General features: G+C 61.9%; 104 protein-coding genes and 1 tRNA gene (1 of these 105 only partly in view). 41 read left to right on the top strand and 64 right to left on the bottom strand.

What is annotated here, in order from left to right; all coding sequences use genetic code 11:
- The 4 genes in view from resB to AB4Y87_RS05930 are tightly spaced (at most 5 nt apart) and all read right to left on the bottom strand, a layout consistent with a single transcriptional unit that may run on beyond the window.
- Positions 1–1,244, bottom strand: the 5' portion of a protein-coding gene (gene resB, locus AB4Y87_RS05945; protein WP_442003493.1) for a cytochrome c biogenesis protein ResB. Its footprint begins 466 nt before the window's first position; 1,244 of the gene's 1,710 nt are visible here — the first part of the coding sequence; it begins with the start codon at positions 1,242–1,244; the stop codon falls past the left edge of the window.
- Positions 1,244–1,999, bottom strand: a complete 756-nt coding sequence (locus AB4Y87_RS05940; protein WP_431116395.1) for a cytochrome c biogenesis CcdA family protein — start codon at positions 1,997–1,999, stop codon at positions 1,244–1,246. Before AB4Y87_RS05940 ends, resB begins: the two co-directional genes overlap by 1 nt.
- A gap of 5 nt (positions 2,000–2,004) precedes the next feature.
- Positions 2,005–2,610 (bottom strand): TlpA family protein disulfide reductase, encoded by a 606-nt coding sequence (locus AB4Y87_RS05935; RefSeq protein WP_442003492.1) that lies wholly within the window; start codon positions 2,608–2,610, stop codon positions 2,005–2,007.
- 4 nt (positions 2,611–2,614) lie between these two features.
- Positions 2,615–3,280, bottom strand: coding sequence for a histidine phosphatase family protein (locus AB4Y87_RS05930; RefSeq protein WP_442003491.1), 666 nt, complete (start codon positions 3,278–3,280; stop codon positions 2,615–2,617).
- A 215-nt stretch (positions 3,281–3,495) separates the two neighbouring features.
- Here AB4Y87_RS05930 and AB4Y87_RS05925 point away from each other — a divergent pair, with 215 nt between their 5' ends.
- The 3 genes from AB4Y87_RS05925 (at position 3,496) to AB4Y87_RS05915 (ending at position 6,037) form a co-directional block, all read left to right on the top strand.
- Positions 3,496–4,047, top strand: coding sequence for a YceI family protein (locus AB4Y87_RS05925; protein WP_442003606.1), 552 nt, complete (start codon positions 3,496–3,498; stop codon positions 4,045–4,047).
- Positions 4,048–4,240: 193 nt separating this feature from the next.
- Positions 4,241–4,933: a hypothetical protein gene (locus AB4Y87_RS05920; protein WP_442003490.1), complete on the top strand. Its 693-nt coding sequence runs from the start codon at positions 4,241–4,243 to the stop codon at positions 4,931–4,933.
- Positions 4,934–5,197: 264 nt separating this feature from the next.
- The gene (locus AB4Y87_RS05915) at positions 5,198–6,037 is read left to right on the top strand and encodes a hypothetical protein (protein WP_442003610.1); all 840 of its coding nucleotides are present in this window, start codon (positions 5,198–5,200) and stop codon (positions 6,035–6,037) included.
- A gap of 47 nt (positions 6,038–6,084) precedes the next feature.
- Here AB4Y87_RS05915 and AB4Y87_RS05910 read toward each other — a convergent pair whose 3' ends face one another.
- Positions 6,085–6,792: a redox-sensing transcriptional repressor Rex gene (locus AB4Y87_RS05910; RefSeq protein ID WP_431116402.1), complete on the bottom strand. Its 708-nt coding sequence runs from the start codon at positions 6,790–6,792 to the stop codon at positions 6,085–6,087.
- Positions 6,793–6,875: 83 nt separating this feature from the next.
- A complete protein-coding gene (locus tag AB4Y87_RS05905) occupies positions 6,876–7,130 on the bottom strand; it encodes a glutaredoxin family protein (protein WP_442003489.1) in 255 nt (84 codons plus the stop codon).
- A 292-nt stretch (positions 7,131–7,422) separates the two neighbouring features.
- Between AB4Y87_RS05905 and AB4Y87_RS05900 the strand changes: the two genes are divergently transcribed.
- Positions 7,423–8,238: an HAD family hydrolase gene (locus AB4Y87_RS05900; RefSeq protein WP_431116405.1), complete on the top strand. Its 816-nt coding sequence runs from the start codon at positions 7,423–7,425 to the stop codon at positions 8,236–8,238.
- A 535-nt stretch (positions 8,239–8,773) separates the two neighbouring features.
- Complete coding sequence (locus AB4Y87_RS05895) at positions 8,774–9,355, top strand: endonuclease domain-containing protein (protein WP_442003488.1); 582 nt, start codon at positions 8,774–8,776, stop codon at positions 9,353–9,355.
- 189 nt (positions 9,356–9,544) lie between these two features.
- On the opposite strand, the gene AB4Y87_RS05890 is transcribed toward AB4Y87_RS05895, so the two are convergent.
- The 11 genes from AB4Y87_RS05890 to AB4Y87_RS05840 all read right to left on the bottom strand — a co-directional run bounded on the left by AB4Y87_RS05890 (position 9,545) and on the right by AB4Y87_RS05840 (position 18,352).
- Entirely contained in the window at positions 9,545–9,643 is a 99-nt protein-coding gene (locus AB4Y87_RS05890; RefSeq protein ID WP_003792170.1) for a 30S ribosomal protein bS22, read from the bottom strand.
- A 171-nt stretch (positions 9,644–9,814) separates the two neighbouring features.
- Complete coding sequence (locus AB4Y87_RS05885) at positions 9,815–10,027, bottom strand: helix-turn-helix domain-containing protein (RefSeq protein ID WP_167263970.1); 213 nt, start codon at positions 10,025–10,027, stop codon at positions 9,815–9,817.
- A 151-nt stretch (positions 10,028–10,178) separates the two neighbouring features.
- The gene (locus AB4Y87_RS05880) at positions 10,179–11,336 is read right to left on the bottom strand and encodes a 3-deoxy-7-phosphoheptulonate synthase (RefSeq protein ID WP_442003487.1); all 1,158 of its coding nucleotides are present in this window, start codon (positions 11,334–11,336) and stop codon (positions 10,179–10,181) included.
- A 219-nt stretch (positions 11,337–11,555) separates the two neighbouring features.
- Positions 11,556–12,563, bottom strand: a complete 1,008-nt coding sequence (locus AB4Y87_RS05875; protein WP_442003486.1) for an acetylxylan esterase — start codon at positions 12,561–12,563, stop codon at positions 11,556–11,558.
- A gap of 61 nt (positions 12,564–12,624) precedes the next feature.
- Positions 12,625–13,332, bottom strand: coding sequence for a DUF1961 family protein (locus AB4Y87_RS05870; protein WP_442003485.1), 708 nt, complete (start codon positions 13,330–13,332; stop codon positions 12,625–12,627).
- Complete coding sequence (locus tag AB4Y87_RS05865) at positions 13,329–14,000, bottom strand: rhamnogalacturonan acetylesterase (protein WP_442003484.1); 672 nt, start codon at positions 13,998–14,000, stop codon at positions 13,329–13,331. The genes AB4Y87_RS05870 and AB4Y87_RS05865 overlap by 4 nt, the downstream gene beginning before the upstream one ends.
- Positions 14,001–14,026: 26 nt before the next feature.
- Positions 14,027–14,899, bottom strand: coding sequence for a carbohydrate ABC transporter permease (locus tag AB4Y87_RS05860; protein ID WP_442003483.1), 873 nt, complete (start codon positions 14,897–14,899; stop codon positions 14,027–14,029).
- Positions 14,899–15,891: an ABC transporter permease gene (locus AB4Y87_RS05855; protein ID WP_442003482.1), complete on the bottom strand. Its 993-nt coding sequence runs from the start codon at positions 15,889–15,891 to the stop codon at positions 14,899–14,901. The genes AB4Y87_RS05860 and AB4Y87_RS05855 overlap by 1 nt, the downstream gene beginning before the upstream one ends.
- A complete protein-coding gene (locus AB4Y87_RS05850) occupies positions 15,870–17,399 on the bottom strand; it encodes an extracellular solute-binding protein (RefSeq protein WP_442003481.1) in 1,530 nt (509 codons plus the stop codon). The genes AB4Y87_RS05855 and AB4Y87_RS05850 overlap by 22 nt, the downstream gene beginning before the upstream one ends.
- 4 nt (positions 17,400–17,403) lie before the next feature.
- Entirely contained in the window at positions 17,404–17,646 is a 243-nt protein-coding gene (locus tag AB4Y87_RS05845; protein ID WP_442003480.1) for a hypothetical protein, read from the bottom strand.
- Complete coding sequence (locus AB4Y87_RS05840) at positions 17,639–18,352, bottom strand: YesL family protein (RefSeq protein ID WP_442003479.1); 714 nt, start codon at positions 18,350–18,352, stop codon at positions 17,639–17,641. Before AB4Y87_RS05840 ends, AB4Y87_RS05845 begins: the two co-directional genes overlap by 8 nt.
- A gap of 356 nt (positions 18,353–18,708) precedes the next feature.
- Here AB4Y87_RS05840 and AB4Y87_RS05835 point away from each other — a divergent pair, with 356 nt between their 5' ends.
- Both AB4Y87_RS05835 and AB4Y87_RS05830 read left to right on the top strand, forming a co-directional pair.
- The gene (locus AB4Y87_RS05835) at positions 18,709–20,739 is read left to right on the top strand and encodes a DUF6807 family protein (RefSeq protein ID WP_442003478.1); all 2,031 of its coding nucleotides are present in this window, start codon (positions 18,709–18,711) and stop codon (positions 20,737–20,739) included.
- A gap of 101 nt (positions 20,740–20,840) precedes the next feature.
- Positions 20,841–22,436 carry an HNH endonuclease gene (locus AB4Y87_RS05830; RefSeq protein ID WP_442003477.1) on the top strand — a complete coding sequence of 532 codons (1,596 nt, stop codon included), beginning with the start codon at positions 20,841–20,843 and terminating at the stop codon, positions 22,434–22,436.
- A 30-nt stretch (positions 22,437–22,466) separates the two neighbouring features.
- On the opposite strand, the gene AB4Y87_RS05825 is transcribed toward AB4Y87_RS05830, so the two are convergent.
- From AB4Y87_RS05825 to AB4Y87_RS05805, 5 genes are read right to left on the bottom strand one after another with little or no spacing between them, the layout of a single operon-like run.
- On the bottom strand, positions 22,467–23,753 hold the full coding sequence (locus AB4Y87_RS05825) for an MFS transporter (protein WP_442003476.1): 1,287 nt from the start codon (positions 23,751–23,753) through the stop codon (positions 22,467–22,469).
- 40 nt (positions 23,754–23,793) lie between these two features.
- On the bottom strand, positions 23,794–24,462 hold the full coding sequence (locus AB4Y87_RS05820) for a Poxvirus protein I5 (RefSeq protein ID WP_442003475.1): 669 nt from the start codon (positions 24,460–24,462) through the stop codon (positions 23,794–23,796).
- Between the two features lie 25 nt (positions 24,463–24,487).
- Positions 24,488–25,405 carry a carbohydrate ABC transporter permease gene (locus AB4Y87_RS05815; protein WP_442003474.1) on the bottom strand — a complete coding sequence of 306 codons (918 nt, stop codon included), beginning with the start codon at positions 25,403–25,405 and terminating at the stop codon, positions 24,488–24,490.
- A complete protein-coding gene (locus AB4Y87_RS05810; protein ID WP_431116433.1) occupies positions 25,402–26,355 on the bottom strand; it encodes a carbohydrate ABC transporter permease in 954 nt (317 codons plus the stop codon). The genes AB4Y87_RS05815 and AB4Y87_RS05810 overlap by 4 nt, the downstream gene beginning before the upstream one ends.
- Before the next feature lie 48 nt (positions 26,356–26,403).
- The gene (locus AB4Y87_RS05805) at positions 26,404–27,690 is read right to left on the bottom strand and encodes an ABC transporter substrate-binding protein (RefSeq protein WP_442003473.1); all 1,287 of its coding nucleotides are present in this window, start codon (positions 27,688–27,690) and stop codon (positions 26,404–26,406) included.
- A 196-nt stretch (positions 27,691–27,886) separates the two neighbouring features.
- On the opposite strand from AB4Y87_RS05805, the gene AB4Y87_RS05800 reads away from it, so the two are divergent.
- A complete protein-coding gene (locus AB4Y87_RS05800) occupies positions 27,887–29,953 on the top strand; it encodes a beta-galactosidase (RefSeq protein ID WP_442003472.1) in 2,067 nt (688 codons plus the stop codon).
- A gap of 109 nt (positions 29,954–30,062) precedes the next feature.
- Here AB4Y87_RS05800 and AB4Y87_RS05795 read toward each other — a convergent pair whose 3' ends face one another.
- From AB4Y87_RS05795 to AB4Y87_RS05785, 3 genes are all read right to left on the bottom strand, one after another.
- The gene (locus AB4Y87_RS05795; protein ID WP_442003471.1) at positions 30,063–31,451 is read right to left on the bottom strand and encodes an ABC transporter substrate-binding protein; all 1,389 of its coding nucleotides are present in this window, start codon (positions 31,449–31,451) and stop codon (positions 30,063–30,065) included.
- A gap of 152 nt (positions 31,452–31,603) precedes the next feature.
- Entirely contained in the window at positions 31,604–32,536 is a 933-nt protein-coding gene (locus AB4Y87_RS05790) for a carbohydrate ABC transporter permease (protein WP_442003470.1), read from the bottom strand.
- Complete coding sequence (locus tag AB4Y87_RS05785; RefSeq protein WP_223934407.1) at positions 32,529–33,473, bottom strand: carbohydrate ABC transporter permease; 945 nt, start codon at positions 33,471–33,473, stop codon at positions 32,529–32,531. Before AB4Y87_RS05785 ends, AB4Y87_RS05790 begins: the two co-directional genes overlap by 8 nt.
- 385 nt (positions 33,474–33,858) lie before the next feature.
- Here AB4Y87_RS05785 and AB4Y87_RS05780 point away from each other — a divergent pair, with 385 nt between their 5' ends.
- The 3 genes from AB4Y87_RS05780 to AB4Y87_RS05770 are packed head-to-tail and all read left to right on the top strand — an operon-like array spanning position 33,859 to position 38,248.
- Positions 33,859–35,079 (top strand): acetylxylan esterase, encoded by a 1,221-nt coding sequence (locus AB4Y87_RS05780; RefSeq protein ID WP_442003469.1) that lies wholly within the window; start codon positions 33,859–33,861, stop codon positions 35,077–35,079.
- Positions 35,076–37,142 (top strand): DUF6807 family protein, encoded by a 2,067-nt coding sequence (locus AB4Y87_RS05775; protein WP_442003468.1) that lies wholly within the window; start codon positions 35,076–35,078, stop codon positions 37,140–37,142. Before AB4Y87_RS05780 ends, AB4Y87_RS05775 begins: the two co-directional genes overlap by 4 nt.
- Positions 37,139–38,248 (top strand): M24 family metallopeptidase, encoded by a 1,110-nt coding sequence (locus tag AB4Y87_RS05770; RefSeq protein WP_442003467.1) that lies wholly within the window; start codon positions 37,139–37,141, stop codon positions 38,246–38,248. The genes AB4Y87_RS05775 and AB4Y87_RS05770 overlap by 4 nt, the downstream gene beginning before the upstream one ends.
- Before the next feature lie 166 nt (positions 38,249–38,414).
- Here AB4Y87_RS05770 and AB4Y87_RS05765 read toward each other — a convergent pair whose 3' ends face one another.
- From AB4Y87_RS05765 to AB4Y87_RS05745, 5 genes are read right to left on the bottom strand one after another with little or no spacing between them, the layout of a single operon-like run.
- Positions 38,415–39,866 (bottom strand): aldehyde dehydrogenase (NADP(+)), encoded by a 1,452-nt coding sequence (locus AB4Y87_RS05765; RefSeq protein WP_442003466.1) that lies wholly within the window; start codon positions 39,864–39,866, stop codon positions 38,415–38,417.
- Positions 39,847–40,992: a mandelate racemase/muconate lactonizing enzyme family protein gene (locus AB4Y87_RS05760; protein ID WP_442003465.1), complete on the bottom strand. Its 1,146-nt coding sequence runs from the start codon at positions 40,990–40,992 to the stop codon at positions 39,847–39,849. The genes AB4Y87_RS05765 and AB4Y87_RS05760 overlap by 20 nt, the downstream gene beginning before the upstream one ends.
- Positions 40,992–41,897: a 5-dehydro-4-deoxyglucarate dehydratase gene (locus tag AB4Y87_RS05755; protein WP_442003464.1), complete on the bottom strand. Its 906-nt coding sequence runs from the start codon at positions 41,895–41,897 to the stop codon at positions 40,992–40,994. The genes AB4Y87_RS05760 and AB4Y87_RS05755 overlap by 1 nt, the downstream gene beginning before the upstream one ends.
- Positions 41,894–42,892 (bottom strand): NAD-dependent epimerase/dehydratase family protein, encoded by a 999-nt coding sequence (locus AB4Y87_RS05750; protein WP_442003463.1) that lies wholly within the window; start codon positions 42,890–42,892, stop codon positions 41,894–41,896. Before AB4Y87_RS05750 ends, AB4Y87_RS05755 begins: the two co-directional genes overlap by 4 nt.
- 28 nt (positions 42,893–42,920) lie before the next feature.
- A complete protein-coding gene (locus AB4Y87_RS05745) occupies positions 42,921–44,342 on the bottom strand; it encodes a Gfo/Idh/MocA family protein (protein WP_442003462.1) in 1,422 nt (473 codons plus the stop codon).
- 180 nt (positions 44,343–44,522) lie between these two features.
- Here AB4Y87_RS05745 and AB4Y87_RS05740 point away from each other — a divergent pair, with 180 nt between their 5' ends.
- Positions 44,523–45,551 (top strand): LacI family DNA-binding transcriptional regulator, encoded by a 1,029-nt coding sequence (locus tag AB4Y87_RS05740; RefSeq protein ID WP_442003461.1) that lies wholly within the window; start codon positions 44,523–44,525, stop codon positions 45,549–45,551.
- Between the two features lie 70 nt (positions 45,552–45,621).
- On the opposite strand, the gene AB4Y87_RS05735 is transcribed toward AB4Y87_RS05740, so the two are convergent.
- Positions 45,622–46,320 (bottom strand): FadR/GntR family transcriptional regulator, encoded by a 699-nt coding sequence (locus AB4Y87_RS05735; RefSeq protein ID WP_442003460.1) that lies wholly within the window; start codon positions 46,318–46,320, stop codon positions 45,622–45,624.
- A gap of 91 nt (positions 46,321–46,411) precedes the next feature.
- Between AB4Y87_RS05735 and AB4Y87_RS05730 the strand changes: the two genes are divergently transcribed.
- On the top strand, positions 46,412–47,743 hold the full coding sequence (locus AB4Y87_RS05730; protein WP_442003459.1) for an alpha-hydroxy acid oxidase: 1,332 nt from the start codon (positions 46,412–46,414) through the stop codon (positions 47,741–47,743).
- 80 nt (positions 47,744–47,823) lie between these two features.
- Here AB4Y87_RS05730 and gdhA read toward each other — a convergent pair whose 3' ends face one another.
- Together gdhA and AB4Y87_RS05720 are read right to left on the bottom strand one after the other, a co-directional pair.
- Positions 47,824–49,161, bottom strand: coding sequence for an NADP-specific glutamate dehydrogenase (gdhA, locus tag AB4Y87_RS05725; protein WP_442003458.1), 1,338 nt, complete (start codon positions 49,159–49,161; stop codon positions 47,824–47,826).
- Between the two features lie 218 nt (positions 49,162–49,379).
- The gene (locus AB4Y87_RS05720) at positions 49,380–49,934 is read right to left on the bottom strand and encodes an ArsR/SmtB family transcription factor (protein ID WP_442003457.1); all 555 of its coding nucleotides are present in this window, start codon (positions 49,932–49,934) and stop codon (positions 49,380–49,382) included.
- Between the two features lie 155 nt (positions 49,935–50,089).
- Between AB4Y87_RS05720 and AB4Y87_RS05715 the strand changes: the two genes are divergently transcribed.
- On the top strand, positions 50,090–50,566 hold the full coding sequence (locus AB4Y87_RS05715; protein ID WP_442003456.1) for a hypothetical protein: 477 nt from the start codon (positions 50,090–50,092) through the stop codon (positions 50,564–50,566).
- Between the two features lie 18 nt (positions 50,567–50,584).
- Here AB4Y87_RS05715 and AB4Y87_RS05710 read toward each other — a convergent pair whose 3' ends face one another.
- Complete coding sequence (locus tag AB4Y87_RS05710; RefSeq protein ID WP_442003455.1) at positions 50,585–51,733, bottom strand: acetoin utilization protein AcuC; 1,149 nt, start codon at positions 51,731–51,733, stop codon at positions 50,585–50,587.
- Here AB4Y87_RS05710 and AB4Y87_RS05705 point away from each other — a divergent pair.
- From AB4Y87_RS05705 to AB4Y87_RS05695, 3 genes are read left to right on the top strand one after another with little or no spacing between them, the layout of a single operon-like run.
- A complete protein-coding gene (locus tag AB4Y87_RS05705) occupies positions 51,732–51,869 on the top strand; it encodes a hypothetical protein (RefSeq protein WP_442003454.1) in 138 nt (45 codons plus the stop codon). The two genes, AB4Y87_RS05710 and AB4Y87_RS05705, sit on opposite strands and share 2 nt — an antisense overlap.
- Before the next feature lie 44 nt (positions 51,870–51,913).
- The gene (locus AB4Y87_RS05700) at positions 51,914–53,347 is read left to right on the top strand and encodes a TrkH family potassium uptake protein (RefSeq protein ID WP_442003453.1); all 1,434 of its coding nucleotides are present in this window, start codon (positions 51,914–51,916) and stop codon (positions 53,345–53,347) included.
- A 40-nt stretch (positions 53,348–53,387) separates the two neighbouring features.
- Entirely contained in the window at positions 53,388–54,026 is a 639-nt protein-coding gene (locus AB4Y87_RS05695) for a potassium channel family protein (RefSeq protein WP_377652913.1), read from the top strand.
- Between the two features lie 17 nt (positions 54,027–54,043).
- Here the strand turns inward: AB4Y87_RS05695 and proC are convergent, their stop codons facing one another.
- The 7 genes from proC to AB4Y87_RS05660 all read right to left on the bottom strand — a co-directional run bounded on the left by proC (position 54,044) and on the right by AB4Y87_RS05660 (position 62,897).
- Positions 54,044–54,874, bottom strand: a complete 831-nt coding sequence (proC, locus tag AB4Y87_RS05690; protein WP_442003452.1) for a pyrroline-5-carboxylate reductase — start codon at positions 54,872–54,874, stop codon at positions 54,044–54,046.
- A gap of 258 nt (positions 54,875–55,132) precedes the next feature.
- A complete protein-coding gene (locus AB4Y87_RS05685; RefSeq protein ID WP_442003451.1) occupies positions 55,133–55,966 on the bottom strand; it encodes a sugar phosphate isomerase/epimerase family protein in 834 nt (277 codons plus the stop codon).
- A gap of 1 nt (position 55,967) precedes the next feature.
- Complete coding sequence (locus tag AB4Y87_RS05680) at positions 55,968–57,104, bottom strand: Ppx/GppA phosphatase family protein (protein WP_442003450.1); 1,137 nt, start codon at positions 57,102–57,104, stop codon at positions 55,968–55,970.
- A gap of 89 nt (positions 57,105–57,193) precedes the next feature.
- The gene (locus AB4Y87_RS05675; RefSeq protein WP_224165298.1) at positions 57,194–57,628 is read right to left on the bottom strand and encodes an SseB family protein; all 435 of its coding nucleotides are present in this window, start codon (positions 57,626–57,628) and stop codon (positions 57,194–57,196) included.
- 75 nt (positions 57,629–57,703) lie between these two features.
- A complete protein-coding gene (gene topA / locus AB4Y87_RS05670; protein WP_442003449.1) occupies positions 57,704–60,427 on the bottom strand; it encodes a type I DNA topoisomerase in 2,724 nt (907 codons plus the stop codon).
- A gap of 113 nt (positions 60,428–60,540) precedes the next feature.
- Positions 60,541–61,251 carry an ArsR/SmtB family transcription factor gene (locus AB4Y87_RS05665; protein ID WP_442003448.1) on the bottom strand — a complete coding sequence of 237 codons (711 nt, stop codon included), beginning with the start codon at positions 61,249–61,251 and terminating at the stop codon, positions 60,541–60,543.
- Entirely contained in the window at positions 61,248–62,897 is a 1,650-nt protein-coding gene (locus tag AB4Y87_RS05660) for a DUF7059 domain-containing protein (protein ID WP_442003447.1), read from the bottom strand. The genes AB4Y87_RS05665 and AB4Y87_RS05660 overlap by 4 nt, the downstream gene beginning before the upstream one ends.
- 92 nt (positions 62,898–62,989) lie before the next feature.
- On the opposite strand from AB4Y87_RS05660, the gene AB4Y87_RS05655 reads away from it, so the two are divergent.
- Both AB4Y87_RS05655 and AB4Y87_RS05650 read left to right on the top strand, forming a co-directional pair.
- Positions 62,990–63,433 carry a hypothetical protein gene (locus tag AB4Y87_RS05655; RefSeq protein ID WP_442003446.1) on the top strand — a complete coding sequence of 148 codons (444 nt, stop codon included), beginning with the start codon at positions 62,990–62,992 and terminating at the stop codon, positions 63,431–63,433.
- Between the two features lie 51 nt (positions 63,434–63,484).
- On the top strand, positions 63,485–64,018 hold the full coding sequence (locus AB4Y87_RS05650; protein ID WP_442003445.1) for a DUF6023 family protein: 534 nt from the start codon (positions 63,485–63,487) through the stop codon (positions 64,016–64,018).
- Between the two features lie 12 nt (positions 64,019–64,030).
- Here AB4Y87_RS05650 and trhO read toward each other — a convergent pair whose 3' ends face one another.
- Positions 64,031–64,927 (bottom strand): oxygen-dependent tRNA uridine(34) hydroxylase TrhO, encoded by an 897-nt coding sequence (trhO, locus tag AB4Y87_RS05645; protein ID WP_442003444.1) that lies wholly within the window; start codon positions 64,925–64,927, stop codon positions 64,031–64,033.
- Positions 64,928–65,098: 171 nt separating this feature from the next.
- On the opposite strand from trhO, the gene AB4Y87_RS05640 reads away from it, so the two are divergent.
- Entirely contained in the window at positions 65,099–65,794 is a 696-nt protein-coding gene (locus AB4Y87_RS05640; RefSeq protein ID WP_442003443.1) for a GNAT family N-acetyltransferase, read from the top strand.
- Positions 65,795–65,887: 93 nt separating this feature from the next.
- A complete protein-coding gene (locus AB4Y87_RS05635; RefSeq protein ID WP_442003442.1) occupies positions 65,888–68,230 on the top strand; it encodes a DEAD/DEAH box helicase in 2,343 nt (780 codons plus the stop codon).
- A gap of 44 nt (positions 68,231–68,274) precedes the next feature.
- Here AB4Y87_RS05635 and AB4Y87_RS05630 read toward each other — a convergent pair whose 3' ends face one another.
- The 7 genes from AB4Y87_RS05630 to ssd all read right to left on the bottom strand — a co-directional run bounded on the left by AB4Y87_RS05630 (position 68,275) and on the right by ssd (position 73,934).
- A complete protein-coding gene (locus AB4Y87_RS05630) occupies positions 68,275–68,679 on the bottom strand; it encodes an Rv3654c family TadE-like protein (protein WP_442003441.1) in 405 nt (134 codons plus the stop codon).
- On the bottom strand, positions 68,664–69,188 hold the full coding sequence (locus AB4Y87_RS05625) for a TadE family type IV pilus minor pilin (RefSeq protein WP_442003440.1): 525 nt from the start codon (positions 69,186–69,188) through the stop codon (positions 68,664–68,666). The genes AB4Y87_RS05630 and AB4Y87_RS05625 overlap by 16 nt, the downstream gene beginning before the upstream one ends.
- 50 nt (positions 69,189–69,238) lie before the next feature.
- Complete coding sequence (locus tag AB4Y87_RS05620; RefSeq protein ID WP_442003605.1) at positions 69,239–69,658, bottom strand: DUF4244 domain-containing protein; 420 nt, start codon at positions 69,656–69,658, stop codon at positions 69,239–69,241.
- 430 nt (positions 69,659–70,088) lie between these two features.
- Complete coding sequence (locus AB4Y87_RS05615) at positions 70,089–70,706, bottom strand: type II secretion system F family protein (RefSeq protein WP_442003604.1); 618 nt, start codon at positions 70,704–70,706, stop codon at positions 70,089–70,091.
- The gene (locus tag AB4Y87_RS05610) at positions 70,706–71,521 is read right to left on the bottom strand and encodes a type II secretion system F family protein (protein WP_442003439.1); all 816 of its coding nucleotides are present in this window, start codon (positions 71,519–71,521) and stop codon (positions 70,706–70,708) included. The genes AB4Y87_RS05615 and AB4Y87_RS05610 overlap by 1 nt, the downstream gene beginning before the upstream one ends.
- Positions 71,518–72,819, bottom strand: coding sequence for a TadA family conjugal transfer-associated ATPase (locus AB4Y87_RS05605; RefSeq protein ID WP_442003438.1), 1,302 nt, complete (start codon positions 72,817–72,819; stop codon positions 71,518–71,520). Before AB4Y87_RS05605 ends, AB4Y87_RS05610 begins: the two co-directional genes overlap by 4 nt.
- A complete protein-coding gene (gene ssd / locus AB4Y87_RS05600; protein WP_442003437.1) occupies positions 72,816–73,934 on the bottom strand; it encodes a septum site-determining protein Ssd in 1,119 nt (372 codons plus the stop codon). Before ssd ends, AB4Y87_RS05605 begins: the two co-directional genes overlap by 4 nt.
- Positions 73,935–74,057: 123 nt before the next feature.
- On the opposite strand from ssd, the gene AB4Y87_RS05595 reads away from it, so the two are divergent.
- From AB4Y87_RS05595 to AB4Y87_RS05585, 3 genes are all read left to right on the top strand, one after another.
- Positions 74,058–75,749, top strand: a complete 1,692-nt coding sequence (locus AB4Y87_RS05595; protein WP_442003436.1) for a bifunctional 3'-5' exonuclease/DNA polymerase — start codon at positions 74,058–74,060, stop codon at positions 75,747–75,749.
- A gap of 43 nt (positions 75,750–75,792) precedes the next feature.
- Positions 75,793–76,692: a CHAD domain-containing protein gene (locus AB4Y87_RS05590; protein ID WP_442003435.1), complete on the top strand. Its 900-nt coding sequence runs from the start codon at positions 75,793–75,795 to the stop codon at positions 76,690–76,692.
- 265 nt (positions 76,693–76,957) lie between these two features.
- Entirely contained in the window at positions 76,958–77,158 is a 201-nt protein-coding gene (locus tag AB4Y87_RS05585) for a YegP family protein (protein WP_442003434.1), read from the top strand.
- A 21-nt stretch (positions 77,159–77,179) separates the two neighbouring features.
- Here the strand turns inward: AB4Y87_RS05585 and AB4Y87_RS05580 are convergent, their stop codons facing one another.
- The 3 genes from AB4Y87_RS05580 to AB4Y87_RS05570 are packed head-to-tail and all read right to left on the bottom strand — an operon-like array spanning position 77,180 to position 80,083.
- Complete coding sequence (locus AB4Y87_RS05580; protein ID WP_442003433.1) at positions 77,180–77,857, bottom strand: NUDIX hydrolase; 678 nt, start codon at positions 77,855–77,857, stop codon at positions 77,180–77,182.
- Entirely contained in the window at positions 77,854–78,648 is a 795-nt protein-coding gene (gene nth, locus AB4Y87_RS05575; RefSeq protein ID WP_442003432.1) for an endonuclease III, read from the bottom strand. The genes AB4Y87_RS05580 and nth overlap by 4 nt, the downstream gene beginning before the upstream one ends.
- A 10-nt stretch (positions 78,649–78,658) precedes the next feature.
- Positions 78,659–80,083: a hypothetical protein gene (locus AB4Y87_RS05570; protein ID WP_442003431.1), complete on the bottom strand. Its 1,425-nt coding sequence runs from the start codon at positions 80,081–80,083 to the stop codon at positions 78,659–78,661.
- 437 nt (positions 80,084–80,520) lie between these two features.
- On the opposite strand from AB4Y87_RS05570, the gene acs reads away from it, so the two are divergent.
- From acs to AB4Y87_RS05550, 4 genes are all read left to right on the top strand, one after another.
- Positions 80,521–82,566 (top strand): acetate--CoA ligase, encoded by a 2,046-nt coding sequence (gene acs, locus AB4Y87_RS05565; RefSeq protein WP_442003603.1) that lies wholly within the window; start codon positions 80,521–80,523, stop codon positions 82,564–82,566.
- A 165-nt stretch (positions 82,567–82,731) separates the two neighbouring features.
- Positions 82,732–83,529: a DeoR/GlpR family DNA-binding transcription regulator gene (locus AB4Y87_RS05560; RefSeq protein WP_442003602.1), complete on the top strand. Its 798-nt coding sequence runs from the start codon at positions 82,732–82,734 to the stop codon at positions 83,527–83,529.
- Positions 83,530–83,616: 87 nt separating this feature from the next.
- Entirely contained in the window at positions 83,617–84,339 is a 723-nt protein-coding gene (locus tag AB4Y87_RS05555) for an ABC transporter ATP-binding protein (RefSeq protein ID WP_442003430.1), read from the top strand.
- Positions 84,332–85,711, top strand: coding sequence for an FtsX-like permease family protein (locus AB4Y87_RS05550; protein WP_442003429.1), 1,380 nt, complete (start codon positions 84,332–84,334; stop codon positions 85,709–85,711). The genes AB4Y87_RS05555 and AB4Y87_RS05550 overlap by 8 nt, the downstream gene beginning before the upstream one ends.
- Before the next feature lie 117 nt (positions 85,712–85,828).
- Here the strand turns inward: AB4Y87_RS05550 and AB4Y87_RS05545 are convergent, their stop codons facing one another.
- Both AB4Y87_RS05545 and AB4Y87_RS05540 read right to left on the bottom strand, forming a co-directional pair.
- A complete protein-coding gene (locus AB4Y87_RS05545; protein ID WP_442003428.1) occupies positions 85,829–86,848 on the bottom strand; it encodes a LacI family DNA-binding transcriptional regulator in 1,020 nt (339 codons plus the stop codon).
- A 14-nt stretch (positions 86,849–86,862) separates the two neighbouring features.
- A complete protein-coding gene (locus AB4Y87_RS05540; RefSeq protein ID WP_442003427.1) occupies positions 86,863–88,062 on the bottom strand; it encodes a Gfo/Idh/MocA family protein in 1,200 nt (399 codons plus the stop codon).
- A 201-nt stretch (positions 88,063–88,263) separates the two neighbouring features.
- Between AB4Y87_RS05540 and AB4Y87_RS05535 the strand changes: the two genes are divergently transcribed.
- The 4 genes from AB4Y87_RS05535 (at position 88,264) to AB4Y87_RS05520 (ending at position 93,880) form a co-directional block, all read left to right on the top strand.
- Positions 88,264–89,238: a carbohydrate ABC transporter permease gene (locus AB4Y87_RS05535; protein WP_442003426.1), complete on the top strand. Its 975-nt coding sequence runs from the start codon at positions 88,264–88,266 to the stop codon at positions 89,236–89,238.
- 33 nt (positions 89,239–89,271) lie between these two features.
- A complete protein-coding gene (locus AB4Y87_RS05530) occupies positions 89,272–90,219 on the top strand; it encodes a carbohydrate ABC transporter permease (protein ID WP_442003425.1) in 948 nt (315 codons plus the stop codon).
- A gap of 27 nt (positions 90,220–90,246) precedes the next feature.
- Positions 90,247–91,587, top strand: a complete 1,341-nt coding sequence (locus AB4Y87_RS05525) for an ABC transporter substrate-binding protein (RefSeq protein WP_442003424.1) — start codon at positions 90,247–90,249, stop codon at positions 91,585–91,587.
- Positions 91,588–91,681: 94 nt separating this feature from the next.
- Positions 91,682–93,880 carry an alpha-galactosidase gene (locus AB4Y87_RS05520; protein ID WP_442003423.1) on the top strand — a complete coding sequence of 733 codons (2,199 nt, stop codon included), beginning with the start codon at positions 91,682–91,684 and terminating at the stop codon, positions 93,878–93,880.
- Between the two features lie 202 nt (positions 93,881–94,082).
- On the opposite strand, the gene aroQ is transcribed toward AB4Y87_RS05520, so the two are convergent.
- Together aroQ and AB4Y87_RS05510 are read right to left on the bottom strand one after the other, a co-directional pair.
- The gene (aroQ, locus tag AB4Y87_RS05515) at positions 94,083–94,547 is read right to left on the bottom strand and encodes a type II 3-dehydroquinate dehydratase (protein ID WP_442003422.1); all 465 of its coding nucleotides are present in this window, start codon (positions 94,545–94,547) and stop codon (positions 94,083–94,085) included.
- 51 nt (positions 94,548–94,598) lie between these two features.
- Positions 94,599–95,783 (bottom strand): MarP family serine protease, encoded by a 1,185-nt coding sequence (locus AB4Y87_RS05510; RefSeq protein WP_442003421.1) that lies wholly within the window; start codon positions 95,781–95,783, stop codon positions 94,599–94,601.
- 235 nt (positions 95,784–96,018) lie between these two features.
- Here AB4Y87_RS05510 and AB4Y87_RS05505 point away from each other — a divergent pair, with 235 nt between their 5' ends.
- Complete coding sequence (locus AB4Y87_RS05505; protein WP_011775987.1) at positions 96,019–96,696, top strand: Crp/Fnr family transcriptional regulator; 678 nt, start codon at positions 96,019–96,021, stop codon at positions 96,694–96,696.
- Between the two features lie 139 nt (positions 96,697–96,835).
- On the opposite strand, the gene AB4Y87_RS05500 is transcribed toward AB4Y87_RS05505, so the two are convergent.
- From AB4Y87_RS05500 to AB4Y87_RS05490, 3 genes are read right to left on the bottom strand one after another with little or no spacing between them, the layout of a single operon-like run.
- Positions 96,836–97,747 (bottom strand): NUDIX hydrolase, encoded by a 912-nt coding sequence (locus AB4Y87_RS05500; RefSeq protein WP_442003420.1) that lies wholly within the window; start codon positions 97,745–97,747, stop codon positions 96,836–96,838.
- 17 nt (positions 97,748–97,764) lie between these two features.
- Positions 97,765–98,301: a RidA family protein gene (locus AB4Y87_RS05495; protein ID WP_431116595.1), complete on the bottom strand. Its 537-nt coding sequence runs from the start codon at positions 98,299–98,301 to the stop codon at positions 97,765–97,767.
- Positions 98,302–98,303: 2 nt separating this feature from the next.
- A complete protein-coding gene (locus AB4Y87_RS05490; protein WP_011775990.1) occupies positions 98,304–98,459 on the bottom strand; it encodes a DUF4177 domain-containing protein in 156 nt (51 codons plus the stop codon).
- Here AB4Y87_RS05490 and AB4Y87_RS05485 point away from each other — a divergent pair.
- From AB4Y87_RS05485 to AB4Y87_RS05465, 5 genes are all read left to right on the top strand, one after another.
- A complete protein-coding gene (locus AB4Y87_RS05485; protein ID WP_442003419.1) occupies positions 98,458–100,791 on the top strand; it encodes a transglycosylase domain-containing protein in 2,334 nt (777 codons plus the stop codon). The genes AB4Y87_RS05490 and AB4Y87_RS05485 overlap by 2 nt on opposite strands.
- A 1-nt stretch (position 100,792) precedes the next feature.
- Positions 100,793–101,746, top strand: a complete 954-nt coding sequence (locus AB4Y87_RS05480) for a metallophosphoesterase (protein WP_442003418.1) — start codon at positions 100,793–100,795, stop codon at positions 101,744–101,746.
- 186 nt (positions 101,747–101,932) lie between these two features.
- Positions 101,933–103,732 carry an ABC transporter ATP-binding protein gene (locus AB4Y87_RS05475; RefSeq protein WP_442003417.1) on the top strand — a complete coding sequence of 600 codons (1,800 nt, stop codon included), beginning with the start codon at positions 101,933–101,935 and terminating at the stop codon, positions 103,730–103,732.
- On the top strand, positions 103,729–105,561 hold the full coding sequence (locus tag AB4Y87_RS05470; RefSeq protein WP_442003416.1) for an ABC transporter ATP-binding protein: 1,833 nt from the start codon (positions 103,729–103,731) through the stop codon (positions 105,559–105,561). Before AB4Y87_RS05475 ends, AB4Y87_RS05470 begins: the two co-directional genes overlap by 4 nt.
- A 75-nt stretch (positions 105,562–105,636) precedes the next feature.
- Positions 105,637–105,713 (top strand) — tRNA-Pro (locus AB4Y87_RS05465).
- 166 nt (positions 105,714–105,879) lie between these two features.
- On the opposite strand, the gene AB4Y87_RS05460 is transcribed toward AB4Y87_RS05465, so the two are convergent.
- On the bottom strand, positions 105,880–106,101 hold the full coding sequence (locus AB4Y87_RS05460) for a hypothetical protein (RefSeq protein WP_442003415.1): 222 nt from the start codon (positions 106,099–106,101) through the stop codon (positions 105,880–105,882).
- 124 nt (positions 106,102–106,225) lie between these two features.
- On the opposite strand from AB4Y87_RS05460, the gene AB4Y87_RS05455 reads away from it, so the two are divergent.
- Positions 106,226–107,530 carry a helix-turn-helix domain-containing protein gene (locus AB4Y87_RS05455; protein ID WP_431116600.1) on the top strand — a complete coding sequence of 435 codons (1,305 nt, stop codon included), beginning with the start codon at positions 106,226–106,228 and terminating at the stop codon, positions 107,528–107,530.
- Between the two features lie 76 nt (positions 107,531–107,606).
- On the opposite strand, the gene AB4Y87_RS05450 is transcribed toward AB4Y87_RS05455, so the two are convergent.
- Together AB4Y87_RS05450 and purD are read right to left on the bottom strand one after the other, a co-directional pair.
- Positions 107,607–108,545 carry a phosphoribosylaminoimidazolesuccinocarboxamide synthase gene (locus AB4Y87_RS05450; protein ID WP_442003414.1) on the bottom strand — a complete coding sequence of 313 codons (939 nt, stop codon included), beginning with the start codon at positions 108,543–108,545 and terminating at the stop codon, positions 107,607–107,609.
- A gap of 2 nt (positions 108,546–108,547) precedes the next feature.
- Complete coding sequence (purD, locus tag AB4Y87_RS05445) at positions 108,548–109,858, bottom strand: phosphoribosylamine--glycine ligase (RefSeq protein WP_442003601.1); 1,311 nt, start codon at positions 109,856–109,858, stop codon at positions 108,548–108,550.
- A 136-nt stretch (positions 109,859–109,994) separates the two neighbouring features.
- Here purD and AB4Y87_RS05440 point away from each other — a divergent pair, with 136 nt between their 5' ends.
- Together AB4Y87_RS05440 and AB4Y87_RS05435 are read left to right on the top strand one after the other, a co-directional pair.
- Complete coding sequence (locus tag AB4Y87_RS05440) at positions 109,995–111,011, top strand: asparaginase (protein ID WP_224088869.1); 1,017 nt, start codon at positions 109,995–109,997, stop codon at positions 111,009–111,011.
- Positions 111,012–111,054: 43 nt separating this feature from the next.
- Entirely contained in the window at positions 111,055–111,456 is a 402-nt protein-coding gene (locus tag AB4Y87_RS05435) for a sterol carrier family protein (RefSeq protein ID WP_442003413.1), read from the top strand.
- 60 nt (positions 111,457–111,516) lie between these two features.
- Here the strand turns inward: AB4Y87_RS05435 and AB4Y87_RS05430 are convergent, their stop codons facing one another.
- A complete protein-coding gene (locus AB4Y87_RS05430) occupies positions 111,517–113,004 on the bottom strand; it encodes a cation:dicarboxylate symporter family transporter (protein ID WP_442003412.1) in 1,488 nt (495 codons plus the stop codon).
- Positions 113,005–113,270: 266 nt separating this feature from the next.
- Complete coding sequence (locus AB4Y87_RS05425; RefSeq protein ID WP_442003411.1) at positions 113,271–114,038, bottom strand: SDR family oxidoreductase; 768 nt, start codon at positions 114,036–114,038, stop codon at positions 113,271–113,273.
- Positions 114,039–114,672: the final 634 nt, after the last annotated feature.

Here is a 114,672-nt window from a genome sequence, read left to right as displayed (position 1 = left end):
AGGCCGAGGTCGCCGTAGTAGGAATCCAGGCTCAACTGTGGGTTGAAGAGTTCGGGACTTGCGCTGAAGGAGATGCCATTTTCGGACTTGAAGGCCGTGGGCAGGAAGAAGCCTTGGAACGCCAGCTGGTCCGGTTTGCCATCCGGCACTTTGATGACCACGGATGAGTAGTAGTTATCGCCCTGGACCTTGGCCGTGACCGGCCCCTGGAAAGCAATGTTGCCCTCGCCGTCGCGGACAGTCACCACGGGTGCGTAGCCGTTTCCGGTGAGGTAGAGGCTGGTGCCACCCAGTGAGATGGGATCGTTGACCTTGAGGGTTTCCTTCTTCGCCGGCGAATCCGGATTTTCCTTGGTGGTGACCTCGGCCGTGTAGTCGATGGGCTGGCCGATCTTTTTGGGCGACTCGCGATCGAAGGTGGCTTCAAACTTGTCCAACTGAATGGAGTAGGGCTGGAGCCAGCTGCTTTGGAAGTTGGTGCCCGGGGTGAATTGGTCGTAACCCACCAGGGTGTTGACGAACGTCTCACCTTCCACAAGGATCCGCTGGCCGCTGTACCCGAAAAGGCCGCCGATCGCCACGGAAACCAACACGCCGATCAGCGAAGTGTGGAACACCAGGTTCCCGACTTCCTTCAGGAAGCCGCGCTCGGCACCCAAGGACGGGAGGTCGCCGTCGACGTCCCTGACCTCCACGCGGTAACCGCGCTTCTTGAGCAGTCCAGCAGCATCGTTGATAGCCTTCGACGCCGGGATCCCGGCGTCGGCGGGCAGCGCGAGCGTGCCGTACTCCGGCAGGCGAGAAAGGCGCTTGGGAGTGCGCGGCGGCTGCGACTTCATCGCTTTGTAGTGGGCTATGGCGCGGGGAGTGACGCAGCCAATCAGGGAGATGAACAGCAGAATGTAGATGGCCGAGAACCAGGCCGACGAGTAGACGTCGTAGAGCTGGAGGGCATCGAGAAGCTGCCCGTAGGAGGGGTTGTCCTTGATGTACTGGGTGACAACCGCAGGATTCGCTGCGCGCTGCGGGAACAGGGACCCCGGCACCGCGCCCACAGCCAACAGGAGGAGCAGGAACAACGCCGTCCGCATGCTCGTCAACTGGGTCCAGGCCCACCGAAGCATGCCCAGGATGCCCAGGGAGGGCAGCGCGGCCTCGGACTTGGCCTTTTGCAGTTTCCCTTCCGCTGGGGTCGTGCCTTCAGCGGCTGGTGACTTCTTCTTGGCTTTCACGGACTCGCTCATCAGATTGGCAACTTCACATCGGTTTGGAACCAGTACTGCAACTCGGTCACCCAGGTTCCCCACACGCCGGTGGCCATCAGGATGCCGAGCAAAATCAGGATGCCTCCGCCAAACCGCTGGATCGCCAGGCGGTGCGTCCGGAAGAAGGACATGACGCCCATGCCCCGCCGGACGGCAAGGGCGATCAGGAGGAACGGGATACCCAGGCCAAGGCTGTAAACGAAGGCCAAAAGCGCACCCTTTGCCGCCGACGATCCGCCGGACAAGCTCAGCAACTGTACCGCGGAGTATGTGGGCCCGATACATGGAGCCCAACCCAGCCCGAACGTCAACCCCAGGAGCGGCGCGCCCCACAGGCCGGCCGGAGGCTTGGCATGGATTTTGGCGTCACGCTGCAGCCAACCAAAGCCACCCATGAAGACGATGCCCATGAGGATGACCAGAATGCCGAGCACTTGGGTGATCCAGGCGTTCTGCGGGCCTGTCAGGAGGGTGCCGAGTTGGCCAAACGCACCGCCCAGGAGGACGAAGATTACCGAGAAGCCAAGGACAAACAGTCCAATACCTGCCAGCATGCGGCCCCGGCGCTGCTTTTGGAGGTCGACGCCGGTCAATCCCGTGACGTAGCCAAGGTAACCGGGGACCAGCGGCAGCACACACGGCGAAAGGAACGAGACGAGTCCGGCCAGCAGCGCAACCGGCACGGCAAGCAGCAAGGATCCATTCAGGATCGTCTCGGCGAAAGGACTGTTCATCGGTACTACTCAGCCACTGCGGACGTAATGAGGGCCTTCAAAGTGCTCTTCTCAATTTCACCGAGGACACGGGAGGCAACTTTGCCCTCCTTGTCCAAGACCAATGTGGTGGGCACGGCACCCGGAGGAACGATTCCGGACACGGACAGGAGCACGGCACCGTCTTTGTCGTTGAAGCTCGGGTAGGTGAGGTTGAAGGTCTTGTCGAAGGCCTCCGCCGTGGCTTTCTCGTCACGCAGGTTAACGCCGAAGAATTGAACGCCTTGGTCCTTGAACTCCTGGTGCAGGGCTTCAAGCTGGGGCGCTTCGACGCGGCAGGGGGCACAGGCCGCGAACCAGAAGTTCAAGACCGTGACCTTGCCCTTGAGGTCTTCGGGCTTGACCGTGTCTCCGTTGAAGAGTGTGCCCTTGAGCGCCACGGGTGCAGCGCGGTCCGCTTTGGCGAACTCGGTGACGGAGCCATCCCCGGCTACATAGTTCTTGTTATCGCCTTTTCGGGCTTGCTCTGCGAGGGAGTCCTTCTGGGCGCAGGCTGACAAGCCCATGGTAAGTCCTGCCAACAGGACACCACCGGCTGTGAGCACGCCGCGGCGCGAAAGGTTGTTATCCATCTATCTACGCCCCCGGGGTGCTTGCTGCACCGGGAAGGAGCACCGCAGCAGGTTCGCTGTATTCGACCCGCACAATCTTGCCGTCGCCGTCCAGGGTCAGGGATGTCAGGGAGGTCAAGGTGCATTCACGCTTACGGGGGTCGTGCGCCAGCCGGCGGCCCTCGGCGGACAGACGGGTGGACCAGATGGGAAGCTGATGGCTGACAAGGATCGCCTCAGCGCCGTCGCCACCCAGTTCGATTGCCTTGACGCGCGCGTCCTCAACGGCAGCCAGGACCCGCGCGGCTTGCTCTTTGTAGGGCTCGCCCCAGGACGGGCGCAGGGGGTTCCGGAAATAGAGCCAGTGCTTAGGCTTCAGGAATTCGCTGCGCGTGGGGTGAAGTCCCTGGAAGTGGTTCTCCGCTTCGATGATCCTGGGGTCCGTATGGATCTCGAGATGGAGCGCCTCGGCAGTGGGCATTGCCGTTTCCTGGGCGCGCGTCAGCGGCGAGGCGACCAGGTGGACAATCCTGGCACCCTCGCTTGCGCGGACGGCAAAGTGCTCAGCCAGCATGCGTGCCATTTCCCGGCCCCGCTCGGAGAGATGGAATTCAGGCAGCCGGCCATAGAGGACGCCATCGGGATTATGGACCTCGCCATGGCGAAGCAGATGGACAGTTGCTTGGGGCATGTTTACCAGTTTCTCAAAGAAGCGGGGCGATCCGAAATCTTCTACCGCTAGTAGAACTCAAAGTTTTCCAGAAATGTTCCGTGAAGTTGGAATAAAAGATGCATATGCATGTTTATACTAGACACGAAGCTCGGTTGACGTTTCAAGTAAATGCATCAACCAGTCGACCGGGCAAGCCAGCGGTACCTTCCACTACATACAGGAGCAACATCATGATGACCCTTCCCGCCAACGTCACCACCGGCATCTGGACCCTCGACGCTTCCCACAGCGAGATCGGCTTCACCGTCCGCCACGCAGGTATCAGCAAGGTCCGCGGCGTGTTCAAGGACGCCGACGCCACCCTCGAAGTTGGCGAGACGCTGACCGACTCGAAGGTCAACGCCACTATCCGGACGGCCAGCTTTGACTCCGGCGACGTCAACCGCGACGGCCACGTCAAGGGCGAGGACTTCTTCGATGTGGAGAAGTACCCGGAGATCACCTTCGTATCCCGCCACGTCAAGGCAAACGGCGACGGCTTCGATCTTGTGGGCGATCTCACCATCAAGGGAGTCACCAAGGAAGTTTCCATCGAAACCGAATTCAACGGCGTCGCAGTGGATCCCTTCGGCAACACCCGTGCAGGCGTCTCCGGCGAAACCACCATCAGCCGCAAGGACTTCGGCCTGACCTGGAACGCCGTGCTTGAGGCCGGCGGCGTCCTTGTCAGCGACAAGGTTGTCATCAACCTGGAACTCGCGTTCATCGCACCAGCAGCTCCATAACTCCACGGCAGCTTGCACGGGAGTTTGTACGACAGTCCCGAGTAAACGGCGCCCCATCACAGTTCCGCTGTGGGGGCGCCGTTTCGCATGCTCAGAAGTCACCCTGCGATTATTCGGCAAACAGCCTGTAGTTAGCTGCGAAGTAGCTCCGAATTTCCTATGCATCCTTCAACCTGCGGTCTAAAGTGATGCCATGAGTAACCCAGATGAAGCACCAGAGCCTCAGCAGCCCGGCGCCCAGCCTCCGCAGCCCGGCAACGTTCCTCCTGCGGGTTACCAACCGCCGCAGGGCTACCAACCACCCCAGGGCTACCAGCCGCCGTCGCAACCTGGCCAGTATTCGCAACAGGGCCAGCCGGCACAACCAGCGCAACCAGGACAGCCAGGTGGTTTCCACTTCGAAATGCCGACCGACGGACCCCGCAACTTCAATGACGTCCTTCCGCAAGGTGGGTTCTCCGGCCTCTTCAAGACCATGGGCCTGCCCACCGAGCTCAAAGTGTCCTACTTCATTTGGGTCATCTCGGGACTCCTGGGGCTCCTCTTTGGCCTCATCGGGCTTTTCGCCATCATCGCCGCGTTCGCTTTCATGCCAGGAGTCGCCGCACTCCTTCTGGTACTCCTGATCATCAGCCTTGCTGTTGCAGCCGCCCAGATTGTCCTCGCCATGAAGATGAAGGAAGGCAAGGAATGGGCACGCCTTGCCTTGACCGTCCTTGCCGCGGTTTCGCTGTTGCTCGCCATCTTTGGCTCCATCAACACCGGCGGGCCCGGGGCAGGCCTGGGTGGCAACTGGCCTGGCTTCCTGGTCAGCGCTGTGGCCGTCGTCCTGATGTGGTTGCCGAACTCACAGCTGTGGTTCAAGGCAGTAAAGGGCGCCGTCTAGCCCGGCTGAAGTACCGCCGTCGGGCTCTCCTCCAAGGCGCCCTGACAGGTGCACAGGCCGTGGTGGTCCATCGGACCACCACGGCCTTCATCATGAAGGCGTACGCCATGGTGATGATTTCATCGGAAGCAGGAAATTCCTGCGTGTGATCATCCGCAGCACCGGACCCCGGAGGTACGGTGGAAGCAGAACCAGGCTGGGGGCAGGGTCTTTTTGCTGATCCCGGCAGCCGTACCAGCAGTCGAACACAAGCAAAGGAATGCCATGAGCAACCCTCCATACCCGCCGTCCAACGCGGGGGACGCCAATCCGGGCGACGCCAACAAGGGCGACGCCAACAAGCCTGAGCAGCCGGGCCAGCCATCCACGCCCCAGTATGGTCAGCAGGCACCGCAGTACGGTCAGCAGACTCCCCAATATGGCCAGCAGCCGGCCGCACCACAGTATGGCCAGCAATCCCCGGCCGCACCACAGTATGGCCAGCCCCCGGCTCCCCAGTACGGCCAGCAGACGCCACAGTACGGCCAGCAGTCGCCGTACGGCCAGCAGCCTTCTCCCTACGGTCAACAGGCTCCGCAATACGGTCAGGACACCAACTGGCCCAGCCAGCAGCCCGGTCCCACAACGGTTCCGCAGATGGTCAACATTTCCTTCTGGATGATCATCGCGGCGGGCATCCTGTCCGCCATCAGCTCGCTGATCCTGGCCACCACCGGCTCGGATGCCTTCATCAACTCGATGATCCGGCAGGCCGCACAGCAGGGCACTGAATTCCCCGAAGGCTCCCTGGAAGGCATGCGTGGCGGTATCGTCGTTGCCGCGATCATTGGGGCAATCGTGTCCCTTGGCCTCTACGCCTTGGTTGCATTCCCGGTCCGCAAGGGCAAGAACTGGGCCAGGATCCTGGGCACCGTCTTCGCGGCGATCTCTGTCCTTGGCCTCGCCGGACTGTTCCAGTTCGGTGCCACGTACGGCATCCTGCAGCTCTTGGTGATCCTGCTGGGAGTTGCCRCAATCGTCCTGCTGTACCTGCCGGCGTCGGCTCCGTACTTCCGCAAGCCGCAGCCTTTCGGCAACCCTTACCAGAACCCTTACGGCCGCTAAGCCGACAAGCTTTCTATAACAACTCAGCGGGCGCGGACCCGGTAAGGCTAGACAGCCTGACCCGGTGTCTGCGCCCGTTGTGCGTGGTAGGCCAGGATCTGCAGCTCGGTGGCCATGTCCACCTTGCGGAGGTTCACGTGCGGCGGAACCTGAAGGAGAACTGGAGCAAAGCTCAGGATGCTGCGGATGCCGGCCGCGATGACGCGATCGCAAACTGCCTGGGCAACGGTGGCTGGCAAAGCCAGCACCACCATATTGGTGTGTGTGCGTTCCAGGACGCGTTCAAGTTCTGCTGAATCGCTGACCCGCAACCAACCCACCTCATTGCCGATCACCATGGGGTCTGCGTCGAAAATAGCCACGACGTCGAAACCCCTGGATTCGAAGCCGCCGTACCGCGCCAGCGCCTTGCCGAGGTTACCGGCACCGACGATTGCGACCTTCCAGTCGTGCGTCAGGCCAAGGGCTGCGGCAATGTGACGGCTCAAGTATTGGACTTCATATCCCACCCCGCGGGTCCCGTACGAGCCGACGTAGGAGAGGTCTTTGCGGAGCGTGGAGGAGCTGACGCCTGAAGCCTCGGCCAACGCGTCCGATGACACACGTTCCACGCCTTCTGCCAGGAGGGAGTTGAGCGCGCGCAAATAGAGGGTCATCCGGGCCACAGCCGCGGGCGGGATCTGCTTGGCGGCAGGTTCGTTGTCCCCGCTTGTTGCCCCCGGGGACGGTTCCAGCGCAGTCACGGTTTTCTCCATTGCGTCGCTTGTTGTTCCACTCTATGGCCCTTGGCCGGACTCAACAAAAGCCGGTACTTCCGGGTAACAGAGTCCCCTGATCCTCAGCCGTCAAGGGTTCTTTTCAAAGTACGGGTCAAGCGCTGCTCGTCGATCTTCCAAAAGTCGCGCTGGACCCCATCCACCAGCACCACTGGAATTTCCTCCGCGTATCGCTCCTGCAGTTCCGGGTTACCGTCGATTGCCTGCTCGGTCCACTGGACACCCAGCGCCGAGGTGACGCGCTCGACGGCGGCACGCGCCTCCGTGCACAGGTGGCAGTCAGCTTTGGTGAGGAGAACGACGTCGGGAATAGCCATGACACAACGGTAACCGCCCCAACGCTCTCTCACATCCACCGCCCTTCCCCCCAACCCTCTCTCACATCCTGACCGGTTTCCCCCAAAGCGCTCTCACATCCTGACCGCTTTCCCCCGATGCTCTCTCACATCCTGACCGGTTTCCACCAACGCTCTTGCACATCCCGACCGGTTTCCACCAACGCTCTTGCACATCCCGACCGGTTTCCACCGATGCTCTTGCACATCCCCACGGGGCAGCCCCACCGTGCGCCCTCAACGCCGGGGCCTGGCGATTGACTAGACTCAAGGCATGCCCGACGAGAAGAACGCCGCTGTGGTCGCCGACGCCAAGGTTCCGCAGCACACCGGCGAAGCCGCTTTCTTCGACGTCGACAACACTTTGATGAAGGGCGCCAGCCTCTTCCATGTGGCCCGCAAGATGTACGAACGCAAGGCCTTCACGCTGTCCCAGGCGGCTGGCTTCGCGTGGAAGCAGTTCAAGTTTGTAATGCGCGGCGAGAACATGGACGACGTCCATGCCGTGCGCGACTCAGCCCTGACGTTGGCCGCCGGGATCACTGTGGAGGACATCAAAGCCCTGGGCGAAGAAGTTTATGACGAAATGATCGAGTCCCGGATCTGGCCTGGAACCAAAGCGCTCGCCGAGCAACACCTCCGTGTAGGCCGGAGGGTATGGCTGGTGACGGCGACCCCTATTGAGGTTGCCACCGTCATCTCCACAAGGTTGGGCCTGACCGGCGCGCTGGGAACCGTCGGCGAAGTCCATGACGGAATGTATACCGGCAAGCTTGTCGGTGACATTCTGCACGGCCCGGCCAAAGCCATCGCGGTCCAGCTCATAGCTGACCAAGAAGGCTTGGACTTGGACCACTGCTGGGCTTACAGCGACTCCGCCAATGACATCCCCCTGCTCACTATGGTGGGCCACCCTGTGGTCATCAACCCCGACTCCAAGCTGCGCCGGCATGCCCGCGACAACAACTGGCCGGTCTACGATTTCCGATCCGGTCGCCGTGCAGCAACCCTGGGGCTGAAGGCGGCCACCGTGGGCGGTGCCATCTATGGGCTGTGGCGTGGATTCTCAAAGTTCCGCGGGCCCCGCTAGCCGTTCCTCCCTCACATCCCAACGCGTTTCCAGCGTTCCTCCCTCACATCCCCACGCGTTTCCAGCGTTCCTCTCCCACATCCTCTGGTGCTGCTGGCCTACCTGTGGATAACTTCTGCACGCTTAGCGGCTTCCAAGGAACAATGCGGGTATGCAGAACTCGTTACTCAACCAATCCAGCCCGCTCTTGGGACCTTTCAGCCTGAACGACGCCAAGGCAGCGGGAATCGATCCTTCAGACATTTGGCGCAGCAGTAGCATCGTTCCTGTGAGCCGGGGCTTGTATCGGCCGACGGATTGGGATTTCGACCTCTCGTCAGCTGCCCGTTCCCTCTCGTCAGCCAGCCCTGGCGCTTGGATCTCCCATACAACGGCAGCCAGGCTCCATGGTTTTGTCTTGCCGGCGTGGCTATCGGATTCAAATGAATTGCATTTGAGCAAACCGCGACGTCTGCCGTCGGTCCGGCGCAAAGGCATCATAGGGCACACTGAAACGCTCTTCGAGGGAGAAATTGAGCAAGTCCAAGGGATTTGGATGAGCACTCGAGCCAGAACATGGCTGGACTTGGCGCGTCGTCTCCCCCTTCATGACCTCGTATGCGTGGCAGATCAGTTGATTCGCATTCCACGGCTGAATCTTGAGGGGCGCGATACACCGTTCGCCACTGCCGAAGGGCTTCGCAGCATGGTCGAACGGCACAAAAACCGCCAAGGCGTAGTCCGGGCACGGGAAGCTCTGGACCTTATGCGCGTCGGGGCCGACTCGGCTCCAGAGACTTTGCTCCGTCTGGCCATGCTTGATGCCAACTTGCCGGAACCTCAGCTCCAGGTGCTGCTCCGCGCGAACGATCCCTTCTCGCCTTCAGCGGATTTGGGTTTCAAGAGCCGTCGCCTCGCGATCCAGTACGACGGCGGCCATCACCTTGAGGAGGAGCAGATGCATAGCGATCGGCGCAGGGATAAGGCGTTTAGAGCAGCCGGTTGGACTGTCCTTGTCTTCGGAAAAGATGACCTTGCGGACAACTTTGGCAACGCCGTTCGGCAGATTAAGAGGGCGCTACGGACTGCATGGATGGACCCATCCGTTGCATCCGGGTTTGCCAAGAACGCGACGTGAGAGAACATCCCGCCAGAAGCGCCACGACGTGAGAGAACATCCGGCCAAAAGCGTCCCCGAGATGAGAGAACGTCCGGCCACAAGCGCCGCGACGTGAGAGAACATCCCGCCAGAAGCGTCGGGATGTGAGAGAGCAAAAATGCCCGCCGCCTTGGAAGGCAACGGGCATTCACGCTTGGTGAAGTATCTCTACTTCTTATTGCGGCGCTGGTGGCGAGTCTTGCGAAGCAGCTTGCGGTGCTTCTTCTTGGCCATACGCTTGCGGCGCTTCTTAATAACTGAACCCACGAAAGTTCCTTACAAACTAGATGAAGGTCCTGTCTGTTGGAACGGATCCGCGGACTAGCAGCAGACAGTACAACTGACAGATTCTTACATTGACGTAAAACGTTCCTTAACAGAGTACCGCTTCAAAGGGGCACCCCGTGACCACGGTCCGTGGGACGGACCCCGGCGCCCTCATGCGGTCTCGGATTGCCCGTCGACCACTGCACCCTTGAGGTACTGGGCCACGGCCTCTTCAGGCACCCGGAAGGAACGGCCAAACCTGACGGCAGGCATTTCCCCTGAGTGGACCAGGCGATACACAGTCATTTTGGAAACGCGCAGGACCTCGGCTACTTCAGCCACAGTCATGAAACGCGCATTCGAGAAGTTAGTCTCCGCGGACATTTCCCATATTCCTTTGCTCTCAGCTGGACAGGACACCCCCAGTAGAACGGTGTGCCGATGCTGAGCCATCAAACAACCATGTGCTAGATACTCTAGAGGCTGAAGTGACCAATGTGAAAGCATTTCCGGTAAGTGGGACTCTACTCCCCGGCTACTCCCCCGAAACCAGCCGGCGCTTCCGGGCAGACGCAGCGAGCTGTTCCAGCACCGAGGCGGTGACGTCCCATTCCATGCAGGCATCGGTGACGCTCTGGCCGTAAACGAGCTCCTGCTCCCCCGCGAGCTGCTTGGCCACATCCAGGTTCTGCGCCCCTCCCACGAGGAAGCTCTCCAGCATGACGCCAGCAATCGGTGAGGTCTCGCCCGCCTCAAGTTGCGCACCGATTTCCAGGGCAACTTCAGCCTGGCGGTGGTGGCTCTTGCCGCTGTTGGCGTGGCTGGCGTCCACGATCAAGCGCGGGTTCAGCCCCTTGGAGCCGAGCTTGGCCGAAGCAGCTGCAACATCGTCGGCAGAGTAGTTGGGGCCCTTGCGCCCGCCGCGCAGGATCACGTGGGTGTCCGGGTTGCCGGACGTCGCCACGAGAGCCGCGCGGCCGTCGTCGTCGATTCCGAGGAAGGCTTGTTCAGCGGCAGACGCGCCGCACGCGTCGATGGCCACCTGGAGGTCGCCGTCGGTGCCGTTCTTGAAGCCGATGGGCATGGACAGCCCGGAGGCAAGCTGGCGGTGGATCTGGCTTTCGGTGGTGCGAGCGCCGATCGCACCCCAGGAGACGAGGTCGGCCATGTACTGCGGGCTGATGGGTTCCAGGAATTCAGTGGCGGTGGGCAGTCCCAGCGCGGTGACCTCTTTGAGGAAGCCGCGGGCTGCCCGCAGGCCGGCGGCAATATCGTGGCTGCCGTCCAGGTGGGGATCGTTGATGAGGCCCTTCCAGCCGACTGTAGTGCGGGGCTTCTCGAAGTACGTCCGCATGACGATCAGCAGGTCTTCCTTGTGCTTCTCCGCCTGGCTGACCAGCCGACGTGCGTATTCCAGACCGGCCTTGGGATCGTGGATGGAGCAAGGCCCGACGATTACCAGCAGGCGGTCGTCCACGCCGTCCATGATGGCCCGGACTTCATCCCGACCACGGTCGACGACGGCAGCTGAGCGGGCGTCCAGCGGCAACTCGGCGATGAGGTCCTTAGGGGGCGGAAGCGGCTCGAAGCGGGCCACGCGCAAGTTGGAGGTGGCGGGCTGGGAAGCTTTCCCGGCAGCGGGGAGTGCCTCGTTATCGAGTGTCTCGGTGGATTCTGCAGCGATGCTGGTCATTTCTGGGTCCTGTTCCGGATGCGGAGCGGGCCCCTTTTCAGAACCCGCCGGATATGGCGAAGGGCAGAGAATAATCTCTGCCCTGCTGGCTCTGAAGGAAAGTTGGATGCGTGTCAGTTAGACGCGGGCCCCTCCAGAGCCAACGAAAAATACGCATACCAACGGTTAGTCATAGCCACACCATAGCCGCGGTTCGTCAAACCGGGCAAATTGGGTCCGTCATGATGACAAAAGTTTGCGAAGGAACTGGAGCTGCTTGATCCAGTGGTGTTCCTGGCCGCCTTCGTGGTTGTTGAAGCGGTAGACCTCAATGTCCTTAACGGGCCCACCTCCCGAAAGACCGTAATTGTTAAAGCTCGCAAATACGGTTGACGGCGGGCAAATGTCGTCCATTTGGGCGGCTGAGAACAGGGCGGGCACTGTGGCTGCCCGGCCGAGATGCACGCCATCGAAGTAGTTCAGAACGGCAAGCATGGGCTCGTACTTGTCGCGGTGCCGCCCCAGGAAGCCGGCAATTTCGGGGTATGGCCCGCGTGGCGCGATGTCGATCGCACGGGGAAAGTCCTGCAGGAACGGGACGTCGGGCAGCGCGGCGATCACGCCGTCGAGCCTTCCGGCCACCAGCCCGGCGGCCGCCACCGTGATGCCACCACCTTGGCTGATTCCGGCGAGCACCACTTTGGAAGGGTCGACGGCGGGATGGCTCTGCGCCGCTTCTACCGCACGGAAGGCGTCCACGTAGACCCTGCGGAAGTAGTAATCGTCCTGATGGTCAGCTCCCCGGGTCATCAGCCCTGCATAGTTGATGCCGCCGGCTGATGGATGCGGATCCGGGGTGTCACCGGATACGCCCCCATAGCCCTGACCGCGGGTGTCCATGATGAAGTGGGCGTATCCGGCCTGCGCCCACCGGGTGTTCTGGTTAACCAGTCCGCGTCCACCGGAGTAGCCGATGTACTCCACGACAACGGGAAGTTGCTGCCCTGGTTCAAGGTGCGAAGGAATGTGGAGCCAGCCCTTGATGCGGCCTCCACCGAAGCCGGAGTAAGTGACGTCGAAGGTGTCGATGACGCTGAGGTAGTTGTCCATGGGCTCGAACACAGCATTCAGCGGCAAGGTCTGGGCCTCGGCGATGGTGCGCTCCCAGAAAGCGTCGAAATCAGCAGGCGGAACTGCGCTGGAAGTGTAGTTACGGAGCTGCTCAAGGGGCAGGTCAAAGAGAGGCATGAGGACATCCTACGTCATAAGGTTGTGTCGTCCGTCACGAGACGTCAGATCTGGAAAAGGGCTACAGCGATGTGATGGAGAGGTTCCGGTACGCCGCCCGCAAAGGGGCCATCTGACGTATCCCGAAGTAGCCGCCGCCCAGGAGTTCCCGGCTGGTGTCCACCCAGTCAAACAGGGGCAAATCATTAATCGAAAAGACCACGCGGGGACCATCTTTGATAACTTCCATCCGATAAAAGCCGCCCGCGTCTTCGGCTGGAGGAAGCGGGTCCGCTCCCTGCGATACGAGTTCGAAGCCGGCACTTTTGCGCAGGTTGCACGTCCTGAAGGCCCGCTCCGCGGCGTATTTGTGGCGGAAGTAGGAGATGTGGAGCGCATCCATATCCCCTGAGTGGTACTGCGGGTAATAGCCGGTGCGCTGAGCCAAGTCGGGAGAGAACAGATCCTTGCCGTCGTGCCCCCGCGCAGAGAAGAACACCATGGCCAGGCCTGGTTCCTCAAGCGGAAGGAACTCCCACCTGATCCGGACATGGTCCGGGACTTCTTCAGGGCACCAGAGGGTCCAATGGGCGTGGTCTCCGTGTTCCTCTGGGTCGAGGGAACCGGAAAGGAGAAGTGCTGTGCTTTCTGCGAAAGCCGGCCCCGAGCCGGCGGTTCCCTCCGGGGCCAAGGCCGGCCCGCCGTCGTCGTAAATGCCCAACTGAACCGGCCCCTCGGCGACCCAACCAGCGATATCCGAAGGACCCTGCAAAGGGTTGGCATAGATCACGCCTTCGCCCCCACGGTAAGGGTGGCCACCAGTCCGTAGCCGAGGGCCTCGAGTTGCTCCGCGACGAAACCGGCAATCCGCTTGGCTCCTTTCTCGTGGAAGTGTGTGTTGTCCTCCAGACCGCCAGCCCAGTGCGCATGCTCTCCGGGGGCAAAGTGGAAGAACAACTCCTTGGACCCCTCCTCCCCCAGCTCTTGGTACAGCGCGCGGGTCCATTCATTGAGGTCGATGAGGTCCAAGCCAAGCTCAACCGCCAACTCGTGAACCACCAGAGGATATTCACCCAGGGTGAGGTCCAGACGCCCGGCCGTGAAATGCCGGCGCTCCACTGGCGTGCACAGAAGGGGAATGCCGCCCTTGGAACGGACGTCGGCCACCATTCGCTTCAGGTTGTCGGTGTAGCCCGTCCGGGCAGCGAGATGGGCGCGCTTTTGGTCGTTGTGCCCGAATTGGATCAGCACGAGATCGCCCTTCACGGTCTGGCCCAGCAGCTGATACCAGAGGCCTTCATCGCGGAACGACTCCGTGCTGGCACCGCCCTTGGCATAGTTGTGGACCGCAGCCCACCAATAGGTCTCGGGCGCGAGGTGGGCTCCCCAACCGCTCATCGGGTATTCGTAACTGGGGCAGGCCGCCACGGTGGAGTCGCCCGCGAGGAGGATTTTCATGATTTTCCTTTCATCATGCCGAGCCCCTACCCCTTAACCGAACCGATCAGCATTCCCTTGGCAAAGTGCTTCTGCAGGAAGGGGTAGAAGATGAGGATGGGCAGGGTTGCCACCACGATCACGGCGAACTTGATGCCTTGCTCGGGCGGGATGTACGACGGATCCACATTGCCGGTGCCAAGGAGATCCGAGGCAGCTGTCACCTGGCGCAGGTACATCTGCAGGGTCCACATGTTGTTATCGCTCAGGTAGAGCAAGGGAGACATGAAGTCGTTCCAGATACCTACAGCGTAAAAAAGCGCAAAGGTTGCCAGCACCGGCTTGGACAACGGCAGCAGGATCCGCCAGAGGATTCCGATCTCGGTGGCGCCGTCCATCTTGGCCGATTCCTCGAGTTCGGCAGGGAGTTCCTGGAAGAAGTTTTTGATGATGATCAGGCTGAATGGGTTGATGGCCGCAGGCAGGATGAGCGCCCAGTAGCTGTTCAGCAGGCCCAGGTCCTTCACCAGCAGAAACGTTGGAATCATTCCGCCTGAGAAGACCATGGCAAAAACCACCAGGGACAGGATCAGTTTCCGGCCACGAAGTCCACGTTTCGCCAGCGGGTAGGCCATGGTGACCGTGAGAACCAACTGCACCAGCGTCCCAACCAGTGTGACCAGCACGGTGGTGATCAGGGCTCTGGTAAAGGACGGCGTGGACAAAATGTACTCATAGGCCCCCAACGTGAATTGCTCGGGCCAGACGAAGAACGCCCGCCGGGTAATTTCCGCTTCGTTGGCGAAGGATCCTGCCAGGACGTAGACGAAAGGCAACAGCGTGATGATGCCGATCAGCGTCAGGAAGACGTAGTTGGCGGCATCGAAAATCCGCCCGCCCCGCGTGTTATGAATCTTCATTAGAAAAGTCCGCTCTGGTTGAACCGCTTGGACAGCCAGTTAGTGCCGAAGATCAGTACGATGCCCACCAAAGACTTGAAAAGCCCGACGGCGGTGCTGTAGCTGTAGGCGCCTTGGGTGATGCCTACGAAGTACACGTAGGTATCGAAGACGTCGGCCACGCTGCGGTTGAGTGCGTTGGTCATGAGGTAGATCTGCTCAAAGCCGGTGTTGAGCATCTGCCCGATGGCCAGGATGAGCATCACGATGATGGTGGACCGGATGCCGGGCAAGGTGATGTGCCAGACGCGCCGGAACCTGCCGGCGCCGTCGATAATTGCGGCCTCGTACTGGTCCTGGTCCACGGTGGCCAGCGCTGCCAGGAAGATGATGGTTCCCCAACCGGTGTTCTTCCAGATCTCCTGAAGCACAATCAGCGGCCGGAACCAGTTCGGATCGGACAGGATATCCACGTTGGTGCCGAACAATCCGTTGACGAACTGGAACAAGGGTCCGATGTCCAGGGCGAACAGCAGGAAGCTCAGCGACGCCACAATAGTCCAGGACAGGAAGTGCGGGATGTAGACGAGTGTCTGGACGGTTCGCTTCAGCACCGAAAGCCGGACCTCGTTGAGCAGCAATGCCAGGACGATGGTCAGCGGGAAGGCGATCCCGAGGTTCAGGAACGCCAGGATCAGTGTGTTGCCCAGCAACCTCGGAAAGTCCGGGTTGGCGAAGAAGTCGGTGAAGTTCGTCAGACCTACCCAAGGACTGCCGTTGACGCCCAGGAACGGAACGTAGTCCTTGAAGGCAATCGAAACACCGTACATGGGACCGTAACGGAACACCGCGAAGTACACGACGCCGGGCAGGAGCAGCAGATACAACCATTTGTAATGCGCGAAGTGGACTGCAAAGCTGCGTCGCCGCGCCGGGGCGGGCGGCTTGCTGGCCACCCGCTCCGGGGCTTTGGCTTCGACGACCGGGGCGGTCACTTCTTGGTGTCCTGCCACAGCTTGTTTATTTCTTCTTTAACCTTGTCACCGCCGCTGGTGTTCCACAGCTTGATGGCATCCTTTAAGCCCTGCTCGTCCAGCTGTCCGGCGAGGTACTTTATGCGGGCGTCGGCCACGATGTTGTCCAGTTGCGCACCCTTGGCGACATACGTGGGCGAAACGAAGGCCGCGGCCGGGTTGTACACGGCACTCTTGAGGTCGTTTGCCATCACTGCGACGCGGTCGTCAAAGACCTTCTGCTCGTACTCGGACGCCTGCTTCACTGGGTAGAAGTTGTTCCCAGTGACGTTGGTTCCGAGTTGCGCGTAGCTCTTGATGTCGGTGTTTACTACCTTGCCCTCCGGCGTTTCCGGCTTGATGGTGGCCGCCAGGCCTTCCTCAACCGTGAAGTTGACTCCCTCGATGCCGTTGTTCATCAGGACGGCAACTTCCTTGCTGTTGAGTTTGTCCAGGAATGTCAGGACGTTCTTCAGGTCAGCTTCGGTTTTTACGCTGGACTTGGGGATGGCAAGGAAGCCGGAGTAGCCGTCGGTCGGGTGGGCGTGCAGTTCACCGTCCGGGCCCTTCAGGCTGCCTACGAAGCCCACTTTGTTCTGGAAGTCGCTCGGGTTGGCCTGCTTGAAAAGGTTGATCAGCACGCTGACCCGGGAGTCGACGTCGACAATTATGCCGCCCTTGCCGTTGAAGAAGGGCTCATTCCATTTGGTGGGATCGAAGGTGGCGAAGTCGGGGTTGATGAGTTTCTCGTCCACCATCTTTTTGATGAAGCGATCGGCCTCCAGGAATTCCTCGGTTTCGAAGCTCGGCACCAGCTTGCCGTCCCGCTCGGTCCAGCGGTTTCCGGCGCCGAACCAGGTCTCGATCATGTCGTAGGGGCTGTTGGTGCCCAGGGCGCCCCATTTGGGAATGGTGATGCCGTAGGTATCGTTCTGGCCGTTGCCATCCGGATCCTGCTCGGTGAATGCCTTGGCCACCTTGTACAGGTCTTCTGTGGTCTGCGGCGCCTTCAGGCCCAACTTGTCCAGCCAATCCTGGCGGAACATCACGGCGGCGCGGATCGGATTACGAGCCCTGAAAACCCCGTAAACCTTGCCGTTGACGCTGGCGTTTTGCTGGACTTCGGGGAACGTGGTCTTGAGGTTCGGGTAGTCCTTGAGTTTATCTGTGAGGTCCCAGAACGCCCCGGCTTCGGCGTTCTTCACGAAGCCCGGCGACTTGCCCTGGACCACCAGGACGTGCGGGATGTCGGAGGAGGCCAGGGTGATGTTCATCTTGTCCTCGTAGGAGGCGTTGGGCGCCCACGAGATGTTGATGTCCTTGCCTGTGAGCTCTTCAAGCTTCTTCTGCACGGCGCCGTCCGGCGTTGGCGGCTGCGCCTCCAGGAAGGGCGCCATGATCTTGACGGATGAGAGGTCCGACGCCGGCGCTTCGCCACCGCAGGCGGTCAGGGCCAAGGCGGCAGAGACGACGACGGCGGCCGCCAGCGTTGGTTTTCTACGGAACATTTTCCTACTCCACTTCTTCGGGGTTGTTGTCGATCGACGATTCCGGGGACACACCAGGGAAGCGCTTCAGGCTCCACAGGTGCTGGCCGTTCTCGTCTTGATACGTTTCATTAGTGCTCGCACCGAGAGAATCTGCGCCCGGTTCGGGGCGCCCTTGGACAAGTTCGGCATGCCCTTGGATGTCAAGGGATCGATGGAGGACGCGGCGCGCGCCCGCGGGCGGGCCTTGGCGGCTGGTTTCAGGCAAGGCTGGTCTCCTTGGCGGTGGAAGGGGTGGTCGAGGGAGTCACTGCGCGACTTGCAGCTGCAACTGCAAGTGCAGCGCCGGCTTCCTTCGCAGCCATGGCGTCATCATTCGCGGCGAAGAATCGGTCACACAGCCAGCCCGTGACATAGAGCCAAGCGCCAACACCAAAGAAGGGCACCAGTCCCGGAAGGGAACGGCAGGCGAATGCGGCGGCAGCCGTCACGAACAGGAGTATGACGGTCCCCGCGAGGTGGCGCATAGCGAACCGGGAAGACATCAGAAAGTACTGCGGAAGTGTCAGCTCATACCGGGCAAACATCGGAAAGAGGTAGCACAAGGCTCCGGCGGCAAAGAGGACAGCCAGGAGGATCGCGGCCGATGCCACTTGCGAACCCAGATCCCAGCCGGCAGAAAAGTAGCCCCAGTTCAGGGCAAGGGCCGCCGCAACCACCAAGACCGGAACGCCGAGGGCATTGCCCTTCCCAAAGTTCTTGAAGTACTCCTTGGCGTAGCGACGCATCAAAGGCACGGCATTTCCCTGTACCTTTTCACGGACCAGGATGTGGGCCGCAGCGGTACTGGGCCCGGCCCCCAGCACCACGCCACCCAGCAGCGTGAAGACGATCCACAGCATATTCAGGCAGGCGATCCATAGGAGTGTGTCGAAGAACGTGTAGGCCCGAAAGCCAAATCCCCCAGAAGTCATGGCACTCCCTTTCTCCATCGTTGCAGAACTCGCCCATTTATCTGGCGCCGAGGATTACCTTGGAATCTCCCCTCGGTCACCAATGCCAGCCGGTGCGGACTTGGCTAAGTGCGCCACGTCACAAGTAAACGGTTTCACCGCAATCTAGACTGACCACGCACTTCCAGTCAAGGTTTAATTTGAATCGTTACATTCGCGGAGGGATCGCGCTACACTTGCAGAATCAGCTGTTGGAAAGCGCTTGCCGGTTGTGGCTTGCGAGATATAGCCTGAGGCGCTGGGGCCTCTTGAGGAAGGCCTTATCGACGACGCCGTTCGGGTGCTTGCCAGCAGTTGCCAGCCAGCAGAGGAGAATCATGGAAACCACTTCCGCCGGGTCCGCCAAAAGTCCCAGCACCCTCAGGACTGCACCTGCAAGGATCGCCCTGGTAGGCGTTCATGGCTTCGGCGCCCATCACCTTCAGAACCTGGAAAGGCTCAGGTCGGAGGGCGTGGTGGATCTCGTTGCAGTCGCAGACCCGAATCCCCCGGCCCGAGGCACGTTGCCGCCTTCCACGGCCGTCCACTCTGATCTGGATGAGCTGCTTGCCGGGGGCCATCGGCCGGACGTGATCATCGTGGCAACTCCGATCCAGACACACGCCCCATTGGCTCTTTCCGTGCTGACTTCCTCCGCAGATCTCTATCTTGAAAAGCCTCCGGTCGCTTCCATGAGGGACTTCATCCAGCTCCAGGAGGCAGCCGCAACAGCTGGCCGGAGCGTGCAGATCGGGTTCCAAAGTTTGGGTTCCCATGCACTCACCGCGCTGGAAAAACTGGCCAGCGGGGAAGCTTCGGCAGAACTCCCCGGCATTGGAACGCTCAAAGGCATTACGGCCACAGGGCGCTGGGTCCGGGACCGCGCATATTACAAACGCTCGCGGTGGGCTGGAAGGCGCAGCCTCGGCGGAGTTGACGTAGTGGACGGCGTCGCCACCAATCCCTTGGCCCATTCAATCGCCACGGCCCTCCGGATAGCCGGAGCGCGGACAGCACAAGACCTGGCAGCCGTGGATACGGATCTCTACCGGGCCAACGACATCGAGGCAGACGATACCTCCGTGATTCGGATACGGACAGTGGACGGGCTGCCCATCACTTGCGCCCTGACTCTGTGCGCCACCGAGTCAGTGGAACCCTACGTCACGCTGCACGGGACCGAGGGAACGGCCGTGTTCCACTACACCGAAGACCACGTGACGGTCCGCACCGAAGCGGGCGAAACAACGCGCACGTTTGGACGAGACGATCTCACTGAAAACCTGCTCCACCATTTGTCCCACGGCACTGCGCTGCTGAGTCCACTGGATGACAGCGGCGCGTTTATGCGCGTCCTTGAAGCCATTCGCACCGCTGACGCCCCGGCACTCATTCCTCCGCGATACGTGAAATGGGTAGGCGAAGGCGAACAAGCGCATCCCGTGATTCACGGGATAGAAGAAATCCTGGAGCGGGCAACCCGCACTCATGCCACATTCTCGGAGCTCGGGCTTCCTTGGGCGCGGAAGAACACTGCCGCCGCTGAGCCCCTTTTCGCCGCTTATGCTGACTCTCCCACTGCAGTCTTCCGCGCTGGCGACGCCTTGGAGTCGGAGCTTTCCCCGCGGCCATATCTCCACCCCGTTGCCACGCCGTCAGGGATTGTAGTGACGGAACATATGACTGTGGACCACGTGTGGCATCTCGGTGCCGGGTTCGCCCTCCAGGATGTCAACGGCAGCAACTTCTGGGGTGGCCGCAGCTATCGGCGTGCGGCTGGCAGATATGAAGATCTCAGAAACCACGGCCGGATCGAGGTCCACGGCCTGCGCCGCGAAGAGGACGAAACCACGCTTGACCTCCACTGGCTCGCGGCCGACGGCGGACTCCTCCTCGAAGAGCAACGGAGCTACCGGCGAACGCTTCTGGACCCCGGCACCTGGCGACTCGATATCCAAACGGAACTAACCGCCGTCGTGGACGTCTCACTGGGCAGTCCCGGTTCCCACGGCGCCGGAGGCAGTGGCTACGGCGGCTTCTTCTGGCGCCTCCCCAGCAACGATTCCCCACGCGTCTTCTCCGCCGCTGCGGAAGGCGAGGCTGCTGTGCACGGCTCGGTTGCGCCGTGGCTTGCGTGGAGTGGAGAGTTCGACGGGGGCCCTGCCACTTTGGTGTTTGCCGCACCTCCCGAATCGGCGGACCCGTGGTTTGTTCGCTGCAGTGAGTACCCTGCCGTGGGTTCTGCCTTGGCTTGGGACACTGCCGTTGAGCTAACTGCAGGCGAGTCCCTCACGCGCACAAACACGGTCTGGATCAGTGACGGAACCCTTAGCGTGGAGGCCATTGGGGAGTTGGTTGCCGGACGTTGAGTGGGCTCGTGGTGTTGCTTGGCAAACGCGCGTAGCCACTTATTTTTCGGGGCGTTGGTCGGGGGCCTTATATTGTCGTAGCCCTGGGGCAGAGTGTGGGTATGGATCCGATTCGGGCAAGGCCAGCACCCACGCAGGTTTCGACTGCGCCTGCGCCTGGGAACGCCAGGTCTTGGGATCTCAAGTCAGGGACCGCCTTGTCCAGCGGCTCTGGGTCCGGTGGCTCTGACGCTGAGGAGTTGCTTGCCGGGGTGGGCTCTTTCCACGTCGGCGCAGGCAGCAACGAGCTGATCGATCAGCTTCGTGGCCTGGAAGACGTGAAGTCAGCGATCGCGGCTTTGCAGGCCAGGATCGCTGTGGCCTTTGATCTCGCCCAGCGCCAAGCGCATGCGGAGATCGGCGCTCCGGCGGCTGAGCAGAGCCAGGGTGTCGGTGCACAGATCGCCCTCGCCCGGCGTGAATCACCCAACAAAGGATCCCGGCTCCTCGGACTCGCCAAAGCCCTGGTCTCCGAGATGCCCCGCACCATGGCCGCCCTGGAAACCGGGCAACTGAACGAATGGCGTGCCACCCTGCTCGTGAAGGAAACAGCCTGCCTCTCCGTCCAGGACCGGGCCGCGGTTGATGAGGAACTCGCCCCCGACACCGGAACCTTCGACGGCGCCGGAGACAAAACCATCATCGCCGCCGCCCGAGCCGCAGCCTACCGGCGCGATCCGCGCTCCGTGACCCAGCGCGCCGCCCACGCCGCGTCCGAACGGCACGTCAGCCTCCGGCCCGCTCCGGACGCCATGACCATCCTCACCGCGTTGCTCCCCGTCGCCCAGGGCGTCGCCGCCTACGCAGCGCTCACCCGGCACGCCGACTCGGCCCGCTCCGGCGGGGACACCCGGAACCGCGGACAGGTCATGGCCGACACCCTCGTCGAACGCCTCACCGGCACACCCGGCGGCATCAGCGGCGTCAACCTCAACCTCGTCATGACCGACCGCACCCTCTTCCAAGGCAACAGCGAACCCGCACGCCTCCAAGGCTACGGAATCGTCCCCGCCGAGTGGGCCAGGACGCTCCTCGCCGGAGGGCAGGCTGGGCAAGAAGCGAAAGCCGGCGTCGACGGGCAAGCCAAGAAGGGTGAGGGGCAAGCCGAGGTGGGCCCGGAATCCACAGCGAGCCCGGAGCCCAAGGAAGGTAGGGACTTCAAAGTCTTGCTCCGCCGGCTCTACACCGCTCCAGCCAGCGGAGAACTGCTGGCCATGGACTCCAAAGCACGCCTCTTCCCACCCGGGATGCGCCGCTTCATCGAAACCCGCGACGACACCTGCCGCACCCCCTACTGCGACGCGCCCATCCGTCACATCGACCACGTCATTCCCTGGCACAACGGCGGCACCACGAGCCTCGCCAACGGGGCCGGACTTTGCGAAGCCTGCAACCACACCAAAGAGAACCCCGGCTGGAACGCAAAAACAATCCCCGGCGGCCGGCGTCAACTGGAAATCAGCACCCCCACCGGACACAGATACCAATCCAAAGCCCCACCACTGCCAGGGCATCCGCGCGCCCCAGCCAGGCCTGTCGCTCGGGCAACACCCGTCGCACCGCCGCCTCCCGCAACGTGGTTTCCAGCTTCGACCTCACTTTGGGAGAGCTTCTTACTGCAGCGCCGGCCCAGCACCTTAACGAGCCGAGCACCTTAACGAGCCCAGTACCTTAACGAGCCCAGCACCTTAACGGGCTCGGTCAAAACTCCGCTTTCGGCCCAGCAACCAAAGAAGGAAGCCAATCACCACCGCGGAAGCCATACCCAGCGCACCGGTGACCAGCAGTGCGGTACGCACGCCGAAATCTTCCGTGAGCCAGCCGGCGAGCAAGCCTCCCAAGGCATGCCCACCCAAGAGAAGTGGAAAGTAGAGGGCCAACACCCTGCCACGCACGCTTGCGCCAGCTTCGAGCTGGACGCTGGTGGCCGCACTGGTGAGGAACATGAGAGTCATGAAGCCAACCACCACGAGCATGGCTACGAACAATTCCTGCGTAGGCATGAGCGCGGCAAGGAGCTGCGTGAGCCCGAAGAGTGCGGCGCTACCCACGATCCCTTTGCGACCCAAGTGCTTGATTCGGGCAGCTAGGAGGGCGCCAGCCAAGGCTCCCAAGGCGCTGACCATATTGAAGAGCCCAAATCCGGCAGGACCGCTGTGCCACACACGGTCAGCGAATGCTGCGAGGATCACTGGACCGTTCATGCCGAAGGCTCCCAAGAGACCCGCCAACAGCATGATGAGGAGAAGCTGGGGCCTGGCACTCACATACTCGAAGCCTGCCAGGATTTGTCCACGCCTATCCCGCGGCGGGCTGTCAGGGTCGTGTGCGTGATGAAGCTCAGATGGCCGAACAATGGCGATCATCACCAAAACGGCCACCCCGATCCCCGCGTTCGTCGCAAACGCAGCGGCTGGGCCAGCTTGGGCAATGACGACGCCAGCCAGGGCGGGACCGAGCATGGCACCCAGTTGACCTATCGCACTGTTGAGGCCGATGGCCGCCGGTAGGCCGACATCACCTACTACCTCATTGACGAAGACTTGCCGGGCGGGCCCATCAATAGAGCTGGTAATTCCCAAAGCAATGCAGGAGCCGTAGACAACCCACACGTCCGTGCCTCCCATGGCATTCCAAACGGCTAGTCCAGCGGCCAGTAGTGCAGCTACAGACTGGCACACCATGAGGATTCGGCGCTTCGGAAAGAGATCCACCAGCACACCGCTGATAGGACCAACCACCAACATGGGCAGGAATTGAAGTGCCACGGCCAACCCCACCGCGGCCGGGCTTCCGGTGAGTTGCAGGACGAGCCAGTCCTGGGCGAGTCGTTGCATCCACACTCCGCCGCTGCCGACGAGCGAAAGCATCACGAAGATCCGGTAATTGTGGTGGCGGAGTGGGTAATACCAAGTCTCTCTGGAGCGACTAATGGCTGCTTTGGTGGAAGACCCGGATTTGGGACGCGGTGACACGGGGTGCTCTGCTCGATTCAGCGGGTAGTCGGATGCACACTCAGTTTTTGGTGCGGCTGGCAGCCCTGATCTTGACCGCAGCAGCGGCCAGAATCAGCATGCCGGGAACAATCACGAAGAGCGCCTGCAGCATCCACACAAAAACGACTGCCACGAAAACGGCCGCGAGGAGCAACAGCGAACCGCTCCCATCACGGAACGAATCAGCCTTGGCTTGGGAGTAGGCAAGCCGCCACTGCTGCTGTGGACCCGGAAGATCCACAGACTTCCGGCCGGCGTCGCCCGCCCAGACCACTCCGCCGCTCCAGTTGCCGGCGATCCTGAGCAGGAGCACGGCCGCTGCGGCCGCCAGAATCAAGGTCGCCGGCAGAATCAGTACCCGCCCGGGCAGTTGACCCACCAGTGCGAGCACCAGGTTAAGGACAATCACGACGGCGGCTGCCGCCGTCGTGATTCCGATCTTCCAACTGCCGGGAAGCGCACGGCGGAAGTTGCCCCAAAGGCTCCGAAGGGAGTCATCCCTTCCACTGAGGTGCCGCTCAAGATGCGCGACGCCGGCAGCATAGGCGGCCGGCACCGTCACCAACGGGACGGACAGGAGGAGCACAACGACTCCGGCGAGGATGGTCTCGGAGAAGAGGGCAAAGCGGTTGACCGAGATGGCCTGCTTGTCCGAAGAGGACTTTCCTGTGGTGTCCATGATGCTCATTTTCTTCCTCGGTTTTCGGTGTCCGTCAGCCCTTGAGGCCCTGTGTTGAAACGCCTTCTACGATGTAGCGCTGGAAGACCAGGAAGAAGACCAACACGGGCAAGAGCGCAAGAACTGACATGGCGATCATGGCTCCGTAGTCCGAGCTCTGGGTCTGGTCCACGAAGAGCCGCAAAGCCAGCGGCAGCGGGTATTTTTCTGGCGTGTTCAGGTAGAGCAGCGGGCCCAGGAAGTCGTTCCAGCTCCAGATGAAGGAGAAGATCGACGTCGAGATCAATGCCGGCTTCATGAGCGGGAGCATGATGGAGCCGAAGATCCGCACGTGACCTGCGCCGTCGATGCGGGCTGCTTCGTCCAGTTCGGCCGGGAGGCCGCGCATGAACTGGACCATGAGGAACACGAAGAACGCGTCCGCGGCGAGGAACTTACCGATCAACAGCGGCACATAGGTGTCTACCAGGCCAAGCTGCTGGAACACGATGTACTGCGGGATGATCACCACATGGAACGGGAGCAGCAAGGTAGCAATCATCATGCCGAAGAAGATTCCGCGGCCGGGAAAGTTGATGCGGGCAAAAGCGTACGCCGAGACACTCGCTGAAAGGATGGTGCCGACTACTGCACCGACGGCCAGAATGAGGGAGTTGGTGAAGAACGTCAGCGTGGACACCCCGCCGATGCCGTCCATGGCCGTGACGAAGTTGTCGAAGCTGAAGTTGTTGGACCAAAGCTGGGTGGTGGAACCACCGATTTCGGAGTTCGGTTTGAAGGACGAGGCCACCATCCACAGAGCCGGGTAGAGGACTACCCCCACAAGCGCCAACGCAACGATGTGGAAGATGATGCTTTTGATGTGCTTGACCGTGCCTGACTCGGACTTCGGGTTATACACCGGAGCTGGCGTGGCGGGCGTGGACTGGGTGGGGGTTGCCATGGTTGTCATTTTGAATCACCGCTGTAGTGGACCCAGGACTTGGAGGTCTTGAAGAAGATCAGCGTGATGATGCCGACCACGATCACCAGGAGCCAGGCCATTGCAGAGGCGTAGCCCATCCGGAAGTCGCTGAAACCGCGCAAGTACAGGTAGAGGGTATAGAAGAGGGTGGAGCCTGCGGGGCCGCCTTCACCATTGGAGATGATGTAGGCCGAGGCGAAGATCTGGAACGCGTGAATGGTTTCCATCAGCAAGTTGAAGAAGATCACAGGGGAAAGCATGGGCCAGGTGATGTTGAAGAACTTACGGACCGGACCTGCGCCATCCATCGAGGCTGCTTCATAGAGGTCTGCAGGAATCTGCTTGAGCCCGGCCAGGAAAATCACCATCGGGGCGCCGAACTGCCACACCGTCAGGAGGATCATCATGGGCATCGTCATGGATGGATTGCCCACCCAACCGCCGAGGTTGATCCCGAAGAAGGACAGGCTCTCATCCACAGGACCGGAATCGCCAAACATCGCCTTCCAGACAATTGCGATGGAAACACTGGCACCGATCAGGGAGGGAGCGTAGAACGCGGAACGGTAGAACCCCTGTCCCTTTCGCTTGCTGTTCAGCAGCATGGCGATCGCCAGGGCAGCAGCGAGCTTCAAAGGCGTACCGAACACTACATAGCTCAGGGTTACGCCTACCGACTGCAGGAAACGTTCGTCCTGGAAGAGCGTGGCGTAGTTGTCCAGGCCTATCCACTTGGGGGGATCGAAAAGGTTGTAGTTGGTAAAGGAGAGGTACAGCGAAGAAATCATCGGACCCACGGTCAGGGCAATGAATCCGAGCAGCCAAGGAAGCAGGAAGGTGTAGCCGGCGCGGGCGTCCGCCCCTCGTCGCCGCGAGGTGCGCGGCTGCGAGGGAGCGGACGACTGGGAGCGCCTGCTCAGGGTTGGGGTTTGAGTCACGAGATCAGTCCGTCGGTCGGAAAGCCTGGATCAGACACAAATGTCTGCTCAGGCATTCTGCTTGATAAGGTCTTCGGCTTCCTTGAACCACGCATCTGCAGCGCCGTCGATGGTGAGTTTGCCGTAGTTGAGATCGGAGCTGACGCGCTTGAAAGAGGATTCAAGCGTGCCGAAACCGACGATGGGCGGCTCCGGAGCATCCTTGAGGTACTTTTCGATGGACTTTTCGTAGTCCACAACCAGCTTGTCTGTGCCTTCAAAGGTGGTTCCGTCGCGCTGGGTCTTGGATGCCGGAACACCACGGGAGGTCTTGAAGATCTGGCCTACCTCGGGATCGTTGACCATGAAGTCGATGAAACGGGCAGCAGCATCCTTGTACTTGGTCTTGGCACTGGCCACCATCAGCATCGAGGGCTTGAGAAAGAGTCCCAGGTTGTCGGAGTTATCGGAAGGAACCGGTACCAGCTTCAGTTCCTTGGCGCCACTATCGCCGAGGTAACCGGCCATGAAGTTGTCCCACGTGACTTCCGTGGCAGTGACGTTTGAGCCGAACGGGGACTTCGGCAGCAGCTGGGTGGTCTTGTCTTCGCCAACGATCGCCGGGGTTCCACGAAGCTGGGCCGTGGTGTTCCACCACTTCTTGAGGTCGTCCTTGGAAAACCCAAGCTTGCCTTCATCCGTAAAGGCCTGAATGTTGTTTTGGCGCAGCCAGATGTTGAACATCCACCAAACGCCGGTGTAGTCGGTGCCGCCGAACAACGTTCCGTTGCCCTTCTGCCCCACCTCGGCAAGGAAAGAGTTGAACTCCTTGTAGTTCCACGTTCCGTCAGGCTCAGCGATGCCCATGGCCTTGAGCTTGGCGGGATCGTAGTAGACAGCGAACGCATTGGTGCTGGTAGGGATGCCGTAAGTTTTTCCACGGATCTGGCCCGAGGGCAGGAGTGATTTGTCGAAGGCATCGGTGTTGATCTTTACGGTGCCCAGGTCCAGTAGCTGGTTACGCTGGCCGTAGTCGCGCAGGTAGGACAAGTCCCACTGCATAACGTCCGGCAAGCCACCACCGGCAGCTTCAGTTGCGCGCTTCTGCCAGTAACCAGCGAAGTCCGTGAAGTTGCCGTTGACCTTGACATCCGGATTCTTGGACTCGAAGAGTGCAATCGCTTTGCGGGTGCGTTCGGCACGGTCGTCGTTGCCCCACCAGGTGTACGTGATGGTCACGGGGTTCTCGGCAGAACCCGTCTTGCTGGACGACGAAGACTGGCCGCAGGCGGACAGGAACGCCGCAGATGCAGTGCCAAGGGCCACCGTGGTGAGGAAATTCCTTCTGTCGATCATGAGAGCCTCCTTGCTCAGTTGGTGCAAGCCTCTTCGTTCCCCACCAGGGAGAGTGACGTCGCTTACACTCGTTCTGAATCGATACAATATCCTCAATCGCGAATCTGGGCAAGCGTTTTCCAAGATCCTCGCCTACCCTGATAGCAGCCAAGCTCCACAGTTATCCCGCACTGCCGAACCTGACCAAGGAGTCCCTTTGTCCTCCCCTGAACTCTCCCGCGGCCCGTCCGGAGCCTCATCCAAAGGCCCATCCGCAGCCTCGTCTGTATGGAACAGCATCAACGGCCTGGCCTACGGCGGCGACTACAACCCTGAGCAATGGCCGGACGACGTCCGCCGTGAAGATATTGAGCTCATGAAGGAGGCGGGGGTCAATTTCCTGAGCGTCGCCATCTTCTCCTGGGGCCTGCTGGAACCCGTGGAAGGCCAGTACGATTTTGGCTGGCTGGACGACGTCATGGACAACCTCCACGAAGCCGGCATCAAGGTGGCACTGGCTACGGCTACCGCATCACCGCCGGCCTGGCTGGCCAGGAAACACCCCGAAATCTTGCCCGTGACAGCGGAAGGAACAAGACTGGAACGCGGCTCGCGGCGCCACTACACGCCGTCGTCCTCGGTGTACCGCAGGTACGCGACCACCATGACGCGGGTCATCGCCGAACGCTACAAGAACCACCCGGCCCTGGCATTGTGGCATGTGGACAACGAGCTCGGCTGCCATGTTGGCGAGTTCCACGGGGAAGAAGACGCTGCCGCGTTCCGGGCCTGGCTTGAACGCCGCTACGGATCCATTGAGGCACTCAACGAGGCTTGGGGAACAGCCTTCTGGTCCCAGCACTACGCCTCGTTTGAGGAAATCATCCCGCCCGGAGCCGCCCCCACCACGCTTAACCCCGRCCAGCAGCTGGACTTTGCACGCTTCAATTCGTGGGCGTTCATCGATTACTACCGTGCCCTGCTGGCAGTTATCCGCGAAGTCACACCGAACGTCCCGGCCACCACCAACTTCATGGTTTCCAGCGCCACCAAAACCCTGGACTACTTCGATTGGTCCAAGGACATGGATGTGATCGCGAACGACCATTACCTGGTGGCTGCCGATCCTGAACGGGAAATCGAGCTTGCCTTCAGCGCTGACCTCACGCGCGGCGTGGCCGGCGGCGAACCGTGGATCCTGATGGAACATTCCACGTCGGCGGTCAACTGGCAGCCACATAACCAACCCAAGATGCCCGGGGAAATGCTTCGCAACTCCCTGGCGCATGTGGCCCGCGGCGCCGACGCGGTCATGTTCTTCCAGTGGCGACAGAGCAAGGCTGGATCTGAAAAATTCCACTCAGCCATGGTTCCCCACGGCGGACGGGACACACAGGTCTGGCGCAACGTGGTGGAGCTCGGCGATGCCCTGTCCAAAGTGGAATCCGTGAAGGGCTCCCGGGTGGAATCGCGGGTTGCTTTCGTCTTTGATTACGAAGCATGGTGGGCAGCGGAGCTGGATTCGCACCCAAGCCAGGACCTGAAGTACCTGGAAACGATGCGTGCTTTCCACCGCTCTTTGTACCTGCGTGGTGTCACTGCGGACTTCGTCCACCCCTCCGCCGACCTCTCTGGCTACGATCTCATCCTGGTCTGCACCCTCTACGCCGTGACGGACGCTGCCGCCGCCTCCATCGCTGCCGCAGCAGAGGCCGGCGCAACTGTCCTCATCAGCTACTTCAGCGGCATCGTGGATGAGCAGGACCACGTTCGGTTGGGTGGCTACCCGGGCGCTTTCCGCGAATTGCTGGGTATCCGGACCGAGGAATTCCACCCACTTTTCCCCGGCAGCACAGTCACCCTCAGCGATGGAAAAGTTGGCTCCTTGTGGAGCGAGCACGTTCACCTGGCTGACCCTGAGGGCGGGCCAGCTGAGGTTTTGGCTGCCTTCACGGACTACCCGCTCGACGGCGTCCCCGCCCTCACGCGCAGATCCACCGGGGCGGGGGCGGCTTGGTACCTTGCCACACTCCCCGACGCCGACGGCATCGATTCACTGACTGCCCGTCTGCTGGACGAGGCTGGGGTGACGGCCGCTGCCGAGGCTTCTGCCGGCGTCGAACTCACCCGGCGGCGATCCGCAGATGGCGGAAGTTTCCTCTTCGCCATCAACCACAGCCGCGAGGACGTGACGGTGAAGGGCGACGGCGACGAGCTGCTGAGCGGAGCTCGCTTCAGTGGCGTGGTCCCCGCCGGAGCCGTAGCAGTTATCGCGGAAGACTAACCCAAAAACCGCGCCCCGGGCGGATCACGAATGATTCGCCTGGGGCGCGGTTTTCTTGGTTCTGCGGTTCTTTTGGTTCTGCGGTTCTTTGATGCCTTGCTGCCGGAAGCTAGGCTCCGATCGCGGACTTCATCTCGTCCACGGCCTTCTTACCGGCTTCCTCCGTGGAGAGCCTGTTGAACAGGACTTCCGAGGAGTAGCGCTTGATGATTTCCTGGATGGCACCCGCACCCTTCGGCGGTGCCGCCGGGGCTTCACCGAGCTCGGGCTGGATGTCACTGATGAAGTTGACCACCTTGGTGTCCGCCGTCGCCAGCTTGGGAGCGATTGCGTCGCGGACGTCCGAGTTGGGGTAAACGCCCCGGTCAGCCAGCAGAATTTCGCCGGCCTTGACGTTGTTGGTCAGGAAGTCGATGAACTTGGCCGTCTCTTCAGGGTGCTTGGTCCTGGAGGATGCTGACCAGAACTGGGAAGCCTTGTACCAAAGCTTCGTATCAGCGGCCTTGCCCGTCTTGGAGGGGAAACGAAGGATCTGCAGTTCGCCGCCGGCAGCTTTCTCGAGCGCCGGCAACTGGTTGGACCACCAGAACGCCATGCCGTTCTTGCCGGTTGCCAGGCCACTCTGATCCAGTGGCGCAGCTTCGGCCTCAACAATTTCCGATGCCGACGGAACAGCCTTTTTCTCGCTGAGTTCCTTCAGGAAGTCCCAGTAGCCTGCGACGTCCGAGGGTTCGAAGCCGAGCTTGCCGTCCTGCGTGTACAGCGACTTGCCGTTCTGGCGCAGCCACACACCCAGGGACGCCTCATCGGTGCCGTATGCGGCAGCCCCATAGGTTCCCTTCGGGGACTTGCTGGTGACCTCAGCAGCGATGCGCTCGAAGTCTTCCCACGTCCAGGTCTTGTCGTCCGGAAGAGCGACGCCCGCAGCCTTGAAGACAGCAGGGTTGGCCAAGATGGTGGCAGCGTTGATACCTGCCGCAATACCAGTAAGTCCCTTGGAACCCTTGCCGGCATTCAGCGCGGCTTCGTCCAGCTTGGACGTGTCGATCTTGTACTTGGACAAGTCCAGGAGGGCTCCACGGGTGGAGTACTCGGTGATGTACTTTTCGTCCATCTGGATGATATCCGGAGCGTCGTTGGCAGCAACTTGAGTGGCCAGTTTGTCCCAGTAGCCGCTCCAGTCGCCATACTCGGCCTTGATCTTGATGTTGGGGTTCTCAGCCTCAAAAGCCGCAATGGCTTGCTGCGTCAACTGCGCACGCTTGTCGCCGCCCCACCAGGAAAAGCGGAGCTCCACTTTGCCGTCGGCACTCTTTTGTTCTGCTCCGCCGCCACAAGCGCTAAGCGCCAGAACGGCAGCAGCTGTGGCAGCGATGATGGCCGAGGCACGAAGCCGGCGCTTGGACCGCTTGGCCTTGGGTTCCGATGCGCGGGCTTTGGAAGCACCTGCAGAGGCACTTTCAGGGGCGATTCCTTCACCCTGTGGAAATACCGGCACTGTTGTCTCCGATCCTCTTTGATCTTAATGCGAATGAGAAAGCGTTTTCTTGCGTGGATTTATGCTACAAGTCACAATCTTGTATTACAAGATCCAAGCTTGTATTACTTGTCGGGCGGAAGCCCTGGACTTCCATTCAGTACGTCGACGCCCTATTTGATGCCGGTAGTTGCGATGCCCTTGATAAGGAACCGCTGGCCGAACAGGAAGACAAGGAACACCGGGAACAGGGACACGATGGACATCGCGAAGAGCGATCCCCAGCTGGTGGCGGACTGCGAGTCAACGAAAGCGCGAAGCGCTACGGGGACGGTAAACATGTCCGGATCAGTGAGGTAGATAAGTGCACCGAAGAAGTCGTTCCACGTCCAGATGAAAGTGAAGATCGTGGTGGTGGCGAGGGCCGGAACCATCAAAGGCAGAATGACACGGAGGAAAATCCTCGGGTGGCCGGCGCCGTCGATGCGGGCAGCCTCATCCAATTCCTTCGGAATGCCGCGGATGAACTGAACCATGAGGAACACAAAGAACGCATCTGTGGCCAGGAGCTTCGGCACGATGAGCGGCCAGAACGTGTTCACCCAGCCGATCTGCGAAAACAGGATGTACTGCGGCACGATCACAACATGGAACGGCAGCATGATGGTCAGCAGCATGATTCCGAAGAACAGCTTTTTGCCACTGAACTGCAGCCGGGCGAAGGCATAGGCGGCCATGGAGCACGAGATCAGGTTTCCGAGGATCGAGCCGAGTACGACGATCGCAGAGTTGATCATGTAATGCCCGAAGGGGTGGGTCAGCGCAGACCAGCCATCGGTGTAGTTGCTCATTTCCAAGTTGTTCAGCCAAAGGCCGGGCTCGCGGAAGATGAGGTCATTTGGCCGGAGCGAGGAAACTACCATCCACAGCAGCGGGTAGATCATGATCCCGCCAACGAGGATCAGGATGGCGTGCTTGATGAGTCCCTTGATGCGGGCCTTCCGGCTGAAGGCCAGGCTTCCCGGCGATTCGCGGCGGCGCGGGCTTTTGCTGGTCTTGCTGCTTTGGCCCTCAGCGGCGGCCGGGAGGGTCTGGATTTTAGTCATCGTAGAACACCCAATACTTTGAAGCGATGAAGTTGATGGCAGTGAAGACACCGATAATGACCAGCAGGAACCAGGCCATCGCCGAGGCGTAGCCCATATCGAACTGGCCGAAGCCCTTCTGGTACAGGTACAGCGTGAAGAACATGGTGGAGTCGGACGGTCCGCCATTGCCGCCGGAGACGATAAACGCCTGCGTGAACGACTGGAACGAACCAATGATTTGCAGCACCAGGTTGAAGAAGATGATGGGGCTCAGCATCGGCAGCGTGATCCGCCAGAACTTCTGCAAGGTGGTGGCGCCGTCAACTTCGGCGGCCTCGTAGTACATGTTCGGGATCTGGCGCAGGCCAGCCAGGAAGATGATCATCGGGCTGCCGAACGTCCAGACATGGAGCAGGATGATGGAGCCGAGCGCCGTGTTTGGATCCGAGATCCAGCCAGGACCCTGGATGCCGATCATGGCGAGGACCTGGTTCACAAGGCCGGTGGTGCCGAAGATCTGCTTCCAAAGAATGGCAACAGCCACAGATCCGCCCAGCAGCGACGGCAAATAGAAGATGGAGCGGTAGAACGGAAGGCCACGCAGCCCTTTATCCAGGACCAGCGCGATCACCAAGGCCACGGCCAGTTGGAGCGGCACGCCCACCAGCACATATGTGAAGGTAACGCGCAAGGAATTATGCAGTCGGGCATCGCCGAACATACGGACGAAGTTGTCGATTCCCACCCATTGCGGTGGTTGCAGAAGGTTGTAATCCGTGAAGGACAGGTACAACGACATCAGCATCGGACCCACGGTGATGACCACGAGGCCGATCAGCCACGGAAGCAGGAAGACATAAGCGGCCTTGTTGTCGCGGCCGTTCGCTTTCTTCTCCTCCTTGGTCATGGGCCCCTTGCGGCGGGTCATTGTGGAGAGTTCGCCGATGGCGCTCATCGCTTCCCTCCTGCCTGACCGCGAACGCCTTTCGGCGTCCCCGTGTGTTCATATGCGGCCATGTGGTCTCCTTTGGTCATCGTGGCCATCCACGGAGTACGAGTGTGGTTGATGCTTGCCTTCCGGGACGCCGCCGTTCTCTTGGCGGTACCCCTTGACCCACCGGGATGTCGGTCCTGGTAATCAGCGGCTCCGTACCAAAGTAAACGCTTTCTTGACCCATGTACAGCCTTTTGCTAATTTTTGAGAAAGCGTTTTCTGACGAAGCCGCCCATACCCGTTTACACGCGACCCGTTCACACACACAGAAGTCCGGCGTGCGCTTTCGCACATCATCCGCACCGAAAAGGCAGGACACCATTGTTCCCCAAGTACGGCGACGGCCATGACCACCGCTGACACGGCACGAATGCCCACTCGTCCCAGCGCTCTTGGCCGCTACGAGGATTGGCCCGCTTACGCCGCCCAGCATCACTTCGCGGCAGCCTCTCCAAGCGCCCAGCAGCTTGCGGACGCGCTTGGGGTCCCTGCCCCTGCGCCGGTTCCTGAATACAGGGTGGACACCGAAACAGAGTACGACGGCGTCATCACCTCCCGCCTGTCCTGGCAGCTTGGATTCGGGCCAAGGACCTCGGCTTGGTTCGTGCGGCCAGCCGGCTCCATAGGCCCCCTGCCCGGGATACTGGCTCTTCACTGCCATGGCGGGATCAAATCCCATGGCGCGGAGCGGCTGGTCTTACTTCCAAGGGACGAAGAGTACGACGCCGGCGCCGACGATGCTGCGGGCTTCGGTCCCGTGCCGGCCCAGTTGCGGGAAAAGCTCTACGGTGGGCGGCCCTTCGCTACGCGGCTTGCCCAGCAGGGTTTCGCTGTCCTGGCACACGACGCCTTCATGTGGGGCAGTCGCCGCTTCGGCCTGGAAACCCAGCCTTGGCGGACGGAACAGGCCGTCAACGGCCAGCAGGCACTGTGGCGGGAGGCCGGCGTCGAACCTTCCACGGCGGATCTTTACAACGCAGCGGCGGCCGATCATGAAGAAACCGTGGCGAAAGCCGCAACGCTCCTTGGCACCAGCATCGCCGGGACGGTCGCGCATGACGACCTCGCGGCGCTGGGCATCCTGACGTCCCTTCCCGGCGTCGATCCGGAACGCCTGGGATGCACCGGATTTTCAGGCGGAGGCGGCCGGGCCTTGGTGCTCGCCGCCCTCAGTCCCCTGATCCGCAGCTATGTGGTCACGTGCATGATGACCACCTTCGCGTCCCTCCTCCCCGCCTACCTCGATGCGCATTCCTGGTTGCTCCACTCCCCTGGTCTGTCAAAGCTGGGGGATTGGCCCGATCTGGCAGTGCGTTCAACTGCCGGCGCTTTCCTGGTCCAGTACGCACTGGCCGATCAGCTGTTTCCGGAAGCAGGAATGCGCGACGCCGATGCCTACCTTTCGCAGCGCATGCCGGCAGGGCGGTACACAGGCAGCTTTTGGCCCGAGCCCCACGTTTTTTCCACCGCCATGCAGGAAGAGGCGGCAGCTTTTCTCTCCTCCAACCTCCAGGCCAATGACGCCCATGCTTTCTCCACAACTGATTCCGCTAGGACAGCACTATGACTCTGCCCTCAACTGCCTCCCACTCCGAAGTGGCCGGCCACAACCAACTGCCCCGGGTAGCACTCGTTGGCGTGCACGGGTTCGGCGAACGACACGTTGAAAACCTCCGTCGGCTCGGTTCTGCCGGGATGCTTGAACTAGTGGCTGTCGCCGATCCACAGCCACCGGCCCGAGGCCAGTTGCCTCCTGAGGTGGGCGTCTTCAGTTCCTTTGAGGAGCTGCTGGCTGCGGGAAGTGCCCCCGACGTCGTCATCATTTCCACTCCCATCCAAACCCACGCCCCGCTGGCCCTCACAGCGCTCGGGGCAGGCGCTGACGTTTACCTCGAAAAGCCTCCCGTGGCTTCCATGGCGCAGTACGAAAGTGTCCTCGGAGCGGCGGCGAGCGCCGGGCGGCTGGTTCAAGTCGGTTTCCAGAGCCTTGGCTCGCACGCCCTTCCCGCCATTGAAAAGCTTGTGGCCTCGGGTGAAATCGGCGAGGTCCGCGGCATCAGCGCCACCGGCCAGTGGCTCCGGACCAAGGGGTACTTCAAGCGCTCCCGCTGGGCCGGTAAACGAAGCCTGGACGGTACGGATGTGGTGGACGGCGTAGCGACGAACGCCTTGGCACACGCTGTGGCTACTGGGCTGCGACTCGCAGGTGCCAGGRCCGTTGCCGACGTCGAATTGGTGGAAACCGACCTTTACCGGGCGAATGACACCGAAAGCGATGACACCTCCGTCATCAGGGTCCGGACCGCGACTGGCACAATGTTGACCTGCGCCCTGACGTTGTGCGCTCCCGTGCAGTCAGCGCCATCGGTGACCATCTACGGCACGCTCGGCCAGATCACGCTTTCCTACACGGAAGACAGTGTGGAGGTCACCACTCCGGACGGGATCCGGAATGAGACTTTCGGGCGGACGGACCTGTTGGAAAACCTCCTGTCAGCACGGACCGAACAGGACCTGCTCAGTCCTCTCAGCGGAGCCGGCGCCTACATGTCCGTACTGGAAGCGGTCCGAACCTCGGACGCGCCCCGGCTCATCCATCCGGACCATGTGACATGGCTGGGAGAAGGCGACGATGCCCATGCCGTGGTGCAGGACATCGAATCGTGGATCCGCCGCGCCACTCTGGGGCAAGCAACTTTCGCGGAACTCGGGGCGCCGTGGGTTGAAAAGGCTACCGCTGGAGCAGCCAAGCCGGAGCTGATGGTCAACGGCACAGCCGTCGCCACCATGCAGGACGGCTCGCGCATCCGGCCAACCTCGTCGCCGCGTCCATACCTCCACCCCGTCCGAACCCTTGCCGGCACAGTCGTAAGTGACCACATTCCGGAGGACCATGTGTGGCACCTTGGAGCTGGCGTCGCCATCCAGGATGTGGACGGTATCAATTTCTGGGGTGGCCGGACCTACACCCGCGACGCCGGAGCTTACGTCTGGCGCAAGGACCACGGCCGCATAGTTCTTGAGTCCGGGGAGCATAAGAATGGACAGCGGCACGAGCTGTTGAGCTGGGTTGGCCCTGACGGTACCCCGGTCCTCCGCGAACAGCGCGAGTGGCGCTGGGCCGCCGTCGGGAATTCTGCCTGGCAGCTGACGCTGGACTTCACCCTCGAATCCGCCACGGGACGCCCGGTGCTGCTGGGCAGCCCCGGTTCCAACGGAAGGCCGCAGGGCGGTTATGGCGGCTTCTTCTGGCGCCTGCCGAGAGTCAGTGGCGCGACCATCTGGACCCCTGAGTCGCGCGGGGAAGATGCCGTCCATGGCAGCGTCGCGCCCTGGCTGGCTTGGTCAGGAACTTTCGACGCCGGAACAGGCGGCGGCCATGGTGCGGGCGATCCGGGCTTGGGCCATCCGGCCACGCTCGTATTCCTGGCATCCCCCCAAGCACCGGACCCCTGGTTCGTTCGGCACTCGGGCTATCCGGGTGTGGGGCTGTCCTTGGCGTGGGAGTCGCCGGTGGCCGCAGAACCTGGCCGCCCTGTGCATCGCACCGTCAGGGTGCTCATCGCTGATGGCTTCCTAGCCACTCAAGACATTGAACAGCTCATTTCAACCCAGGGGGACCCAGCATGACCGCTCCGATTCAATTAACGCCCGCTCTGACTGCCGTCACTGCGCCCGGCAATGCCGCCGACCGTGTGGTGAAACGCCGCCGGATCTTGGACATCCTGGACCATTCGGGGCGCGACTCGCTTCTGCTCACCAGCAACACGGCGCTCACCTGGTACCTGGACGGCAGTCGGGTCCATATCAGTCTGGCTGGGGATCCCATTGCCGCCCTCCTCGTGGATCGCTCCGGCGACCACTTAGTCACGTTCAACAACGAAGCCGGCCGGATCGAGGCAGAGGAGCTTCCGGAGGGCGTCAACCTGCACAGTATTCCATGGCACGGCCAACTGCACGCCTCTGCGGCCGGCCTCGCCGTGGATGGAAACCCGCTATTGGAAGCCGCTGTCGCAGGGGAACTTCGGGCAGCACGGCAACAACTCCTGCCTGCGGAGACAGCCCGTTATGCCGAGCTCTCCGTCGATGCCGCAGCTGCCATGACAGATGTCCTCACAGGTGCAACGCCGGAAACCACAGAGTTTCAGCTCGTCTCCGAGCTGGCCGCGCGGATTGTGGCAGTGGGCGCCGAGCCGCTTGTCTTGCTGTGCAACGGCGCTGCCCGGAGCGCGTTCCGCCACCCGCTGGCAACGCATGCTCCCATCGGCCGCAGGGCCATGGCCGTGGTTTGCGCCCGGCGTCGTGGCTTAGTGGCCAACGTGACCCGTTGGGTAGCTTTCGACGCCGGTACCCCACAGGAGCTCGACGCCGAGGCCCGCATCGCGGCAGTTGAGGCCGACATTTTCCGAGCCACTGTGCCCGGTGCCAAGCTCAACGAGGTCTTCGCCGAGATCCAGGACGCCTATGTGCGCCACGGTTTTGGTCCCGAGCAGTGGACGCTGCACCACCAGGGTGGTCCTGCAGGGTACGCGGGCCGTGATCCGCGGGTCACCGCGGACGTAGCCGACAGGATGGTCCTCAACCAGCCATTCACGTGGAACCCCTCCGGGCCAGGCGTGAAAATCGAAGACACCGTGCTGCTCACGGATTCCGGCCTGCGCGTCCTGACCACTGACGACCGCTGGCCGACAACGGAAGTGGACGGCCGCCGTCGTCCGATCACCCTGCGGCCCTAAGCCGCACCAAACCTCAACCAACACGAAGGGGCGGGGTCACCGCAATGGTGACCCCGCCCCTTTCGTCCGCCCCTACCCAAGTAGGTCGCAGTTAAGCGCGTTTTGAGGTCTCAAAACGCGCTTAACTGCGACTCAGTTGGGTGCGCTTTGGGTGGGTTAGCCGGAGTTAGCCCAGGGTTAGCACGCCGTCCACCCGGCGCGGGATGCCCAACGGGTTCGACTCGCGCAGGGCCGGGTGCAGGATGTTGTCCGGCGCGTCCTGGTAAGCCACCGGACGCTGGAAGCGGCGGACCGCGGTGGCGCCCACTGAGGTAAACAGCGATGTCGTCGCGGGGTATGGTCCTCCGTGCTGCTGCGACCAATTCACGGCAACGCCAGTGGGCCAACCATCAAACAGGACCCGTCCGACGAGCTCACTCAGCTGCTCCACAAGCGCGGAAACGTCTTCGCCCGGCTGCGCGTGGACGGTGCCGGTGAGGCTGCCTGGAACCTTGGCGAGGGCCTGGGACAGCTCTTCGTCATTGGCGTACTCAATGAGGAGCGTGGTGGGCCCGAAGCACTCTTCCAGCAACTCATCAGGACGCTCCAGCACGTTGGCGGCGCTTGTGGAGAACACCACTGGAGCTGCGCCGTCGGCAAGGCTGTCCTGATCCACCGTGCCGCTCACCACGGCGACACCCGGCTGCTCGGCAACGCTGCGAAGGCCGTAGGGGTAGGCCTCGGCGATCCGCTCGGTGAGCATGGCCGCCGTCGGCTTGTCCTTGCTCGCCTCTGCCACCTGGGCAGCGAAATCGGTGCCAGCGGGGATAAAGACGAGCCCGGGTTTGGTGCAGAACTGCCCCGCTCCCTGGGTGAAGGAACCAGCCAGTCCTGCAGCAAGTTCCTGGCCGCGGTCAGCCAGGGCAGCATCAGTGATAACCACCGGGTTCAGGCTGCCCAGCTCGCCGTAGAACGGGATGGGCTCCGGACGGGACGTTGCGAGGTCGAACAGCGCGCGGCCGCCGGGGATGGAACCCGTGAAGCCCACGGCCTTGATCGCGGGATCCTGCACCAAGGCGGTACCAGCCTCGCGTCCGCTCACGAGGGCGAAGATCCCGTCGGGAGCGCCGGCACTGGCCAGGGCTTCGGTCACGATCTCGGCAGTCCGCTGGGATAGGCGGAGGTGGCCGGAATGTGCTTTGACGATCACCGGGCAACCGACAGCCAGCGCCGATGCGGTGTCGCCACCGGCTACCGAGAACGCGAAGGGGAAGTTCGACGCCGAGAACACGGCCACCGGTCCAATCGGACGCAGGATGCGGCGCAAGTCGGGCTTGGGCGGGGCGGAGGCAGGATCCGCGTGATCGATGACAGCCTCCAGGTAAGAGCCCTCGGTGATGACCCTCGCGAACAGCCGGAGTTGGCCGCTGGTTCGGGCCACCTCACCGGTGAGCCGAACCGTGCCAAGGCTGGTTTCGGAGTCAGCTATGGCCACTAGTTCCGTCACGTTGGCGTCCAGGGCGTCGGCGACGGCGGTCAGCCAGGCTGCGCGCTCGGCGTCGGACGCTGCGGCGGTCACCTTGAAGGCTGCGGCGGCAGCGGCGGTCACCGCGGTCAGGTCAAGAGTTGCTGTACTCAATGTGGTTTCCTTTACTCTCAGGGGCGAAGCTGCTCTCAGGGGCGTCACGGTCGGCCGGCTTCGCGGCAAAGTCGAAGCCAAGGCCTGGGCGGCCCACGGAACTGAGCCTGCTGTTGCGGATTCGGATGGGAGAGGGCTCGGCGAGGATACCGAGCTGCTCGAAGGAAGCGTCTTCCACTTCTTCCACGCTCACGGCCTCAGCCAAGGTGAGCGCCAACTGTCCGGAAAGCTCCGGAAGCAGGTGCGGAGCCACCCTGATGCTGTTCGCGCGGGCCAACTCAACGATTCTGCGGAACGGCGTAATACCGCCCACACGGACAATATTGGGTTGGATGATATCCACGGCTTCGGCTTCGATGAAGTCGCGGAAGCGGTAGATGGTGTGGACGTTCTCGCCCAGCGCGATAGGCACCGGAGAATGTTTACGCAGGCGCCGGTAGGCCCACAGATCGTCAGCACGGATTGGTTCTTCGAGCCATTCCAATCCGTACTCCCCCAAAACATCCAAGGCACGGAAGGTGTGCGCCAGGTCCCAGCGTTGGTTGGCATCAATCATGAGCAGGCGGTCCGGGCCAATGACCTGCCGGACCGCGGCAACCCGTTCAGCGTCTTCGCGTAGCTCAGGCTTTCCCACTTTGATCTTCACAGCCTTATGACCAGCGGCAACCCAGCGCTGTGCCTGCTCCACGAGTTGTTCCAAGGAGTAGTGCAGGTTCACGCCCGAGCCATAGACGTCCACTGATTCCTGGCGTTGACCCAGGAGAGTGGTGACTGACGTGCTGGCCTGGCGGGCCTTGAGGTCCCACAGCGCGAGGTCCACACCGGCCATGGCGATAGTTGTCAGGCCTCCCCCGCCTGCCTCGTGCAGACGCTTCCAGAGCTGGTCCCACACCACTTCGGGATTCGGCTCCAGGCCAAGAATGAAGGGGGCAATGTCGTGGTCAAGGAGGGCTTTGACTGCTTGGGGACCAATGGTAGGTGTCCACGAGAAACCGTGGCCCACGCCGCCGTCGTCAGTGCTCAGTTCGGTGACGATCACATGGTTCTCGGGAGCTTCGGCACCCCAGCTGCGCAGCAGCGGAACCGTGATCAACCGCGTGGTGAGGCCGGTAATGCGCGCTGTCATCAGCTGAGCGCCAACTCGTGGCCCTTGGCCAGGATCGATTTGAGCTCCAACAGTTGTTCGTCTGTGGGGTCCACCAGCGGCGGCCGTACAGGGCCTACTGGCAATCCAGCCAAGCGCAGGCCCGCCTTGATGAGCGAAACGCCGAAGCCGGGAGTCTGGTCACGAAGTCTCACGAGGGGCGCGTAGAAGCCCTCAAGCAGTGCGTTTCGGCGCACTTCGTCACCAGAGACGTATGCGTCGTAGTAGGCCTTCGCGATCTCCGGGGCCATGGCAAAGGCGGCCGAGGAGTAGAGCGGGATCCCCAGGCCACGGTAAGCGCCCTGAGTCAGCTCTGCCGTGAGGAGTCCGTTGAATAGGGCGAAGTCGGTTCGGCCGCTGGCGTTGATGGCGGATACGATTTCCTGCGCCAGGCCGACGTCCCCGATCCCATCTTTGAAGCCGATGACTTTGGGGTTCGCCGTGAGACGGGTCATGGCTGCGGCAGTGAACTTGGCCGTGCCCCGGTGATAAACGATTACTGGCAGGCTACTGGCGGCGGCGATGGCGTCGACGTACGCAACGACGCCGTCTGTTGGCCCCGTAACGAGGTACGGCGGGAGAACCAGGAGGGCATCGGCGCCTGCCTCCTCGGCAACCTTGGCGGCTGCAATGGCGTGGCCCAAGGGGCCGCCGGCGCCTGCGACTACCGGGACAGCTCCGGCAACAGCTTCGACGGCGGCAGTCACCACGGTCCGGATTTCCTCCAGGGAGAGGGCATGGAATTCACCCGTGCCGCACGCGGGGAACACACCTCCGGGTCCGAAAGGAAGGCGCGACGTGATGTGCTCCTTCAGGAGGGCTACGTCCACCGAGCCGTCTTCGGCAAAGGGTGTGACGGGGAAAAACAGTACGCCGTCGAAGTTCATGGTGTCTCCTTGGTTGCTCCCGCCGGGACCAGGCCGGCAGGATTCTCGTCGTCGAGTAGTGCTTGGTCTGATGCTGCTGAGTCTGTGCCTTCGTAGGGCGGCGTAAGTTCTCTACGCCAGCTGCGCTTGGGCTCCCAGCCAAGTAGCTCACGCGCTTTCCCCACGGAGAACGCCGGGCTGGTGCCGGTCAGGTGTTCGGTGAGAGGCGCGCTGCGGGGCAGGAAACGCGGGAACAGCTCAGCGAGAGGGGAAGTGGCCAGGGCATCCTTGGCTCCGACGAAGAAGACCTGGCCGTTGGGGATGGTGTCCATCTTTTCCAACAGGACGTCCAGGAAATCTGCTACGTCGCGGGCGTCAACGTAGTTGAACAGCGCGGGGGCTGAAAGTGCCGGATCGGCAAGGCGTTCGCGCACAGTGTGTCCCTGCTGAGTGAGCGCGCCCTGCCACTCTTCCGGGGAGATGACAAAGCAGGGCCGGAATGCCGCGTACCGGATCTTGTTGCCTTGCGCCGCGGCAAACATCTGCACTGTTTGTTCGGCGATCAGCTTGGAAAATGCGTAGGCATTCCAGGGTTTGGGCGGCGTCTGCTCGTCCAAGGGGAACGACGGCGGCAGCCAACCGGCGGGTGAGCCGTAGCCCAGGGCGGTGGGGCTGCTTGCCGTAATAATCTTCGGAATACCCGCGTCAGTGGCTGCACTGATCACCGCATAGGCGAGCCGGGTATTGGTACTGAAGATGACTTCCTCAGGCGCGCTGAAAGGTACTGCGATAGCAGCGAGGTGGATGACGGCGTCGGGGTTTGTTTCCCGGAGGAGCCGCTCCGCTTCTCCCGGGGCCAAAAGGTCCGCCGTGTGCTGCACTGCGCCAGTGGGCAACTGCTCCGCCGGGATGGCGTCGCGATCAACCGAGACCACCTCGTGGCCAGCCTGTGCAAGGCCGGCAACGACGCTGCGGCCGAGCCGACCGGAACCGCCGGTGACGAAAATCCTGCTCATGGTGTTGTCCTTGTGTGGTATTGGGCCGTTATGCCTGGCCGCGGCTGAGGTCGACGCCAAGGCCAAGTTCGCTGATGCGGACGGGGAGTTCGGTATCCAGGGACTGGTTGCCGGCGATGCCGACTGAGACGGAACGGAGGCCGTCGATGTACCCCGACGGGCGGCCGAGGGGGTCTACGCCCGGTCCGTTGAAGAGGTCCGAGAGCAGCAGGTTGTCGCCGCCTCCGTGGCCCCCCTCCCCGTTGACGATCGGGACTTCGTAGGCCGCCTCCCAATGACGCTGGACCACCAGACACTCCCCGTTTCGTCGAACGGCGTCTTCTTCCTCGATAGGCGTCGCGCTGGGGTCCACCACAGTCTTCTTGTCCGTGCTGAATTGGACCGCTGCGCGCTCAACAACCTCGAGTTCGGCCCGGCCCTCAGTGCCGTTAACGCTGACCCTGTAGCCTTCCCACGGGCTGTGGGCGTTCAGCGAGTAGCTCAGCGTGGGGCCGCCTTGGTAGTCCACCACGAGGGCCAGGTTGTCCTCGATCGTGATGCCTTCAGTGAAGACGTCCTGGTCGCGCAGGTAGCCGTCGAACTTTTCATTGTCGTAGTACAGGGCCTTCAGGCGTTCGTCCTCCCGCATGTCCAGGCGGAACGGATCACGCGCGAGGCCATCAACGGTGCCGCGTTCCGGGCGGGCACCCAGACCGCGCTCGGCAGCATTCTTGTCGCCGTAGAAGCGGAGCCCCCCGGAGGCGAAAACGCGCTCGGGGACGTCATTGATCCACCAGTTGACGAGGTCAAAGTGGTGCGAGGCCTTGTGGATGAGCAGGCCACCGGAGTTCTTCTTCTCACGGTGCCAGCGGCGGAAGTAGTCAGCGCCGTGCACGGTGTCCAACACCCAGGTGAAGTCGATGGACGTGACCTTGCCGATCACGCCGTTCTGGATGATCTCCTTGAGCGCGGTGTTGCGCGGCGAGTAACGGTAGTTGAAGGTGACTACGACGTTTCGTCCGGTTTCTGCCACAGCAGTGGTAATGCGGCGGCAACCCTCAACATCAATGGTCAGGGGCTTTTCAACCACGACGTCGGCACCCGCCTCGAGTGCCTCGACGATGTAGTCCGCGTGGGTATAGTCCGGCGTCGTGACAATGACGCGTTCGATGCCGTTGGCCTGGATGAAGTCCGTCAGTTTTGCTGGCTCGAAGAACGCCACCGACTCTGTTCCGCCGAGTTCCTTGATGAGTTCTTGGTAGAACTCCACCCGGCCTGGGTTCACGTCCGACAAAGCGACGAGGTCAGCCACCTCGGCGTGCTGTCCATAGATCGCGCGAATGTACATTTCGGAGCGGCCCCCGGTCCCGATAAGGGCAATGCGGGTCCGATGACGGGCAGTGCTTCCGGCGGCGGACGCGGACGTGTCCGGCGCGGGTGACTGGGTCTCGGCGGTGTCGACGTTGACCATGGGAATGCCCCTTTCAAAAGGCAGGAGTGAACCGCTTGACGGCCCGGCGTGATCTGGGAAGAATCATGAGAAAGCGTTTTCTCAGAGCGTTATAAGCTTTGTATCAAGACTCTGGCGGTTCCGTCAACCATTGGCCCCAACGCAGGGGCAGCACGCGGACAGCCAACCGGAAGGGGCAACATGGCACGGAGGAACACCAATCGGCGGGTTGGCATTGCCGATGTCGCGGAGAAGGCAGGCGTCTCGCACGCCACAGTGTCCCGCGTCATGAACGGTAACGCCGCCGTGGATCCTGGGATCGCTGCCCGCGTCAGGGCTGCAGCGGCCGAGCTCAAATACCAACCCAACCCCGTGGGACGAAGCCTGGCACTGGGCAAGACCGACACCATCGGCATTGTTGTCCCGGACCTGGCCAACCCCACCTTCCAGGCCATCCTTCGCGGACTGAGTATTGCAGCAGCCCAGGACGGGTATCGCGTCCTGATCGCGGATTCATCCGAAGTAACCAGTGAGGAAGCAATCCTTGCCGGAGAAGCCCGTCGCCGCTGCGATGGAGTGGTGCTCTGCGCACCCCGAATGGGCGATGCCGAACTTGAAGAGCTGGCACCTACCCTGCATCCGCTGGTACTCATCAACCGCACCACGGTGGCCACCAACACTCCAAGCCTCAGCGTGGACTACGGCCAAGGCATCCAGGAACTCGCCCAGCACCTGGTGGGCCTGGGTCACCGGCGGCTGGCCTTCCTCTCCGGCCCGGAGCACAGCGCATCCAACCGCCAGCGCTTGGTGGGCCTGGAAAAATTCCGGGAAGAGCACCCGGAGATTGAACTCCAAATGCTCCACGGCGGGTCCAACTTCGACTCCGGACATGAATCCACCGAGGCCATCATCGCCAGTGGCGCAACGGGCATCCTGGCCTTCAACGACCTCGTCGCCATGGGTTTGCTCAGCGGCCTGCACGAGCACGGAGTGCGGGTTCCCGAGGACATCTCGGTGACGGGGTTTGATGACATCCCGTTCGCCAAGTACACCACTCCCCCGCTGACCACCGCCGCCGTTCCCATCAATGAACTTGGGAGCCTGGCCTGGCGCAGGATGCGGGAGCAGATCCAGCAAGCCGGAGAATCCACCACGCAAGCCCAGGATGAGTTCTCGCCGCGGATGGAAATCCGGAAGAGCACCGCGGCCCCGGCCTTGAAGCCCGCCTAGAAATGCAACGCGGGGTCACTTGTGGCCCATCCGGAAGCCCAACATGGGCCATAAGTGACCCCGCGTTGCTCTATTCCCCGGCAGCCTGCGAGCCCACTCCGGCCTCTTTGTAGAAGCCCTGGATGTGGGCAGCCACAAGATCTGCCGCCTGGCCGCCGTCGTTCGCGTTGACGGCTGCCAGAATCGCGTGGTGTTCCGCTCGAAGCCTGTCTGAGGTGGCCTTCCAGTCAGGCAGGTTTCCGGTGAGTTTCCCGGCATAGTTTTCGATTGCCCCACGCAGTGACGCCATCATGGCACTGACCACGGTATTCCCCGCAGCCTGTGCCAGAGCCACATGGAACCGGGCGTCGAGTGCCAGGAACGTCTCGATGTCCGGGCTGTTGTCCATTTGCTCGAGCAGCGCCGCCGCCTCATCAAGGGCCGGGGCGCCAACCTTGGCCCGCGCAGCCGCCCAGGATTCGAGCAACACCCGCGTCTCTACGATGTCAGCCACGGGAAGGTGGCGGGTTGCCACGTGGAGGCGGAGCGTGGAGCCCAGTGCAGAGCCGGGCTCGGCGATCACTACAGTTCCCGCATCCTTGCCCGAGCCAACTCCCGCGCGCACAACACCCATTGCTTCAAGGATCCGCACGGCCTCCCGCACAGACGTCCTGGATACCTGCAGCTGCTCGGCCATGGCCCGTTCTCCGGGGAGGCGTCCGCCAAGGGCGAGGTCGCCGTCGGATAGCTGCTTTTCTATCCACTGCAGGACTAGTTCGTGGGTACGCATACGGGAATACTAGTTGATGTGGCCCAACCACATGGCTTACAGTGTGGTTAGACCACAGTGGTAGGACCACAGAATTTCAAGGGAGAACCGCATGACCGACACCCTCGATCCGAAACTCACAGCCGCCCCGTCCAATGCCGGCAGCGACGAAACCGTCAGCCGCCCGCCGCAGCCGACACCCGCCGTCGCGCAACCTCCGGCACTGAAGCGGCGCATACCCAAGGTGTCCGATCTGGCTCCATTGATGCAGTTCAAGAAGCCCGAATTCAGCAAGGCCGCCCGCCTCAAGCGCGCCAGCACCATCTGGGAACTGCGCGACATCGCCAAGCGTCGCACGCCGCAAGCACCCTTCGACTACACAGACGGGGCTGCGGAGGAAGAAATCACCCTGCGCCGGGCGCGCCAGGCGTTTCAGGACATCGAATTCCGCCCCGGGATCCTGCGCGACGTCTCCAGGATTGACCTCCGCACGGACATTTTGGGGAAGGAGTCACGTCTCCCCTTCGGCATCGCCCCCACCGGATTCACCCGCATGATGCAGTCCGAGGGCGAATACGCCGGCTCACAGGCCGCAGAAGCCGCAGGCATCCCCTACACGCTGTCAACCATGGGCACTGCTTCGATCGAGGATGTTGCTACCGCAGCTCCAAACGGCCGCAACTGGTTCCAGCTGTACCTGTGGACTGATCGCGACCGCTCCCTGGAGTTGATCGAGCGTGCCGCAAAAGCAGGCAACGATACCCTCATGGTGACCGTCGATACCGCTGTAGCCGGGGCTCGGTTGAGGGATGTCCGTAACGGCATGACCATCCCGCCTGCACTGACACTCAAGACCGTCCTCGATGCGTCCTACCGACCCGCCTGGTGGTTCAACTTCCTGACGCACGAGCCACTGACCTTCGCCTCGCTCTCCCGCTACACCGGCACGGTGGCGGACCTCATCAACTCGATGTTCGACCCCACGCTGACCTATGAGGACCTGGACTGGCTGCGTGAAACCTGGAAGGGCAAGCTCGTGGTCAAGGGCATCCAGACCGTTGAAGATGCCCGTAAGGTGGTGGACCACGGCGCTGATGGCATCGTCCTGTCCAACCATGGCGGCCGCCAACTGGACCGGGCACCCATCCCGTTCCACCTGCTTCCCGAGGTCACTTCGGCGCTTAAGGCTGACAACAGCAAGGCCGCCGTCATGCTGGACACAGGCATCATGAGCGGCACCGACATCGTGGCAGCCTTGGCCTTGGGGGCAGACTTTGCCCTGATTGGCCGGGCCTACCTCTACGGACTCATGGCCGGCGGACGCGAAGGCGTGGACCGCACCATTCAGATCCTCGAGAAGGACATGACCCGGACCATGGCGCTGCTGGGTGTCAGCAAAGTCTCGGACTTGAACCCGGACCACGTGCGGTTGCTTCAGCACTAGCAACCCCATGTACGGGACAGCACCTGTCGCTATGAGCTTTCATAGCGACAGGTGCTGTCCCCCAGTTGGGTAAGGGTGCGCTAGATCAGGCCTTGAGCCAGCATCGCGTCGGCTACCTTGACGAAGCCGCCGATGTTGGCGCCCAGCACATAGTTACCGGGCGAACCATATTCTTCGGCGGTAGCTGCGCAGCGATCGTGAATGCCCACCATGATCTCGGTAAGCCGCTGTTCCGTGTGCTCGAATGACCACGAATCACGGCTGGCGTTCTGCTGCATTTCCAGCGCGGACGTAGCAACACCCCCGGCGTTGGCGGCTTTACCCGGGCCGAACAGAATGCCAGCCTCCTGAAACACTGACACCGCCGAACGCGTGGACGGCATGTTGGCTCCCTCGGCCACCGCGATCAGGCCGTTGCTGACCAACTTGGCGGCAGCATCGCCGTCGAGCTCGTTTTGGGTGGCGCAAGGCAGCGCGACCGTGCCGTTAACGTCCCACACCGAGCCGCCCGCTACGTGGCTGGATCCAGGCCGTCGAAGCGCGTATTCCGTCAGCCGGGCGCGTTCCACTTCCTTGATGTCACGCAAAAGCCCGACGTCGATTCCTCCTTCGTCCACGATGTAACCGGCCGAGTCGGAACAGGCCACCACAGTTGCACCGAGCGACTGCGCTTTGGCAATCGCATTGATGGCTACGTTTCCGGAACCGGACACCACAACACGCTGGCCGTCAAAGGAAGTGCCACGGGACTTGAGCATCTCCTGGGCAAAGATCACCGTGCCATAGCCGGTGGCTTCCGGCCGGACCAACGAACCACCCCAGGAAATCCCTTTGCCGGTGAGCACTCCGGATTCGTAGCGGTTGGTGATGCGCTTGTACTGGCCGAAGAGGAAGCCGATCTCGCGCCCGCCAACGCCTATGTCACCGGCAGGAACATCGGTGTACTCACCGATATGCCGGTAGAGCTCGGTCATGAACGACTGGCAGAACCGCATGATCTCGGCATCCGAGCGTCCGCGGGGATCGAAGTCGGAACCGCCCTTGCCACCGCCGATCGGCATGCCTGTGAGGGCATTTTTGAAGATCTGCTCAAAGCCGAGAAACTTGATGATTCCCAGGTAGACGGAGGGGTGGAACCGGAGTCCACCTTTGTAGGGGCCGAGCGCCGAGTTGAACTCCACCCGAAAACCCCTGTTTACTTGGACGCGGCCAGAGTCGTCGGTCCACGGTACGCGGAAGATGATCTGCCGTTCAGGTTCGCAGAGACGCTCCAGCACGGCGCCTTCCAGGAATTCGGGGTGCCGATCGTGAACCGGACCCAGGCTTTCGAAGACTTCGGTGACAGCCTGGTGGAACTCCTTCTCGCCCGGATTCCGCGCCAACACGGAGTTCCTGACAGCTTCGAGCCTCGAATCCATGCGTCTTCCTATCCCTCAGTGCGCCAACCGGCGGCGAGACGATTCAGTCCCGCTCATGGTTGCACCAACGGAGGTAGGATCTCCATCCGATGGGATTGTGACCCTCCACTTGGAGTTAATACAACTGTAGAAAAACCCCGCAAATCCAAGGAAAACGGACCTTAACGAAACCTCACAACGTGTTGGAGATCACGTTGGATTGCCCTCGATACAGCGCTCTAGCGCTTGCGACCGAATTTCGGGAGGTTGGGAAGGTTCGGGAGGTTGGCCAGCAGATCCGCTGCCTTAGTGGCAGCACGGCCAACAGTCCGGCCGATCTGCTGCGGGACGGTATCGTCCGATGCGAGTTCCAGCGAGACGGGCATCCCATCTGAGTGGACTTTCACGGCCTTACTAACGGCGTCTGCGCGGGTTTCGATGACGTCCGGCACAGCGGGTTCCACAAGCGAAGCAGAAGCCACCGTTTGAGGGGCTGCTTCCACGGACTGTTCGACGGCGGCAGCAGCCGAGGGTCCGACGTCGAAGGTTTCCAGCCACGTGGCTACGCCCGCCAGCGGTTTCGGGTTCAGCGCGTAGTAGCGCTTCTGCCCCTGGGCGCGCATGCTGACGAGGTCAGCCTCACGGAGCACCTTCAGATGCTTGGAGATAGTGGGCTGGCTTGCAGCCAGTTCTTCCACCAGTTCGCCTACAGCTTTATCCCCAGAGCGGAGTGAAACCAGGATGTCGCGCCTGGTTGCCTCAGCTATGACGGCAAATACGTCGTCAGTCACCATGCCTCCCACCCTAGCGACATATACGCCAAATGGCATCCCTGTTTCGCGCCGCGACGGCGCCGGATCGTTGACCCTATCAAGAGCCGATGCTAAAACGGACTCACGGTCCGTCCGGGCTCCCAGGCCCCGGCCGCCAAAAGCACGGGGTGCGGGCAATGACTGATTTCCTTCGGCGGCAAATCTTCAACATCATCGCCGGGGTGTTCCTTGCCGTATTCGTCTTCGTGTGGAGTGCGGTGCTCCTCCGGGTCGGCACCTGGGTTCCAACCGGTGGGTTGAGCGCCCCTGAGCTGAACGGAGCGTTGGTTACCGCGGCGGGAGTCCTCGCAACGTCCCTGAGTTCGCTTACGGCATCTGCACTGGGGTTCACTATCTCGGAGGTTAAGCGGGACAACACGAACGCTGGCGAATCCGGTCCCCTCGTCAGCCCGGCGGAGGTTGCCCTGCGTTTATCGGGACGGGTGATATTCGCCATCATGGTTTACATCACCATGGGCTTGCTGGTCCTGGTGCTATGGCTGTTCAAGGGCCAAGCGTCCACGGACCTCATCGGAGCCTTTGCGTTGTCGTTGCTGGGCTGGCTCGTGGGTGCTGCGGGCGTGGTCTTCCAGACGGAGAAGTCCGAGCCATAGCTCGTCAGTTAAGACCGGCTAATCGAACCAGGGATCCAGCCCGTACAAAGGGAAGATCTCCTTGCGTGTGGCAATGACCGTGCGGTCCACCTCGTCCGCTGGGTCGTATCCAACTTCCCAAGAGCGCCACCAAACATCCACGTCGTCGCCCATCGACTCCGGAGCCCACACGCCGTAAGTTTCCCTGACATAGTTACGCCACGCTTCTGGCACAGGGGTGCTCAAGGGCACCGGCCGCTGTGTCACCATCCCGATCAGATGGCTCCAGGCACGGGGCACAACACCCGTAACGTCGTAGCCGCCCCCGCCTGTGGCGATCCAGCGGTTATCGCAGTACCTGGCGGCGAGGCTCGCCACGGCGCTGGCCGCCTCACGCTGCCCGTCCACGCTGAGGTTGAGGTGCGTCAATGGATCCAGGCGGTGCGAGTCGCAGCCATGCTGGCTGACAATCACCTCGGGATTGAAGGCGGCAACCAGCTGCGGTACCACCGCATGGAAGGCGCGAAGCCACGCGGCATCTCCGGTGAACGCCGGCAACGCGACGTTGACAACCGTGCCCTGCGCATCAGGCCCACCGGTTTCATTGGCAAAACCCGTTCCCGGAAAGAGGGTAAGACCGGACTCATGCAGGGAAATCGTCATGACGCGGGGGTCATTCCAAAAGATGCTTTGCGTTCCGTCGCCGTGGTGGGCGTCGACGTCGATGCTGACGACGCGCTGCACGCCGCCATCCAGCAGCCGTTGGATGGCAATCGCGACGTCGTTGTAGACGCAAAAACCGCTCGCGCGGTCACGTGCTGCATGGTGCATTCCGCCACTGAAATTCACGGCACGGACGGCTTTGCCGGACAGAATGGATTCCGCAGCGAGCAAAGAGCCACCGGCGAGCCGGGCGCTGGCCTCATGCATACCGGCGAACGCAGGATCATCCTCCGTTCCAAGACCACGTCCTTCCTCCGGCATGCCAGGATTCTCGCTCACCCGGCGGACGGCCTCCACATAGTCCGCGCTGTGCACCGAGCAAAGTTCGACGTCGGTGGCCAGCTCCGGCGCCTCCACCGCCACATGGCTGTGGTTGAAAAGACCAAGGGATTCCGCGAGCCTCGCCGTTAACTCCAGGCGCTGCGGGGCCATAGGATGGCTGGGACCAAAGTTGTAAGCAGTCATGGCTGGATCCCACACCACCGTCGTTGGCAGTGCGGATCGCGTAATGCTGGAAGCAGTTGTTCCAAGCCTGGAGTTCATCCAGAACAGGCTACCTGAGGCCGCGCTGCACTACCGCCCGGTTACGCCGCAGGAATAGTGGTTTACTACTCAGGAAAGCATGTTCAACCGAGGAAGAACCCCATGTCTCAAAGCCAGTCGCGCTCCGTGAGCCCGGCCAACTGGCAACCCGGCCAGCAGGAACGTGAAGGTCTGTGGATTTTCACGCGTGCGCGCGACTTCATTGACAACATCGCCAACACTTCCCCGGCCCGTTTGGCCTTGGTCGCTTTCGCCTCGGTGATCCTACTCTTTACAGGCCTGTTGTCCTTGCCATTTTCCTCGGCGTCGGGCGAACCTACGCCTCTCCACCAGGCCATGTTCACGGCAGTTTCCAGTGTCTGTGTTACCGGCCTGACCGTGGTTTCCACCGCGACCCACTGGTCCTTCCTCGGCCAGCTCATTATTTTGGTGGGCATCTTTGTGGGCGGCCTTGGCACTCTGACCCTGGCTTCACTGTTGGCGCTCATGGTCAGCAAGCGGCTTGGTGTCCGCGGCAAGCTCATCGCCCAGGAAGCCATGAACAACGCCGGCAGGCTTGGTGAAGTAGGTACGCTGCTCCGCATCGTCATCGTGACCTCCGTGGTGATCGAAGGCGCGCTTGCCCTTGCGCTGATCCCCCGCTTCATGCTCCTCGGAGAGCCCTTCTGGCAGTCGGTTTGGCACGGAGTCTTCTACTCGATCTCGTCCTTCAACAATGCCGGATTTACGCCGCACTCGGACGGCATCGTCCCCTACGAGACCGACCTCTGGATCCTCGTTCCACTCATGCTGGGCGTGTTCCTTGGCAGCCTCGGCTTCCCCGTAGTGATGGTCCTCCAACAGAACGGCCTGAACTGGAAGAAGTGGAACCTCCACACCAAGATCACCATCCAGGTGTCCTTCATCCTGCTGCTCGCCGGCACAGTCCTGTGGGCGCTCATGGAATGGGACAACGTGCGGACCATCGCGCACATGGACCTGGGTGACAAGCTCATCCATTCCCTCTTTGCTTCCGTGATGACGCGCTCAGGCGGATTCAACCTGGTGGACCAAAACCACATGGAATCCACCACCATGCTCCTCACGGATGCCCTCATGTTTGCCGGCGGCGGCTCGGCGTCCACGGCCGGCGGCATCAAGGTGACCACCATCGCCGTCATGTTCCTCGCCATCGTCGCCGAGGCCCGTGGCGATGCCGATGTGAAGGTCTACGGCCGAACGATTCCCCAAGGCACCATGCGGGTGGCGATTTCCGTGATCGTTGCCGGTGCCACCCTTGTCTCGGTCGCGGCATTCCTGCTGCTCTCCATCAGCGGCGCAACACTGGACAGAGTGCTCTTTGAAACCATCTCCGCCTTTGCCACCGTGGGATTGAGCACCAACCTCAGCGCCGAGCTGCCGCCGTCGGGCGTTTACGTCCTGACCGTACTCATGTTCGCAGGCCGTGTGGGCACCGTAACCCTCGCTGCCGGCCTGGCCCTGCGCCAGCGCAGCCAGCTGTACCACTACCCGGAAGAGAGGCCAATCATTGGCTAGTACCACAGGGGCGCCCAACCGTCCCGCCCACAACGCACCAGTGCTGGTCATTGGCCTTGGCCGGTTCGGGTCGGCCACAGCCGAGCAATTGGTCAAGCAAGGCCGGGAAGTCCTGGCGATTGAACGTGACCGCACCCTGGTCCAGAAATGGGCGCCTGTGCTCACCCACGTGGTGGAGGCCGACGCCACGAACATCGATGCCCTGCGCCAGCTGGGGGCCCAAGAGTTCAGCTCCGCCGTGGTAGGCGTGGGCACGTCCATCGAGTCCTCGGTACTCATCACTGTGAACCTGGTGGACCTGGGCATCCAACACCTCTGGGTTAAAGCGATCACCCCATCCCACGGCAAGATCCTCAGCCGGATCGGCGCAAACCACGTGATCTACCCGGAAGCCGACGCCGGGGTCCGTGCTGCGCACCTGGTCTCAGGGCGCATGCTGGACTTCATCGAGTTCGACGACGACTACGCGATCGTCAAGATGTATCCGCCCAAGGAAACTGTGGGCTTCACCCTGGAAGAATCCAAGGTGCGCTCCAAATACGGCGTGACGATCGTCGGCGTGAAGACTCCCGGCGAGGACTTCACATATGCGCGGCCGGAAACCAAGGTGTCCGGCCACGACATGTTGATCGTGTCCGGACACGTTGATCTCCTGGAGCGCTTCGCAGCGCGGCCGTAGGTGCGGTTGGTTGGGGACTAGCCCAACTGCTTGGTGATCTCCGCCGCCCGGGTAGCAGCTGCACGGGCTCCTTCGGCAATGATCCTGGGGATCCCGCCGTCGTCGAATGCTGCGATAGCCCGCTCGGTGGTTCCGTTGGGACTGGTTACGGCAACGCGAAGGGCAGTGGGGTCCGCACCCGGTTCTGCCAGCATGAAACCGGCGCCCGCCACCGTTTCGCGGGCCAGCATGACGGACAGTTCGGCGTCCAACCCCAACTCAACACCGGCAGCGGCCATGGCCTCAGCCAAATAGAACGCGTAGGCCGGGCCGGATCCACTGATGGCGGACAAAGCGTCCACTTGTTCCTCGGGCACCTCCACGACTTTGCCGGCACCTGCCAGCGCTGCCTTCACCTTCTCCAGCTGTTCGGGCGTGCAGTGCGTTCCGGGCGAGACAGATACGACGCCGCGCCCCAGCTTTGCGGGTGTGTTCGGCATGGTGCGGATCACCGGCTGCCCCTCTGGAAGGGCGGCCTCAAGCTGTGCGATGGAGACCGCAGCTGCCACGCTTACAACAACGGTGTCCTTCGCGAGTGCCGGGCTGATTTCCCGCGCAAGGTCTGTAATGCCAATTGGTTTGACGCCAAGGATGACTATGCCGGAACCTTTGCTTGCAAGCTTGTTGTTGTCCGGCTCTTCCTCGCCGGCGATCGCCATAACGCCGTACCGCTGCGCAAGCTCTTCTGCACGCTCGGCACGTCGGACAGTGGCGACGACATCAGATGGGTCAGTTCCGGCGGCAAGGAGACCGGCCAGAATTGCCTCGTTCATGGATCCACAGCCAAGGAATGCGATTCGGTTGCTCATTGCACCATCATGGCAGTTTGCCCATGGAGGGGTCGAACGCTGTCCGGATTCCCAGCTTGTTCCCAAGAATATTGCAGGCAGCACCCAACCTTGGTCCGTAACTTAGTAGTTACCTCATTGAGGGTGCGAGTGATGAGGCGGGCATGGGGATGTCCGCCAACAGCACCGGTGGCCGGGGCGGGTTTTTCCCCCATTTCCCGATTCGGCCGCCGGTGCTTTCGCTTTTAGCGGTGCTTTCGCTTTTAATTGCGTTGGCTACTAATTATCGTGTGAGCGCACCAGCGGGATGCTGAGGTGCTGCCGGGCGAAACGAAGCGTCTCCGCCAACATTTCTTCGCGCTCGCCTGCCACCTTGGCCTTGCGGGTCGAAATCTCCGCCACCACAACACCGCTGAAGCCGTTGGATGCAAGGTGTTGGAGGGCATCCGCGCACTGCTGCGTCCCCGTGCCCGGCACCAGATGCTCGTCTTTTCCGGATCCTGAACCATCTGTGAGGTGAACGTGCCGGAGTTTACTGCCCAACGCCTGGATGGCTTCCAAACTATTGGCCCCCGCAGTTGCCGCGTGCGAGAAGTCCCAGGTGACGTCGTCGTAATCCTGTCCCAACGGATCCCAGTGCGGAAGGTAGGCAACAGCCTCCCGTCCGCGGACGCGCCACGGGTACATGTTCTCCACCGCGATGTGCACTTGGTACATCGCCGCGATCTCCCGAACACCCGCGGCGAAGTTCTCGGCATAGTTCGACTGCCAGCGGAATGGCGGATGGACCACCACGGTGTCGCAGCCAACTTCCCTGGCCATCTGGCACGACTTCTCGATCTTGTTCCATGCAGCTCCCCAGACTTGCTGGGTGAGCAGCAAAGTGGGCGCGTGAATAGAGACGATCTCTTGGTGGTAGCGATGGCTCAGCTGGATGAGTGCGTCAGGATTCTGGCTCACGGCGTTGTTGGTGACCATGACCTCAACGCCTTCATAGCCAAGGTCCTGGGCAACCGCGAAAGCATCATGGACGCTCAGCGGATAAACGGAGGCACTGGACAGCGCCACCGGGATGTGGCGGTTATTTGCAAAGGGCTCGACGTCGGTACTCATCTCAGGAAGCCAGCCCGCCTGCAGCAGGTGCCGGGATTGGTGCAGGGGCAGGGTTGTTCACCGGCACTGTGTTCAGCGGCACTGGGAACTCCTCAAAGCTGGGCTGGGGCTCGTCGTTGTCCGTCGTCTTGTCGCCTTCCTTGACTGCTTTTTTCTTGGACTTGTCCTTCTTGCGCTTCCCGACGTGTGGGGCGGGATCCACTGCGTCCTCGAAGACCAACTGGTCCAGGCGGCGAAGGATCAGCCCTTCACGCAGAGCCCACGGACAAATTTCCATTTTAGGGAATTCGAAGAGTTCCAACGCGGCTTCTGCAACCAGAGCCCCGGCCAGCAACTGTCGGGCGCGCGCATCTGAAACGCCGGGGAGGTACAACCGGTCCTCGACCTTCATGGCGGATATGCGCTGGGCCCACAAGCCAAGATCGGCGGCGTGGAGTTCCCGTTTTACATAAGGACCGGCTCCGCTGGGGGCAGCACCGGCGATCCGGGCAAGGGAGCGGAACGTCTTGGAGGTCCCTGCCACCAGGTTGGCGCGGCCGAGCTCGTGAAAGTTGCGGACAACAGGTTTGAGCGTAGAGCGGATGTACCGCCTCAACTCCTTGACGCTCTTCGCGCTGGGTGGATCTTCGTGGAGCCAATCCCGCGTCAGCCTGCTGGCTCCCAAGGGAACGGATGTAGCGAATTCCGGGAGTTCGTCCGTGCCATACGCCATTTCGAAGGATCCACCGCCAATGTCCAGATCCAGAATCGGGCCGGCGCCCCAGCCGTACCAACGACGAACGGCAAAGAAGGTCATCGACGCTTCTTCGCTGCCAGTGAGCTCCTGTAGCGTCACCGTGGTCTCGTGTTTGACCCGGGCCAGGACCTCGGCTCCGTTGGTTGCCTCACGGATCGCCGAGGTACAAAACGCGAGCAAATCCTCAGCCTTGTGGCGGGCTGCGAATTCCCACGCCTCCAGGACGAACTCAATCAGCTCAGTCTGTCCGGCATCGTTGATGTTGCCATCACCGTCGAGGTATTGCACCAGGGAAAGTGGCCGTTTGTGGGAGGCAAAAGCCACTGGGCGGGCGCCGGGATGGGCATCCACGAGCAGCAGGTGGACGGTGTTTGAACCGATATCGAGAACGCCAAGACGCATTCTGCCATTATTCACCGATTCGAAGCCGGGGAAGCAACTTGGCGTCCACGTTTCGCTGGCAGGCGGACGTCCCGTGCCCAGGATGCCAGCTATTCCGTTGGCTCCCCTGCTTCGTCTGCCCGTTTGAAGTCGCGGCGGATGTTGGCGATCCCTTCAGGATCGATTTCGAAGCCGTATTCGCTTCCGGGGTTGATGACCATGCCCAGTTCGTCGCCGATGTTGCCAAGGATCGCTGAACCCATGGTCCCCAGAATGTGCGGAGCGGCTTCCAGGAAACGCTCGTCCACGCGGCTCGGGTGGCTGAACACCGCCAGAACGGGCTGTCCGTCGGCGTTCGAAAGGACCAATGGCTCTACGGCAGAATCCGGTCCATCCACTGCTTCGGAACTGATGAGATAGACCTCGTTGTTCAGGAAAGCAAGGATGACGTCCACCGGGTTGGCGTCCGGCTGTTCAGCCAAGGCGAGCTTCGCTTCGAGGTCGTTCAAGGGTCCGTTGTCCGGTGAAGCCGTCTGTTCAGTCATGCTTCTACTCGACCACGATGCCGTCCGGGACGCAATTCGCTTGCTTCCCGGACGGCATCCTGTCTTGCTGCTGCTTTACTTTTTGGCTGTTGCCTTCTTGGCTGGCGCCTTGCGGGTAGTGGTCCGCTTGACGGGGCCCTTGGCCCGCTTCTCGGCAAGAAGTTCGACGGCGCGTTCCCGGGTCAGTTCCTCAAGGGAGGTTGAGCGCGGGACCGTGATGTTCGTGACGCCATCAGTGATATACGGACCGAAACGGCCCTCCTTCACGACGATGTTCTTCTCCGACACGGGGTCCGGGCCAAACTCGGCCAGTGGGGGCACGGCGGCCCGGGCACCACGCTGCTTGGGTTGGGAGTAGATCTCCAAGGCCTGTTCCAGGGTGATGGTGAAGATTTCTTCTTCGGATCCGATGGAACGGGAGTCCGTACCCTTCTTCAGGTAAGGTCCGAACCGGCCGTTCTGGACGGTGATGACATTTCCTTCAGCGTCCTCGCCAAGCACCCGTGGCAGGCTCATGAGCTGCAGGGCCTCATCCAGGGTGACGCTGTCCACGGTCATGGACTTGAACAGCGAACCTGTGCGTGGCTTGGCTTTTACAGGCTTCTTTGGAGGCTTGGGCTTGCCGTTCTTGTAATACTCAACAGGCTGGTTTGCCAGTTGTTCCTCGGTCATCTCGGGGATGATCTCGGTGACGTAGGCGCCGTAACGGCCGTTCTTGGCAACCACGGTATGGCCGGTGTGTGGATCGGTTCCCAGGACACGTTCCTCGGGAGCAGCAGTTTCCATGAGCTCGATTGCCTTGGCGGCCGTCAGCTCATCCGGGGCGAGTTCCTCCGGGACGTTGGCCCGAGCGGACTCCACCACTTCACCGGTCTTCTCATCAACGGTGGGGATGCTGCTTTCCAGGTACGGTCCGAACTTACCCACACGCAGGGTGATGCCCTCGGCTATGGGGACGGAGTTGATCTCCCGGGCGTCAATTTCGCCGAGGTTGTTCACGATGCTCAACAGCCCGGGATCAGCGTCTTCACCATAGTAGAAGTGCTTCAGCCATGCTGCGCCCACGGCTTGGCCGTTGGCGATCTTGTCCAGATCGCCTTCCATGTCAGCGGTGAACTCATAGTCGACGTAATCCGTGAAGTGCTGCTCCAGCAAGCGAATCACCGAGAAAGCGATCCAGCTGGGAACCAGGGCAGAACCTTGTTTGCGGACATAACCGCGATCCTGGATGGTGGAAATCGTGGAGGCATAGGTCGATGGACGGCCGATGCCCTTCTTTTCCAGCTCAGCAGTCAGCGACGCTTCCGTGTACCGCGGAGGCGGTGAAGTCTCGTGCCCCACGGCCACGATGTCCGAGGCCGTCAGGGAGTCATCCTTGGCCACGTTCGGGAGGCGGCGCGCTTCATCGGAGTCGTCATCTCCGCGGCTCTCATCCTTGCCCTCCTCATAGGCGGCGAGGAATCCGGGGAAGGTGATAACGGTACCCGATGCCGAGAATTCAGCGTCGCGTCCGTCGGCTGCTACGGCACCGAGGCGGATGGTGGCTGTGGAGCCCTTGGCGTCGGCCATCTGGGATGCGACCGTGCGCTTCCAGATGAGCTCGTACAACCGGAATTCGTCGCCGCTGAGCTGCTTGGCCACCTGGGCGGGAGTGCGGAACGAGTCACCTGCGGGGCGGATGGCCTCGTGGGCCTCTTGCGCATTTGCAGCTTTGTTGGCGTACACGCGGGGGCTTTGGGGCACGTACTCGGGGCCGTAGAGCTCCGCAGCCTGGCGGCGGGCTGCTGTGACAGCTTCATCGCTCAAGGCAGAGGAGTCCGTACGCATATAAGTGATGTAGCCGTTTTCGTACAGGCGCTGGGCGACCTGCATGGTGCTCTTCGAGGAGAAGCGGAGCTTTCGGCCGGCTTCCTGCTGCAGCGTGGAGGTGGTGAACGGTGCGGCAGGGCGCCGGGTGTACGGCTTGGTGTCTACCGAACGAACGCGGAAATCGGCGTTCTGCAGACCTGCGGCCAACGACGTTGCGAGTTCCTCGTTGAGGTGAACCACGTTGGAGGATGTGAGCTGGCCGTTGTCGTTAAAGTCACGACCACTGGCCACCTTGGAACCGTCCACTGCGGCAAGCTTCGCCTTGAACGAGCCCGAGTCGGCTCCGAACTGGCCCGTCAGGTCCCAGTAGGAGGCGGCCCGGAAGGCCATACGTTCGCGTTCACGGTCGACCACCATGCGGGTAACCACGGACTGCACGCGTCCCGCGGAGAGTCCCCTGGCAACCTTGCGCCACAGAACCGGTGAGATTTCATAGCCGTAGAGCCGGTCCAGGATACGCCGGGTTTCCTGGGCATCAACCAGTGCGGTGTCGACGTCGCGCAGGTTATCCATGGCACGGTGAATCGCTTCCTTGGTGATTTCACCAAAGGTCATGCGATACACGGGAACTTTGGGTTTAAGGACCTCAAGGAGGTGCCACGCGATGGCTTCGCCCTCGCGGTCCCCATCGGTTGCGAGATAGAGCGCGTCAGCGTCTTTCAGCTGGGCCTTGAGTTCGGCGACCTTCTTCTTCTTATCCGGGGATACGACGTAGTACGGCTTGAAGTCGTTTTCGATGTCGACGGCGAACTTGCCCAGCGAGGTCTTCTTCAGTTCTGCAGGGAGGTCCGATGGCTGCGGGAGATCCCGGATATGGCCGATGGAAGCCTCGACGATGAAGCCCTCGCCAAGATACTTGGCGATGGTCTTGCTCTTGGCCGGAGACTCCACGATCACGAGTTTCTTGCCGGTTTTTGCCTTGCTGGGCACGGTGCTCCTACAGAAAAAATGTGTAATTGGGCTGGTGCCCATATTGGCCTAGTTCACCATAGATTGCAGAATCCTGCGTTCTGGCGTGGAAATCCGGGGGGCTGGCCGGACCCCTAGTGCCCAGGTGCCATGCGGTCATCCGGGATCATTGACCACAGAGTAGCAACACGCTCGGCACCTTGCGGAATCCGGGTAGGGTCTTCGAGTTCGTACTCCCGCAGGACCTCCCGGATCCGTTCAGAAAGCTCCTTGCGCTGTTGGTTGGTTAAGTACAGCAAATTGCTCGCCAGCACCACCGACGCCGGTTCTTCCGCCGCTTCGCCACGCTGCCGGCGCTCCCCGCGGGCCTTGGCAAAAGCTGATGCCCTGCGCCGGAAGGCGTCCAGCTCAAGATCGACCACTGCGATCTCCGGGCTGGCTGCACTGCCGCCTGAAATTCGGAAATCAGTTCCAGCAGCCTTCCACCGGCGTTCCCTTGCATCGCCGGCATTTTCGGCCGGGGCTACGATCCCCCATTTTTGCAGTGCGCGAAGGTGGTAGCTCATGGCACTTGGGGTCAGGCCGGTACGGGCCGCGAGCTCAGTAGCCGTGTGGCTTACCTGCGTGGCGTAGAGCTCGGAGATGACTTCGAGACGGGCAGCGTGCGCCAAGGCGCGGATGGCCTTGGGATCGGTTATCTCAACCGTTTTCTCGGCCCTCTTGCGCCGGGGGGTATCGCCTGACGCCTGGGATGTCTCGTTGTTCGCAATCACTTCCTCAGTGTAATCACGGTCACTTGCCGCGGGCTTGGTGCGGAGTGGCCGCGGCGGCCGTGCACTGTTCATGCGGACGCCTCCGGCACGTCGGGAAGGAGGAAGCCATCCAGGACGAGATTCCGCACTTCGGCAAGAAGCCCTTTGCGGAAGGATCCTGAATCGAAGTCGTCTGTGCCTCCCAGAAGTGCTTCCAAGGCGCCGACAATCTGCCGTACGGATAATTCGCCATCACAAGCAGAAACAAAGCCCGCCAGCTCAGTGCTGAGCAGGTTTGTCCGACGAAGGCCAGCCCCCTGCCGGAGGAGGATCACGCCTGGATGCACAGCCCCAGGACGCTGATGGCGCTCTTCGGTGACGTCCTCGGCCACTACAAGGTGTACTTCCGGCAAACTGCTGGCTGCAAGCCAGTCGGCGCGCTCCACGGCCGCGCCGAGGTGGGGTCCGATGGGTTGCTCAATGGGGTAGGTAATTTCCTCAAACCGGCTGAAGCGTACGTCGTCTGAACTTTGTGGGCGGCGTAACCAAATCATGCCAAAGCCGATTCCTTCGACATCCCTCGATCCGAAGTCCTCGAGGTACGCGGCGTACGACTCCTGGTAGTGGCTGCGGTCCCGGTTCTCCGAGGCGTCCTGCAGCCAGGTCTCGGCGTACTGCTCCGGGTTCAACTGCTCACGTTGAATGAACCAAACATCCAAACCCGAATCTTGGAGCCATGCGGAAGGCCGGTCATGCCACTGGGTCCCTTCGCGGATCTCCCAGTTGCCAAGCATCTGGGCTGTGCCGCCGGGTTCAAGGACATCGGCCAACGTTCGCACCAACGATGCGACGATCTCGTCACCGGGTAGGCCACCGTCCCGGTACGTAAATTGGTCAGCCGAGGACTCGCCTGTGCTGCGCGGCGTAATGACAAACGGCGGATTAGAGACGACGAGGCCGAAGCGCTCCCCTGCCACGGGTTCCAGGAGCGAGCCCAGGCGCAGGCTCACGCGCGCTTCCAGGTTGTTTGGATCCAGGTCCAGTTCCGCAGCGTTGAGGACCAGATTGAAACGGGTGAAGGCGAGCGCCCTCTCGGAAATGTCGGTTGCCGTGACGTGTTCGCAGTGATGCAACAAGTGGAACGTCTGGATGCCGCAGCCTGTCCCGAGATCCAGCGCACGATGCGTGTGCTGCCTGATGGTTGTTTGCACAAGGGTTGTTGATGCCCGCCCTATCCCCAGCACATGATCGTGCCTCAGGACCCCTGCTTGTTGGTGGGCAGCGAGATCGCTGGCCACCCAAAGCTCCGCTCCCCCGCTGCCATCTTCATTGGCCTCCCAGCCGTAGGGGCGTAGATCCACCTTGGCCGTGGCAACGCCGGCCTCCAGGGTCACAAGTCCGAGCCGGGCGAGGCCTTGGGCACCGATGGTGGGGAGCGCAAAGTCAACATCGGACTGGGGCTGTGGGACAGCAAGCAACCACAGCCGCACTATGACGGACAGCGCACGGGTGGTTTCCACGCCGCTCTTGGACAAGCGTTCGCTCACCAACAACGCTGGAATGACCTGGTCCCTGTTCAGTGCGGCATAGGCGGATTCCCCCAGAAGCTCCGCCACGCCGTCGACCGTGTAGGAGATGGCGCGAAGGTCAGAGGCGAGCAACGCCAAGAGCTCCGGGTGGTCGCTGCGTGGGGCGTCGTCAGTATTGCCAACGGTAAATATTTCGGGGGTTTGAGTCACATTGCAAGTCTATGGGGGCTGCTTCATGGCAGGCGTTCGTGGTTTGGGCTATGTGGACAAAACCTTGCTGTGGGACCCGGTAGCGTGGAAGCATGCTCAACCTCTCCTCCACAAGGCGCCGCGCAGGCCTTGTTGTCATTGCTGCGGGGACGCTACTGGCGGCCACAGCCTGCCAGGGTCCGGTCAGCGTCGAACATGCCGATGTACCGGCATGGAAAGACAAGATTCTTCCCACAGCCAGCACCGTGACGTTGGAGGATTCCGGCAAGATCCTGAACCGGGACCCCTTGGTTAAGGACTCACCCAGCGTTCCCGCGGGGAATTACACACTCATGATGGCTTGTGATGGAGGAGGGAAGGTGTTCTTCGCCGTCTCATCCGGTGGAAAGCAAATTGCCGATGCGGGAGCCGCCTGCAACGGCAGCCTTGAAATGGTGAAGATCAAAGTCCCCGCCACTGCCGCTCTTAGCATCTCCACGAGCAGTGTGGATGCCCCGCTGATCTTTGCGTACCAGCTGGTACCCAGCGCTAATTAAACCCCTTCCGCAGCCCTATGGCGGGCCTCCGGGCAAGCGTAAAGTCACCATATGGGCAGCAAGGTGGCTGGCTCGGTTATGTCCAGACGGCTGGCAAGTGCCGCCGTCGGACTCTTGCTCGTGCTGTGTAGCGCGCTGACGGCGTGCGAGTACACCTATGACGACGGCGGGCGTGCCGATTCCAGCCCCACAGACACTACCGGCAGCAATGTCGTGCTTCCTCCCGACCCAGCCTTGGAGCAAACCGTTACGGGTGAGGCCCTGAAAGAGTGGGCCAAGGCGGCCTTGCCGGAATCGCAGGGGCAATCATTCTATTCCAGCAGCGGATTCCTGAACTCCGGCGAGTCCAGAACTGAACAGACCGTGCAGTTGCCCGGCGGAACGTATGCCGTGACACTGGCGTGCCGAGGCACTCGACGCGTTTCATTCGCAGTCAGCGTGGGCGAGACGGCTTTGGTTGACCTGACGTTGGGATGCGCCAATGCCCGGGTGAGCGTGGTGCAGTTGGAAAAGGACGCCATCCTGGCCATCACTGTGGGTGCCAGATCCGACGCGAATTTCGCCTACCGGGTCAGCAGGCTCTGATTGAGTTGCGCCTCAGGCGGCTTCACAGCCTCCGGGGCAGCGAAGGGTTTCAGGACTTGAGGCACATTCTGCACAGTAGAGGGTCAGTGTCCGGCAGCTCAGGTTGGAACAATTCTCGAACTTGTTGGTGGGCGCGGCGCAGCGGACGCACTCTCCAATGGTCTTTGCTTCGTCGCTGAACTCTACGTGCATGCGTTTGTCGAAAACATAGAGCGAGCCCTCCCAGAGGCCCTTGTCCTTGAAGGTTTCGCCGTAGCGAACGATCCCGCCGTCGAGCTGGTAAACCTCTTTGAAACCACGGTTGACCATCAGGCTGGAGAGCACCTCGCAGCGGATGCCGCCCGTGCAGTAAGTGACAATGGGCTTGTCCTTGAGGGCGTCATACTTGCCGGATTCCAGTTCCGTGATGAAGTCATGTGTAGTGGCGACGTCCGGAACGATGGCGTCCTTGAACTTGCCGATCTGCGCCTCGAAGGCATTGCGGCCATCGAAGAACACCACCTCTTCCCCGTCCGCTTTCTTTGCGTCCACCAGGGAATGAAGTTCTTCAGGCTGGAGATGCTTGCCTCCGCCCACCACGCCCTTTTCGTCGACCTTCAGTTCCCCGGGAGCCCCGAAGGAAACTATCTCGTCGCGGACCTTAACGCTGAGGCGGGGGAAATCGGCGGCCCCGCCCTCGGACCACTTGAAGTCGATGTCGTGGAAGCCCTTGTATTCGCGGGTGGTTTTTACGTATTGCTTCATGTTGTTGAGCTCGCCGCCAACTGTGGCGTTAATACCGTCCTTGGAGATCAGGATCCGGCCGGTAAGGCCCAATTTCTCGCAGAGGGCACGCTGCCACAGACGCACGGCGTCGGGGTCGGCGATCGGGGTAAAGCCATAGAAAAGTACGATCCGGTTTAAAGCCACTATTAAAGGGTACTGGGTGGACTAAAATCCTCTGCGCCTCGCTGACAGACCCACTGAAAACCTAGAGAGCATGGGTTCAGTTCCACGCGTCGAAGTCACAATTTCATAAGCACGGATTGTTCCTCTGACCGGACCCTGTTGCTTCCCCGGGCGCTGACATAGTCTCTCTACATGAGTCCAGACGCCTTGGTTGAAGACATCGCGCACCTCTTGGAAGTCTGGGTGGCCGGCTGGTCCGGCTGCCGGGGCTATGAGTCGCGTCAAGAGGGACGCTTCCCCGCCGCGCTGCGGGCCGATAAGACGGGTGACTGGGAGTATTTCGCCCACGATCCCTCCGATGAAGAGTTCGCCGCGCTGGCGGCTAAGACTGCCGAAGCCGAGACACGGATCCTGACCGTGCTGACCAACGACGTCCAACGTTATAAGTACTTGGCCGAGCAGCATGGGCTGAATGTCACTTCTGCCTCACAGACCATGATGATCGTGGACATGGAAACGCAGGATTCCGAGGACCCATGGCTGCCTGACGATGACCTCGAACTCGCTACCTCGGAAACCAACGGCGTCCATCATGCGGTGGTTCACTCGGGCGAGAACGTGGCCGCGAGCGGCCGGGTATACGTGGTCAACGGCACCGCGGTTTTCGACAAGATCGTCACTGAGCCTCAATTCCAGCGCCGCGGCCTTGGAAGTTTCATCATGAAGGCCCTCGCCGCCCAAGCGTTCGAGCACGACGTCCAGAACGGGCTTCTCCTGGCATCCTTGGACGGCCAAAAGCTTTACTCCCACCTTGGGTGGGATGTGGTGTGCCACGTTCTGATGATGTCCGTCAGCAGCAGTGAAGGTTCGGACCTCTCTGTAGCGTGAGGATGCTTGTTTAGCGGACCTTCGACGGCGGCCTCATCGGGTGCCGCGGTGGGCGTCGCCGTCCGCGCCGCAACAGAGTGACAGAATGATTTGGTGGCTGCACCGAATTYGCTGATCTCTTTGCTGGGCCGGAACCCGGACCCGGAGCAGTTGCGCCATGTCCACACCATCCCTGCGCGCAAGGCCGTCAACGAGCCGTGGCCCGAATGGGTGCACCCGGACATCGTCCAGGCCTACAGCTCGCTGGGCATCCACGAACCGTACCGACACCAGGTCCGAGCCGCCAACCTCGCCCAGGCAGGCCAGCATGTGGTGATCGCCACGGGCACCGCCTCAGGGAAATCGCTCGCCTACCAACTACCCGCACTGGATGCGATCCACCGCTCGGAGTTGAGGGTACTCTCCGAGCCCGGAAAGATCCACGACGACGGTGCCGTGACACTTTACTTGTCTCCCACGAAGGCACTGGCGGCAGACCAGTTAGCTGCAATCCGTTCGCTGAAGCTTCCTACCGTTCGAGCAGAAACGTACGACGGCGACACCGACGTCGCGTCGCGCCGTTGGATCCGCGACCATGCCAATTTCATCCTGGCAAACCCGGACATGCTTCACTTCGGCATTCTGCCTAACCACACGTGGTGGGCGCGGTTCTTCCGGAGGCTGCGCTATGTGATCGTGGATGAGGCTCACAGTTACCGAGGCGTCTTCGGCTCGCACGTAGCCAACCTCATGAGGCGTCTTCGCCGGATCTGCGCCTACTACGGCGCCGGCACCTCCTTTCCTGAACCCGTATTCATCGCCGCTTCTGCCACAGCCTCCGAGCCCGGTGTCTCCTTCGGACGCCTCATCGGTGCTCCGGTCCGGGAAGTTTCCGAAGACTGTTCTCCGCATGGCTCTACGACCGTGGCGTTCTGGGAGCCTGCTTTGACGGACGTCAAGGGTGAAAACGGAGCCAAACAACGCCGGACTGCCGTGGCAGAAACAGCGGACATCCTGGCGAACCTTGTTTCCTCCCGGGTTCGGACCATTGCCTTTATCAAGTCCCGGCGCGGCGCCGAGTCGATTTCGTCGATCACCAAGCGACTGCTGGATGAGGTGGATCCCAGCTTGCCCAGCCGCGTGGCCGCGTACCGTTCCGGGTACCTTCCCGAAGAGCGGCGTGCCTTGGAAAAAGCGTTGCGGTCCGGACAGCTGCTGGGGGTTTCCAGTACCTCTGCCTTGGAGCTCGGCATCGATATCTCCGGGCTTGACGCGGTTTTGGTTGCCGGTTGGCCAGGGACCAGGGCCTCGCTCTTCCAGCAGATTGGACGCGCAGGAAGGGCTGGTCAGGACGCCATAGCGGCGTTCGTGGCAAGCGACGACCCCTTGGATACATACCTTGTGAACCATCCGGAAGCTATCTTCGATGTGTCGGTCGAAGCCACAGTATTTGATCCGGGAAACCCGTACGTCCTGGGACCTCACCTGTGCGCGGCAGCAGCGGAGTTGCCAGTGGGCCCGGCTGAACTCGAACTCTTCGGGCCCACAGCGGAAGGCCTCCTCGACCGGCTGGTCTTGCAGGGATATCTCCGCAAACGCCCTGCGGGGTGGTTCTGGACCCATCCGGAGAGCGCAGCCGGCATGGTGAACCTGCGTGCTGACGGAGGTGGCCCTGTGAGCATCGTTGACGCCGAGACAGGTTCGCTTCTGGGGACGATGGACTCGCCGCAGACCCACTATCAGGCACACACCGGGGCGATCTACGTCCACCAGGGGGACAGCTACCTGGTGGAGGAACTCAACGAGGCGGACCACTGCGTCATGGTGAGGCGCGTGAACCCCGATTTTTACACCACGGCACGGGATGTAACGCAGATCGAAGTCCTGGAAACCTCGCGCTCGGTCCAATGGGGCGAGATCACTGCGCACTTTGGGGACGTAAAGGTCACAACCCAAGTTGTTTCCTTCCAGCGCAAGGCATTGATATCGAACGAGATCCTGGGCGAGGAGCCGCTTGATCTCGGGGCCAGGGATTTGTTCACCAAGGCCGTATGGTTCGTTGTGGACAACAGGTCACTGCATGGTGCCGGCTTGGTGGAAGCGCAATTCCCCGGTGCATTGCATGCTGCAGAACACGCGGCGATCGGCCTCCTTCCGCTGGTGGCGTCCAGTGACCGTTGGGACATTGGCGGTGTCTCCACTGCCCTGCATGCCGACACTGGGGTACCGACGATCTTCGTCTACGACGGTCACCCTGGCGGCGCCGGATTTGCCGAGCGCGGCTTTGAAAAGGCCAAGGTGTGGCTTACAGCAACACGGGAGGCCATCAAGGCCTGCGAATGCGAAGCCGGCTGCCCGTCCTGTGTGCAGTCGCCCAAATGCGGCAACAAGAACAACCCACTGGACAAGGCAGCCGCCATCACACTTCTGGATGTCCTCTTGAAAGACGCCATCTAGCTGCAACGGCTCCAAGCAACCCTGCGGCCCAGTCCGTTACTTGGCTAAGGAGGCGGCCCAGCGCGTGCCCTGCCTGTAGCCGTGCCGAAGAGGAACGGTTGTTCCAACTCGGTGGCGAGCTCCACGACGTCGCCCCCGACGACGTCGCAGGCAGTCAGTGTGGCACCCTGCTGTCCTGCAACGCTGGCCGCCACAGCACAGGGCTCACCCGAGGCTATTCCACGCGCTGCATCCGCCGCCGCGAGAGCTGCCAGATCTGCTGCCGACGCAGCCCGCGACGCCATGACCCCCGCTTGGGCAAGAAGCAGCAGCCCGCCAAGCAATGCCAGGACTGCGAACCCCAGTGACAGCGCCAGGACTGTGCCGGATCCTAGCTCAGGGTGTGACGCTACAGGAAGACCCTTCAGCGTTCGCCGCCATAGGCACCGCACCCTCACAAGGGAATCCATGGGTTCGCCGCAACCCGTAAGGCGGTATCCCCCGGTGGCATGTTCCACGGTGATGCCACTTGCGTTGCCCCGCCCACCAAGGCTCCCGGCATGTCACTCACGTCGCTCCAACCAGATGCCCCGGGTGTTTCACCGCGGACCGACGCCGAAGCTGTGAGAGTCCATGGGATCAGTGAACCCAACGAGCCTGCTACCGCCGCGGAGGCTGTCACAGTCACCCAATCGCCGTCGCTTGCCACCCCCGCAGTTGCCCCCTCGCCCGCCATGCGCCTGACGATGCCCTGCACTTCGCCAGTACTCTCGCCCCGAGCAAGACCGCGAGCACCCGCCCTGGCCGCCTCCTCCAAACGAAGCTGAGTTATCCCCGCTGCACCGGCCGCCAGCAAGAAGGCGAACAGCAAAATCACCGCTGGCAGGGCAACTGCGAACTCAGCTGTTACGGCACCACGTTCCTTCTGCCTTGCGGGCATTTTGATGGGGAGCGACGCCAGCGTGATGGGCAGAGGCACCGCCTCGATTGGGAGAGGTACCGGCCTGATTAGGAGAGGTACTGGCGAGGTCATGGCAAGGACAACGCGGTGCGAACCAGATTGAGCAGGAATCCTCGAACTTCCTCGCTCCGCAGGATAACCACCAGCAGACCTGCCAGGCCCACGGCCGCGAGCGTTGCTATGGCGTATTCCGCTGTTGCCATGCCGCCTTCGGAGCCCATGAGCGGGGTTCGCCTGAGGCTCGTCTGCCTGAGAGGGGTCCGCCTGAGGGTGGTTTGGCTGAAAGTGCCCTGCCGGGGAGGGGCCTGCTTGGGGCTGCTCGGCTTCGAGCTGGCCTGCCGGCGGATCCCGCTGGGTGTACGACTGCGCAAGTAGTTGCTCAACTTGCTGGTCCAAGCTGTCCCAACCCGTTGGTTGTCCAACTGCTGGATTGCGGCCGGGGCGTGAGCTTCTGCTCGGTTAAACAGCTCGATCTCCAGCTGCTCCATCCCATGCTCTTCAATCCCGAACTGCACACCCGCCCGGTGGCCACTCTTGTGTTGTGGGGCCTCATCCTGGCCGCTGCTATGCCCGACGGATGCAAGACCGGCAGTATTTGCTGCGAGCGCACGCGATGCGTTCCGTCGGTCAGACCGCCGGGCGTGGAGGGTGCTGGAGGGAGTTTCCATAGTATGTTTCCTTTCAGAAAAGTCGGCAGATCTGCCGGTTGAAATCGACTCTTCCCTGACTCCGGCCGACCCTGAAGCCCCTGGTTCATCCAAGTGGATAAACCCACGCTGGGACTGGTTGTGGAGGAAAAGAGCGGCCTCTTTGCGGGAAAAGAGCGGCCTGTGTGGAGGAAGAGAGTGGCCAGCCCGGGAGAATAGACTGGCCGGTCTGGAGGAAGAGTCGGCTGCCGTGCATGTGCTGGTGCCCTACTTATCCAGCCGGAAGCATGGCGATGAGGACGGGGACGATTCCCAGACAAATGAAGGCCGGCAAGGAACAAAGGCCCAGGGGAACCACAAGCTTCACTCCCAGGGCGGCGGCTCGCTTCTCGGCGGCACGGAATTGCTCGCGGCGCTCCCTGGCCGCTTGGGCATAAAGAATCGAAGCCGAGGGCGCACCAGTCAATGCGGCGAAAGCCAGAGCGTCCTTCAAACGCGCTACTTCGGGCTGATGCTGGGTGGGGTTTCGCCAGGCAGCGTCCCAGTCCGCCCCCATGGCCAGCGCAGCGACGACGGGACGGAGATCCTGGCTGATTTTCGGTGTGGCGCTGTGGGAAATCAGTTCCAATGCCCGCCCTATCCCGGCACCTGCATCCAGCATGGAAGCTACGAGTTCGAGCATCATGGCCGTGTCCCGAAGCCCGTCCCCGGCAGTGGCGTTATCTGGCTGAAGGCCGGGATCGCTCTTGGAGTTATGGTCGTCCTTGGAGTTATGGGCCTCGGTCAAACTTGCGTGCAGCCGGTCTCGAAACCCTGCCGGTCTGGCGAATCCGACAAAGGCTGCCAGAGCCAGTACTCCCACCAGAGCCAACAATTGAATTCCCAACATCATGTGGCCCCTACCGCGGAAGCTACGAGTCGGGAGGACCATACACGCCCTGCCACGGTCAGCAGAAGGCCAACGATCAGAGTGGCCACACCGAGGAAGTTACCCAGCAGGATTCCCAAGGGGTCCACCCCCAGGGCCATCCCCAGCACCAAGCCAAGTACCGGTAGCCAGGACAACAGCCTGACCGTGGCTTTGGGTCCAGCGAGGGCAGTTTGACGTGCCGCTTCAGAATCTTCCTCCGCTTCGAGTTGCGCTGCGAACCGGGTGAGGAGCTCTGCGAGTGGACAGCCGCTGGTTTCGGCTACATCCAGGCATGCAGCCAATTCCATCCAGATGCGGCGTTCTGTGCTTCCTCGGCCGGGATAGACCTTCGCGGAGGTGTTGCGAATTGCTTGTGCTGGTGAATTTCCAACGGCCGAGGCTGCCCGCGCTGAGGCCAGCACCCTGACCGATTCCACTGAGATTTTTGGAGCGGGTTGGTGGCCTCTGCTCCTGGACTTGGCGCCCAGGCCAGGCCTGGAGCTATGGACGAGCCATAAGTCTTCCCAAAGCTGCAATTGTCCACGTCCTCCTCGCAAGAGGGCAGCGAGCTGCTGCACCAACACCACGAGGGACAAGGGTTCTATCTTTGCCCGCCACACCCGGCCCCACGGCCCTTTGTCCGCTCCTGATGTTGCATGCTCTTTCCCAACACCGATCCCACTCAGGGATGAGGGCTTGGCGAGTCTTGCCCGCATTCGCCGGCTGCCGGCCTGGGGCGGCTTGAGCTGGAGCCATACCGCCAGCGCCAGGGCTAGAACCAGGGTGGGGATCACGAGTCCAAGCCCATCACTGTGAGTACATCCGAGCCGACGGATAAGCCCTGCAAAGATCCGCCCGCCTCGGCGGATGATCCGGGAGAAAGCCGTAAATTCAGCTCAGCCCAAGCAGGTCCATGCACCAGGCCTTCGGGGCTCCATCGCAATGCGGTCACCACTCGTTGGCCATCCAAGGAGTCAGTCAGCACACCGATTGAGCCTACTTTCCGCCCCAGAGACGTCCGTTCCACATGAATCACAACGTCCAATGCACTTGAGACCTGCAACCGTACGGCCTCGGCGTTCAACCCTGCGAGCGCGCCGAGGGCTGTCAGCCGTGCCGGAACTGCTTCCGCCGTGTTGGCGTGGATTGTTCCTCCACCGCCTGTATGACCGGTATTGAGCGCGGTGAGCAACTCGCGGACCTCGGCACCCCGGCACTCCCCCACAATGAGCCGGTCCGGACGCATGCGCAGGGCTTGACGGACCAACTCGCCAAGGTCCAGCGCTCCACCTCCCTCAAGGTTTCCGTGGCGGGATTCAAGCGTGACCACATGAGGGTGGATCGGGTTGAGTTCAGCGGCATCTTCGATCAATACCAAGCGTTCGGACGGGTGGCACAGCCCGAGCATGGTGGACAGGAGCGTTGTTTTCCCTGATCCGGTGGCACCACTGACAAGGAAGCTCAGGCGCCGCTCCACAATCGCGCGGAGAAGAGTCTCGATGTGCTGATCGAACATGCCAGCTTCGCGCAATTCAGCCATTGTGAAGGTTTCTTCGCGTCGAATTCGAATCGATAACAGAGTCCCCGCAGTTGATATCGGCGCCAGAACTGCGTGCACGCGATAGCCGCCTTTGAGCCTGACGTCCACGCAGGGAGAGCCGTCGTCCAACCGGCGACCACCTGCCGAAACCAGCCTTGCGGCCAGCGCCCTGACCTGCTGTTCAGAATCGAAATGCACCGGGGACCGTTCCAGGCCCCGTCCCCGGTCGAGCCAGACTGATTCGGGGCCATTGACAAAGATATCTGTGACCGATGGATCGTGCGCAAGCTGTTGAAGGGGCCCTAGACCATTCAATTCCGCATTGATGGATTCCGCGGCTTCCAGTGCTCCCGACGTACCCAACAGTTTGCCGCTGGCCTGCACGGCGGCGGCCACAGTCGAGGGTGTTACCGGCCCATTCCCGGCGAGGACGGACTCCCGGACCGTTTCGAGAAGCACGGAGTCCAACCGACGGCTCTGGCTGCGGCGCCCTCCCGTGAATGGTGTCCGTGTCCGTGACCATCCCGGGATACTTTTCTCCGACCGGCTCATTCACCAGCGCCGTTCAAGTCCAGCACGCCCCGGGCGAAGCGATTCACGGACTTGCGACGGCCCAGCTCAAGGAGCCGGCCGAGCTCGGTCCCTGCGGCCGCTCCTCGAATCTCCGGAAGAATCCCCAAGAGTGGCAGTCCCAACGACTCGGCAATGAGTTGAGCATCAACCGCCGAAGGGCCACCGCCCCGGACCACCAACCCCGTGTCCAACGGTGGCAGCTCGTTGAGGATACGTGCCGCGGCAACAGCCGGTTTCAGGTGGGCTGTGGTCATCAACAGCATCTTCTCGCAGTCCCACGCAAAGGTTCGAAGGCATTCCTCACTGCGCCCAATGTCCACCACGACGAGTTCGAAACTTCGCCGCGCGGCATCCAGGACAGCGGCCACAGAACCGGCATCCGGCATGGTGAACGCTTCACGTGTACCCGGCCAAGACAGGAACGCGAAGCCACCGGCCACCGGCAGGGAGTCCCTGAATTGGACGGGATCGATGCTCCCCCGCGTTTCGGCGAAGTCCGGCCAGCGCAAGCCGGCCAGCTCTTGAACGGTGATTGCCAGTTCCAGGCCCCCACCCCAGGGATCCCCGTCCACCAGCATGGTGCTGATGCCGTGGCCCGCCGCTGCCTGGGCAAGCCAAATTGCTGTGGTGGAAGCTCCAGCCCCACCGCAGCCTCCAACAATCCCGATAACGAACCCGCCAGGTTCCGGCGAACCGGACACACTCAAGTACTCGGCCAACCAGTTTGCGGCCTCGGGAAGGACGGCTACGCGCTCTGCGCCCAAGGCAGCAGCAAGCCGCCACAAGCCGTCCCCCTCAACAGACCTGCCCAGTAAGACAGTGGGCGCCTGCCTTCGTGGCGGCAGCTCACGGATGTCGCTTCCCACCAGGACGACGTCGGCACCGTCCCAGCCGTGGATTGCCTCTCCGACGTCGGCGGCCAACTGGAGGCTGCCACCTGCCGCAGCAACAATCCTTCGCGCCTCCTCCTGAAGGTAGGCGTCGCCGGTGACGAGGAGGATATCGGCAGCTTCACGCGGCATCCACGAGTTGTCCGTGGTCTGCCCCAAAGGTTCGCTGCTGGACCGTCTGTGCCGAAGCTGTCGCTTGCTCATGAAGCCACTTTCCCGGCGTCGAAGCCTTGGACGTAAGCTCTCAAACGCCCCATGTGGAGAACCCAGCCCAACCAAGGAGTGTGGAGGAACAGTTGCTGTACTGCGACAGGGCAGAATGGACACATGTATTTGCTGCTCGCCGCCCATCCGGACGGCGCAGCCATACAAAGAGTTTCTCCGTCCGGGAAGGCCACCACCGACGCGCGCGTCGTCACACGAGGTGAGTTGCCCGGCGTCGTCCGTGAACTGGAAACCCAACGGCCCCGCTGGGTGTGGCATCGCGCGCAGGACTTCTACCCGGACCTCCTGGCGAACGGCGTGAAGCTGGAGCGCTGTCATGACCTAGCTCTCTGCGGAGCTATCCTGGCGCACTCCTCGTTCACGGCGCACACAGACTTCGCAAAGAACGCTGAAAAGCTCACGCAGGACGACGATTCAACGCCGCCGCGGGCACTCCAGCCTCCACCACCACCCGCCGATCAGGGCGCACTCTTCGAGGACTTCACCCCGAAGTCCAAGAGTCCGGGTCTCGCTGAACTGCGGGATGAGTTTGCTGCACAGCAGCATGCGATCGCCCAGGTCCCTGCAGAGGACCAACGGAAACAACGGCTGCAGTTGCTGCTCGCGGCCGAGTCCGCCTGTGCAATCGTTGCGGTGGAAATGCAACACGCCGGCGTTCCCTGGCGGGAAGAGGTGCACGAGCAGGTCCTTGGGGACGTGCTCGGCCCCCGTCCGCCACTTGGGCACAGGCCCCAGGCACTTGAGATGCTCTGCAACGAGCTGCGGGAGATCCTCAAATCACCAAGCCTGAACCCGGACTCGCCACAGGACCTGATGCGCGCCCTTCATCGGAACGGCATCGAAGTCAAAAGCACCCGGCAATGGGAGCTCCAGGAGTCCAAACACCCCGCGATCCAGCCACTGCTTGCGTACAAGAAGCTCTCCCGCCTGCACACCGCGAATGGTTGGGCCTGGCTGGATGCCTGGGTTCAGGACGGCAGGTTCCATCCTGAGTACGTGGTGGGAGGCGTGGTCTCCGGCAGGTGGGCCTCACGTGGCGGCGGTGCCCTGCAGATTCCCCGGAATATCCGCGCGGCAGTACAAGCGGACCCTGGCCACAAGCTCATCGTCGCCGACGCCTCCCAACTGGAACCCCGCGTCCTTGTAGCACTTGCCCAGGACACAAAAATGGCGGAGGCCGCACGCGACAAAGATCTTTACGCCGGGATAGCAGCACAAGGCTTCGGCGGGGATCGATCCAAGGCGAAGGTTGCGCTGCTCGGGGCCATTTACGGCGCCACCACCGGCGAATCGGGCAGGCTCATGCCGCAGTTGGCCCGCACGTATCCGCGAGCGGTGGGCTTCGTGGAGCAGGCAGCCAGGGAAGGCGAGGCAGGCCGGACCGTCACCACCCGATTGGGACGAAGCAGCCCACCACCGTCCCACGGCTGGTTGCGAAGCCAACAGTCCACCACGGCCGAGGAACAGCGGCGAGCCGACAACCTGGCGCGCTCCCGTGGCCGCTTCACTCGAAACTTCGTGGTTCAGGGTTCCGCCGCGGAATGGGCTTCCTGTTGGTTGGCGGAATTACGACGGCGGCTGCGGGCCTTGCATGCCGAAGGCTTACCCTCAGGGGAACTCGTCTTCTTCCTCCACGACGAAGTGATGGTCCATGCCCCGGATGAAGCCGTAGACGCCTGCATCCAGGCGATCGAGGAGTCCGCAAATGCAGCGAAAGAGCTTATGTTCGGCCAGATTCCAGTCGAATTCCCGGTGAGTGTCGCCGTCGTCGATTCTTACGACAAAGCGAAATAGGCACCTGCTTGTCCGCCCCGACTGTCCGGAGGAAACTGGCCACGTGGGCTCGGACGTGCGTGATTCCGTGGATTCGTACATCGCTTTCCAACTAGCAGAGCTGGAGGGCTGCTTGCCGCTGGTCGGCGCGGCTGACCAGGAGGCCGTCCACGGCGCACGGCTGGCGCTTCGGCGGCTCCGTTCTGTCCTTTCATGCTACGAATCCGTTCTCCCTGACGTCCCGGAGGCCGCGCGCCGGGATGTCCGGTGGCTGGCGCGCTCCCTCGGCGAAGCCCGCGATGCATATGTTCTGTCCCAACGTTTGACGCTGTGGCTGGACGCGTCAGAGGCCTGGTTGTCGCCGAACACACTCCATGAAGCCGTGAACGAGCTCCTGGCCAGCAGTAACGCAATGGCTATCCGGGTCGGGACCGGACGGAGATGGCAAGGAATCGTCAAGGCAACCCGGCAAGCCCTTCTTCCTGCAACTGCCGCTTTGGCGCCACGGGAAATTGACAACCATCCCAGCCTCCTCGAGGTGGCAGAACTCCTGCAGCCGCGTTGGGAGACGGTGCAGAAGAGTTTGGAAGCGGCGCAACGAAGCCTGGAAACGGACACCACGCAGGCTGACGAAGCAGGGCGCAACGACGTGCTCCATGACGCGCGAAAGGACATCAAAGTGTTGCGGTACTCCGTGGAGGCGGTGGCCCAAGTCCTGGGTGCGGCTGCCACGGCGATCATCCAACCATCGATGGTCCTGCAGCGCCTCCTGGGGGAACAACACGACAGCGTGACTGGCCAAACATGGATAAAGAGCCTTGCGGAGATGCCCGATGTGGAGTCCGTGGACGTCGAGGCCCTTCAAAGCATGGAACAGCGTCGGCTCGTCGAGACCGAAACCGACCTCCGGGCAGCACTGCTCAGTTCCCCTATCCCCGAGCCTCGCCGGATGCTGCTGGGTTGACCATTCACGCCGTTCGTCCCGGACGGGCATTCGCGGACGGGCAGCAGGCCGGACGTCAGCAGGCCGAAGTAGCCGGCGCCCCAGATTAGCTGCCGCCGTCAGAACAAGCCAGTCACATCCCGCAGTGTGATGGTGCATGACAATTCCTTGACCGGTACCCCAAAGTAACTTTCTTTCCCGGCGGCTTCTGGATACGTTCTCTAGGTGGGACCGGCACACCGGCCCACGACTGTTGCAAGGAAGCATCAAGGGGGACAGCACAAAAATGGCTGGCAGATTCGAAATTCTCAAAGACACCGACGGCTCGTACCGGTTTCGCCTTACCGCGGCGGACGGAACAGTTGTAGCGGAGTCACCAACGTTCAAACATCTCAAGGGCGTGGTGGACGGCATAAATGCAGTGCGTGAAAACGCCGCAACGGGGCTGATCGTGGACCGTTCGACGGCGAACCGCAGGGCCGCCTGAAAGGCACCTGCGGCGGAGCTGCTAGAGCTCGATCTCGTACAGCTTGTCCTGGTCCCAGGGGACCGTCCAGCCCAGTTCGTCGAACAACCCGCTGAGAACCATCCCGGTGAAGCCCCAGACCACCAGCCCATTAACGGTGAAACCCGGACTGGAGAAAGTGCGGCCGAAGCGGGAAATAGTGGCGGTTACCCGGTTGACGGGGTCCAGGAGATCGCGAACCGGCACCCGGAACACCTGGGCCGATTCGGCGTAGTCCACTACACGAACGGGCGACGGCGAGTCCCACCAGGCCAGTACGGGTGTCACCCGGAAATTGCTGCGGATCAGCCCCAGCTCCGGGATGACGCCCAGCACCTTGACACCGCTGACATCCAACCCGGTCTCTTCCACTGCCTCACGTAAGGCGGCAGACACCACGGAGTCATCCTCCGGATCCACACTTCCGCCCGGAAATGCTACTTGGCCGGGGTGATCGTCCAGGGTGTGAGCACGTTCAAGCAGGAGAACGTCGAGATCCGCTGGCGCAAAGGGCCGTCCGGATTCGGCCGGGACGTTGTCCAGCACGCCAAAGAGCATGAGCACGGCTGCGGCGCGATTGGTTTCAGGCGTGACGGGCAACTTCGCCCAGTGGGAAGAATGCTGCTGCTCGCCGGCCTCAAAACGGGCTACTAATTTGGCGAGGTCCTCGAACGCGGTCACCCGGGCCTCCTCTGCGATTCCATCCGGATCTCCGCCGCCCTGTGCGTCTCGGCCAGCAACTTCTCCAACAGTGCCTCATTGCCCGGCGCGAGCTCATACTTCAACAACTTCGCCGCCTTAACGGGGTCGGTCTCGCCGTCGCCGTAGCTGGGACAGAGGCTGGCAACCGGGCACGCTCCGCAGGCGGGTTTCTTAGCGTGGCATATCCTCCGGCCGTGGAAAACCACGCGGTGCGAAAGCATGGTCCAGTCCCGTGGTTCAAAGAGTTCAGCGACGTCGAATTCGATCTTCACCGGATCATCGGATGCCGTCCATCCGAACCGGCGGGCCAGCCTCCCGAAGTGCGTATCCACGGTAATTCCGGGGATACCAAAAGCGTTCCCAAGGACCACGTTGGCTGTTTTCCGCCCAACGCCAGGCAGCGTTACAAGATCCTCGAGGCGACCTGGAACCTCGCCGTCGTACTCGTCCACCAAGCGGGTGCTAAGAGCCAGGACGTTCCTGGCCTTTGCCCTGAAGAAACCAGTGGGCTGCAGGATCGATTCCAGCTCAGCAGGATCCGCTTCCGCCAGGGCACGGGCGTCCGGGTAGCGTGCGAACAGGATCTTGGTGACCTGGTTGACCAGTACATCGGTGGTCTGGGCTGAGAGGACTGTGGCCACCACAAGCTCAAACGGGTTCCGGAAATCCAGCTCGGCGTGAGCATAAGGGTATTTCTCAGCGAGGATCCTGTTGATCTTGCGTGCCCGGCGTTTCAAGGCCAGCACGGATCCAGCTTCAGCGATGGTCACAGCGTCCTTCTCAGCCGCGTTCGATGTTGCTGAGCTCCCGCAGGACCCCAACCTTGCCGTCGGTGTCCTGAACCAGGAATTCGTCGCCACGATCCTCGAGGGCCAGAACCCAACCGCCAGGCTCAATGGTGAAGGCCGGAGCGCCTGTCCGTTCGTCATAGGCAGTTCGGGGCTGGGCTACGGCAAACCAGAAGGCTTCATAGGCAGGAGAATCTTCCGAACGGCTGGACGGGTCCACAGTGGCGCCAATGGAGTCGCTCACAGAACGGGTGTCGGGGGACACGATGGGCGTGGCCATGGTGGCAGCCCATGCGCGCTCATTAGGTGGCGTCTGGGCGGCGGGCTGCTGGGGGGCGGGCTGCTGGGCGGCGGGCTGCTGGGGGGCGGGCTGCTGGGCGGCGGGCTGCTGGGCGTGCTGGGTGGTGGCCGGAGCTTGCGACTGCGGTTCTGCCGGGTTGCCCACTACAACGTCGGGCTCGGCTGGTGAAGGCTCTGCTGGCGAAGCCTGAGCTGGCGACCCGGATGCAGCCGGGGTGACGGCGGGGGCCGCAGCGGTGGGCGAGGGACCAGTGGCGGGCGAGGGACCGGCGGCGGGGGCGGCAGCTTGGGGTTCCGCAGGAGGCGTGGAATCCGCCGAATGCACGACGGAGGGCCCACCAGTTGGGGCCGGAGCAACGGGTCCGGATGTGGCTGGCGGAACGTAGGGGCTTGCGCCGGCTGGCGGAGCATAGGGATGGGCGCCAGCGGAGCCCGCACCCTGTGGCTGATACCCGGAGGTCTGGAATCCCGGAGTCGAGGCGCCGCTGGCTGGCTTCGGTGCTTTGGGTTCCTTGGGAGGCTTCGGGGCAGCGGGTTTACGGGTGGGAATCGCGGCCTGGCGAGCAACGATGTGGGCCGGCGTTTCAGCGCGGCCCTTGAAATCAGCCGACAGGAAGGGCACATGCGGGGCCAGAACGGTGGCTACCAGCAAGCCCACGGAACCCACCAGGCCCAGCAGGACACTGCCGTTGAAGGAATCAGCGATCGTCAGGAAGAACAGCGGCACCGCGAATGCAGCCGTCACGGAAGCGAACTGGTCAATCGACAGCGAGCCGACGCGGACAATGGTCCCGGGCTGCAGTCGGCGGGCAACGAAAAGCGCCACAACCACCACCGGCAGGATGATTCCCAGAAGAAGGAAGAACAGGTTGTCCAGGTTCCACAGGTTGTAACGGCCCCCAAACATCGGCAGCAGTGAGGCGATGAACATCAGGAGTACAGAACCGAAAACCGTGAGGTCACGAATGGTGAAAGGGCCGGCAACAGCCTCGTATTTGGTGGGTGCGCCTGAGGCGGACTTCGCAGCTGTGGTGGTGCCGGCGTCGTTCGCCTTTCCAGCCGCGGTGTCCGGTCCCGTCGGGTGTGAGTCGTGCGGGCCTGGGCTCAGCTGGTTCATCTATTTCTCCTTCGTACGGCGGCACCTTGGACAGTCCGGACCGGTATTTTCCGCAGGTTTCCGCGGAAAACCGGGCACACCTGACGATGCGTCCCAAGACTTATTCAGCCTATGCCACGCCACTGACACTCTTCTAGCTGAAATCGGTCACGCTGCTCCGTCCACAGGGAACTCCAAGGTTCCTTACAGTCAACGAATGCCAAGTGTCGTCATGTAAGCGGTTCCTGACAACCAAAGCAGCCATTCGTCGCCGAATCCGTACCGCTCGCTGAGCCATTTGTGACCACGCACACGTAGGACCTCCCAAAGCGATAATGTTGAAGGCGGACAATACTCTGCGGACCCTCCGCGGGACGCACTACGACGGCTCACGCCTGGAGTGCGGACTCAGCCGGCGGCGTCCGCGCAGCAAAGATCGATGAATGATGAGGTTCACCATGTCCCAGGACACCACCGGATCCACGACCACCGCTGCAGCGTCGACGCCGCAGAACGGTCGGGCACCACACGTCGAGGCTCTCGAGAATTTGCTCCACGAGAACCGTAAGTTCCCGCCATCACCTGAGTTTGCCGCGAACGCCGTGGCTACCGCCGATGAATATAAAGAGGCCGAAGCGGACCGTCCCGCGTTTTGGGCGAAGCAAGCCCGCGAGCTGCTCAGCTGGGACAAAGACTTCACGCAAGCCCTGGATTGGTCGGATCCGCCGTTCGCCAAGTGGTTCGTCGGTGGCGAAGTCAACGCTGCGTACAACGCTCTGGACCGGCACGTGGAGAACGGTTTGGGCGACCGCGTTGCCATCTACTTCGAGGGCGAGCCGGGAGACACCCGCACGTACACGTATACGGAGCTGACCGAGGAGGTCAAGAAGGCTGCGAACGCGTTCGAAGCCCTTGGCGTGGCAAAGGGAGACCGCGTGGCGGTGTACCTGCCGATGATTCCCGAGGCCGTCATCACGCTCCTCGCCTGCGCCAGAATCGGTGCTGTGCACTCGGTAGTGTTCGGTGGCTTCTCGGCCGACGCGCTCCGTTCCCGCATCGAGGACGCCGAGGCCAAGCTCGTGGTCACCGCCGACGGCACCTACCGCCGCGGCAAGCCCAGCCCCCTCAAGCCGGCCGTGGACGAAGCCCTCGCCAAAGAAGGACACACCGTCGAAAAGGTGGTTGTCGTCAAGCGCAACGGCGAGGACGTCAACTGGGTTGAGGGTCGCGACCTCTGGTGGAGCGAGACGGTAGATGCCGCCTCAACTGAGCACACCGCCGTCGGGCATGACTCCGAGCATCCGCTGTTCATCCTTTACACCTCCGGGACCACGGGCAAGCCCAAGGGCATCCTGCACACCACCGGCGGGTACCTCACCCAGACCGCGTACACGCACAAAGTGGTCTTTGACCTGCACCCGGAAACGGACGTGTACTGGTGCACGGCCGACGTCGGATGGGTCACCGGCCACTCCTACGTCGCCTATGCGCCGCTGATCAACGGCGCCAGCCAGGTCATGTACGAAGGCACCCCGGATTCCCCGCACCAAGGCCGTTGGTGGGAACTGGTGGAGAAGTACAAGGTCTCCATCCTCTACACCGCCCCCACCGCGATCCGCACCTTCATGAAATGGGGACGTGAGATCCCGGGCAAATACGATCTGTCCTCCATCCGCGTCCTGGGCTCCGTGGGTGAACCCATCAACCCCGAAGCATGGATGTGGTACCGCGACGTCATCGGCGGCAACGCCGGCAAGAACGGCGAACGCAAGGAAAACCCCGCACCGATCGTGGACACCTGGTGGCAGACCGAAACCGGGGCGCAGATGATCGCACCCCTGCCCGGCGTCACGGCCACCAAGCCCGGTTCGGCGCAGGTACCGCTGCCCGGCATCGCCGTGGACGTCGTGGACGAGAACGGCCAGTCCGTGGCCAACGGTGAAGGCGGCTACCTCGTGGTCCGCGAACCCTGGCCCTCCATGCTGCGCGGTATCTGGGGAGACCCGGAACGGTTCAAGGACACCTACTGGTCCCGGTTCGAGTCCATGTACTTCGCCGGGGACGGTGCCAAAAAAGACGAAGACGGTGATGTCTGGCTCCTGGGCCGCGTGGACGACGTCATGAACATCTCCGGCCACCGCCTCTCCACCACCGAAATCGAATCCGCCCTCGTCTCCCACCCCTCAGTGGCCGAAGCAGCCGTCGTCGGCGCCACCGACGAAACCACCGGACAAGCCATCGTCGCGTTCGTCATCCTCCGCGGTGACGCCGCAAACAACGGTGAAGAAACAATCCTGGAACTGCGGAACCACGTCGGCAAGGAAATCGGCCCCATCGCCAAACCGAAACAACTGCTCATCGTTCCGGAACTACCCAAAACACGCTCCGGCAAAATCGTCCGCCGCCTCCTCAAAGACATCGCAGAAGGCCGCGACACCGGCGACGCCACCACCCTCGCCGACCCCGGCATCATGAAACAAATCGCCGAATCCCTCAGGAAATAGCAATCACGACGGCGCCGCTCCCCTCCCAAGGTGAGCGGCGCCGTCGTGTGTCCAAAAGGATCGTGACGGCGCCGGGACTGCATTTGCCACCCGGGAGCACCACTGCGTCCTAGACTGGAGCCAGTATCAGCCTCATGTTTGATGAGGCTCTCCAGAAAGGCCTTGATGCTTCAGGCAGCACGCCACTCCGCCATCATCGATGCCGTCCAGCGCGAGCGCGTTGTACGGGTATCGGACCTCGCCCAATTGCTGGGCGTCTCCCCCATGACCGTCCGGCGCGATATCGAAGCCCTCGAAGAAACCGGCCGCGTGGAGCGTATCCACGGCGGGGCAAAGCTTCCCGGCGATGCCAGCACCCACGAGCCTGGCTTTGAGCTCAAGTCCACGCAGCTGACCGCGGAAAAGCATGCCATTGCGGTCGAGGCTGCCTCGCTCGTCCATGAAGGCATGGCGATCGGGCTCAGTGCAGGAACCACCACGTGGGCGCTGGCGCAGGAGCTCGTCCATGGTCCCCGAATCACCGTTGTCACCAACTCCGTGCGGATTGCCGACCTCTTCCATCACGGGTCTTCGTCGGGGCCGGCCCGGTTCGGCTCCACCGTGATCCTGATTGGTGGCGAGCGCACGCCGTCGGACGCTTTGGTGGGGCCAATCGCGACGTCCTCGCTCAAGCAGCTTCATCTGGACGTCCTGTTCCTGGGTGTCCATGGCATGGATGCACAGGCGGGTTTCACCACCCCCAATCTGCTCGAGGCCGAAACGGACCGGGCGTTCATGGCATCAGCCCGCACCACTGTGGTGCTGGCCGACTACAGCAAATGGGGTGTGGTGGGCATAGCATCCATTGCCCAGCTGGAGGAAGCCGACGAGCTCATCACGGACTCGAACCTGGGCGAGGATGCTCGCCGCGTACTCGCCGAGAATGTTGCGAAGCTGAGAATCGCGGACGTCCAGGCCAAGTAGGCTCTCATACTGCGGGTGGAGGCCTGTGCGCAGAGTTCAGCCGCCGGACTGACGCCTTGGCATGGGCCCGGCAGCGAAGCTGGATCCATGAACGCCATACTCCATGCCCAGCACCTCACCAAGCACTATCCCGGCAGCGTCGCGCTGGATCACGTGGACTTCGCCGCAAATCCAGGTGAATCCATTGCCATCATCGGGCCGTCGGGTTCCGGTAAGACCACCCTTCTGCACTGCCTCGCCGGAATTTTGAGGCCCGACGCCGGTACAGTCACCTTGAGCTCGGCGGCAGGTCCGATCCGCTTGGATTCCCTCGGAGATGGGGCGCTTTCCCGTCTCCGCCGGGAGGAATTCGGTTTCGTTTTCCAGCAGGGCATGCTGCTGCCGGAACTGACTGCCGTTGAGAACGTGGCCTTGGCGCTGATGCTGAACGGCACCGATCGGACCACCTCCGAGGCCCGTGCCGCCGAGTGGCTGGCGGCCCTTGGCCTGGCCGGCATGGAACAGCGCAGGCTCGGCGAATTGTCTGGCGGGCAGGTCCAGCGGGTGGCCATCGCCAGGGCCCAGGTCACCGGGGCACGCATCGTCTTTGCGGACGAACCCACAGGCGCTCTTGACTCTGCTACCTCCAATGAAGTCCTTGACGTGTTGCTTCACTCCGTTGCAGCCAATGGTCGGACACTGCTGGTGGTTACGCACGATCCCAACGTGGCTGCACGCTGCCAACGCGTGGTGGAGCTGCGTGACGGCCGAATCGTGGCGGACACCGGCAGTGCCGCCACTACCAATTTCAAGGGTGCGTTCAATGTCTAGCCTTGCCCTGGCCCTACGCCTCACCCCCTACCTCTCCCGAAGCAGGAGCCTTCGTCAAACCGGGCTGCACCAAACCAAACGGCGCGACGCCGGGTTGCCAATTCTCGCGTTCGGCACGGTCACGGCGCTCCTGCTGACGGTGGCTGGCGGTTCCCAAGTCTTTTGGTCCTGGTCTGATGACATCGCAGGCACCTACCAGGCGCTGGCCGTCGTCGCGATGGTTTTGCTCGTCATACCGCTGCTGACGCTCGGTGCCTCGGCAGCGCGACTCGCCGCCCGCCGTCGTGATGACCGCCTGGCGTCCCTTCGCCTCCTGGGGGCCAGTAGAGCGACGGTCGTGTGGATGACGGTCATAGAGTCAACAGTCCTGGCGACAATCGGCGCGCTGGCCGGTGCCGGGCTGTATGCCTGCACGGCACCGTTTCTAGGGTTGATCCAGTTCCGGGGACTAGCGATAGGCGGCCATGCATGGTTGTCCGTGCCATCAATTCTCGGATGCATCCTCGCTGTCTGCGTCCTTGCCGCTGCGAGTGCTGCGCTTGGCCTCCGCAAGGTGGTGCTGACGCCGCTGGGAGTGCGGACCAGTCAAACGGCCGACGGCGTCCACTGGGTTCGCGGCCTCATTGCGGCCGTGGTGGTGGTCTTCGGAGTAATGGCCATGGGCATGCTGAGCAGCTTTGGCGCGTTTATCGTGATTATCGCCGTGATGGGCGGCTGCTTCGGACTGGCGCTGCTGGCACTGAACCTGATGGGGCCGTGGGTCCTGCGGCTTCAGGCGTCATCGCAGCTCAAGAGGGCAAAGCGGCCCGAGCAACTGCTCGCTGCACGGACAGTCCTGGAAAGTCCCAAGGAATCGTGGCGACAAGTTGGGGGCGTCGCGATGACCAGTTTTGTGGGAGTGTTCGTGGGCGTCGGCATGGCGGTAGCGGACACGATGGGCGGCAGCGCGTCGGATGAAACCACGCTGCTCGTGAGCGATATCAACACCGGCGTAATGATCACCCTGCTGGGCTCGTTCCTGATGGTGGCTTGTTCCGCCGGCGTAAACCAAGCCGCCGCCGTGCTCGACCATGCTTCGACCCTCGTGGCCTTGGACCGGGTAGGGATGCCGCAGAAACTCATGGTGGCTGCGCGGGTCAAGGCGGTGATGTCGCCGTTGCTCCTGGTGGCAGGTATCTCTGCGGCAGCAGCAGCAGCGTTGGTTCTGCCACTGGCGGGTCCAGCCTTGTTGACCCGGCCCGTCGTGTTCCTGACCGTCGGGGGAGTTTTTGCGGCCGGTTTCCTGTTGGTCCGGCTCGCCCTGGCCGCGGGCACGGCCCAGATCAGCCAGGTGCTCGCCCGGCCCGAGCGCTACGCCAGCATGGACTCGTAAACCCCCGGATGCTCTCTCACATCGTGGCCTTTTTGACGGATGTTCTCTCACATAAATGGAGGATGTGAGAGAGCATCGGCAGTCAAACCGTCGGGATGTGAGAGAACGTTGGAAGGCTCACTTGCAGCCGCACGACTGGCGCACGATCAACTCCGTGGGCAGGATCCTGTGCTGCAGCGCCTCGCCCCGGCCCTCGCCCACGAGTGCCCGAACAGCCGCTTCAGCCATCTCCTCCACAGGTTGCGCCACGGTGGTCAACGCCGGCCAACTGTATTCGGAATCGAGGGAACCGTCGAAGGACACCAGGGCCATGTCGTCGGGAACGTTCAGGCCCGCCTCGTGGAGGGCGCGGAGAATTCCGATCGCCTGCATGTCGTTGCTGGCGAAGATTGCCGTAGGTCGGTTGGCCATGGCGAGGAAACGCTTGCCTACCTCGTAACCTCCCGGCCTGCTGAACTCCCCATGAAGCATGGGGCCATCCGGCAGTCCTGCCTCGCGCAAAGTTCTAAGCCAGCCCACTTCACGTCCGTCGAGCTGGTTGCCTGTGTTGGTTCCGATGGCGAGGCCAATGTTTGTGTGGCCGTGGCCTATGAGGTGCTCGACGGCGGCCCGGGCGCCTGCTTCGAGGTCCACACCTACACTGGTGAACCCTGGCGGCGAGCCAGCATTGTTCAGCAGCACCGACGGGATTTCCGACGCTTCCAGGTCGGTCAGATCGGGATCGAACACGCAGCTCGCCAGGAACACTCCGTCCACTTGCCGTGCGGCAAGGTTGCGGATGTTTTGCCGCTCTTTGGCCAAGCTGCCGCCCGAGTTGGTGAKCACCATGCCGTAGCCAAGTTCTGCCGCAGCATCTTCAACGGCATGGGCGAGCTGCGAGAAAAAGGGGTTGGTATTGTCCGGAACAATCACGCCGACAGTTTCGCTTGACCCGAGCTTCAGAGCCCGGGCCGCAGCGTTGGGACGGTAGCCGAGGATGCGGATGGCGTCGCGCACTTTGGCTTCCGTCGCCGGGGCCACGTTCTTGGGCCCGCCGTTCACAACGTAACTCACGACGGCGGTACTCACCCCGGCGTACCGGGCCACGTCCTTGCGTGTAACCGGTCCGCGCGGGGTTTGTACTGCCGAAGTTGTCATGACGTAAATGCTAGCTACAAGGAGGGAGCGTCGCCGAAGTCCCGGATGGGAAGGCGTTCGCCGCCACGGAGGGCAGATTCGTGGGCTACGATTCCGGGCAAGGTGAAGCGGGCCGCGACCCAGGCGTTGACCGGCGGAAGCGTTCGGTTGTTGACCGCCGTGACAAAGTCATCCACGAGGAACTGGTGGCTGCCTTCGTGTCCGTTGGGCGCTCCGAGGAATTCCTCGGGCAGCCGTGATTGATCGTGGACCGGCGCCAGCCCGGAAATGAAGGCATCCCGGAGCTCCGGGGCCACGTCAGCCAACGATGGATCATCGGCTGACATCGTGGGCTTCGTCTCGACTTGTCCCGAGACGTCTTCCACCTTCGTTTTGTCCTGCCACACGGTGGTGGTTGCCAGCTGCTCGAAACTGGCTTCGGTGCCAAAGAAGCGGAAGCGGGATTCGCGGAGATGGGATGGATAGCCCACCCGGCGCATCTCATTGGTGCGCATCGCACCGCCGTCGTTCATTTCGAACAAGGCCGTAGCATTCGAGAAATCGTTGGCGAACATACTGACGTCTTTATCGAAGACGCCATCTCCGCGGTCGTCCTTGACCCCGATGCAACTGACGCTGACAGCGTGCGCCGGTACTGCGCCGAGGACCCCGCCGATAGCGTGCGTGGGATACAGCATGGGCGGATAGCTGGCGGTTTCCTTCCACCGTTCGCCACCGCTGTACTGGTAGGCCTCGTAGAAACCCAGGTCCATGTCATGGACGTAATCGCCTTCGGTGTAGAAGATCCGGCCAAACTTTCCGGCCGCGTGCTGTTGCCTGGCGAAGACTGTTGCGGGGTTGTAGTAGCTGGTCTCCCCCATGGCGTAAACGAGCTTGGTTTCGCGGACTGCCTGGATGATGCGCTCGATTTCCGCTTCGGAGATCGCCATCGGGACGGCTGAGTAGACGTGCTTGCCAGCGCGTAGTGCGCGCTCGACGAGGGGTCCGTGAGTCCACCGTTGCGTGAAGATGGCGACAGCATCGACGTCGGACTCCAGGAGTTCCTCAAAACTTCCCAACACACCATCAAGTCCCCAGCGTTCCTGGGCCGCTGCGGCACGCTCGGGTAGTTCATCCACCACGTAAACGGCATTGACGCCGGGGTGGAGCTTGAAGAGGTGCGCGAACTGGCTGCCGAACTGCCCGACACCTAGAACACCGATCGAAAACGTCATCGTTTGCCTTCCTGAAGCTGACTTGGCAGCAGTTGTAGTGGCCCCTCACTGGGCTCGCTTGAGTCTTTCACTGTGATCTACACGAGTCAACAAATTGGACATAAACGAACAAATATTCCCAAAAAGCTTGCATCGTTCTGATCTACTCGTGTAGATTCTATCCCAGTTGTTACCCACATCACAGTCAGGAAAGGGTCGACGATGACCACGCTAACCAAGCAACCGGGCAACGCCTCACGGCGGTCAGCAAGGAATCTCCTGGGCCGGCAACCCCGCAAGCTGCAACCTGCCAAACGCAGCATGACAAGCCGCCTTGGTGACCTGAAGATCGCACTCTTCTTCATCTTCCCCGCCGTGATCGGCTTCGTGGCGTTCTTTCTGATCCCCACAATCCGCGGCATCTACCTCAGCTTCACTGAGTACAGCATCCTCGGCGAACCCACCTGGATTGGACTGGGAAACTACACGGCAATCTTCGGCGATGAACTGTTCTGGAACGCCATGGGAGTGACAATCCAGTACGTTGTCCTGAACATCGGCTTCCAGACGGTAATCGCGCTGGGACTCGCACTCCTGATGCACCGGGTGGCCAAATCCACGTTCATCCGGGGCGCACTCCTGCTGCCCTTCCTGGTGGCCAACGTCATTGTCGCCCTGCTGTGGTTCTGGATGCTGGACTACCAGCTGGGCATCGTCAACGAGGTCATGAGCTGGGTGGGCCTCCCCCGCGTCGCCTTCTTCGGCAGTGAGCAATGGGCGATTCCCACGATCGCTTTCGTGAACGTATGGCGCCACATGGGCTACACGGCCCTGCTGATCTTCGCCGGCCTCCAGTCCATCCCGAACCATCTGTATGAGGTAGCAAACCTCGACGGCGCGTCCCCGGCCCGGACGTTCTGGAGCGTCACCATGCCGCTGCTCCGCCCGGTTTTGGTACTCGTGCTGGTGGTCACCGTGATCGGTTCCTTCCAGGTCTTTGACACTGTTGCGGTCACAACCAACGGTGGACCCGTCAACGCCTCGCGCGTGATCCAGATGTACATCTACCAAAAAGCCTTCGGCGAATCCGATTTCGGCTACGCCTCCGCATTGTCCGTGATCCTGTTCGTCATTCTCGCCCTGGTGGCCTTCGTGCAAATGAAGTTCCTCAAGGGCAACGAATCGGACCTGGACTAAGCCGGATTTGGAATTGGAATAAGGAGAGCCGCCATGACTACTTCAACCGCACCTCGTAAGAATGTCTCCAGCCAGAACCCACCACGCACCACTTCGTCCCCAAAAAAGCCCATTAATTGGCGCCGGGTTGGCGCCTGGGTGCTGGTCGGCGTCGCCGTCGCCGTAACGATTGCCCCGTTCCTGTGGATGCTGCGGACGGCGCTGTCCAGCAACAGCGCGTTGGCTTCCAACGCCGGAAACCTCCTGCCGGCCGACTTCAGCTGGGGCGCCTTCAAGCGCGTCCTCGGGCTGCAAACCACCGAAGAGGCGATCGCCGATGGCGGCTCCGGTGCCGCCATCAACTTCTGGCTGTACCTGCAAAACTCCATCATTTTCGCTACCGTCACGACAGCCGGCCAGGTGTTCTTCAGCGCCATGGCCGCATACGCCTTCGCCCGATTGCGCTGGCCTGGCAGGAACAAAGTGTTCGCCGTGTTCCTGACCACCATGATGGTTCCGCCGATCTTCACGGCGCTGCCCAACTTCCTCATGATCAAGAACCTCGGGCTGCTCAACACCATGGCCGGGATGTCCCTGCCATTCCTGTTCATGACCCCCTTCGCCATCTTCTTCCTGCGCCAGTTCTTCCTCAGCATGTCCCGCGAGGTTGAGGAAGCGGCAATGCTCGACGGCGCCAAGCACCTGCGCATCTTCTTCCAGATTGTGCTTCCGAACGCCGCCGCCCCCATCGCCACCCTGGCGCTGCTGACCTTCATCGGGCAGTGGAACGAATACTTCTGGCCGTTGCTGGTGGGCCAGGACGAGAGCGTCCGGGTGCTCACCGTAGGCCTCAGCGTCTTCAAATCGCAGTCCCCGCAAGGTGCCCTCGACTGGTCCGGGCTCATGGCCGGAACTCTCGTCGCCGCGCTGCCCATCTTCCTTCTCTTCATCGCCTTCGGCAAGAAGGTCGTCAACTCCATCGGATTCTCCGGAATCAAGTAACCCGCACTCCCCAACGAAAGGTTCGTCATGAAGAAAACCCTCGGCGTCGCCGCTGCTGCCGCCGCCATCGCCCTGACAATGTCCGCCTGTGGCGGCTCCGCCCCTGCTTCCTCCGAGGCCAAGGGAGAAATCAACTACTGGCTCTGGGACGCCAACCAGCTCCCCGCGTACCAACAGTGCGCCAATGATTTCACCAAGGCCAACCCGGATATCAAGGTCAAGATCACCCAGCGCGGCTGGGACGACTACTGGACCACATTGACCAACGGTTTCGTCGCAGGAACAGCGCCGGACGTTTTCACGGACCACCTGTCCAAGTACCCGGAGTACGCCGCGAAGAAGCAGCTTCTGCCCCTCGATGACGCTGTGGCAAAAGACGGAATCAAGCTTGATGCCTACACCAAGGGCCTCCCGGAGCTGTGGGTGGGCCAGGACGGCAAGCGCTATGGCCTGCCGAAGGACTGGGACACCGTAGGCCTGTTCTACAACAAGGCAATGACTGACGCGGCAGGGATCACCGCGGAGCAGATGGCCAACCTTGATTGGAACCCCAAGGACGGCGGCAGCTACGAAAAGACGATCGCGCACTTGACCGTGGACAAGAACGGCAAGCGCGGAGATGAAGCCGGTTTCGACAAGAACAACGTAGCGACCTACGGATTGGGCTTGACCGGCAGCGGCTCGGGCCAAGGCCAGACGGAGTGGAGCTTCCTCACTGCAACCACCGGCTGGACCGCCACCGACAAGAACCCGTGGGGCAGCAAGTTCAACTACGACGACCCCCGCTTCCAGGAAACCATCGCCTGGTGGGCCGGCCTGGTGGACAAGGGCTACATGCCCAAGCTTGAAACCACTGTTGGAGCCAGCATGCCGGACAGCTTCGGTGCTGGAAAGGCCGCGATCAACAGCAACGGTGACTGGTTGATCGGCCAGTACAAGACCTACAAGGGCATCGAGACCGCCTTTGCCCCGACGCCCAAGGGCCCCAGTGGTCAGCGTGCCAGCATGTTCAATGGCTTGGCTGACTCCATTTGGGCCGGCACCAAGAACCCTGCCGCCAGCGTGAAGTGGGTGGAGTACCTCGGCTCGGCTGCTTGCCAGGACGTCGTAGCCAGCAAGGCAGTGGTCTTCCCGGCCATCACCAGTTCTTCCGAGATTGCCGCCAAGGCCTTCGCCGACAAGGGCACTGACGTTTCCGCCTTCACCACACACGTGAAGGAAGGCACCACGTTCCTGTTCCCGATCGCGGACAAGGCCGCAAAGGTGGATGGCATCATGAAGCCGGCCATGGATGCCGTGCTCTCCGGCAAGAAGCCTGCGTCTTCATTGACTGAAGCCAACAACCAGGTCAACGCCCTCTTCAAGTAAAACTTCCCGTTGTGAGGCCTGCTCTGCGCGCCTTCGTGCCCATTTGCACCGCAGAGTGGGCCTCACACAATCTTTTTGAAAGCGACTCACACCCATGCACCCGCTCCATCTCCGTTCCGCCGGTACCAGCCTGGTGATAAGTACTCACCGAGGAGAGGCCGAAATCTCCCACTGGGGAGCAGACCTGGGCGACGCCCTTCCGGACCTTTCCATCCTCAATGAGCCCATCCCTCCTTCCTCGATCGATGCCAACGTACCGGCCGGACTCCTCCCCCAGGCCTCCTCCTCATGGCAGGGCCGAACAGGGTTGCGGGGACACCGGTTTACCGATGGCGTGCCCGGCTACGACTTCTCTGTACGCCTGCGAGTGGTGAGCGCGACCGCGAACGGGTCGTCAGCGTCGATCGTTCAGTCAGATCCCGACGCCGGCATCACGGTCACGAGCAACCTCACCTTGCACCCCGGTGGCCTTTTGGAACTGCGGCACACAGTCACCAACGACGGCACGTCGCCTTTCCAGGTGGACGAATTGGCGACGATGCTCCCGGTGGCGCCGGACGCCGTCGAGCTTTTGGACCTTACTGGCCGTTGGTGCCGCGAACGGCACCCGCAACGCAGGGCCATTCAGCAAGGAACCTGGGTCCGCACTGGCCGGCACGGCCGTACAGGACACGATTCCTCACTGCTGCTTGCGGCCGGAACCGCCGGCTTCGGCAACCGACACGGCAAAGTCTGGGCCACACACTTGGCGTGGAGTGGAAACCACGAGCAATTCGCTGACAACGTGGCCGATGGCCGCACCATGATCGGCGGTTCCGAACTCCTGGGCCCCTCCGAAGTCGTGCTGCAATCCGGCGAAAGCTACACCACACCAGCATTGTTTGCCGCATACTCCGATCGGGGCTTGGACGGAATCAGTGAAGCCTTCTACAGCTGGTTCCGGTCCCGCCCGCACCACGTGGATGTCGCTGGCAAGCCAAGGCCAGTTGTCCTCAACACGTGGGAAGCCGTGTACTTCGATCACAACCTGGAGACGTTGATTGAGCTGGCCGAGTCCGCCGCGGACCTGGGCGTTGAGCGGTTCGTGCTCGACGACGGGTGGTTCCGCGGACGCCGGGACGACCACGCAGGCCTCGGTGACTGGTACGTCGATGAGACCATCTGGCCTTCAGGCCTGACGCCCCTGATTGATGCGGTGACTTCCCACGGAATGGAGTTTGGCCTCTGGGTTGAGCCGGAGATGGTGAACATTGATTCGGACATCGCCCGCGCCCACCCTGAGTGGATCGTTGGACCATCCGCCCTGTCCTTCAAGGACGGTGGCCGGCTGCCGCTTGAATGGCGACACCAGCACATCATCGACCTCGTCAACCCCGAGGCGTGGCAGTACATTTTCGACCGGATTGATGGCCTGCTGCGGGAAAACAACATCAGCTACCTCAAGTGGGACCAAAACCGGGACCTCGTGGAGCACGGCCATGCCGGCCGTTCGTCCGTGCATGAACAGACCCTTGCCGCTTACCGGCTCTTCGATGCCCTCCGTGCGGCGCACCCGGGTGTCGAGATCGAGAGTTGCTCCTCCGGCGGCGCCCGAGTGGATCTCGGGATCCTGGACCGCACTGACAGGATCTGGGCTTCGGACTGCAATGACGCCTTGGAGCGGCAAACCATCCAGCGCTGGACCGGAATGGTGGTCCCGCCGGAGCTGGTGGGCGGACACATTGGGCCCACGACGTCCCACACCACGGCCCGGACGCATGACTTGTCCTTCCGAGCCATCACGGCGCTGTTTGGGCACTTCGGCATGGAGTGGGACATCCGCGAAGTCCAKGGGCCTGAGCGCGAGGAACTCAAGCGCTTCATCACCCTGTACAAGGAGCACCGCGGGTTGATCCACACCGGACGGATGGTGCGCGCAGATGTGCCCGACGAGTCCATGATGCTGCACGGGGTTGTCGCTGACTCTGTTGTTGCGGATGCCACGCACGACGGCGGTCCTGCAGTGGGTGCCATCGCCGCCCTCTTCGCCGTGGTCAAGACGCGGACTGGCTTCGCTGAGCAGCCCGGACGCGTAGCCATCCCGGGGCTGGAATCCTCCCGTTCCTATCGTGTGGAAGCGATCTTCCCCACCCTGGCGGATGTCGACTACGGGCACACGTTCATCGAGGCTCAACCAGTCGCTTGGCTGGCCGATGGCGCTGTCGCAACGGGACGCTTCCTTGGCGAGGCGGGCCTTCCCATGCCCGTGCTGAACCCCGAGCACGCGCTCTTGCTGCGGTTCACAGCCCTGTAGCCCTCTCTCACATCCTGATGGCTCCCGGGGATCCCTCTCTCACGTCCACAGGGCTTCCCGGGAGCCCTCTCTCACGTCCCGGGGATCCTCTCTCACATCCAGACGGCTTCCCGGGATCCCTCTCTCACGTCCACAGGGCTTCCCGGGAACCCTCTCTCACATCCAGACGGCTTCCCGGAATCCCTCTCTCACGTCCGCCGGACTACACGGTTTCAGCCAGGTAATCGATGGCCAACTTGTAGCCAAGTACGCCCGCACCCACGATGATGGCGCTGCACACACCGGATAAGTAGGAGTGGTGCCGGAACTCTTCGCGCTGATGAACGTTGGTGATGTGCACTTCGACGGCGGGCAGCTGCACTGCGGCGAGGGCGTCACGAAGCGCCACTGACGTGTGTGTGAAGGCCCCGGCATTGATGACGATGCCCGCCGCGGTTCCGCGCGCTGCGTGGATAGCGTCGAGGAGATCCCCTTCGTGGTTGGACTGAACGCAGTCCACCGTGAAGCCATGGGCAGCCGCGGCTGACATGGCCAACTGCTCGACGTCCGCGAGCGTGGAAGTGCCGTACTTCTCGGGCTCCCTGGTGCCCAAAAGGTTAAGGTTCGGTCCGTTGATCACAAGAATGGTGCCGCGACCAGATTCGGTGGCGGGGGTGGCTTCAGTCATGGCTCCCAATCTATTAGGCGATGGGAGAATGTCCGGGAATTGCCGTCAAAGTTACTTGCGTGTGCACTGCCCGGGCGAAACAGGATTGCTAAGGCCCGGAGCTTGGGCAGCCACCGGCTGGATGTCCTCCATGGTGAGTGCAAACCCAAGTGCCGCATCAGTTGTGGTCTTGGCAAAGATCAAGCCGGCTACCTGCCCTTGCATGGTGAGCAGCGGCCCTCCCGAGTTACCGGGTTGGACGTCACCCGCAAGCTTGTAGACCGACTCGGGAGAAGGATTGCTGCCATAAATGTCAGGAACCAGGATGGTCGAAATCCCTTGGACAGTTGCTGGTTTGGACTGGAAAGGACCGCCGTGCGGGTAGCCCGCAAAAGCTGCGGGGCTGCCGGCTGCCAGGTCTGGACTCAGCTGCAGTGGATCCGATGAAAGTCCGTCTACGGCCAAAACCGCGATGTCCCGCTGGGAGTCGAAGTAGACCACCCGACCCGGCAACGCGCCGCCGTCGGGAATTTCCACGACCGGCTGCGACACGCCCGCCACAACATGTGCATTGGTCACGACGCGCCCGGGCGACACGACAAATCCGGATCCGGTTTGGTTCTGGCCGCATTCAAAGGCCGTGCCGGCAATCTTCAGGACGGACTCGGCAGCGCGGTTCAGGGCAGGAGTGTCGGTGGACTCGTTGGGAATCGTAACCGGTGTGGATGGGCCGAAGCCCTCAATCAGCTTGGGAATACCGTCGCCGATCACCGTAGATCGCAATTGGGCCATTGTGGTTTTGACCGGCGTCGGCGTCAACGAATCGATGTATCGAATGACCCGCGACTCAGCCAACTGCTGCGAGACAAACGGCACGCCCAGCGAACTGATACTGAACGCCAACATGGACATCACCAGCGCCGCGACCACCACGCTGACCACGCCGCCAATCAACCGGTCGGCTGCGTGCAACGGCTTAATCCGCACCGCATGGCGGACTTTTCGCCCGATCATGGTACCCAGCCCGTGGCCGAGCGCAATAAGCACGACGGCGGCACCCACCGTGGCGGTCAGCCTCCAACCGCTATCGCTCACCCAGCCGCTCACAAGTGGAACAGCCATAAATGCAGCAATCGCACCAACCACAAAACCGGCAATTCCGCCGAGTGTCACCAGGAAGCCACTGCGCAGGCCATAGATCAGGTAGGACAGCAGCATCAACATCAATGCCAAATCCAAAATCGTCAAGCCAAACACCAATGCTCCTTGTGACCGGGTAGCGCCAATTGTAGTTGGGCACCCTGACAAGAAACCGTTAGTCCCATCACGATACGGGTGCGCTCCGAGCGTCTAAAGGCACCGCAAACAAGGCCAGATGGGGGCAAAAACCGCGCCGTTTCAGCGTTTCTCCTGCCAAGTACGTCACAGAAGCTTAAAAATTCTGAAACAATGGCTGGAGCGCCACGACCGAAACTTATATTCAGGAGATTTCATGGACATCGAGGTATTGCGCCGCGCACCCCTCTTCGCCACCCTTGACGACGACGCATTCCGCTTGCTGACGGACGAACTCACCGAGGTGGACCTCTCACGCGGGGCATCGGTATTCCGCGAAGGCGACCAGGGTGACCAGCTGTACTTCATCGTTTCCGGCAAGGTAAAGCTCGGCCGTACCTCCCCCGATGGCCGCGAGTCGCTGTTGGCCATCCTCGGCCCGGGAGAACTCTTCGGCGAGATGGCGTTGTTCGACCCCAGCCCCCGCACCGCGACGGCCACCGCCGTCTCCGAAACGCGCCTGGCAGGACTGAAGAACGAAAGCCTCAACGCGCTGCTCCGCACACGTCCCGAGGTTTCCGCGCAGCTGTTGCAGGCCCTCGCCCGCAGGCTCCGCCGCACCAACGATTCGCTGTCCGACCTCGTTTTCTCGGACGTCCCGGGCCGCGTCGCCAAGGCACTCCTGGATCTGGCTGACCGCTTCGGCCGTCCGGCAACCGACGGCGTCCTGGTTGCCCATGAACTCACGCAGGAAGAACTGGCCCAGCTGGTTGGCGCTTCCCGCGAAACCGTCAACAAGGCACTGGCCGAGTTCGTCCAGCGCGGTTGGCTGCGCCTGGAAGCGCGCGCCGTCGTCATTCTAGACATGCAGCGACTCCGCCAGCGGTCGCGCTAATTTCTACTTGCAAAAAGCCGCCCCGGTGATGAACCGGGGCGGCTTTTTTCGTCGGGACGTGAGCGAGGATCGATCAAAACCCGTCGGGACGTGAGAGAGGATCCGTCAAAACCCGTCGGGACGTGAGAGAGCGTCCGATTTAGCGCTCCCGCTGCGGCTCTCCGGCTACGGTCCTGGCGGCCTCGACCTCGAGCATCAGCACTCCACCCTCGTCTACCAGTTTGGGCTGATACACGTGCGCCTTGCGCTTGTAGCTCAGGTAGGCGATACAGCCATTGGCGTGGGCCATTTTTTCAAGCATGATTTCGGACCCGGGGACCAGAAGTTGGCCGAGAGTGAGTCCGACGGTGTTTTCCTGGGCTATTTCGTCGCCGAGGGCTGTGGTGTCGCGGAGGGCGATGGCTTCGGCCGCACAAACCCAGCGGCCCCATACGCCCTTACTGCCCAGAATGCTCGGCTGCTGGTTCACGGGGACTGTAGCCGCGAAATAGCGCGTGTTGAAGCGGGTGTGGGCGAAGTCGGGGCTGAGCCAGTTGACCAGGGGCTTCAGCAGGTCCGTGCGCAGTGATAGGCCACGCTTGGCGAGCACTTCGCTGAAGGATTTCTCCTGGCTGGACACAGCTTCCCGGGCTTTCATCCATTCCACGGTCGAGTTGGCTTCCACGGTGGAGGAAGCGTCTGGGCCGGCAAGGAGGACGCCGGTTTCCTCGAAGAGTTCGCGGATGGCGCCCACAACGTGGCGGCGGGCGAGTCCGACGTCGTCCGTTCCCATGTGCTCAGCCCAATACTGCGGTGAGGGACCCAACCAACCGACGGGGTCGTCGTCGGACGGGTCCAGGGATCCACCGGGGAACGCGACGACGCCCAGCGGCGAGGAGCCTGGCCTGTAACCAAGCCAGGTCTCCAGACCGGTGGGTGAGTCCCGCAGGAGGACGACTGATGATGCGTAGCGGGCGGCCCTGGGGGTCCGCTCGCCGAGCTCAAGCCAGTTTCGTGCTGCCCCTTCGAGTGCGGGAGGGAGTGCGAACAGGCGGCGGGCAAGCTGCGGCAATTGGGTGAACCGGTTCCTTAGCTGAATTCAGCGATGAGCTCGACTTCGACGGGAGAGTCGAGCGGCAGGACGGAAACGCCGACGGCGGAGCGTGCGTGCTTGCCGGCGTCGCCCAGTACCTGGCCGAGAAGTTCGGAGGCGCCGTTGATCACGCCGGGCTGGCCCGTAAAGGTGGGCTCGGATGCAACGAAGCCCACTACCTTGACGATGCGGGTGATGCGGTCGAGGTCGCCGATGACGCTCTTCACAGCAGCGAGGGCGTTGATCGCGCAGACAGCGGCGTAACGCTTGGCATCCTCGGGATCGACGGTGGGCTCGTCGGAGGCACCCAACTCGCCGAGGGAGACCTTGCCCGTAGCTTCGAGTTTGCCCTTAATAAAGGGCAACTGGCCGGACGTGTAAACGTAGTTGCCGGAGACGATCGCCGGCACGTAGTCGGCAACAGGTGCGGCGACCTCGGGGAGGGTCAGGCCGAGCTCGGCGAGACGCTGCTCAACGGCCGACGTCGGAGCGCCGGATTCCGCGGCAGACGTGGTTTCTGCGGGGGTTGTCATAGTTACTGCTTCTCCCTCTTCAGGTATGCAACAAGGCCTTTGCCATCGGGTCCACCGACGACCTGGACAAGCTCCCAACCGTCCTCGCCCCACTGGTCCAGGATCTGCTTCGTGGCGTGGATAATGAGCGGAATCGTGGCGTACTCCCATTTGGTCATGACAGAAAGCCTAGCCCTTGCCGGTAAAGTGGAAAACATGGTGACTCGCAAGAACCCCATATTCGACACTGCCACCACCCTCGGAAAGATTTTAGGTTTCCTTGGCGTGAGCGCGATTTGTGGCGTCCTGGTGGCGGGCCTTTTGGTCCCCGCAGCAGCCGTTTCGGGCAGTGCCGCAAGTGGTTCAATCCAGTTCTTTGACACTCTGCCGGCAGAGCTGCAGGTGGACCCGCCGAGCCAGAACACAACGATTCTGGCGAAGGACGGCACCCCGATTGCCTCGATCTACGCTGAGAACCGGACCAAGGTTCCGCTGGATCAAATGAGCCCGTTCATCAAGGATGCTGTCATCTCTATCGAGGACAGCCGTTTTTATGAGCACGGCGGCATCGACACCACCGGCATCATGCGAGCCATCGTGAGCACCGCCCGCGGCAACAAGCAGGGCGCGTCCACCATTACGCAGCAATACGTTAACAACGTCATCAATGAATCGCTGGTGGCATCGGGCAAGGACGAAGACGTCAAGCTGAACGGCCTGAACAAGGGCGTCGGCGACAAGCTCCGCGAGATGAAGCTGGCTATTGCCCTGGAGAAGAAGTTCTCCAAGGAGCAGATCCTTGAGGGCTACCTCAACATCGTCTTCTTCAACCGTGACGCCTACGGCATTGAAGCTGCCTCCAAGTTCTTCTTCAGCACTACTGCCAAGGATCTGACGCTTCCCCAGGCAGCCTTGCTGGCTGGTTTGGTGAACAGCCCGTCCGCCTTCGATCCCATCACCAACCCCGATAACTCGAAGAAGCGCCGCGACCTTGTGCTGGCTGCCATGGTGAACCAGGGCAAGATCAGCCAGGCAGAGTACGACGAAGCAGTGGCCACTCCTGTCACCACCAAGGTCACTCCCGCGCGACAGGGTTGCGCATACGCCACCATGGCTCCGTATTTCTGCGACTACGTACTGCACCTGCTCTTGAACAACCCTGCGTACGGCGAGACTTCCGACGAGCGCGAGAAGCGCATCATGCGTGGCGGCCTCACCATCCGGACCACCCTGGATCCCACCGCGCAGACCGTTGCCCAGCAGCAGGTCGACGGTACAGCGGGTGCCAACCCGGACAAGTGGGGCGCCTCCATCGTCTCGGTCCAGCCGGGCACGGGCCAGATCGTGAGTATGGCCCAGAACACCGTTTGGCTCCCCCAAGACGGCAAGTTCGATCAGACCCAAAACTTCAACGTGGACGTCCTCGATGCCGACGGCAACGACCTCAACGGCATTGGCGGCTTCCAGCCCGGTTCTACGATGAAGCCGTTTACGTTCGCCGAATGGCTGAACGAGGGCAAGTCGATGAATACGACGATTAATGCTTCGGTCCGAAGGTACCCCCAGAACTTCCGGTGGAGAAACACCTGCCCTGCGCCCACTGTCGGCTGGTATGACGCCACGAACGGCACTTTCGACCTGCAGAACTCTGACGAGGGTTACTACAGAAACATGACGGTCCTGTATGGCCTCATGAACTCCATCAACACGGCCACCTTTGCTTCGGCTTCGCAACTGGACCTGTGTGGCATCCAGGGCATTGTCGATGCGACGGGCGTCCATGGGGGCCTTCCTGCCCGGGATGACGCTGGCAAGATCACCGACCCCAATCCCAAGGTGCCCATGACCACTCTGGGTAACCTCATTGGTTCCACCCAGACCGCGCCCCTCACCATGGCCAGCGCCTTCGCCACGTTCGCTGCCGATGGCAAGTACTGCCAGCCGATCGCGATTACCTCCGTGAAGGACCAGTCCGGTGCCGATCTCCCGGCCCAATCCTCCAACTGCAAGGATGCGATCAAACCTGAGGTTGCCCGAGGGGTGGCGTATGCGATGGGGAAGGTGCTCGACGAAGGCTCTGGCTCCCTGATCCGGCCAGCCTTGAACTCCAGGAACTTCCCGGTAGCAGCCAAGACCGGTACCAACGACACCAACGGTTCCACCTGGGTGGTCGGCTACACAACCGGGTTGGCAACGGCTTCCTGGTTCGGCGACCCCTTGGGTGACCAGAAGCGCCCCGGACGAAACCTGACCGTGAACGGCAAGTTCTACCAGTCCATCGACGGTTACATGATTGCTGGTCCGCAGTTCACCAACTACATGCTTTCCATTGCCCCTGCGTATGGAACCAACCCGTTCCAGGCGCCGCCGTCCAACCTCCTCGGAGGCCCTGCTCCACAGCGCAATACGGCGCCAGCGCCCACTCAGAACAATCCCGCCCCGCCGACTGCCCCAACCAACAACGGCGGCAATAGCGGGAATGGCAACGGCAACGGCCCTGGCAAGGACTAACGTGACCTTTGGTGATTCTCTGGCAAACCGCGTCCGCACTGTCGGGCGCGGTTTTGCCGTCACTGCTGCCCTCGGTGCCACTGGTGGCGCGGCAGCTGCTGCCTACGGTTGGTGGGAAAAGGACCAGTTCGGAGTCCGCCATGAGACTCTCCCCATCCTCCCCGAAGGTTCGGATCCCTTCCGCGTACTGCACCTGAGCGATATCCACTTCGTTCCGGGACAGGACAAGAAAACCCAGTGGCTGCAGTCTTTGGTGGACTTGAAGCCCGATCTTGTAGTCAACACGGGTGACAACCTCAGCCATGAACAGGCCGTCGATCCGCTGATCAGCGCCCTGCGGCCCCTCATGGAATTTCCCGGCGTCTTCGTCCCGGGATCCAACGACTACTACGCACCCAGGATCAAGAACCCTGCGGGCTACTTCCGCGGACCGTCGAAGCTCAGGACCGATCCCATCAAGCTCGACTGGCCCAGGTTGCGGTCTGCCTTCGGCATGGGAGGCTGGATTGACCTCACCAACCGTGCTCAGTCGGTGGTTTTGAACGGACTGCGTTTCGATTTCTCGGGCGTCGACGATCCCCACTTGAAGCGCGAACGTTACGCCGGATGGCCCCGCGGCACTGTGAACCAGGATGCCCGTCCCCACCTGAGGGTTGCAGTCATCCATGCGCCGTACCAACGCGTCCTCGATCACTTCACCGAAGCCGAGGCAGATTTGATCCTCGCCGGACACACCCACGGCGGCCAGATCTGCATCCCGGGTTACGGCGCTCTCGTCTCCAATTGCGATCTCCCGACGTGGCGCGCGAAGGGCCTCCACGATTGGGAAAGCGACGGATTCACGACGCCGGTCAACGTCTCAGGCGGCATCGGCACCTCGCGCTACGCCCCCGTTCGGATCGCCTGCCGCCCGGAAGCGGTCCTGCTGACGCTCACGGCCCAGCTGACGGCCTAGGGCAGCTAAGCAGGCAACTAACGCGCAGCGCAGCTAAGCGCACGAACCATTACGAATCTCAATAACTGGCGAACTTTCCACATAGCAAAGTGTGGTCCTGTGAAACGAATCACGGCATGGCATAGGGTAGTTGCTACGGGAAACTACCTCCGCACCATCTGAAGATCCAGCTGTTGAGAAGCGGGCATGTCCAAACAAACGTCATTCTTCACATCCGTCGGCCGTCTGTACCCTCACGTGCGGCCCATCCTCCCCCGGCTTTTCATGGGCCTCCTCTGCGCCCTGCTCGCCAGCATCGTTGCACTGACCATCCCTCAAGTGCTGCGTGTACTGGTCAACACCTCGCTTCAACCGGGCGGTGACCCAGGCGCTGTCTGGATTGCCGCCGTCGTGATTCTTGCGCTTGGTGTGGCTGAAGCGGGACTGGTGGCCTTGCGCCGGCAGTTCGTGATCAACCCGGCCACGACGGTTGAGACCAGGATGCGGGTATCGCTGTATGGTCACCTCCAGCAACTCACAGTGTCTTTCCATGACCGCTGGGGTTCGGGGCAGTTGCTGTCCCGAGCCATGACGGACTTGAGTTTTCTGCGCCGCTGGATGGCGTTCGGGGCGATCATGCTGGTGGTCACCACGTTGACGGTGATCATCGGCGTCGGAGTTATGTTTTCCATGAGTTGGCAGTTGGCCTTGATCTTCCTCGGCGCGGCTGTGCCTATCATGGTCAATTCGTTCCGCTTCCGCCGTCGCTTCAGCCTGGTCACGCGCCTCAGCCAGGACCAGGCAGGCGATCTTGCTACCACCGTGGAAGAGTCCGTCCACGGCATCCGCGTCCTGAAGGCTTTCGGCCGCAGCCGCGAAGCGCTGGAAAATTTCAACGGCCAGGCAGAAGAGCTGCGGCAGACTGAGATTGCCAAAGCGAAGCAGCAAGCCGGCTTCACGCTGGTGGTCACGTTGCTGCCTGAGCTGGCTCTGGGCGTTGGCCTGGTGGTGGGTATCATGCTCGCGGCAAGCGGCCAGCTGAGTATCGGCTCACTGGTTGCGTTCTTCGCGACCGCCGCCGTGGTGGCCACTCCCGTGGAGTTTTCCGGCATGCTCCTGGCCATGGCGCTGACTGCCAAGACTGCCCTGGACCGGCACTTCGAAGTCATGGACACCGAGAACACCATCACCTCGCCGGATCAGGCTGAGCTGCCGGCAACGGTGAAGGGCGCCCTGCGCTTTGAGCATGCGGGCTTCGGATTCGACGACGGCGGTACGCTCCTGCACGACATCACCCTGGACATTCGTCCCGGCGAAACCATGGCACTGGTGGGCATCACCGGCAGCGGCAAGAGCGCCCTGCTCCAACTGGTCCCCCGTCTTTACGACGTCACAGTAGGCTCCGTGACGATTGATGGCGTGGACGTCCGCGACTACGACATCGAGGAACTCCGGCGCATCGTTGCGGTGGCTTTCGAGGACACCACCCTGTTCTCCAGCTCTGTGCGGGACAACGTCCTGCTCGGCTCCCCTGAACCCAGCGACGCAGCCCTGGATGAAGCCTTGGACGTCGCCCAGGCCCACTTCGCGTACTCTTTGCCGGAAGGTGTGGACACGCTGATTGGTGAGGAAGGATTGAGCCTTTCAGGTGGCCAGCGGCAGCGCATAGCCCTTGCCCGGGCCATCGCAGCGAAGCCGAAAGTCTTGGTCCTGGACGATCCCCTCTCGGCCTTGGACGTCAACACCGAAGAACGCGTGGAGGCCCGGCTCCGCGAAGTACTGCACGAGACCACCACGCTGATCGTCGCGCACCGCCCTTCGACTGTGGCATTGGCGGACCGCGTGGCCTTGCTTGAGAACGGAACCATCACCGCCGTCGGAACCCACACGGAACTGTTGGCTGAAAACGCCCACTACCGCTACGTCATCGCAAGCCTGGATACCGGTCCGAGGGACCTGGACAGCGAACTGGACGAGCTCGAAGACGCCGAGGAGGCCCGCCGGTGAGCGCAACAACCTTTGGAACCGCCAACGAAGACAACACGCTCCTGAGCAAAGCGGACAGCAAAGCAGTACGACGTCGGTCGCTCGCCTTGCTGGGCTCGCTGATCCGCCCGGTGCGGCTGCGTTTCTGGATGACGATCGTGATGGTGGTGGTTTCGCAGCTCACCCGGGTGGCGGGGCCAGCCCTGATCGCCTTTGGCATCGACACCGCCCTGCCCGCATTGCAGGCCGGCAACAATGGACCGTTGGTGCTCGCTGGTGCGTTGTACCTGGCAGCGGCAATCGCCACTGCTGCAATGACTGCCCTCTACGTAACGTCCACAGCCCAATTGAGCCAGGCCATGCTGCTGGACCTCCGGGTACGCGTGTTCAGGCACACCCAGCGGTTGAGCCTTGAATTCCACGAGAAGTACACATCCGGCCGCATCATTGCCCGTCAAACCTCGGACCTCGAGGCGCTGCGGGAATTGCTTGACTCCGGCGTGAGCTCCCTGGCTTCGGGCATGCTGTTTATGCTCTTCACAGCATTCACCGTGTTTGCCTTGGACTGGCGCAGTGGATTGATCATGTTTGCGGCGGGTGTGCCCATGTTCTTACTCGCGCGCTGGTACCAAAAGCATTCACAGATCGCGTTCCGGGAATCCCGGGTGGTTTCAGCCCGGCTGATCGTGCACTTCGTGGAAACCATGACGGGCATCCGTGCGGTGAAGGCCTTCCGCAAGGAGCGCGAGAACGCCGACCGCTACGGCGCCTTGGCTGAGGACTACCGCAAGAACACCGTCCGCTCCATCAACCTGAACGGCATCTTCCAGCCAGGATTGGTGCTGATCGGCAATGTGTGTGTGGCAGCGGTCCTGTTGTTCGGCGGATTCAGGGTGCTCAGCGGTGACCTCGCCGTGGGCGTCCTTCTGGCCCTCATCCTGTCCACGAAGCGCTTCTTCCAGCCGGTGGACCAGATGGCTATGTTCTACAACTCCTTCCAGAGCGCACAGGCTGCGCTGGAGAAAGTGTCAGGGCTCCTCGAAGAGGTGCCCACCGTCCGGCCGCCAAAGAACCCTGTACCGCTGAAGAGTTCACGCGGCGAGATCGACTTCAAGGGCGTGCAGTTCGGATACAGCGATGGCAAGGTGGTTGTGCCAAAGCTGGACCTGCACATTCCCGCTGGCCAAACCGTTGCACTGGTGGGACAGACAGGCGCCGGCAAATCCACCCTGGCCAAACTCGTTGCGCGCTTCTACGACGTCACGTCAGGCGCCATCACGTTGGACGGCATTGACCTTCGGGACCTGGCTACCACCGACCTTCGCCGCGCCGTGGTCATGGTGACGCAGGAAGCCTTCCTGTTCAGCGGCTCCGTGGCGGAGAACATCGCGTTGGGCCGGCCCGAAGCTTCCCGCGCTGAAGTGGAGACCGCAGCCAAAGCAGTGGGCGCCCATGAATTCATCATGAGCTTGCCCGAGGGATATGACACGGATGTCAATAAACGTGGTGGCCGAGTCTCGTCGGGCCAGCGTCAACTGATCGGATTCGCCAGAGCCTTCCTCGCCGCGCCTGCTGTTCTGATCCTGGACGAAGCCACGTCTTCGCTGGATATTCCTTCCGAGCGGATGGTGCAGGCAGGACTCGCCCACCTTCTGGAGGGTGTTGCAGGCCAGAACGCTGCCCGTACCGCCATCATCATTGCCCATCGCCTCTCCACCGTGGAGACAGCAGACAGGGTGCTGGTGGTCCACGACGGCCGGATTGTTGAGGACGGAACACCTGCCGAGTTGATCACTGGTGGCGGCCAGTTTGCCCGGCTCCACGGAGCATGGCGGGACTCGCTCGTGTGAGGAGCGACACCCCCTCCTCGATTTCGCATCCCGCAGCGATTCAGCTATCCTTGAACAGTTGCTTTCGCAGCGGATCGGGATGTAGCGCAGCTTGGTAGCGCGCTTCGTTCGGGACGAAGAGGTCGCAGGTTCAAATCCTGTCATCCCGACCAAAAATGAAAATGGCGCCGAGAAATCGGCGCCATTTTTGTTTGTCCGGATCTACTCGAGTGTGGGTGTCGCAGCCGCAGTCTGTAGACCCACGCGCCTGTCCCCGGGCAAAAGAAAACCCCGGAGCATCGCTCGTCACGCTCCGGGGTTTCTTCAGTAACTACTGATTTACATAGGATCAGGCCAGTTGCCGATGGACGACGTCGTGTACGTCGTGTCACCTGACTTGGTAGGTGTCGTGGTGGTGGACCTCATAGGATCGGGCCAGTTACCAATAGCACTTACCGAGTCGGAGTCTGCCGCTGCAGCAGCGGAGACGACTGCGGGAGCCGCAACCGTAAAAGCGAGAGCGCCTGCCAAGGCCACTGAAGCGGCCATTTTCTTGAACATAATGTTCCCCAATGCGAGTCGGATTCGTTACGGAAATTGCACGGTCCCTGTTGACATACATTGTAAAATGTTTTCCACAGAGACTGTCAAGGTTTTGGTGAAAAGACACCTGTAGGAGGGCCCCGTGGGAAACGGATTCGGCGAGAAGCTACGTGCCGAACGGCTCGAACGCGGGTTAACGCAGGCGGAACTGGGCAAAAACCTGTATTCCCCGAGCTACATTTCGCTGCTGGAAACAGGTCGGCGGGAGCCTACTGCCGAGGTCATCGAAGAGCTGGCACGCAGGCTGGAGCTCGCGCCCAAGGCTTTGGAAGCCTGGAGCCAACCCGTTTCGGTAAGCGATGCCGAGTACGTGCTTGCCGGCCTGTATGCCCGGCAAGCGTGGGACCTGCGCGACTACCAACTCGCGGCCAGCCATGCAGCAACTGCGGCGCAGATCGCGCTCGAGGCGAAGAACAACAGCGCCTGGTGGAATATGACCTATATGCAGGCCGAATGTGTGATGAAGCAAGGCCAGCTCAAGGAATGCCAGCAAATTGTCGAGCATTTACTGGAACACCCGATGGCCACGGAATCTGCAGGCCTTGGCGTGCGGGCCTGGCAGATGCTTGCCGCGGTCTGTCACGGACAGGGTCAGCTGGCCACCGCCGTCGAGCATGCAAAGAAGGCCGTGCAACTGTCCGAACAGCTGCCCAAGGGATCCACGCTGATCATTGGCGCGCACCGCGCACTGATCGGCGCCCTCGCGGAGAGCGGCAAGCTGGACGAAGCGTGGCAGTACTGCCTGACGATGATCGAGCACATGGACGAGCACTCCATGTCCCAGCTGGCCGGTGAGGTCGCGTGGGTGGTGGGCAACGTTGCTTTCATGCGGCACGACTACGTGGAGGGCATCAAGCACCACGAGCGCGCGGCAAAGCTGCTCTCCCCCGCCAACGACATCGAACTGTGGGCCCGTTTCAACAAGGCATCGGCAGCCGTCAGGTTGTCGTCCGGCATTGTTGAGCCTGAAACCCTGTCCGCCATTGAACGTGCCGAGCTCGCACTGTCCATCGTCGGCGGAAACAAGACGGACCAGCTTGAAGTAGCCTTCATCCGCGCCCGCTGGCTATACCTGACGGGCGATATTCCGGCAGCGGTGGACAAGCTTCGCGAGATCTACAAGGACCGCAAGGTATTGGCCCGCCACACGGCTGGCGAAGTCTCGCTGTTGCTGGGGAAGTCCTTGAAGGCAGCCGGTGAAACCACGGAGGCCCTGCACTACCTGGAAGAGGCCCAGCACGACTTCAGTGCGGCCGGCGCCTCGGACCGGGTCCAGCAAGCCATGGATGCTGTCCTGGAGATCCGCCTGGCGGAACGCCGCGCTGCTGCATCACATCCGGAAGCGCACTCCGAAACGCATCCAGAAGCCCATTCCGAAGCCAGCTAAACCCAAGTAAGTCGGAGTTAAGCGCGTTTTGAGGGGTCAAAACGCGCTCAACTGCGACTTACTTGGGTGGGGGGACCTAGGCGAAGGTTCGGCCCGTCAGTTTCTCGTAAGCTTCCACATAGCGGGCACGGGTCCGCTCCACGACTTCAGCGGGCAAGGCCGGCGGAGGCGTATCCGAGGACTTGTCCCAGCCGGACTCGGCCGAGGTCAGCCAGTCGCGGACGTACTGCTTGTCATGCGAGGGCTGCGACTTGCCCGGCGCATAAGTGGATGCGTCCCAGAAACGGGAGGAGTCCGGGGTGAGGACTTCATCACCCAGCGTGATGATGCCCGTGTACGTGTCCAGGCCGAACTCCACCTTGGTGTCGGCAAGGATGATTCCCCGCTCGCGGGCGATCTCCTCAGCGCGGGTGTAGATCTTCAGCGTGAGTTCGCTGAGGCGGGCGGCGATGTCGTCACCGAGCATGGCTACGACGTCGTCATAGGTGATGTTGACGTCGTGCTCGCCGACGTCGGCCTTGGCAGATGGCGTAAACAGCGCCTTCTCCAGGCGGGAACCGTCAACGAGCCCCTCGGGAAGCGGGATGTTGCAAACGGTGCGGGATTCCTTGTACTCCACCAGCCCGGAACCTGTGAGGTAGCCACGGGCGATGCATTCCACCGGGAACATCTCCAGCTTCTTGCAGATCATGGCACGGCCCTCGACGGCAGCGGGAACGCCACCCTCAACCGTGGAGGCCAGCACGTGGTGCTCAACATCCAACTGATCGAACCACCACAGGCTGAGCTGCGTCAGTATGCGGCCCTTGTCGGGGATTTCGCTGCTCAGGACATGGTCATAGGCACTGATGCGGTCGCTGGCAACCACCAGTACGCATTCCTGGCCGACCTTTTCCGTGATGGATTCATCGGTTGGGACGTAGAGGTCACGAACCTTGCCGGAATAGACGTGCGTCCAGCCCGGAAGCTGCAGGGTCTCGGTTTTGAAACCGCCTGTGGGGAGGGAATCAGTCATGCTCAGGCCTGTACTTTCGGGACGGTTCCGGTGGCTGCGTAGGGCACTCGGATTTCGCCGCGGGCGGCTTTGCCTCCGATATCCGTACGGAACTGTGAGCCTTCAAGCTGAACCAGCTCAACGCCGTCGTACGCTTTCTCGCGGGCCTCCACCAGATCGGAACCGAGCGCTACCACCGCGAGGACGCGGCCGCCGGCCGAAACCACTTTGCCTTCCTCGTCCAGCTTGGTGCCGGCGTGGACAACGTGGACGCCCTCGAGCTCGTCCACCTTCTTCAGGCCGCGGATGCGATCCCCCGTGCGGGGAGCGTCCGGATAGTTTTCGGCGGCCACGACGACGGCGACTGCCGTGTCCTTGGACCAGCGCAGCTCCTCGGCGGTGTCCAGTTCGCCCTTGGCAGCTGCCAGAAGCAACGCACCGAGCGGTGTCTTGAGCCGTGCGAGGACTGCCTGCGTCTCGGGGTCTCCGAAGCGAACGTTGAACTCAATGACGCGCGTGCCGCGCGAGGTGAGTGCAAGGCCGCAGTACAACACACCGATAAAGGGTGTGCCGCGGCGGGCCATCTCATCCACGGTGGGCTGGGCGACGCGGTCTATGACTTCCTGGACCAGCCCTTCAGGAGCCCACTCGAGCGGAGTGTAGGCACCCATGCCACCGGTGTTGGGGCCTTCGTCATTATCGAAGATGCGCTTGAAGTCCTGCGCCGGAGACAGGGGAACGGTAGTGCGGCCGTCGCAGAGGACGAACAGGGAAACTTCGGGGCCGTCGAGGAACTCTTCGATGACAACTGTTCCACCGGCGTCGAAGCAAGCCTGCGCGTGCGCGAGGGCTTCATCGCGGTCGTTGGTGACCACAACGCCCTTGCCTGCGGCGAGGCCGTCGTCCTTTACAACGTGCGGAGCGCCGAACGTAGCCAGGGCATCGGCAGCTTCCTCTGCATTGGTGGCAACGCGGGCCATGGCCGTAGGAACGCCAGCTTCAGCCATAATCTGCTTGGCGAAGGCCTTGGATGCTTCGAGCTGGGCTGCTTCCTTGCTGGGTCCAAAGACCGGGATTCCGGCGGCACGGACGGCGTCGGACACACCGGCGGCCAAGGGAGCCTCCGGACCGACGACAACCAGGTCCACGGCCAGCTTGGTGGCGAGCGCGGACACGGCTTCCGGATTGTTCCCGTCAATTGCGTGCGTGGGAACGAGTTTGCTGATGCCCGCGTTGCCCGGAGCCGCATGGACCTCGGAAACGTTGGGATCTTCAAGCAGAGAGCGGACAATGGCGTGTTCGCGGCCGCCTGGGCCAATGACGAGTACCTTCACAGTCTTCAAGGGTACTTTGTGTAAGGCGCGGGGCCTAAGCTGTGTCCTTCCCCGGCAACGGATGACTGGATCCGGGACCGCGCCCGGACCTCGCATGTGACCAGTGAACACAGCCGTCGCGCCCTAGACTGGCCTCATGCCCATGAGTTCGCATGAAACGTTCAACGTTGAGTCCGCCGTCGAACTGGCAGTCATCGAACGCAGTGGCTTTATCGAGTCCCGGCACATCGGTGCTGCCGTCGTCCTTGCCGGTGACGGAAGCGTAGTCACCCGGCTGGGTGACATCGATGCTCCCATCCTGGCCCGTTCCACCCTCAAACCATTCCAGGCCCTCGCTGCCATGCAGTCCGGCGTCCCGCTTCGGGGCGCCCAGGTGGCAGTCGCCTGCGGAAGCCACACTGGTTCACTGGATCACATGGACGTAGTGGAGGGAATGCTCAAAGCGGCAGGTGTCCGCGAGGATCAGCTTCAGTGCCCCACAGCTTGGCCGCAGGACGAAACCGCCCGCAATTGGCTTGTCCGCTCCGAGCGCGGCCAGACCAGGCTCGCCTTCAATTGTTCCGGAAAGCACGCGGCTTTCCTCTGGGCCTGCACGGAAAACGGTTGGGACCTTCGCAGTTACCTTGAGCCGAATCATCCGTTGCAGCAGCGTGTGCGGTCCGTGATTGAGGAATACAGCGGCGAAACGATCTCGCATTTGGGCATTGATGGCTGCGGAGCACCCGTAGCGGCGATCTCGCTGACTGGACTGGCCCGGGCATATTCGCGGTTGGCGAAGTCACCGGGCGATTCTTCCTCAAACGCACGCGCAGCCACCATCGCCACGTCCATGCTGGACTACCCCTGGGCGGTCCAGGGCAAGGGCGAGTCAAACACGATCGTCATGGAAGAGCTGGACATCCTGGCCAAGATTGGCGCCGAGGGCATCCTGGTCCTTGCCACGTCCACCGGAGCCACCGTCGCGGTCAAGATGCTGGACGGGAACCTCCGCGCTACGTCCCTGGTGGGCTTGACCCTTCTTGCCGTCAGTGGCGCGGTGGACATTCCCGCGGTTTCCAACGTCCTGGAACGCGTCGTGGAACCTGTGCTGGGCGGCGGGCGGCCCGTGGGCAAGATCCGCCTGGGCCACGCCGTATCCGCGATGCTCGACTGAGCCGGCCCGTTACTGAGTCACCTAGTTATAAAAGGAACGAACCATGGCAGTTGCACGACGCCGCATTGACGTCGAGGAGGGCCGCGCCGCGCTGGCAGCCTGGCAATCCGCCGTCGGAGGCTCGGCTGAAGGTGCCCCTGGCGAAACCGGCGCCGCCCCGCCGTCGCGCTCTTTGATCGCGACGGCGGTCCGCTACTCGCTGGAGGAAGTCACCGCCCGCGCGCCCGGCAATTCGGTGGAGGTCCGCGTGCCCCCGTTCGGCGTCACGCAGTGCGTGGAGGGGCCCCGCCACACCCGCGGCACTCCCCCGAATGTCATAGAGTGCGACGCCGCCACCTGGCTTGAGCTGGTAACCGGCCGGATTTCGTGGGGAGAGGCAGTGTCGGCAGGCCGTGTTGCCGCGTCCGGACTGCGCGCGGACCTCTCGGAACTGCTTCCCCTCTAACCCAGCTAATGCCCTCAAGACCTAAGTCTCAAGGGCATCAGTTGCACTCAAACTATGAAGTTAGTCGGGGCAAATCGGGGTGGTTGGTTGCCCTGGCTTGCTCATCTCGAATTGCGGGATTTCGTCTGCCGTTGGACCTCCACGGAATTTCGGTGAGGGGTGGTGGCCCTCGCTGAGGCGTTCGAGTTCCTGTTCCTCGAACACTTCCTCCTGGCCGAGCATGATGGCCGAATCCTCGTTGGTAATCTCGCCGTTGAAAGCACGGACCATGACGCTGCGGTCGAACTGGCCTTCCCACTTGGCAACTATGAACGTGGCAACGCAGTTACCCAGCAGGTTGACGACGACGCGCATGGAGTCCATGAGGCGATCGGCTCCGAGGAGGAGTGCGACGCCGGCAACCGGGAAGATGCCAAGGGCGGCAGCCGTGGCCGAGAGTGCCAGGAACGATGAGCCCGGGACGCCGGCCATGCCTTTGGAGGTCAGGAGGAGCACACCCAGCGCGGCCAACTGCTGGCCGAGGTCAAGGTGGTGGCCGAATGCCTGGGCCAGGAACAGGAGCGAGATCGAGAGGTAGATCGCTGCACCGTCAAGGTTGAAGGAGTAGCCGGTGGGAACCACCAGGCCGGTGGTTGCCCGGGAGCAGCCGGCATTCGTCAGCTTGGTCATGATGCGCGGCATCACCGCTTCAGTGGAAGCCGTGCCAAGCGCAAGCAGGAATTCTTCGCGGGTGTACTTCAGGAAGTGCCAGAGCGGAACGCGGGCGAAGCCCCAGGCCACCAGGAACAGAAGACCGATAAAGACGACGGCGGCTCCGTAACAGGAGGCGATGAGAAGCGCATACGTACCGAGTGTGCCCAGCCCGTACTGGCCGATGATGAAGGCCATGGCGCCGAAGGCACCGATCGGAGCCACCTTCATGATCCAGGACATGATCTTGAAGATAAGCTCCAGAACGGTCTCCATGAGGCTGATCACGGGCAGGCAGCGCTGGCGACCGATAACCACGATCGCGGCACCGAAGAAGACGGAGAAGAAGAGTACCTGGAGCAGGCTGTTGTTGGCGAAGGCGCCGATCACGCTGGTGGGGATGACATCCAGCAGGAAGGCCGCTGCATCCTTGGGAACTGCGTGGCCGGTCTTTGCGTCCACGGCTTCCTGGGAAAGCGTGGAGGGATCGATGTTCAGACCGGCACCGGGCTGAACGATGTTGCCCACGATGAGTCCGAAGACCAGGGCGAAAAGGGTGGCGCAGGTGAAGTAGAGGAGTGCTTTGACCCCGACCCTTCCGACCGCCTTGACGTCGCCGACTGCTGAGATGCCCGTGACGATCACGAGGAAAATCAACGGGGCGATGATCATCTTGATGAGTTGAATGAATCCATCACCCAGCGGCCGGAGGGTGGACCCAAGGTTCGGCCAAAAATGACCGATGAGCACACCTGCGACGACGGCGATCAGGATTTGAAAAAAGAGCGACTTATACAGTGGCTTCTTCTTCAGCGGGGCCGAACTCGCCTTCAGCGCCGCAGAGTCTGGGATCTTCATTGATCTGAACCAATCAGTTGGGAACAGCCCCACATTTGGGGGTTGTTTTCAAATGTAATCCTGCTCACATCATTCCGCAAGGGGAAATTGAATTTCCATATTGTGGAAAGTCACATTTGGTTTGGAGCTTGGATGTTGGTGCGTCCCCCACCTTCTTTGACGCAGAAATGCCCGTGACACACCCTCCTGCAGGCGTGTCACGGGCATTAGAAAAGCAAAGTGGGTGGTGGCGGCACGGGCCCACGGTTTGGGGCGGTGCTTTGATGCTAACCGCGGCCTACAAAGGGCATGCCCGCGGCTGTGACTACCAAGGAACCAACATTGGCCGACGCCGGCATGTTGGCCATCATGAGCACCGCACGCGCAGCGTCCTCCACAGGGAACATCGGCTCCACGCGACGGCTGCCATCGGCCTGCAACGCACCTGAGCCGACTCCGATGGTGTCCATGATCTCCGTACGGGTATTTCCGATATCGATCTGCCCGCACGTGATGCCAAAGTCTCGGCCATCCAGCTCAATGCTCTTGGTCAGGCCGGTCATCGCATGCTTGGTCACCGTGTAAGCGACGGACCTGGGCCTGGGCGAATGTGCAGAGATGGAGCCGTTATTGATGATGCGGCCACCCTGCGGCTCCTGGGCCTTCATGGTCCTCACAGCCTCAGCGGCGCACAGCATGGAGCCCGTGACATTGACGCGCAGCGTGGCCTCCCACTCGTCGACGTCGATCTCACCAACGTCGCCGGCTGGTCCGAAGATGCCTGCATTATTGAACAGCACATCAACCCGGCCCCAGCGCTGGCGAACGGCAGCGAAAAGGCGGGCGACGTCGTCGGGCTCTGTCACATCGCAGGGCACCGCCAAGGCATCCGGATGGTCGCCCGCGGTCTCCAGCAACTGCGCTTCGCGACGCCCCGCCAACGCCACACGATAACCATCGGCGAGCATGAGCCGGGCTACTGCCCTCCCAATTCCGGAGCCGGCACCGGTCACGACGGCGACCCTTGGGTCTGCGGACGGGCGTGGGTCAGTCATGTGGTGGCCTTTCGGGGAATCGCCTTCAACTAGTCAGCGGCCTGCATCAGCGCGCGACCTCTGTGGACGGCTCAGCAGTGGGCTGGGCTGCTGTCGGTTGGCTGCTGTTATCGGCCAGCCTATGACAGTCTTCGGACGCTGGTGAGGCCGAGCCGGACCAAGGATTCAGCGATGGTGACAGCCGCACCCCCACCATTAACGTCTGCATCGTGGATCTCCACTTCGTACTGTTTTCACAATGCGGAACGAAGTTATTGAATAGCGAAAGTACTCTATGACTCAGATCACGTCACGTCAAGGCGTCACAAGTGTATGGAGGGTCACATTCGGTTGATTGGCCGTGGCTTTCCCAGTTGACTGTTGCGGTTACGTAATCCGTGTTGACGCTGCCCACCGGCAGACGTAATCTCGAATTGCAGAATTTTATTCTCACAATACGAAATTCCTTGAGCGCCCCCACAGAGCAAGCGCCCAGACATTCAATGAAGGAAGGTTGGACGTGGCTGCAGGAGAAGAGACCTCACACATCCTCAGCGGGTTGACTGCCCAGCTGCCTGATCGTGATCCGGAAGAGACCGCGGAGTGGATTGAGTCCCTTGATGCGTTGATCGCGGAGCAGGGCACGGAGCGTGCC

Origin of the sequence: Paenarthrobacter sp. RAF54_2 (genome assembly GCF_052113945.1) — a bacterium.
GTDB lineage: Bacteria > Actinomycetota > Actinomycetes > Actinomycetales > Micrococcaceae > Arthrobacter.
This window is presented reverse-complemented; position numbering and strand designations above follow the sequence as displayed.

Bases quoted from the DNA above. Each gene is read 5' to 3' on its own strand.
- AB4Y87_RS05940 (WP_431116395.1), bottom strand. From the start codon at position 1,999: ATGAACAGTCCTTTCGCCGAGACGATCCTGAATGGATCCTTGCTGCTT.
- AB4Y87_RS05935 (WP_442003492.1), bottom strand. From the start codon at position 2,610: ATGGATAACAACCTTTCGCGCCGCGGCGTGCTCACAGCCGGTGGTGTC.
- AB4Y87_RS05930 (WP_442003491.1), bottom strand. From the start codon at position 3,280: ATGCCCCAAGCAACTGTCCATCTGCTTCGCCATGGCGAGGTCCATAAT.
- AB4Y87_RS05925 (WP_442003606.1), top strand. From the start codon at position 3,496: ATGACCCTTCCCGCCAACGTCACCACCGGCATCTGGACCCTCGACGCT.
- AB4Y87_RS05920 (WP_442003490.1), top strand. From the start codon at position 4,241: ATGAGTAACCCAGATGAAGCACCAGAGCCTCAGCAGCCCGGCGCCCAG.
- AB4Y87_RS05910 (WP_431116402.1), bottom strand. From the start codon at position 6,792: ATGGAGAAAACCGTGACTGCGCTGGAACCGTCCCCGGGGGCAACAAGC.
- AB4Y87_RS05905 (WP_442003489.1), bottom strand. From the start codon at position 7,130: ATGGCTATTCCCGACGTCGTTCTCCTCACCAAAGCTGACTGCCACCTG.
- AB4Y87_RS05900 (WP_431116405.1), top strand. From the start codon at position 7,423: ATGCCCGACGAGAAGAACGCCGCTGTGGTCGCCGACGCCAAGGTTCCG.
- AB4Y87_RS05895 (WP_442003488.1), top strand. From the start codon at position 8,774: ATGAGCACTCGAGCCAGAACATGGCTGGACTTGGCGCGTCGTCTCCCC.
- AB4Y87_RS05885 (WP_167263970.1), bottom strand. From the start codon at position 10,027: ATGTCCGCGGAGACTAACTTCTCGAATGCGCGTTTCATGACTGTGGCT.
- AB4Y87_RS05880 (WP_442003487.1), bottom strand. From the start codon at position 11,336: ATGACCAGCATCGCTGCAGAATCCACCGAGACACTCGATAACGAGGCA.
- AB4Y87_RS05875 (WP_442003486.1), bottom strand. From the start codon at position 12,563: ATGCCTCTCTTTGACCTGCCCCTTGAGCAGCTCCGTAACTACACTTCC.
- AB4Y87_RS05865 (WP_442003484.1), bottom strand. From the start codon at position 14,000: ATGAAAATCCTCCTCGCGGGCGACTCCACCGTGGCGGCCTGCCCCAGT.
- AB4Y87_RS05860 (WP_442003483.1), bottom strand. From the start codon at position 14,899: ATGAAGATTCATAACACGCGGGGCGGGCGGATTTTCGATGCCGCCAAC.
- AB4Y87_RS05850 (WP_442003481.1), bottom strand. From the start codon at position 17,399: ATGTTCCGTAGAAAACCAACGCTGGCGGCCGCCGTCGTCGTCTCTGCC.
- AB4Y87_RS05840 (WP_442003479.1), bottom strand. From the start codon at position 18,352: ATGACTTCTGGGGGATTTGGCTTTCGGGCCTACACGTTCTTCGACACA.
- AB4Y87_RS05835 (WP_442003478.1), top strand. From the start codon at position 18,709: ATGGAAACCACTTCCGCCGGGTCCGCCAAAAGTCCCAGCACCCTCAGG.
- AB4Y87_RS05830 (WP_442003477.1), top strand. From the start codon at position 20,841: ATGGATCCGATTCGGGCAAGGCCAGCACCCACGCAGGTTTCGACTGCG.
- AB4Y87_RS05820 (WP_442003475.1), bottom strand. From the start codon at position 24,462: ATGAGCATCATGGACACCACAGGAAAGTCCTCTTCGGACAAGCAGGCC.
- AB4Y87_RS05815 (WP_442003474.1), bottom strand. From the start codon at position 25,405: ATGACAACCATGGCAACCCCCACCCAGTCCACGCCCGCCACGCCAGCT.
- AB4Y87_RS05805 (WP_442003473.1), bottom strand. From the start codon at position 27,690: ATGATCGACAGAAGGAATTTCCTCACCACGGTGGCCCTTGGCACTGCA.
- AB4Y87_RS05790 (WP_442003470.1), bottom strand. From the start codon at position 32,536: ATGACTAAAATCCAGACCCTCCCGGCCGCCGCTGAGGGCCAAAGCAGC.
- AB4Y87_RS05785 (WP_223934407.1), bottom strand. From the start codon at position 33,473: ATGAGCGCCATCGGCGAACTCTCCACAATGACCCGCCGCAAGGGGCCC.
- AB4Y87_RS05780 (WP_442003469.1), top strand. From the start codon at position 33,859: ATGACCACCGCTGACACGGCACGAATGCCCACTCGTCCCAGCGCTCTT.
- AB4Y87_RS05770 (WP_442003467.1), top strand. From the start codon at position 37,139: ATGACCGCTCCGATTCAATTAACGCCCGCTCTGACTGCCGTCACTGCG.
- AB4Y87_RS05760 (WP_442003465.1), bottom strand. From the start codon at position 40,992: ATGACAGCGCGCATTACCGGCCTCACCACGCGGTTGATCACGGTTCCG.
- AB4Y87_RS05755 (WP_442003464.1), bottom strand. From the start codon at position 41,897: ATGAACTTCGACGGCGTACTGTTTTTCCCCGTCACACCCTTTGCCGAA.
- AB4Y87_RS05750 (WP_442003463.1), bottom strand. From the start codon at position 42,892: ATGAGCAGGATTTTCGTCACCGGCGGTTCCGGTCGGCTCGGCCGCAGC.
- AB4Y87_RS05745 (WP_442003462.1), bottom strand. From the start codon at position 44,342: ATGGTCAACGTCGACACCGCCGAGACCCAGTCACCCGCGCCGGACACG.
- AB4Y87_RS05740 (WP_442003461.1), top strand. From the start codon at position 44,523: ATGGCACGGAGGAACACCAATCGGCGGGTTGGCATTGCCGATGTCGCG.
- AB4Y87_RS05735 (WP_442003460.1), bottom strand. From the start codon at position 46,320: ATGCGTACCCACGAACTAGTCCTGCAGTGGATAGAAAAGCAGCTATCC.
- AB4Y87_RS05730 (WP_442003459.1), top strand. From the start codon at position 46,412: ATGACCGACACCCTCGATCCGAAACTCACAGCCGCCCCGTCCAATGCC.
- gdhA (WP_442003458.1), bottom strand. From the start codon at position 49,161: ATGGATTCGAGGCTCGAAGCTGTCAGGAACTCCGTGTTGGCGCGGAAT.
- AB4Y87_RS05720 (WP_442003457.1), bottom strand. From the start codon at position 49,934: ATGGTGACTGACGACGTATTTGCCGTCATAGCTGAGGCAACCAGGCGC.
- AB4Y87_RS05715 (WP_442003456.1), top strand. From the start codon at position 50,090: ATGACTGATTTCCTTCGGCGGCAAATCTTCAACATCATCGCCGGGGTG.
- AB4Y87_RS05705 (WP_442003454.1), top strand. From the start codon at position 51,732: ATGGCTGGATCCCACACCACCGTCGTTGGCAGTGCGGATCGCGTAATG.
- AB4Y87_RS05710 (WP_442003455.1), bottom strand. From the start codon at position 51,733: ATGACTGCTTACAACTTTGGTCCCAGCCATCCTATGGCCCCGCAGCGC.
- AB4Y87_RS05700 (WP_442003453.1), top strand. From the start codon at position 51,914: ATGTCTCAAAGCCAGTCGCGCTCCGTGAGCCCGGCCAACTGGCAACCC.
- proC (WP_442003452.1), bottom strand. From the start codon at position 54,874: ATGAGCAACCGAATCGCATTCCTTGGCTGTGGATCCATGAACGAGGCA.
- AB4Y87_RS05685 (WP_442003451.1), bottom strand. From the start codon at position 55,966: ATGAGTACCGACGTCGAGCCCTTTGCAAATAACCGCCACATCCCGGTG.
- AB4Y87_RS05680 (WP_442003450.1), bottom strand. From the start codon at position 57,104: ATGCGTCTTGGCGTTCTCGATATCGGTTCAAACACCGTCCACCTGCTG.
- AB4Y87_RS05675 (WP_224165298.1), bottom strand. From the start codon at position 57,628: ATGACTGAACAGACGGCTTCACCGGACAACGGACCCTTGAACGACCTC.
- AB4Y87_RS05665 (WP_442003448.1), bottom strand. From the start codon at position 61,251: ATGAACAGTGCACGGCCGCCGCGGCCACTCCGCACCAAGCCCGCGGCA.
- AB4Y87_RS05655 (WP_442003446.1), top strand. From the start codon at position 62,990: ATGCTCAACCTCTCCTCCACAAGGCGCCGCGCAGGCCTTGTTGTCATT.
- AB4Y87_RS05650 (WP_442003445.1), top strand. From the start codon at position 63,485: ATGGGCAGCAAGGTGGCTGGCTCGGTTATGTCCAGACGGCTGGCAAGT.
- AB4Y87_RS05640 (WP_442003443.1), top strand. From the start codon at position 65,099: ATGAGTCCAGACGCCTTGGTTGAAGACATCGCGCACCTCTTGGAAGTC.
- AB4Y87_RS05630 (WP_442003441.1), bottom strand. From the start codon at position 68,679: ATGGATTCCCTTGTGAGGGTGCGGTGCCTATGGCGGCGAACGCTGAAG.
- AB4Y87_RS05620 (WP_442003605.1), bottom strand. From the start codon at position 69,658: ATGGAGCAGCTGGAGATCGAGCTGTTTAACCGAGCAGAAGCTCACGCC.
- AB4Y87_RS05615 (WP_442003604.1), bottom strand. From the start codon at position 70,706: ATGTTGGGAATTCAATTGTTGGCTCTGGTGGGAGTACTGGCTCTGGCA.
- AB4Y87_RS05605 (WP_442003438.1), bottom strand. From the start codon at position 72,819: ATGAGCCGGTCGGAGAAAAGTATCCCGGGATGGTCACGGACACGGACA.
- ssd (WP_442003437.1), bottom strand. From the start codon at position 73,934: ATGAGCAAGCGACAGCTTCGGCACAGACGGTCCAGCAGCGAACCTTTG.
- AB4Y87_RS05595 (WP_442003436.1), top strand. From the start codon at position 74,058: ATGTATTTGCTGCTCGCCGCCCATCCGGACGGCGCAGCCATACAAAGA.
- AB4Y87_RS05585 (WP_442003434.1), top strand. From the start codon at position 76,958: ATGGCTGGCAGATTCGAAATTCTCAAAGACACCGACGGCTCGTACCGG.
- AB4Y87_RS05570 (WP_442003431.1), bottom strand. From the start codon at position 80,083: ATGAACCAGCTGAGCCCAGGCCCGCACGACTCACACCCGACGGGACCG.
- acs (WP_442003603.1), top strand. From the start codon at position 80,521: ATGTCCCAGGACACCACCGGATCCACGACCACCGCTGCAGCGTCGACG.
- AB4Y87_RS05560 (WP_442003602.1), top strand. From the start codon at position 82,732: ATGCTTCAGGCAGCACGCCACTCCGCCATCATCGATGCCGTCCAGCGC.
- AB4Y87_RS05555 (WP_442003430.1), top strand. From the start codon at position 83,617: ATGAACGCCATACTCCATGCCCAGCACCTCACCAAGCACTATCCCGGC.
- AB4Y87_RS05550 (WP_442003429.1), top strand. From the start codon at position 84,332: ATGTCTAGCCTTGCCCTGGCCCTACGCCTCACCCCCTACCTCTCCCGA.
- AB4Y87_RS05540 (WP_442003427.1), bottom strand. From the start codon at position 88,062: ATGACGTTTTCGATCGGTGTTCTAGGTGTCGGGCAGTTCGGCAGCCAG.
- AB4Y87_RS05535 (WP_442003426.1), top strand. From the start codon at position 88,264: ATGACCACGCTAACCAAGCAACCGGGCAACGCCTCACGGCGGTCAGCA.
- AB4Y87_RS05530 (WP_442003425.1), top strand. From the start codon at position 89,272: ATGACTACTTCAACCGCACCTCGTAAGAATGTCTCCAGCCAGAACCCA.
- AB4Y87_RS05525 (WP_442003424.1), top strand. From the start codon at position 90,247: ATGAAGAAAACCCTCGGCGTCGCCGCTGCTGCCGCCGCCATCGCCCTG.
- aroQ (WP_442003422.1), bottom strand. From the start codon at position 94,547: ATGACTGAAGCCACCCCCGCCACCGAATCTGGTCGCGGCACCATTCTT.
- AB4Y87_RS05505 (WP_011775987.1), top strand. From the start codon at position 96,019: ATGGACATCGAGGTATTGCGCCGCGCACCCCTCTTCGCCACCCTTGAC.
- AB4Y87_RS05495 (WP_431116595.1), bottom strand. From the start codon at position 98,301: ATGACAACCCCCGCAGAAACCACGTCTGCCGCGGAATCCGGCGCTCCG.
- AB4Y87_RS05485 (WP_442003419.1), top strand. From the start codon at position 98,458: ATGACAGAAAGCCTAGCCCTTGCCGGTAAAGTGGAAAACATGGTGACT.
- AB4Y87_RS05490 (WP_011775990.1), bottom strand. From the start codon at position 98,459: ATGACCAAATGGGAGTACGCCACGATTCCGCTCATTATCCACGCCACG.
- AB4Y87_RS05475 (WP_442003417.1), top strand. From the start codon at position 101,933: ATGTCCAAACAAACGTCATTCTTCACATCCGTCGGCCGTCTGTACCCT.
- AB4Y87_RS05460 (WP_442003415.1), bottom strand. From the start codon at position 106,101: ATGTTCAAGAAAATGGCCGCTTCAGTGGCCTTGGCAGGCGCTCTCGCT.
- AB4Y87_RS05450 (WP_442003414.1), bottom strand. From the start codon at position 108,545: ATGACTGATTCCCTCCCCACAGGCGGTTTCAAAACCGAGACCCTGCAG.
- AB4Y87_RS05440 (WP_224088869.1), top strand. From the start codon at position 109,995: ATGCCCATGAGTTCGCATGAAACGTTCAACGTTGAGTCCGCCGTCGAA.
- AB4Y87_RS05435 (WP_442003413.1), top strand. From the start codon at position 111,055: ATGGCAGTTGCACGACGCCGCATTGACGTCGAGGAGGGCCGCGCCGCG.
- AB4Y87_RS05430 (WP_442003412.1), bottom strand. From the start codon at position 113,004: ATGAAGATCCCAGACTCTGCGGCGCTGAAGGCGAGTTCGGCCCCGCTG.
- AB4Y87_RS05425 (WP_442003411.1), bottom strand. From the start codon at position 114,038: ATGACTGACCCACGCCCGTCCGCAGACCCAAGGGTCGCCGTCGTGACC.